We start from the raw sequence: 114217 nt of genomic DNA, 5'->3' as shown, positions 1-114217 counted from the left end.
TGACCTGCTGACGCACCCGCGTCAGCTCGGCGCCCAGCTTGACGAGCACCTGCGCGGCGACGCCCTCGCCCTCACGGATCAGGCCGAGCAGGATGTGCTCGGTGCCGATGTAGTTGTGGCCGAGCTGCAGCGCCTCGCGCAGCGACAGCTCCAGCACCTTCTTGGCGCGCGGCGTGAACGGGATATGGCCGGACGGCGCCTGCTGGCCCTGGCCGATGATCTCTTCGACCTGGCTGCGCACGCCCTCCAGCGAGATGCCCAGCGATTCCAGCGACTTGGCAGCTACGCCCTCGCCCTCATGAATGAGGCCAAGCAGGATGTGCTCGGTGCCGATGTAGTTGTGGTTGAGCATCCTGGCTTCTTCTTGAGCCAGGACGACGACCCGACGGGCCCGGTCGGTGAATCTCTCAAACATCGGTGGTTACCTGCTCTCCCTCGTAGCCGCAGCTCCTGCCGCGTCACTTCGCGTGTCGCGACGCTGTGCGCCTACCGTCCACTCTAATGGGCGGCGACCATGCGTGCCCTGCGGTATCCCCTAGCTCGCAAGGCCACTCAGCGCTGCGAAAAGGCCAACGCCCTGCGGCTATGAATCGTTTCCCGGATCAGCCCGACCGGGCTACGCCCAAAGCGAACAGAGAAACTGCGGGCAACCCTGAATTCTGTTGCCCGCCGGCTCAGGTGGCGGCGTGGAACGCGTCGATGATCTCCGCCGGGATACGGCCCCGGCTGGAGACATTGTGACCGTTGCGGCGCGCCCAATCCCGGATGGCGGCGCTCTGCTCACGATCGATGGACGCGCGACCCCGCCCCGTCGAGCCGGTGCTGGCGCGTCCGCGGCGGCGACCACCGACACGACGGCCGGCCTCGACCCATTTCTTCAAATCATTCCGAAGCTTGGTTGCGTTCTTGGTGGTGAGGTCGATCTCGTAGTTCACCCCGTCGAGAGCAAATTCGACCGTCTCATCCGCCGCACCTTCACCGTCGAAATCGTCGACGAGCGTGACAGTCACTTTCTTTGCCATCGGCCCACACTAACCCTTCTGCCTCGGAAAAATGCAGAATCGACTCTGCCATAACAATGCTGGCATAGGACTCGAATTCCTTCAACAAGTCTCAGGGTCAGCTCAGTTTTCAGTCGCCCTGACGGCGAACAATCGGGAACAAAACCGTGTCCCTAATCGTCAACCCCGTCAACGCCATCAGCAAGCGGTCGAGCCCCATTCCCGTTCCGGTCGTCGGCGGCATCGCATACTCCAATGCGATAAGGAAATCCTCATCAAGTCGCATTGCCTCGTCGTCACCGGCAGCGGCGGCACGCGCCTGTGCCTCGAAACGTTCGCGTTGAATGACCGGATCGATCAACTCCGAATATCCGGTGGCGAGCTCGAACTTCCGGACATACAGATCCCATTTTTCCGTAACGCCCGGAATAGAGCGGTGGGCGCGCGTGAGCGGCGTGGTCTCCACCGGGAAATCCCGTACGAAGGTCGGCGCCCAAAGGTGATCACCGACGGTGTGCTCCCACAGTTCCTCGATCAATTTCCCGTGGCCGTACCCCCGGTCCCGGGGAATCTCGGCGCCGAGCCGTTCGGCCACCTTCCACAGGTACTCGACGGAAGTCTCCGGAGTGATCTCCTCGCCCAGCGCTTCCGACAACGACGGATACATTTCGACGGTCGCCCATTCACCGTCGAGGTCGTAGGTGGAACCGTCCGGCAGTGGGACCATTCGAGTCCCAATGGCCTCGTCGGCAACCTCCTGAATAAGCTCACGCGTCACAATCGCGGAATCGTCATATGTGCCGTAGGCCTGATATGTCTCCAACATCGCAAATTCCGGTGAATGCGTGGAATCCGCGCCCTCGTTACGAAAGTTCCGATTAAGCTCAAAAACCTTCTCGAAGCCACCGACCAGGCAGCGCTTCAGGAACAACTCGGGCGCGATACGCAGGTACAGATCCGCATCGAGCGCGTTGGAGTGCGTGATGAATGGGCGCGCCGCGGCACCACCGGGCAGCGTCTGCAGCATCGGGGTCTCGACTTCGAGAAAACCGCGACGCTCCAATGCCGACCGCAATGCCCGCACCACGGCAATGCGCTGGCGGGCGACATTGCGGGCCTCGGGCCGCACGATCAGGTCGACGTACCGCTGCCGGACCCGGGTCTCTTCATTCAATTCCTTGTGCGCGACGGGAAGCGGTCGCAGGGCCTTCGAGACAATTTGCCAGTTCTGGGCAAGCACAGATAATTCACCGCGCCGGGAACTGATGACCTCGCCCTCGATGAACACGATGTCACCCAGGTCGACGTCCGACTTCCACGAATCGAGCGACTCCTGGCCCACCTTGTCCAGGCTCAGCATGGCCTGCAGTTGGGTGCCGTCGCCCTCCTGCAGCGTCGCGAAGCACAGCTTTCCCGAGTTCCGGGCGAACACGACGCGCCCCGCCACGCCGACGATGTCGCCGGTCGCGGTGTCCGCGGCGAGCTCCGGATACGCCGCCCGCAGCTCGGCCAGGGTGTGGGTGCGCGGCACCTCGACCGGATACGGGTCACGCCCCTCGGCCAGCAGCCGCTCACGCTTGGCCTGGCGGATGCGGAACTGCTCGGGAATGTCGGGGCTGTCGGCTTCGCTCACGAAATGCCAGCTTAAATGAAGCCCATGGCCACCAGTTTGGAGCAGTCCGCCGTAGACGCGCTGGACCACGAGCCGATCGACTGGAGATTCAAGGGTCTGCCGGCCTCGTGGTGGGGCCAGACCCCTGCTCAGGTGTGCCGCCGGCGCCCCAGTCTGTTCGACGACGGCGCGGTATCGCCGGTCGCCACGCTGCGTACCCAGCCGCTGGTGCACAACATGGTCACCATGGCGCGCTGGTGCCGCCGCCGGGGCGTAGAGCTCGCGCCGCACGGCAAGACCCACATGTCTCCGCAGCTCTTGGCCCGCCAGCTGGGCGCCGGGGCCGTCGCGGTCACGGCCGCCACCATCAGCCAGGTCCGGGTGTTCCGGGCCTTCGGCGTCCGGCGGATCATCCTGGCCAACGAACTGGTCGACGTCACCGGGCTGCGCTGGCTGGCCGCCGAACTGGACGCCAATCCCGACTTCGAGCTGACCTGCTGGGTGGACTCGGTGCGCGGAGTACAGCTCATGACGTCCGCACTGACCGGCAGGCGCCGCCAGGTCGACGTCTGCGTCGAGATCGGCGAGCCGGGCGGCCGCACCGGATGCCGCGGCGCCGAGACCGTCGACGCCGTGGCGCGCGCGGTGGTCGACTCGGACCGGCTGCGGCTGGTCGGCGTCGCCGGCTATGAGGCGGCGACCGGCCATGACGTCGGTGCTGCCGCGGTGGCTGCCGTCTCCCGGTACCTGCAGACGATGCGAGATGCCGCGATCCGGTTGCACCCGCTTTTCGAGACCGACGAGATCCTGGTGACGGCCGGCGGCAGCACATACTTCGACCTGGTCGCCGACGTCCTGACCGGCTGGCCGGCGGGCATGTCCGTGCGCACCGTCCTGCGCAGCGGCTGCTACCTGACGCACGACGACGGCCTGTACGCGCGGACCTCACCGCTGGGCCGGAGCGACGACGGCCACCTCGAACCCGCACTGAGCGTGTGGGCGCAGGTGCTCTCGCGGCCCGAGCCCGACCTCGCCATCGTGGGGATGGGCCGCCGGGACGTGTCGTTCGACCAGGACCTGCCCGTGCCGTACGGGCGGCCCGACAGCCGCGTCGAGAAACTCAACGACCAGCACGCCTATCTGCGGCTGGCACCGGGCGACCAGAGCGTCGAGGTCGGCGATTGGCTCGAGTTCGGCATCTCGCACCCATGCACCGTTTTCGACAAATGGCAGCTGATCCCGGTGCTCGACGCCGGCCACCGGGTGGTCGAGCTGGTGCGGACCTTCTTCTAGCCGCGGCGGGCGTTGCGCTGGTTGCGCTCGAAGACCAGCCGGAGGCCGTCGAGCGTGAGGTTCTTCTCGTAGTGCTGCACGGTGCGCAGATCCGGCAGCACCAGTTGCGCGGTGTGCCCGGTTGCCACGACGGTGACGTGATTTCCGTCGGAACCCCGCGCGTCCTCCAAGTCCTCGCGTACCCGGTTCACCAGACCGTCCACCAGGGCCGCAAAACCGAACACGGCACCGGCCTGCATGCACTCGACGGTGTTCTTGCCGATCACCGACCGCGGCCGGGTCAGCTCGACACGGCGCAGCGCCGCCGACCGGGCCGCCGCGGCGTCCGAGGACACCTGGACACCCGGCGCGATGGCACCGCCGAGGAACTCACCCTTGGCCGAGACGACGTCGACGCAGATCGACGACCCGAAGTCGACGACGATGGCCGCGGTGCCGTACTTGTGGTACGCCGCAAGGCAGTTGACGATCCGGTCGGCCCCGACCTCTTTCGGGTTGTCGACCAGCAGCGGGATGCCGGTGCGCACACCCGGCTCGATCAGCACATGCGGCACCTTCGGCCAGTACTGCTCCAGCATCACCCGGATTTCGTGCAGCACCGACGGCACCGTCGACAAACCCGTTGCGCCGAGCAGGTTTTCGGCGTCGTCACCGATCAGGCCGTCGATGGTCAGCGCGAGCTCGTCGGCCGTCACCTCCGACTCGGTACGAATCCGCCAGTTCTGCACCACTTTTGCGTGATCTCCAGAACCGGAGATCAACCCGACGATGGTGTGGGTGTTGCGGACATCGATTGCCAGCAGCACCGGCGTTACCGCGGTGACAGCAGGCCGTCGACGCCGTCCGGGACATGCGCGGCGTCGTGCGAGAAGTCGATCTGCCGGTTCTGCGCGTCGACGAAGATGACGTTCGGCTGGTACGTGCGGGCCTCGGCGTCGTCCATGGTGGCGTAGGCGATGAGGATCACCAGGTCACCGGGGTGGATGAGATGCGCTGCGGCACCGTTGATCCCGATGATGCCGGTACCGCGCTCGCCGGTGATGGCGTAGGTGACGAGCCGGTTGCCGTTGTCGATGTCGACGATGGTGACCTGCTCACCCTCGAGGATGTCGGCGGCATCCATCAGATCGGCGTCGATGGTCACCGAACCCACATAGTGCAGGTCCGCCTGCGTCACCGTGGCCCGGTGGATCTTGGACTTCAGCATGGTGCGAAACATCAATTCCTCCAAGGTAATTCGTGGTTGCCGCCGTCGGCTCCGTCATGGTCGATGGCGGACCCGACATTCGGGTGACCGTCGATCCCTGCGGATGCGCCGATGTCGATGGCGATGTTGTCCAACAATCTGGTCGTGCCGAGCCGGCCCACCACCAGCAGCCGGGCCGGGCCCGAAGCCGGTGCCGGACCCAACCAGGGGTCCCGGACTTCCAGATAGTCGACGTCGATGGCGGGGACCTCGTCGAGGACCGCCCGGGCCGCATCGAGTGCGGCGGCCGCGCCGTGCGACGCGGAGTACTTGCCGGCCAGCAGTGCCGCGGACAATGCCCCGGCCTGCTCGCGCTGTTCAGCATCGAGGTAGCGGTTGCGCGACGACATGGCCAGACCGTCGTTCTCGCGCACGATCGGCACCGCCTGGATGCGCACGTCGAGGTCGAGGTCTTCGACCATCTGGCGCACCAGAACCAGCTGCTGGTAATCCTTTTCGCCGAAGAACGCGCGATCGGGGCGCACGATGTTCAGCAGCTTGAGCACGACGGTCAGCATCCCGGCGAAGTGCGTCGGCCGGGACCCGCCCTCGAGTTCGGCGCCCAGCGGACCCGGCAGGACCGTGGTGCGCTGACCGTTGGGATACATGGCGGCGGCACTGGGCGCGAAGACGATGTCGACGTCCTCGCCGCGCAGCAGCTCGACGTCGGAATCCAGGGTGCGCGGGTAGGCGTCCAGGTCCTCCCCCGCGCCGAACTGCAAGGGATTGACGAAGATCGAGACCACGACGACGGCGCCGGGCACCTTCTTGGCGGAGCGCACCAGCTCCAGGTGCCCGTCGTGCAGCGCCCCCATGGTCGGCACGAGCATCACCCGGCGCCCGGTGGCGCGCAGCACCCGCGACACATCCGACACGTCGGTCGGATTGGTGTAGAGGTTCAGCTCGCCGGCGGTGAACTTCGGCGGCCTGCGATCGGTCACTGCGCTCTCCCTGAGTCGTTCAACACGGCGAAAACCTCGATGGGTGCGTGGGCACGTTGTGCGGTGCGCAGCGACATGGCCCGATATGCCTGCGCCACTTCGGGATTCAGTTCTTCCATCGCATTCAGGTGGGCCGCGACGGCAGCGCCGTCGCCGCGGGCCACCGGACCCGTCAGCGCGCTCTGCCCGCGCTGCAGCGCGTTCTCCAGGGAGGCCCGCGCCAGCGGCGCGAGGATGCGTTCGGCGATGCCGGCAGGGTCGCCCGTGACCAGTTCCTGGCCCAGCAGCTCCTGGCCGGCCAGCGCGCCGCGCAGGGCTTCGACGGCGTCGAGAACGACGGTGATGACGTGATTGCCGGCGTGCGCCAGGGCCGCGTGGTACAGCGTGCGGGCGTCTTCGCGAACCCGGAACGGTTCGCCGCCGATCTCGAGAACAAGGGACTGGGCGATGGCGTAGCCGATCTCGTCGGCCGCGGTGATACCGAAACAGGTCTCCGACAGCCGGGTGATGTCTTCGTCCGAGCCGGTGAACGTCATGGCCGGGTGGATGGCCAGCGGGATACAGCCCTGTTCCGTCAGCGGCGCCAGCACGGCGATGCCGTTGGCGCCCGAGGTATGCACGACGATGGTCCCGGGGCGGACCGATCCGGTGGCCGCCAGGCCCGCGACGACGGACGTCAGCTCCGCGTCCGGCACGGCCAGCAGCAGGAGTTCGGCCTTGGCGGCGACGTCGTGCGCGGGCAACACCTGGGTGTCGGGCAGCCGGCGCTCGGCACGGCCGCGCGACGCATGGGAGATCGCGCTACAGGCGACGACGACGTGGTCCGCACGCTCCAGCGCAACACCCAGCGCACTGCCGACCCGCCCTGCGGAAATGATTCCGACAGTGAGCCGGGCCGGACGCAGTCCGTCGAGCTGCTTCATTGCAGCGACCTCACATTTGGTGGTTTCTCAACGTTCCGGTCCTGCCTGCAGGTACCGGACGGTCACCGCAGAGCGTAGCTCAGTCCTCGCGGCGACGTCGACGGCCGCCGCCGCTGGTGTTGGCCTGCAGCCGCGCCAACAATTCTGCCGCGGGCTGCCCGCCAACGTGCTGACCTGCGGGTTCGTCTTCGGGTTCGGCTCGGCGCCGGCGACCGGATGTGACAGGGGTCTCTGTCGCGGGCGGCTCGGTGGCCGGTTCCGCGGGGGCCCCGTGACGACCCCGGCGCGGCGGTTCGGAAGCCGGCTCGGGAGCGGGCGGGACGACCGGCAGCGTCATCGTCGGTTCGGGGCCACGGTCCGGTTGGGGCGGCACGGGAGCCCAGTTGCTGCCCGGCTGCCCGGCCGGGATCCACTGGCCTTCGGCCGGCGTCGGCTGCCAGTCGGACGGTCCCGGCTGCGGCGGACGACGGTGCGCGCCGCCGAACGGCGGCTGCGGCGGCGGGGGTGGCGGCGGTGGTGCCCACGGGTCCGGCGGCACATGCGGCTCGGCCGCCACGTCGATGATGGGGCTCTCTTCGGTGTTCGGCTCCGACATCAGGTCCGGCCGGTCCTCGGTGTCGATCCGGCTGGCGACGACGCGGCCGACCGGCGCGGACTGCCCGCTGCGGTCGGTCTCGAGCGCCGGGCGGTGTGCCAGATCGGTGTCGAAGTAGAACTCGAGGTTGGCGCGCAGCGCGGCAAGCTCCGCACGCAGCGCCGCGACCTCGTCGGCCGACTGGGCGCGCAATTCGGAGGCCAGCTCGCGGCGCAGATGCGATTCCAGCGACAGCTCGTACTCGCGGCGCGCCGCGATCTCGCGGTCCAGCTGCAGGTCGTAGACGAGCTTGAGGTCCCGGGCCCGGGCCTGGTCCAGATCAGCCTGGCGCCGGTAGATGAACGAGGCGAACGCCGCCGCCACCGCGGCCCACAGGGCGATCACCACAGCGAGCTTCAGCAACTCGACCTGATCGGTGAACACCAGCGCGGAGCTGGCGATGATCGCGAGCACCAGCAACGCCGTCAGCAGCAACCAACCCGGCCTGCGGTTCGCACGCCTGCCGCGCGCAGCCCGGGTCGGATCGATCATGGGCTGACTGTACCGTTTTGCCTTCCCCTCGCAGGTCGACCGACACCCCGTCCGGGCGGATCGTTACCTATTCGGTTGCGCCGTCGGACTTCTCCGGCGGGTCCAGCGGCGCGCGGCAGCAATGCTGCAACCACAAACCTGCCACCACCAGGGTCAGCGCACTCACCGCCGCGACCGTCGCACCCGGGAAATCGGCCGCGGCCACCCGCAGCACGCCGCGCCGCGGGAGCACGTAACCGAGCACGCCGAGCCACCAGCCGAGGGCCACCGCCCCGACCCAGGCCGACGCCTTGGCCACCACGACCGACCGCGCGACCGTCAGCGGATGGATGCGGCCGGCCCCCACGCCGATGGCGCCGGCGGAGATCTTGGCCCGCAGGAAGAACGCCCAGCCGGCCTCCACGGCGGCAAAGACCAACAGCGACAAGCCCGTCCACACCGTGATCGGCGGGAACCAGCGGTACACCAGGATCACCAGCAGGTAGGCGACGACCGTGGCGAGCACCGTGCCGATCGCCACGTCCCGCTTCCGGGTGGGTCCCATCAGGGCACCAGCGCCAGGTCGGTACGGCGCACCCCGTCGCGTTCGCCGGCGTCCAGCGCGGCCAGCAGCTCGGCGACGGGGACGCCCCCGAGTGTCGCCGCCGGGTCGGCGGCCAGCCACGGCACCAGCACGAAGGCGCGGTGCTGCGCCAGCGGGTGCGGCAAGGTGAGGACCGGATCATCGGAGCGCACTTCGACGTCGCCGTCGTGGCAGCTGACGATGTCGACATCGAGAGTTCTTGGACCCCAACGCTGTTCGCGCACCCGCTCCGCCGCGTGCTCGAACTCGTGGGCCCGGCGCAGCCAGCTCGGGCCGTCGAGGCCGGGATCGTCGGCCAGCAGCACGGCATTCAGGAACGGACCCTGGTCGACCCCGCCCCAGGCGTCCGTCTCGTAGACCGGGGAGACAGCCCGGACCGCTCCACGCAACCCCGAGACCACCGACTGCAGGTGGGCGAGCCGGTCGCCCAGGTTGGAGCCGATGGACAGGACCACGCTAGCCACGGCCACCCCGTCTCGACCGCCGCGCCACGACGGCAACATCGTTGAACGTCAACGGGATCGGCGCGCTGGGCTTGTGCAGCACCACCTCGACGGCGTGGACGCGCTGGTCGGTCATCACCGAATCGGCGATCTCGGCCGACACCGTCTCGATCAGATTCCGCGGCGGCCCGGCGATGATGTCCGCGGCCTGCTGCGCCAGCGCGCCGTAGTCCAGGGTGTCCGACAACTCGTCGCTCATTGCGGCGGCAGCCAGGTCGATCCACACCGTGATGTCGACGACGAACTCCTGGCCGTCCTCGCGCTCGTGGTCGAAAACCCCGTGATTGCCACGAACAGTCAAGCCGCGCAACTCGATTCGATCAGCCATGCCAGCTACTCACCACTTTCACCGCATCCACCGAAGCCCGCACATCATGCACCCGCACTCCCCACGCGCCCTGCTGCGCCGCCAGCGCCGAGATCACCGCGGTGGCCGTCTCGCGGCCGTCGGGCTCGCGCGGCGTGCCGTCGGCGTCCGCCAGCAGGGTGCCGAGGAACCGCTTGCGCGACGCCCCCACCAGCACCGGGATGCCGGTGGCCACCAGTTCGGGCAATGCCCGCAGCAGGGCCCAATTGTGCTGCGCCGACTTGGCGAAACCCAGACCCGGATCGATGATCAGCTTGTCCGGCTCCACCCCGGCGGCGACCGCGTCGTCGACCGCGGCGAGTAGTTCTGCCCGCACATCGGCCACCACGTCGGAGTACTCCGGAATCCGGTGCGGCTGCTCGGCGTCGACCTCACGCCAGTGCATCAGCACCCACGGCACCCGGGCGCCCGCCAGCAGCGGGGCCATGTTCGGATCGGCCCGGCCACCCGACACGTCATTGACGATGTGCACGCCGCAGTCCAGGGCGGCCTCGGCCACGTCGGCGTGCATGGTATCGACGCTGACGGTGATGCCTTGTGCGACAAGCTCTCTGATCACCGGCAGGACGCGGCCGCGTTCAACGTCGGGATCCAGCCGGGCGGCGCCGGGCCGGGTGGATTCCCCGCCGACATCGATGATCTGCGCGCCCTGAGCTGCCAAAGCCAGACCATGCTCGATCGCGCGGTCGTGGTCGAGGAAGCGTCCGCCATCGGAGAACGAGTCGGCCGTGACGTTGACGACGCCCATGACCTGCGTAGGGAGTGTCACTTCCGCAGGATCAGATCCAGCGCCTCGGCTCGCGACGACGCGCAGGTCTTGAACTGGCCGCGCACCGCCGAGGTGGTGGTCACCGCGCCCGGCTTGCGCACCCCGCGCATCGCCATGCACAGGTGCTCGGCCTCCACCACCACGATGGCGCCCCGCGGGTTCAGCTTGCGCATCAGGGCGTCGGCGATCTGGCCCGTCAACCGCTCCTGCACCTGGGGCCGCTTGGCGTACAGGTCAACGAGGCGGGCGATCTTGGACAGCCCGGTGACCCGGCCGTCCTCACCGGGGATGTACCCGACATGCGCGACGCCGTGGAACGACACCAGGTGGTGCTCGCAGGTCGAGTACATCGGGATGTCCTTGACCAGCACCAGCTCGTCGTGGCCCTCGTCGAAGGTGGTGTCGAGTACCGCATCCGGGTCGGTGTACAGCCCGCCGAAGATCTCCTCGAAGGCGCGGGCAACGCGGCCGGGGGTGTCCCGCAACCCGTCGCGGTCCGGGTCCTCGCCCACCGCGAGCAGCAGCTCACGCACTGCGGCTTCGGCTCGATCGTGATCGAACTTCGGCGGGGTGAGCCTGGCCGAATGGATCTGCGACCGCGTCATCTATGCGCCTACTCGTCGTTGGGTTTGGCCGGCGGAGGTGCCGGCTGCTGCGGATACGGCTGGTAGCCCTGCGGCGGACCGGGCTGGCCCCAGCCCGGCTGCGGGTACCACTGGCCATGCTGGCCATGGCCATGGCCATGGCCATGCTGCGGCGGCCAGCCCGGGGCCTGCCAGCCCGCGGGTGCGCCGTAGTTCGGCTGGGTCTGGCCGTGCTGCGGCTGACCGTTGGGTGCGGCGTGTGCGCCGTTGGTGCCGTTCACTCCGGCCGCGGCCTGGCTCGCGGCGGCAATGGCCGCCTTGAACGCCGGCTCCTGGACCGGCGGCGGCCACGGCTCGCCGCGCTCGATGGCTAGCTCGCCCGGCGTCTTGATGGGCGGCTTCTCCGACGGAATCCGGCCACCGAAGTCGTCGAACATGGTCAGGCGGGGACGCTTCTCGACGTCGACCAGGATGCGCTCCAGGTCGGGGCGGTGCAGCGTCTCCTTCTCGAGCAGCTCGCCGGCCAGGGTGTCCAGCTGGTCGCGGTACTGGGTCAGCACGTCCCACGCCTCGGTGTGGGCGGCCTCGATGAGCTTGCGCACCTCGTCGTCGATGAGCTGCGCGACCTCATGGCTGTAGTCGGCCTGAGTGCCCATGGTGCGCCCCAGGAACGGATCACCGTGTTCGGTGCCGTACCGGACCGCACCCAGCCTGGCGCTCATGCCGAACTCGGTGACCATGGCACGGGCGATCTTGGTGGCGTTCTCGATGTCGGACACCGCGCCGGTGGTGGGCTCGCGGAAGATCAGCTCCTCGGCGGCGCGGCCGCCGATCGCCATGACCAGGCGCGCGATCAGCTCGGAACGGGTCTGCATGCCCTTGTCGTCCTCGGGGACGGCGACAGCGTGCCCACCGGTGCGGCCGCGGGCCAGGATCGTCACCTTGTACACGGGGTCCAGGTGCGGCATGGCCCAGCCGGCCAGCGTGTGCCCGGCCTCGTGGTACGCGGTGATCTTCTTTTCCAGCTCGCTGATGATGCGGCCCTTGCGGCGCGGACCACCGACGACGCGGTCGACGGCCTCTTCGAGCGCCGGTCCGGTGATCACCGTGGCGTTCTCGCGGGCGGTCAGCAGCGCGGCCTCGTTGATGACGTTGGCCAGGTCGGCGCCCGACATGCCGACGGTCCGCTTGGCCAGGCCGTCGAGGTCGGCGTCAGGCGCGATGGGCTTGCCGGCGGAGTGCACCCGCAGCACGGCCTTGCGGCCGGCCAGGTCGGGCGCCGACACCGGGATCTGCCGGTCGAAGCGGCCGGGACGCAGCAGCGCGGGGTCCAGGATGTCGGGCCGGTTGGTGGCGGCGATGAGGATGACGCCCTGGCGGTCGCCGAAGCCGTCCATCTCGACCAGCAGCTGGTTCAGCGTCTGCTCGCGTTCGTCGTGGCCGCCGCCCAGGCCGGCGCCACGCTGGCGGCCGACGGCGTCGATCTCGTCGACGAAGATGATGCACGGGCTGTTCTGCTTGGCCTGCTCGAACAGGTCGCGCACACGGGACGCACCGACACCGACGAACATCTCGACGAAGTCCGACCCGGAGATGGTGAAGAACGGCACCCCGGCCTCGCCGGCGACGGCGCGCGCCAGCAGCGTCTTACCGGTACCGGGCGGGCCGTAGAGCAGCACGCCCTTGGGGATCTTGGCGCCGAGGGCCTGGTAGCGGCTCGGGTTCTGCAGGAAGTCCTTGATCTCGTAGAGCTCTTCGACGGCCTCGTCGACACCGGCGACGTCGGCGAACGTCGTCTTCGGCATGTCCTTGCCGAGCATCTTGGCGCGCGACTTGCCGAAGCCGAAGCCCATCCGGCCGCCGCCCTGCATGCGGGAGAACATGAAGAACAGGCCGACGAGCAGCAACAGCGGCAGCAGGTAGATCAGCAGCGAGCTGAGGACGCTGCCCTGGTTGACGACGGTCTTGGTCTTGACGTTCTTGGCGTTGAGCGCGTCGAACAGCGGGACCGCATAACCCGTCGGGAACGACGTGATGATCTTGTTGCTGTTGTCGGTGTCCGGCGTGACGCTCTTCAGGTCCAGCCGGACCTGCTGTTCACGGTCGTCGATCTGGGCGCCGGTGACGTTCCCGGCGTTGATCTGGGCGACCGCCACAGACGTATCGACCTGGTGATAACCACGCGTGTCATCACTGAAATAGAAGAAAGACCAACCCAGCAGCAACACGACCGCGACGACGGTCAGGGTGCGGATGACGTTTTTTCGCTTCATCGACATATTTCGGCCGGCGATTACTCGTCGGCCAGGTCCTTCCGAGACACAGATGCGGGATAGTTCACAGGTTACCGCTATGCAAACGATCGGCAGTTCCCGGCAGCGGAACCTCTTCCCGGCCGGACCGCCGCTGTGCTTTGGTGAGACGGTGTTCACGTCCACCAAGCGGTCAGTCGAGACGGGCGGCGTGCAGTTGCAGGTCACCGAAGCCGGGGACCGCGGGGCTCCCGTCGTGGTGCTGGCACACGGCTTCCCCGAACTCGCGTATTCCTGGCGGCATCAGATTCCCGCCCTCGCCGCGGCCGGCTACCACGTATTGGCCCCCGACCAACGCGGCTACGGCGGCTCGTCGCGGCCGCCGGCCATCGCGGACTACGATATCGTCCATCTCACCGGCGACCTGGCCGGACTACTCGACGACGTCGGCGCCGAGCAGGCGGTGGTTGTCGGGCACGACTGGGGCTCGGTCGTGGCCACCGGCTTCCCGCTGTTCCATCCGGACCGGGTACGCGGCGTGGTCGCACTGAGTGTGCCGCCGATCCCGCGGCCGCCGGAGCCGCCGACCCAAATCTGGCGTCGGATCTTCGGCGACGAGTTCTGCTACCCGCTGCACTTCCAAGCCCCGGGAATTGCTGACGCCGAGTTCGGCCGCGACGTCCGCGAGTCGCTGCTGCGGACATTCGCGATGGAGGTCATCGCCGCACCTGTCGACGTCCTGGCGGGCCGACCACTGCCGCCGCTGCCGGACTGGCTCACCGAGGACGAATTCGAGCAATACGTTGCCGCGTTCACCGGGTCGGGATTCACCGGTCCACTCAACTGGTACCGCAACTTCGACCGGAACTGGGAGCTGACGGAACGCCCACCGGCGGCGTCGATCACCGTGCCGACCCTGTTCCTGGGCGGCGACGCCGATCCGCTGATGGCCTCGACACCGCGCGACCGCGTCCGCACGGTGGCCACGGGTGAGTATCGAGAAATCCTGTTCCCCGGCGCCGGTCACTGGCTGCAGCAAGAACGCCCCGGCGAGGTCAACGCGGTACTCCTCGAGTTCCTCGAGGGCCTGAAATGACGCCCCGCCCACTGGATTTCGGGGCTTTCCTCACACCGTTCCACCCGATCGGCCAATCTCCCACCACCGCACTGGAATACGACCTGGAACGCACCGTCAAGCTGGACCGGCTGGGCTACGACGAGGTCTGGTACGGCGAACACCATTCCGGCGGTTACGAATTGATCGCCTGCCCGGAGGTTTTCATCGCCACGGCGGCCGAGCGCACCAAGAACATCCGGTTCGGCACCGGCGTGGTGTCGCTGCCGTACCACCACCCACTGATGGTCGCCGACCGCTGGGTGCTGCTCGACCATCTGACCCGCGGCCGGGTGATGTTCGGGACCGGCCCGGGGGCCTTGCCGTCGGACGCCTACATGATGGGCATCGACCCGGTGGATCAGCGCCGCATGCAGCAGGAGTCCCTCGAGGCCATCCTGTCCCTGTTCCGCGCCGGCCCCGACGAACGGATAACCCGCGAGACCGACTGGTTCACCCTGCGCGACGCCGCCCTGCACATCCGGCCGTACACCTGGCCCTATCCCGAGATATCCACGGCGGCAATGGTTTCCCCCTCCGGGCCGCGCCTGGCCGGGCAGCTGGGCACGTCACTGCTGTCGCTGTCGATGTCCGTGCCCGGCGGCTACGCCGCCCTGGAGACGACCTGGGACCTGGTGTGCGACCAGGCCGCGAAAGCCGGCCGGCCCGAACCGGACCGGCGGAGCTGGCGGGTGCTGGGCGTCGTGCACCTGGCCGACACCCGGGAACAGGCGATCGAGGACTGCACCTACGGGCTGGAGGACTTCTCGAACTACTTCGGCGCGGCCGGCTTCGTCCCGCTGGGCAGCCGGACCGGACCGGCGCCGACATCCCGCCAGTTCGTCGAAGACTATGCGGCCAAAGGCAATTGCTGTATCGGCACATCCGCCGACTGCATCGGCTACATCCAGGACATGCTGGACCGTTCCGGCGGATTCGGCACGTTCCTGATGCTGGGCCACGACTGGGCGCCGCCCGCCGCCACCATGCACTCGTACGAGTTGTTCGCCCGCGAGGTGATCCCGCATTTCAAGGGTCAGCTCACCGCGCCGCACGCCTCGCACGAATGGGCAAAAGGCCTGCGCGACCAGCTGTTCGGCCGGGTCGGCGAGGCCGTCGGCAACGCGATCGCCGAGCACACCGAAGACACGTCGGTACGCTGAAAACCATGCCATTTGCGCCCCGACGTATTGCCGCCCTGACCCTTGCCGGACTAGCGATCGCCACCGCCGTCGGCGTCGCCGGCTGCGGTTCCGACGACACCAAGCCCGAGAGCCGACAGGTCACCGTCGTCGGCAACGGCAAGGTCCAGGGCACGCCGGACACCCTGAACGTCACCGCGTCCATCGAGGCGACCGCACCCGACGTCACTGCCGCCATGAACCAGACCAGCAGCCGTCAGCAAGCGGTGATCGATGCCCTGAGCGGGGCCGGCATCGACAAGAAGGACATCGCCACCAAGCAGGTCGAGCTGCAGCCCGACTACCGCGACGCCGTCATCACCGGGTACCGGGCCAGCAACACCATCGACATCAAGGTCCGCAAGCTCGACACCGCGTCGCAGGTGCTGGCGAAGATCGTCAACGCGGGTGGCAATTCCACGCGGATCAGCAACGTCGCCTACTCGATCGACGACGACTCCCAGCTGGTCAAGGACGCCCGCACGCACGCCTTCGACGACGCCAAGGACCGGGCCCAGCAGTACGCGCAGCTGTCGGGGTTGAGCCTGGGCAAGGTGGTCTCCATCTCCGAGGCCACCGGCGGCACCACGCCGACGCCCATGCCGGCCCCGCGGATGGCGATGGCCGAGGCCGTACCGCTGTCCCCCGGCCAGCAGACCGTCAGTTTCTCGGTGACGGTCATCTGGGAGCTGGGTTAACCCGCTGCCGAGATTTCGACCGGAATCCCGTTCAGCACCGCGGTGCCCGACAGCCGGTCCAGGTGGGTGCCGTCGTTGAGCTGGTTGACGTTGACGCCCGGGTGGCTGCTCGCGAGCTGCTGACCGGTGCCGCCGCGGTTGTGACCCCAACCGTGCGGCAGCGACACCACGCCGCGCCGCATCACGTCCGTCACCTCGATCGGGGCGAGCAGTTCACCGCCCGGGCCCTTGATGATCGCGACGTCGGTGAGACCCAGATCGGCGGCGTCGTCGGGGTGAATCTGCAACGTGCAGCGGTTGGAGCCACCCGACAGCGCGGGCAGGTTGTGCATCCAGCTGTTGTTGGAGCGCAGGTGGCGCCGGCCGATGAGCAGGAAGCCGCCGGCCGAGCGGCTCAGCGCCTCGCGTAGCCGCGCCACGTCGGTGACGATCGGTTCCGGCGCGAGTTCGATTCTGCCGCTGGGGGTTCGGAGCACCTCGGGGATTCGCGGCCGCATCGCGCCCAGATCGATGCCGTGCGGATTGGCCTTCAGCTTCTCGAGGGTGAGGCCGTCTGGCTTGGTACCGAACGCGTCACCGTAGGGCCCGAGCCGCAGCATCATGTCGAGCCGGCGCTCATAGCCGGGGCCCGCGGGCAGCATGCCGGTCAGTTCGTCGACATCGCGTCCGGCGACCGGCGAATCGGGGTCCTGAGTCTCCTTGGCCAGCGTCATCGCGATCACCTGCGCATCGACCAGGCCCGGATCACCCTGTGCCCCAACGCCATACAGAACCAGGGCGATGCGCGAGAGAATCTCGGCCTCGTCCGGCCGGTTGTCCAGCGGCAGCACCGGCGGCGAGTAGCGCGCGTTGTTGCGCACCGCGAGGTTGTTCAGCAGAACGTCGAAATGAGGACTCTGCGACGGCGGGGGCGGCGGCAGGATGACGTCGGCGTGCCGCGTGGTCTCGTTGAGGTACGGGTCGACCGACAGCATGAATTCGACACTGTCCAAGGCCTTGTCGAGCCGGTCGCCGTCCGGTGCGGACAGCACGGGATTCCCGGCGATCGTGATCATCGCCTTGATCCGACCGTCGCCCGCGGTGTCGATCTCCTCGGCGAGCGCGGCGGCCGGAAACTCGGACATCACCTCGGGGTAGCCGGACACCCGGCTGGCCCACCGGCCCGTCCGGAATCCGCGGCCGGGCTTGGGTGGCCGCGGTGCCGGGACCGCCGCGCCGAGCGGGAACATCACCCCGCCAGGTCGGTCCAGGTTGCCGGTGAGGACGTTGATCACGTCGACCAGCCAGCTGCCGATGGTGCCGAACTCGACGGTGGAGGTTCCGATCCGGCCGTACACGGCGGCGGTCGGCGCCGCCGCGAGTTCACGGGCCAGTTCACGGATCTCGTCGGCGCCGACCCCGCAGGCCTGTTCGACGGCTTCGGGCGCGAAGTCGGCGGCCAGCGAGCGGACCTGCTCGACGCCGACGACGTACTCGGCGATCGCACCGAGATCGACGAGACCTTCGTCGAACAGCACGTGCACGACGGCGAGCAGCAGTGCCGCGTCGGTCCCGGGGCGCGGCGCCAGGTGCCGGTCGGCGAGCTTGGCGGTCTGGGTGCGCGCCGGGTCGATCACGACGAGCTTGCCGCCGCGCTTCTTGAGCGCCCGCAGCTTCCCGGGGAAGTCGGCGGCCGTGGTCACGCTGCCGTTGGATACCAGCGGATTCGCGCCGATGATCACGAGATGGTCGGTGCGGTCGAGGTCGGGCACGGCGAACGCGCCCGGACTGCCGAACATCAGGCCCAGCGCAACGTGTTTGGGCATCTGGTCGAGCGTGCTGGCGCTGAACACCTGGCGGGTGCCCAGGGCCTTGACGATCAGCGGGGCATACAGTGCGCCCGCGATCGTGTGCGCGTTCGGATTGCCGAGGTACACCCCGACCGACGCCCCGCCGTGCGCCGCGATCACCGCACCGAGGCGTTCGGCGACGACGGCGTAGGCCTCGTCCCAGGTGGCCTCGGTCAGCACACCGTCCCGTCGGACCAGCGGGTGGGTCAGCCGGTCGGGATCGTTGTCGAGCTCAGCGAAGCTCGCGCCCTTGGGGCAGATGAAGCCGGCGCTGAAGACATCGTCGAGGTCACCGCGCGCGGCCGTGACACGGCCCGCATCGATGGTGAGGGTCAGCCCGCAGGTGGCTTCGCAGAAGGGGCAGATCCGGAGCGCGGTAGGCATGCCTGCGATTCTGCGCCGCTTCGCGCCCTTTGGTAAGTGCCGCTCGCGAAAGCTCCCGCTCAACCGGCGCGGCGAAGTTCGTACTCGCCGCCGAATTCGACCGACTCGATCCGATCCCCGCCGGCTCGTTTGGCTGTGTACATCAGCTGATCGGCAACGCGCAGCAGGTGCTCGGTGAACCATTCGGTATCGCCGGTCTGACCGGCGAGCAGTGCGGCCGAGGCGATACCGAAGCTCGCTGTCAGGCACCACCGGCTGTCGAGGAGTTGCTTGCGGATGTGTTCGGCGATGGTCGGCGCGATGCGGCTGTCACCGGCATAGGCGATGACGAATTCTTCCCCGCCGATGCGGGCGAACGTCGCGCTGCCGCGACAGGACCGCCGCAGAATGTCCCCGACCGCGATGAGTACCTCGTCGCCGACCGTGTGGCCGAAAGTGTCATTGATCGACTTGAAGCGGTCGAGATCGATCATCACGAAGGACAGGTCCGTGGTCTGCTCGGGTTTGATGCTGCCGACCAACTGTCGAACCGCCCGATCGAAGCCACGCCGGTTGAGCAGCGCAGTCAACGGGTCGAAGTCCGAATCATCGGCATCGCTGCTGAGCAGATACACCATGTACTGGAAGCACAACGGAATGAGCACGATCGCCACCAGATAGAACATGCAATCGCTCAGTGCCCGGATCAGACCGCCTTCCGCCGTCACCCGCGCGAAGTACACGGCCACGACCGCCACCCCGATCGCGATCGGCGCAGCGAGAAACCGGCGAGTGTGCACGCACGCGGCGTAGCTGTTGATGAACAAGAAGCCGACGATGCCGGCGCCGTCCACCGGGTGTTCCGGCCGGGACAGAAACAACAAGGCTCCGAGTACCGCCAACACGAGGACAAAGGCCTTCGACGCTCCGCACCCGGGCCACCGCACCGCCCACAAGATGCTGAAGCTCGTACAGCTGATCGCACTGCCGACTGCGACGACGACCCCGAGCGGCTCCATCCGGTGCGTTTCGCCGATGACCATCAGCGACTGCAGCAGCGCGCAAGCCAGCATCAGTGCTGCCGCGGAGTGGCGTGCCATCCGTTCCAGGCCGCGGGCTGCCAAGTAATTGCGCAGCCAGTCGTACCGGATCGACAGGTCCGACCATTCGCGGAGCCAGGCTCGGTACGTGGTCTGCTGCACACCTGGATGCTAGTGGAACAAGCACGCCCAGCAAAGGGTCAATATCGTGCATGCCAGGGCTTTCACAGGCGCTTTAATGCGCTGACGCACATAAAGCGTCAATTATGGCTAACTCAGCCGAGCTACGTTTCCGTGCTGTAAACCTTCGGATCGAGCGTGCCGATGTACGGCAGGTCGCGGTAGCGCTCGTCATAGTCCAGGCCGTACCCGACGACGAACTCGTCGGGGATGTCGAACCCGATGTGCGCGACCTCGATGTCGGCGCGCATGGCGTCCGGCTTGCGCAGCAGCGTGCACACGCGCAACGAACGCGGGCTGCGGGTGGCCAGGTTGCGCAGCAGCCACGACAGCGTCAGCCCGGAGTCGATGATGTCCTCGACGATCAGCACGTCGCGGCCGGTGATGTCGCGGTCGAGGTCCTTGAGGATGCGTACGACGCCCGACGACGAGGTCGACGACCCGTACGAGCTGACGGCCATGAACTCCAGCTGGGTCGGCAGCGGGATCGCGCGGGCCAGATCGGTGACGAACATGACCGCGCCCTTGAGCACCGTGATCAGGAGCAGGTCCTGGTGGCCGGAGTCGGCGCGGTAGTCCTCGGCGATGAGCGCGGCCATCTCGGCGATGCGCGCCTGAATCTGCTCCTGAGACAGGAGAACCGACTTGATGTCACCCGGATACAGATCCACGGCAACAGCGTGCCATGCCTCCTCGCCGAGTACCAAGACCGTCCCGCTCGGCGGTCGCTCACACGGGCCGGGAGGCGACTGTGAGCAGGCCGGCGCGGCGGGTGACGATCAACCGCTGGTACCGCAGCGGTGAGCTGACGGCGACGCCGCCCTGCCCGTGCCAGTCCGCCACGAGCGCGTCGACGGCGCGCAGCTGGACGTCGGTGAGCAGGCTCGCACCGACGCTCAGCAGCCAGCCTCGGATCACCCGGCGACGCAGCGCGGCGGGAAGGTCCTCGAGCCCGGCGACCGGGAGGCCGTTGTCGGTGCACAGAGCGGCGAGGTGCCCGGCCGCCAGGGCGTCGAGGGCGTCGTTGTCCTCCCGCAGTGCGGCGGCGGTACGGGCCAGGGCCGGCGCGACGCCGCCGGCCAGCACCTCTTCGAGCAGCGGCAGCACCTCGGTGCGCAGCCGGACCCGGGTGTAGCGCGGGTCGGTGTTGTGCGGGTCCTGCCACGGCGTCACCCCCAGCTCGGCGCAGGCGGCTTCGGTGTCGGCGCGCCGCACCGCCAGCAGGGGCCGCCCCCACGGCGGATCCCAAATCTGCATGCCGGCAAGGGATCTCGGGCCCGAGCCGCGTCCCAGCCCGAGCAGTACCGTCTCGGCCTGGTCGTCGAGAGTGTGCGCGAGCAGCACGGGAGCACCACCGCGGGCGGCGTCCAACGCGGCGTAGCGCGCAGTACGGGCCGCCGCCTCCGGTCCACCCTCGATGCCGACGTCGACGGAGATCACCTGTGCGTCAACGCAACCCAGCTGCCGGGCCTGTGCCGCCGCAGCGGCGGCCACGTCGGCCGATCCGGTTTGCAGACCGTGATCGACGATCAGCGCGGCGGTCGGTTTGAGCGCGGCGGCGACGGCGGTCAGTGCCAGCGAGTCCGCGCCACCGGAAAGCCCGACGCACCACCGGTCGGCCGGGTGCCGACGTGCGAAACCGGCCACGGCCGCGCGCAGCGGTGTCAGAGCACTCGATCGATCCATCGCCGCGGCTCGTCGATTTCGGTTGGCAGCGGCAGGGTTTCGGCGTCGGTCCAGATCGCGTTGAACCGCTTCATGCCGACGGTCGACACGACCTCGTCGACGAACTTCTTGCCGCGGGTGTACTGGGCGATCTTGGCGTCGACCCCGAGCAGGGCGCGGACGATCCGTTGCAGCGGAGACTGTTTGCGGTGCCGGCGCTCGTCGAACCGGCTACGGATGGTGGCCACCGACGGCACCACCGCCGGACCGACGGCGTCCATCACGTGGTCGGCGTGTCCTTCCAGCAGCGTCCCCAGCACCAGCAGCTGATCCAGCGCACGCTGCTGCTCGTCGGACTGCATGATGCGCATGATGCCCAGGATGCCTTGCGAATTCGCGTCGGCCTCGCCGTCACGCTGCGCCCGCACGTACTCGGCCAGCCGGCCGACGACGTCGCCGGCGTCGAGACCGGACTCGTCGGTCAGTACCGCCAGCGCCTGCGACATGTGCTCGGTGAGCCAGGGGTTGGCGCGGAACTGCACGCGGTGCGTCACTTCGTGCAGGCACACCCAGAGCCGGAAGTCGGCGGGGTCGACCTTCAATTGCCGTTCAGCGGCAAGCACATTCGGGGCGACCAGCAAGAGCTCCCCACCATTGGTAGCGAACGGGTCGTACTGCCCGAGGATGCCCGACGACACGAACGCCAGCACCGCGCCGGTCTGCGCGCCGGTGACGCGGCCGGCCAGCTTGGCGGCCAGGCCTGTGGGACTTGAGGTTTCGCCGCCCGTCATCACCCGCATGGATTCGGTGGCGGCGCGTACCCAGTCCTGCCGGTCGACGACGCGGGCTTCGGGCACCTCGGCGCCCTCGTTGAGCAGCGTCACCTCCCGCACCGGGAGCTCGGCCCGGCGCGCCGAATCGGCGAGCTGCTCGCGCACCTGGTTGCGGGTGTAGTCGGTGGTCGCCGGTTCCGGGCGGGTCAGCTTCGCCCCGACCGTGGCGGCGAAGCCCCAGTCGACGGCGCGGCCGACGGTCGGCTTCCGGCTCACGTGCCGCACCCGCAGGACCGGAACGCCGCGGCGAGGGCGTCCAGCGCGGTGCGTCCTTCCGGACCGGCGTTGTTGGAGATGAGCGCGAAGGTCAGGACCCGTCCGCTCTGGTCGGTGACGATGCCTGCCAGCGCGTTGGTGCCGGTCAGCGAGCCGGTCTTGGCGCGCAGGTATCCGGCCGACGAGGTGTCGGCGTAGCGGTTCCACAGCGTGCCGCTGCCGCCGGCGATCGGCAGGACATCGAGCAGCGGACGCAGGCGGAGCTCGCTGGTGCCCGCGGCGGCGTTGACCACGTCGTCCAGGACCGTCGCGGTGAGCCGGTCGTTGACCGACAGGCCGCTGGCGTCGAACAGCGTCGCACCCGAGGTCGTCAGGCCCGCCTTCGCCAGCTGTCCGAGGACGGCGCGGACGCCGCCGTCGAAACTCTGCGGCTGGTTCACCGCGGCGGCAACCTCACGGCCGATCGACTCGGCCATCACGTTGTCGGAGGCGCCCATCATCTCGCGCAGGCGCTCGATCAGCGGCGGGGATTGCACCGCGGCGACCTGCTGGCCACCGGCGGGGGTGGTGCGGATCGTCACGTTGGCGGGGTCGACGCGCAGCGCTGCCGCCAGGGCGCGGCCGGCATCGAGGGCCGGTGTCGTCGAGCGCTTGGACTCGACGGTGGTGGGCTGCACGCGCCCGGCGTCGATCATCACCGACTGGATCGGGGCCCAGTCGCCGCCTTCGATGTCGGCGACGTCCCAGCCCGGCGCCATCGTCGGGCCCGAATAGAGGCTGATGTCGACCTGGATGGCCCGGGGAGTGACGCCGGCCTTGCGGACCTGGTCGGCCAGGTCGGAAATCCGGGCCGCGTCGCCGTACCAGGTGTCGGTGCCCGGGGGCGCCGCCGACAGCGTCGGGTCGCCGCCGCCCTTGAGCACCACGACGCCCGGGGTGTCGCCGGACACGACCGTGGTGGTCAACCGGGCGTTGCGGTCGAGAGTCAGCAGGGCCGCGGCCGCCGTCAGCGTCTTGTTGGTGGACGCGGGCTGCAGCGGAACGTTCTCACCAAGCCCCCACAGCTGGGTGCCGGTGATCGCATCGGTGATCCGGCCCCCGAGCTGGCCGAGATTCGGGTTGGCGGCCAACGGCGCCAGCACCGCGGCGAGCTGCGCGGGCACCACTTGCGCCGCGGCGTCGGAGACCGGCTGCACCGCAGGTCGCGGCGAGACGAGCGCGGGTTGCGGCTTGACCGTCGCCCCGGCCGCCGGGACAGCGTCGTGCCGCGTCATCACCGCGGCGGCCGCCACCAGCGCGGCAACCAGCACGAGAACTGCCACACCGATCACCAAGTGGGTCGATCGGCGCCACCGGGTGGGCCGCATGTTGCTCCTGAACTCGTACGGGTCACTCAGCAGGGTATCGCTCGTCTAAGGTGTAGCCCGTTATCAGCACAGAGCTAAGGAGTCTCCCGGTGGAGCACGAAGTCGTCATCGAGATCCCCAAGGGTTCGCGGAACAAGTACGAAGTGGACCACGAGACCGGGCGGGTGAAGCTCGACCGCTACCTCTTCACTCCCATGGGTTACCCCACCGATTACGGGTTCTTCGAGAACACCCTCGGCGAGGACGGCGACCCGCTGGACGCGCTGGTGCTGCTGACCGAGTCGGTCTTCCCGGGCTGCATCGTCGACGCCCGCCCGGTCGCCATGTTCAAGATGACCGACGAGGCCGGCGGCGACGACAAGCTGCTGTGCGTGCCCGCCGGTGACCCGCGCTGGGAGCACATCCAGGACGTCGGCGACATCTCGGAGTTCGAGCTGGACGCCATCAAGCACTTCTTCGTGCACTACAAGGACCTGGAGCCGGGCAAGTTCGTCAAGGCCGCCGACTGGGTCGGCCGCAAAGAGGCCGAAGAAGAGCTGGCCCGCTCGATCGCCCGGTTCGAAGAGCAAGAGCACTAGTCTTCCGCTTCCGTCGATCCTGACCCGCCGTATCCTGGAGACCAGCGGCGGGTCAGGAATTCGGCGATGGAATCGTTCACAGCACCCGAGTACTGGTTCAGCCGGCTGGTGCTCGAGCGCGGCATCGCCGGCGTCTATCTGATCGCTTTCATCTGCGCCGCAAGGCAATTCCGCGCCCTGCTCGGCGCGCAGGGCATGTTGCCGATTCCGCGGTATCTGGCTGCGGTGTCGTTCTGGCAGGCGCCCAGCATCTTTCACTGGCATTACTCCGACAGGTTCTTCGCGGCCGTCGCGTGGTCGGGTGCCGCACTCAGTGCGGCTGTGGTCGCAGGCGCCGGCGATCGCGTGCCGCTGTGGGCGGCGATGCTCATGTGGCTGCTGCTGTGGGGGCTCTACCTCTCGATCGTCAATGTCGGGCAGCGCTGGTACGCCTTCGGCTGGGAATCACTGCTGCTGGAGGCCGGCTTTCTGGCGGTGTTCCTCGGCAACGACTCTGCCCCGCCGCCGGTGCTGGTGATCTGGCTGGCGCGGTGGCTGGTTTTCCGCACCGAGTTCGGTGCGGGGCTCATCAAGCTGCGTGGTGACCGGTGCTGGCGCGATCTGACCTGCCTCTACTACCACCACGAGACCCAGCCCATGCCGGGCCCGCTGAGCTGGTTCTTCCATCACCTGCCCAAGCCGTTCCACCGCGTCGAGGTCGCGGTCAACCACGTCACGCAACTCGTGGTTCCGTTCGGGTTGTTCGCGCCGCAGCCCGTCGCCACCGTCGCCGGCGTGATCGTGGTGATCACCCAGCTCTGGCTGGTGATCTCCGGCAACTATGCGTGGCTGAATTGGCTGACGATGGTGTTGGCGTTCAGTGCGATAGCCGGGCCGATACCCACCTCCACCGTGGCCGCACCGCCGACATGGTTCGTGGTGCTCGTCATCGGGTTCGGTGTCCTGGTCATGGTGCTGAGCTACTGGCCGGTGCGGAATCTGCTGTCGCCGCGCCAACGCATGAACGCATCATTCGACCCACTGCACCTCGTGAACACGTACGGCGCCTTCGGCTCGATCGGCCGCATCCGGCGGGAGGTGGTGATCGAAGGCACCACCGACGCTGACATCACGGACGAAACTGCCTGGCGCGAATACGAATTCAAGGGCAAGCCGGGGGCTGTCGGCCGGCTGCCGCGGCAATGGGCGCCCTACCATCTGCGTCTCGACTGGATGATGTGGTTCGCCGCGATCTCCCCGACCTACGGCCGTCAGTGGTTCGCCGGCCTGCTGGAGCGCTTGCTGCGCGGCGACCCGGCGACACTGAAATTGCTGCGGCACAACCCGTTCCCGAATTCGCCACCCCGTTTCGTCCGCGCGCAGGTGTTCCGCTACCGCTACTCCACTCCCCACGAGCTGTGGCACGACCGCGTGTGGTGGCACCGCACCCCCGAAGGTCAGTACTTCCCGCCGGTCACCTTGCCGGACTAGCGCGCCGCTTCGATCCGGCCGGCCAACATCGCCGTCCAGTCCGCGATGTACTCGTCATCGGGGGTGTCCGACTGCGGGGCGTGAAAGACGACGCGCGTCGCGTGCTTGCCCAGCAGCGCGTTGACCCCGACCACCGCAATCCGCCTGGCCTCGTTCCGATCGAGGCCGGGCGCGCAACCCTGAATCCAATCGGCCAGCTCGCTGTACAGGCCGTCGACCAGGGCGGCATAGGCCGCATTGACGCGGTCCGACTGATCGGCTGGTGTGCGGGCTGCCACCTGCAGGAACTGACTCTCCTGGTTCAGTACGCTCAGCACGTACCGGCCGAGCAGCGTGAGTTCTGTCCGCAGCTCTCCTTCACCGGCGAACAGCACGCTGATGTCGTGCATCGCGCGCCGCCGGTCCAGCTGCCTGTCGATCCCGGCCGCGAGCACGGCCTCTTTGGTCTTGAAGTGGTTGTAGAGGGCGCCGCAGCCCGGCACCAGGCCGGCGGCTTTCTCGATCTGAGTGATGCTGGTGGCTTTGTAACCCTGCTCGCTGAACAGCCGCATGGCCTCGGTGACCAGCCGTTCCTTGGTCGATGTCTGCACTCTTGACCGCCTATAAGAACTGTCATATGTTTCGTACTAGGTCACCATACAACGCTGGGAGGCGCAATGACCGGGAATGTGCCGCGCGGACGCATCCGCCGCACCATGCCGGTCGCCGGCTTCACCGCACGCGCTGCCGGCGGACGGATGGTCGCGGCGCTGCGGGAGAAGGCCGGCCAAACGGGAACGCTCGCGAAATTTCATGAACGCACCGCCGAGCAGTACGCCGAACTCCTCGGCCACTCCAAGGGCGTATTGATGAAAGCTGGTCAACTGGTGTCCATGGTCGACGCCAATGCCATTGGCGCCGGCGAACTCTCGCCCTACCAGCGGGCGCTGACCCGGCTCCAGGCCGACGCGCCGCCGATGGACTCGGCACTGGCCCGAGAGGTCGTCGAGGACGACCTGGGACGCCCGATCTCGGCCGTCTTCGCGTCGTTCTCCGACGAACCGATGGCGGCGGCGTCCATCGGACAGGTCCACCGGGCCGTCCTGCACGACGGCCGCGACGTCGCTGTGAAAATTCAGTATCCCGGTGTGGCACAAGCCATTCGCGATGATCTGTCGAACACCGAGTTGCTGGCGACAATGTTCCGGTTCGCGGCCGGGGCCGCCGGCGCACTCGGCGCGTCACTGCCCGACGTGGCGGCGATTTCCGCGGAGATTTCCGAACGCATCTCCGAGGAGGTCGACTACCGCCGCGAGGCCGCACACATCACCGCGTTCCATGAGCTGTACCGCGATCATCCGTTCATCCGGGTACCTGAGGTCGTTCGCGAGGCATCGGGTGACCGCGTCCTCACAATGACTTACCTGGACGGATTGGACTGGGCCGCAGCGCAAGACGTCGATCAGAATTTGAAGGACACCTGGAGCGAGGTGATCACCCGGTTCATCGCCGGAGCGTACCGGCACGGCAACCTGTTCCACGCCGACCCACACCCGGGCAACTACCGGTTCGGCCTCGACGGCACAGTCGGATTCGTCGACTTCGGCTGCGTGAAGGTACTCACCGAACGCCAACGCCGCCTGATCGTGCAAATGCTCCGCTCCGCGGTGGACGGACAGAAGGACCGTCTGCGAGCAGGCATGGTCGAAAGCGGTTTCTTCACAGCAGATTCCGTACTCACTGCCGATGACGCTCACCGCTGGTATCAGCAGATCATCTACGAGTTGCTCGCCCCGCAACCGGTGACCTACACCGAGGAGACCTCACGGCGAGCCATCGCGTCATTGCTCGATATCCGCGACGCCGACCACCTCATGCGCCACATCACGGTGCCCGCCGATTTCGTGTTCTTCTCCCGGCTGAACCTGTCGATGAACGCCATCTTCACCGCCTTGCACGCGACCTTCCACGCCCGTGCCGCGGTCGACGACATGGACGGCGTCGCGGAGCCGATCACCGAGTTGGGCCGCCGGCACGTGGCCTGGGTTCGCGGCCGCGGCTTACCTTTCGGAGTGGACGGCCGATCATGAGCACCGCTGACGTCACCGCGGCGCGGCTGCCCTGGGACGCCGCCGACCCGTACCCCTTCTACGAAGCCCGGCGGCTCGACGGAGATGTCGTGTGGGACAACGCCGCACAGGGCTGGCTGGTGCTGGGCTACGACGCGGCCCGGCAGGTGCTCGGCGGGTCCGGCTGGACCAGCGATCCGCTGGCCAACCCGGTGGCCCGCGCGTCGATGACCATGATGGCGCCGGACTTCGCCAAGGCGTCGCTGCTTTTCACCGACGGCGCCGACCACGACCGGCTGCGCGGTGCGGTCCGGGACGCGTTCACCCGCAGCACGATATCCGGGCTGACCGAAGGCGTGGAGACGATCGCCGCCGAGGTCATCGCGCAGGCACCCAGCGGTGAGACGTTCGATTTCATGTCGCGGATCGCGCTGCCGCTGCCGATCGCGGTGGTCGGCGAATGGCTCGATCTCGACCCGGCCCACGCGGAGTCGCTGCGCGAACTGTCGCCGTCGATCATCCGCATGCTGGGCACCCTTGCCGATCCCGTGGAGGTGGCCGAGGGGTTCGGCGCCGCCGCCGCGCTGATGGCGGACTTCCTGCCGCTCGCCGCCGATCGGCGGGCCCACCCCGGCGATGACCTGTTCAGCTTCATCGCCACCGATCCCGAGCTGTCCCTCGAAGACGTCGTGGTGACCGCCATCCTCATCGCGGTCGCCGGGCACGAGACCACCGCGAATCTCCTTGGCGCCGGCCTGATTCGACTGGTGAACGAACAGATCGACACCGTCGACGGCGCCGTCATCACCGAGCTGTTGCGGCTCGACGGGCCGGTGCAGTCGACGGTGCGCACCGCGACCGAGGATCACACGGTGGGCGGCGTCGACGTCGCCGCCGGCGACAGCGTCGTCGTCGTGGTGGCCGCCGCCAACCGCGACCCGGCGGTGTTCGACGAACCCGACCGCTTCCGGTTGGGCCGCGCCGGGCCCGCTCCCGTGGCCTTCGGATACGGCGCGCACTACTGCCTGGGATCGGCGCTGGCCCAGCTGGAGCTGACGGTCGCGTTGCGGGAAGTCCTTGCGCGCCAACCTGTTATCCGCGGCGCCGTCACCTGGCGCGACACACCCGCCATCCGGGGACCGCAGACGTTGCCGGTGGCGTTCCGCTGATGCGGGTGTTCGTCACCGGCGGGACAGGGGCCGTCGGCGTCCACACCGTGCCGGCTCTGGTCGCGGCGGGCCATGCCGTCACCGCATTGGCCCGCAGCGACGCGAAGGCCGCCTGGTTGCAGCGCCACGGCGCCGTGCCGGTCGCCGTCTCGCTGTTCGACCGTCGCGGGCTGGCCCACGCGTTCGCCGGCGATGACGCGGTGGTGAATCTTGCGTCAGCTCTGCCTTCAACAACGGCGTTCGTCCGCAAATCTGCGTGGGCGGAGTGTGAGAGGGTGCGCGTGGAGGGCTCGGCCGCCGTTGTCGACGCCGCCCGAGATGCCGGCGTCCGGCACCTGATTCAGGAATCCGTGGTGATGATCTACCGCGACGGCGGAACCGACTGGGTCGACGAGGACCAGCCTGTCGACCACTATCCGATCACCCGCGGCAACCACGCTGCCGAGGCCAGCGCGCTCCGGTTCCCCGGCGCTGCCACCATCCTGCGTTTCGGTGTGTTCTACGGCCCGCACGCGGCCCACAGCGAGCAGATCCTCGACATGGCCAGGTGGCACATCGGGTTTGTCCCGGGCCGCAGCGACACCTACCTGTCGTCGATCCACGTCGCGGATGCGGCGGACGCCGTCGTCGCGGCACTCACCGCTCCCGGCGGTACCTACAACGTCGTCGACGACGAGCCACTCACCAAGCGCGAATATGCCGAGGCCTGCGCTGCCGCCGTCGACCGCCGCCTCTGGATCAGCGGGCCGGGACGGTTGGGGCTACTACTCGGTGACCGGCTCACTTCTATGACCAGGTCACTTCGCGTGAGCAACAAGCGCTTTCGCGATGCGTCGGGTTGGCGTCCCCGCTACCGCAGCGCCGTCGAGGGTTACCGTGCGATGGCGCAACTACGCTGAAACACATTCCGACGGCGCGGATTCACACCATGGAGTGACACCACGGAAGTGGTAGCGGTGGGTGGCGACCCAGCGGTAGACCCATTCTTGGAGCGCGCCGATCCCCGGAATGCCGTAGACCCACAACGGCAACCGGGTCCCGAGTGCCGCGGACACCGCCGCGTTGGCCGCCTTGGCGCCACCCAACACTTCACCGGTGGCGTCCAGCCACCACACGGATTCCATCAAGTGCTCGGGTGCCACGCCGAGTCGTTCCGCGGTGCCGGGCTTCTGCAGCGGCTCGGTGCGGAGCCGGCCGGTTCGATTCATCCGCAGCAACTGATTGCGGGCGCGGGTACACATCCCGCACTTGCCGTCGAAGAACAGCACTCCGTCCATGACTTCATCATGCGCCGCCGAGTGCCGCCGCAAACCGTGAGTCGCCACACATCTGGGCTGGTCACGCATGACCCGAGGGCGCGATGCCTCGTCGATGATCGCGAGTCGGCATCGGCGGTCCGGTTGAGGCGTAGACCGCGCCGGTAGGTGTGATGAGTTCGGTGGTGCGCGGCGACCAGACCTCTGCGCCGTTCGAGTTCAACGAGCTGATCCCGCAGTGCCGCCTCCCCGGCGTCGGGAGCGATCTCCATCAAGAGGCCGAACATATGTTCGACAACACCGGACACATGTGATGCACGCCAGACCCCAGGTAAATGAATTTGCCCCGCTGTAACACGAGGAAATCTCCCTGTACCGTGCGGATTCGATGATGTCTGTGTGTTGATGCATCAGGGAATCGGTCTCGACGCGTTCAACGCCATGCCGAAGCAGCGGGCGGTGCACGCACTGTACGAATGCTGCTACAGCGTGCCGCTGGCCGGCAGCCTGGCCGACGGACGCGCCTACGACGACCACGACCACCTGTTCCGGCGCGCCGACGACCTGCTCTTCGCGCTGGCGGACTCCTCGGTGGACGCGATCCTGCAGGCCTATCCCCAGCTCGGACGCCGGCCCGGCAGCGCCCGCTCGCAGTTCGAGCAGTGCGCAGTGTGCGACCGCGACCCCGATCTCATGGCCACCCTGACCGCGCACGCCGCGACCTACCGGGACCACTTCGGCTTCGACTTCGTGATGTTCGTCGGCGCCATGAGCGCCAACGAGGTGCTGACCCACATGGCCGACCGCATGCACAACGACCACGAGACCGAGCGCAAGGTGGTCCGGAACGAGCTGGCCCGCATCAACCGGACCCGGCTGGAACGCATGCTCGGACCCGAAGGCGGCTACAACAACTGGTAACGAAGCCGCCACGGCGTGCCCGCCGCCAGGATCCGTTCGCCAAGCCTTAGTAGTTTGTACCCGTGCATCAGGAGATCCCCCCGCAGTACGTGCTTTCAGCGAAGGCACCGCAGGCCCGGACGCTCATCGACATCCTCTACGCGACGGCCGACCAATATCCCGATGCGCCCGCCATCGACGACGGCACCGTCCAGCTCACCTACGCCGAGCTGATCGCCGACGTCGAGGAAAGCGTGGCCTGGCTGGCCGCGCGCGGCATCGGCCGCGGTGACCGCATCGGCATCCGCATGCCGTCGGGCAGCTACGCGCTGTACGTGTCGATTCTGGCCACTCTCGCGACGGGCGCCGCATACGTCCCCGTCGACGCCGACGACCCCGAGGAGCGCGCGGCGCTGGTTTTCGGCGAGGCCGGCGTGGTCGGCATCATCACCGAGGCCGGCCTGGTCCGCGGTCCCGGCTCGACCCGGGGTTGGTTGGCCGGCCAACCGCTGACCCGCGATGACGCCTGGATCATCTTCACCTCCGGCTCCACCGGCACCCCGAAGGGCGTCGCGGTGACGCACCGCAACGCCGCCGCGTTCGTCGACGCCGAAGCCGAAATCTTCCTGAAGGACAACCCGTTGGGCCCGGGCGACCGGGTACTGGCCGGACTGTCCGTGGCCTTCGACGCGTCGTGCGAAGAGATGTGGCTGGCCTGGCGCCACGGTGCCTGCCTCGTCCCGGCCCCGCGCTCGCTGGTGCGCAGCGGCATGGACCTGGGCCCGTGGCTGGTCTCCCGCGACATCACCGTCGTCTCGACGGTCCCGACGCTGGCCTCGCTGTGGCCGGCCGAGGCCCTGGAGGCCGTGCGCCTGCTGATCTTCGGCGGCGAGGCCTGCCCGCCCGAGCTCGCCGAGCGGCTGGCCGTCGAGGGCCGCGAAGTATGGAACACCTACGGGCCCACCGAAGCCACGGTCGTCGCCTGCCTGGCGCCGCTCGGCGGCGGCCCGGTCAGCATCGGGCTGCCCCTGCCCGGCTGGGATCTTGCGGTCGTCGACAAGGACGGCCTGCAGGTCGGCTACGGCGACGTCGGCGAGCTGGTGATCGGCGGCGTCGGCCTGGCCCGCTACCTCGACCCCGAAAAGGACGCCGAGAAGTACGCACCGATGGAGACCCTCGGCTGGGGCCGCGCGTACCGCAGCGGCGACCTGGTCCGGCTCGAGGCGGACGGCCTCTACTTCCAGGGCCGCGCCGACGATCAGGTCAAGGTCGGCGGCCGGCGCATCGAACTCGGCGAGGTCGACGCCGCACTCGTCAACCTGCCCGGTGTCAGCGGCGGCGCCGCCGCGGTGCGCAAGACCGCCACCGGCACTCCCCTGCTGGTCGGCTACATCGCCAGCGCCGACCCCGAGTTCGACATCGCCACGGCGCGCAAGACATTGGCCGAGTCCCTGCCCGCCGCGCTGGTGCCACGCCTGGTACTGGTCGACGAATTGCCCACGCGCACATCAGGAAAGGTCGACCGCAACGCGCTGCCCTGGCCCGTCGACTCCGCAGGCGACGACAGCCCCGACCTGGACGGCACGATGGGCTGGCTCGCCGGTCTGTGGCGCGACGTGCTGGCCTCCCCGATCGACGGACCCGGCGCCGACTTCTTCGCCCTCGGCGGCGGGTCTTTGTCCGCCGCGCAACTCGTCTCACTGCTGCGCGAGAAGTACCCGCAGGTCACCGTCGCCGACCTCTACGACCACCCGCGCCTGGGTTCACTGGCCGGTTACCTCGACGAACTCGACCCGCCACCGCTGGTCGAAACCCGAAGCGTCACACCGGTTCCGCTGACGACGCAGCTGGTCCAGACCCTCGCCGCCATCCCGCTCGCGACGCTGGCCGGTATGCAGTGGGTCGTCTGGCTGGCACTGCTGAACAACGTCGCCGCCGCATGGCACCTGCTGCCCTGGGCCCACACCGTCAACTGGTGGACGATCCTGGTCGGGTTCCTGGTGTTCGTCACACCGATCGGCCGCATGGGCATCGCGGTGTTCGCCGCACGTGCCCTGCTGTCCGGTCTGGAACCGGGCACCTACAAACGCGGCGGCTCCGAACACCTGCGGGTCTGGCTCGCCGAACGGCTCGGCGAGGCAAGCGGCGCCGAAAACCAGGCCGGCGCACCGTGGTTGGTGTACTACGCCCGCGCGCTGGGCAACCGCGTCGGCGACGGCGTCGACCTGCACTCGGCACCGCCGGTCACCGGCATGCTCACGCTCGGCGACCGCTGCTCGGTCGAGCCGGAAGTCGACCTCACCGGGCACTGGATCGACGGCGACCTGTTCCACGTCGGACCCATCAACATCGGCAACGACGCCACCATCGGCGCCCGCACGACGCTGCTGCCGGGTGCGGTGGTCGGCAAGAACGCCGACGTCGCACCGGGTTCCGGTGTGATCGGCAAGGTCAAGGCGGGGCAGTACTGGAAGGGTTCGCCGGCGGTGAAGTCCGGCAAGGCCCACCACCCGTGGCCGAAAGAGCGACCGGGGCGGGCCCCGATCTGGGTGGGCATGTACGGGCTGACGTCGGTGCTGCTCGGCGGACTGCCGATCCTGGCCCTCGCCGCCGGACTCGCGGTGCTGATTCTGCCGGTGCGCCATACCCATTCGCTGCCGGAGGCAGTCCTGCCGGTCACGCTGTGGACGCCCGTCGCCGCGGTGGTCGCGATGGCGGTGTACGCCGCGCTGACGGTGATCGGCGTGCGCCTGCTGGCTCTCGGCCTGACCGAGGGCTACCACCCGGTGCGCAGCCGCGTGGGCTGGCAGCTGTGGGCCACCGAGCGCCTGATGGATGCCGCCCGCAACTACCTGTTCCCCATCTACGCCAGCCTGTTGACGCCGTGGTGGCTGCGCATCCTCGGCGCGAAAGTCGGTAAGGACACCGAGATTTCGACGGCCCTGCTGACACCGAAGTTCACCGAGGTGCTCGACGGCGCGTTCCTGGCCGACGACACCATGGTGGCGTCGTACGAACTCGGCGGCGGCTGGATCCACGTGGCCAAGGCGACCGTCGGACGGCGCGCGTTCCTGGGCAACTCCGGCATCACCCAGCCCGGCCGCCGCGTCCCCGACGACGGGCTGGTCGCGGTGCTGTCGGCGACCCCGCACAAGGCCAAGGCCGGTTCGTCGTGGCTGGGCAGTCCGCCGATCCGCTTGCGCCGCCAGCCAACCGAATCCGACGCGGTGCGCACCTTCCACCCGTCAGCGCGCCTGAAGGTGATGCGGTCCACGGTCGAGACCCTGCGGATCGTCCCGGTGATGGTGACGTTCGGCATCGGTGTGGCGGTCCTCGGCGTCCTACAGGCCCTGGCCGGCGAATTCGGTTGGCTGTGGGCGTCATTGGGCGCCGGCCTGGTTCTGCTGAACGCGGGCGCCATCGCCGGCGCCATCGCCGTGGTGGCGAAATGGTTGATGGTCGGGCGCATCCGGGCCGTCGAGCATCCGCTGTGGTCGCCGTTCGTGTGGCGCAACGAGGTGTCCGACACCTTCGTCGAGACCGTCGCCGGCCCGTGGTTCGCGCGCGCCGCCAGCGGGACCCCGGTGATGAACCTGTGGCTGCGGGCCCTCGGTGCCGCCATCGGCCGCGGCGTGTGGTGCGAAACCTATTGGCTGCCAGAGGCCGACCTGGTGACACTGGGCCGCGGCGCGACGGTGAACCGGGGCTGCGTGGTCCAGACCCACCTGTTCCACGACCGCATCATGCAGTTGGACACCGTGGTGCTGGAGGAGGGCGCGACGCTCGGCACGCACTGCGTCGCACTGCCTGCAGCCAGCATCGGTGCCGGCGCGACCGTCGGCCCGGCCTCCCTGGTGATGCGTGGCGACGCGGTGCCGGCCTCGACCCGCTGGCAGGGCAATCCGATCGCCCCGTGGGTCGGCAAGAAGCGCAAGTCCGGCAACCGACAGAAGGCGCAGGCCGCGTGACCCGGAGCAACAAGAAGGACCGCAAAAGTGTTGCGCCGGTGATCGATCCGTACCTACCGAACAACGGCAATTTCGGCTTCCGGGTGTCCCGCTACGAGCTGAGCCTCGAATACAAGGTGGAGAGCAACCGGCTGACGGGCATCGCCCACATCACCGCGGTCACTCTCGCGTCGCTGAACTGGTTCACCCTGGATCTGTCCGATGACCTGTCGGTGGCCAAGGTCGAGGTCAACGGCCGGCGCCCGGCCAAGTACCGCACCGTCAACGGCAAGCTGCACATCACGCTGGCCGACCAGCTGCCCGCCGGCGCCGCGCTCACCGTGACGGTGCGCTACGGCGGCAACCCACGCCCCATCAAATCCATGTGGGGCACGGTCGGTTTCGAAGAGCTGACGGAGGGGGCGCTGGTCGCCGGGCAGCCGAACGGTGCCGCGTCCTGGTTCCCCTGTGACGACCACCCGAGCAGCAAGGCGAGCTATCGCATCGCGATCAGCACCGACAGCCCGTATCGGGTCGTCGCCAACGGCGAGCTGGTGAGCCGCAAAACCCGTGCAGCGCAGACCATGTGGGTGTACGAGCTCGCCGAACCGACGTCCACCTACCTGATCACACTGCAGATCGGCCGCTACGAGTCGGTGCGCCTGACCAAGTCGCCGGTGCCGATGTCCGCCGCCCTGCCGCAGCGACTGATCCGAAACTTCGAATACGACTTCGGCCGGCAGCCCCAGATGATGCAGTTGTTCACCCGCCTGTTCGGACCGTACCCGCTGTCAAGCGGCTACACCGTCGTCGTCACTGACGACGAGCTGGAAATCCCGCTTGAGGCGCAAGGTATTTCGATCTTCGGCGCCAACCACTGCGACGGCCGCCGCAGCGCCGAGCGATTGATCGCACACGAGATGGCCCATCAGTGGTTCGGCAATTCGGTGACGGTGCGCCGCTGGCGCGACATCTGGCTCCATGAGGGATTTGCCTGTTACGCCGAGTGGCTGTGGGCCGAGGAGTCGGGCTGGCGCACCGCCGACCAGCTGGCCGCCCACAATCTCCAGAAACTCAAGGGCCTTCCGCAGAACCTGCTACTGGCCGATCCGGGACCCGAGGACATGTTCGACGACCGAGTCTACAAGCGCGGCGCACTGACCTTACATGCGCTGCGGCGCACGATCGGTGACACGAATTTCTTTGCCCTGTTGCGGGATTGGACCACCCGGTATCGGCACTCGACCGCGCTGACCGACGACTTCACCGGCCTGGCCGCGAACTACACCGACCACTCCCTGCGCGGACTGTGGAACGCGTGGCTCTACACGACGGAGCTACCGACACTGTGAAACCCAGCGGTGTGGCGCGGGTCGCGGTCGCGACAGTGCTCAGCGCGCTGTGCGGCTACGCGATCCTGTACCTCGCCGCACGCGACCTGGCGCCCGCCGGATTCTCGGTGTTCAGCGTCTTCTGGGGCGCGTTCGGGTTGTTCACCGGCGCGGCCAACGGGCTGCTGCAGGAGGCCACCCGCGAGGTCAGGGTCGCGCGCATCGCCGAGCCCCAGCCCGGACCGCACCTGCAGCCGCTGCGGGTCGCCGCGCTGGTGGCCGTCGCCGCGGGCCTGCTCATCGCCGGCACCGCCCCACTGTGGGCGGCACATGTATTCGTCGAATCCACCCCGCTGAGCGTGACGCTGCTGAGCGTCGGCCTCGCCGGCTTCTGCCTGCACGCCACCCTCCTCGGCGTGCTGGCCGGGGCCGACGGCTGGACCCAGTACGGCACGCTGATGGTGACCGATGCCGGTATCCGGGTCGCCGTCGCGGTCGCCGCGTTCGTCCTGGGCTGGGGACTGGACGGCTACCTGTGGGCCACGGTCGCCGGCTCGATGTCATGGCTGATCCTGCTGCTGGCCTCCCATGTGGCCCGGTCCGCGGCCGCCATCCACACGCCCGGCACCCCGCGGACGTTCCTGACGGGGTCGGCGCACTCGATCGCCGCCGCGGGCGCCAGCGCCGTTCTGGTGATGGGTTTCCCGGTGCTGCTGCAGGCCACGTCCCGGGACCTGGGCGCCACCGGCGGCGTCATCATCCTGGCCGTGACGCTGACCCGCGCGCCCCTGCTGGTTCCGCTGACCGCGATGCAGGGCAATCTGATCGCCCATTTCGTCGACAACCGCAGGCTGCGCGCCCTGCTCACGCCGACCCTGGTGCTCGCCGGCCTGGGCGCGCTGGCGGTGCTGGCGGCCGGGCTGGTCGGGCCGTGGCTGCTGCGCACGCTGTTCGGGCCCGAGTACGCCGCGAGTGGCGCGCTGCTGGCGTGGTTGACGGCAGGCGCGGTCGCCATCGCGTTCCTGACGCTGACCGGGGCCGCCACGGTCGCCGCCGCACTGCACCGGGCCTACGCGGTGGGCTGGGTGAGCGCCACGGTGGCCGCAGCCCTGTTGTTGTTGCTGCCGCTGGACCTGCAGACCCGCACCGTCGTCGCGCTGATGTGCGGGCCGCTCGTCGGAATCGTCGTCCACCTGGCCGCGCTGGGCGCGATCAAGCGCCGCTGAGCGTGTAGTTTCGGCTGCAACATGTCCCTTTATCGCGATGTCTGGATCGTCATCCCCGCGTACAACGAGGCGAGCGTCATTGCCGACGTCGTCGCCGACGTGCGCACCGTCTTCCCGAACGTCGTCTGCGTCGACGACGGCGGCCGGGACGACACCGGCGACCGCGCCTTTGCCGCCGGCGCCCACGTGGTGCGTCATCCGGTGAACCTCGGGCAGGGCGCGGCCATCCAGACCGGCGTCGAATACGCCCGATCCCGCCCCGGGGCACAGTTTTTCGCCACGTTCGACGCTGACGGTCAGCATCAGGTCAAGGACGTCGTGCAGATGCTCGACCGGCTGCAGACCGAGGACCTCGACATCGTGATCGGCACCCGGTTCGCCGACCGACCACCGGATCGCATGCCGATGCTCAAGCGACTACTGCTGCCGATCGTCGCCAAACTCAGCCGGTCCAGCCGCCAGCTGAGCCTGACCGACGCGCACAACGGGCTCCGGGTGTTCAACAAAACGGTCGCCGACGGCCTGAACCTGACCATGAACGGCATGAGCCACGCCAGCGAGTTCGTCGCCCTCATCGTGGAGAACAACTGGCGGATCGCCGAACAGCCGGTCCAGATCCTGTACACCGACTATTCGATGTCGAAGGGTCAGCCGCTGGTCAACGGCGTCAACATCGTCGTCGACGGGCTGCTGCGCGGGAGGTTGCGCCGATGATCTGGACCAAGGCGTTACTGATTGGGGCGGTGGTCCTGCTGCTGGCCTACCTCTTCTCGTCGCGGCGCAACGCGCAGTCGCGGGCCTGGGTCAAGGTCGGCTATGTGCTCTTCGTGCTCGGCGCCATCTACGCGATCCTGCGGCCCAACGACACCACTGTGGTGGCGCACTGGCTCGGCATCGGCCGCGGCGCCGACCTGCTGTTGTATGCGCTGGTCATCGCGTTCCTGTTCACGACGATCAGCGCGTACATGCGGTTCAAGGACCTGGAATTGCGGTACGCCCAACTGGCCCGTGCGGTGGCGCTCGAGGGCGCGCGGGTGCCGGAAGCCGACCCGCCCACCCGTCAGGTCTGAAGGTTTCCCAGCATCGCGGCCAGCAGCTGGATGCGGCCGTCCTCGAGTTCGGGCTGCGGCAGTACGGCGCGGATCAGCGCCGCGCCGTCGAAGGTGTTGACCATGACGGCGACGATCAGCATCAGCAGTTCCGGCGGTAACTGATCGGCGCCGGGCATCTCCTGCGCCGTCTCGTAGATGTTGCGGCCGTATTCGACGAGGGCGCCCTGCAGCGTCGTCCGCAGTTTCTCGTCGGTGCGTGCCGCCACCATCAACTCGTACATCACCGCGTTGGTGGCGTTGCCGCTGATATCGCGCAGCGCGATCAAGGCGCCTTCGAGAGCCGGCCGGTCGGAAGGGATTTCGGCGACCTGCTTGCTGAACTGCTCCAGCTGCCGGCGCATGACTTCCAGCGCCGTGGCCGCCATGAAATCGCCCATGGTGGCGAAATGTTTGAACAGCGCGCCGTCGGAGACCTCGGCCCGGCGCGCGATCACCGCCGCCGAGGCGCGGGCATAGCCGACCTCGACGATGGTCTCGATCGCGGCGTCGAGAAGCCGGGCCCGGGTCTCCTCCCGGCGCTGCTGTTGGGTTCTGGCCATGTCAGACCGCTTGCGCCACCGGCAGTTTCGCGCCGCGCGCCGGCAGGTAGTGGCCGGACTTCACGGTCTGGCCGTAACCCTCGACGAACTCGCCGTCGCGGAACACCACCTGGCCACCCACACCGGTCGCCACGACGGCGGCATCGCTGCGGTTGACCATACGGCTCAGACCGCCGTAGAACTCGACCGAATTCTCGTGGTACGCCTCGAGTTCGGCGTTCAGCCCGGCGGGGTCGATCACCACGAAGTCGGCGCGCTCACCCTGCCGCAGCGTGCCGGCCTCCAGGCCGAACCAGTCGGCGACCTCACCGGTGAGCCGGTGCACGGCGTGCTCGATGGTCATGAACGGGCGGCCGGCCTTGTCGGCGTCCTGCACGCGGCGCAGCATCCGCAACGCGTAGTTGTAGAACGCCATGTTCCGCAGGTGCGCACCGGCATCCGAGAAGCCCATGTGCACCGACGGCTCCGTCGCCAGCTTGTCGAGCTGCTTCGGGCGGTGATTGGCCACGATGGTGGTCCAGCGGGTGTTGCGCTCGCCGTGCTCGACCAGGACATCGAGGAAGGCGTCGAGCGGATGGATGCCGCGCTCGTCGGCGATCTGGCCAAAGCTCTTGCCGATCAACGACTTGTCCGGGCATTCGACGATGGTCGAGTCGTGGAAGTCGCGGTGCCACAGCGTCGGGCCCAGCACCTTCTTGTCGAACGACTTGCGGAACCGGCGCCGGTACTCCGGGTCGGCCATCAGCTTGTTGCGCTCCAGCTGGTCGCGCAGATGCAGCGCCGCGGTACCCGCGCCGAACTCCTCGAAAACCGGGAGATCGATTCCGTCCGAATACAATTCGAACGGCACCGGCAGGTGCTGGAAGCGGACCTTCGAGTTCAGGACCTTGTTGGCCAGGCGGGTCACCGGGCCCAGGAGGTACACGGCGCCGGGAGACGACTTGGCGTCGGCGGCCACCAGCAGGCTCATGCGCACGCCGGCACGACGGCCGAACCAGCCGCTGCTCTCGAGGAAGAAGTTCAGCGCCTCTTGCAGTTTCGCGACGTTGGGCGCGCTCTGCAGGATGCGGCCCCGCTTGCGCAGCACCTTGATCAGGCGGCGGCGCTCCCGCCAGGTGGCGAACGTCGACGGCAGGGCGCGGGAGCGGAAACGGTCACCGTCGAGCTTGTCGATCGCGGCGTCCATGCCGGACATGCCGAGCATGCCGGCGTCCAGGGCCGCCTCGAGCCGCGCCGCCATGGCCTCGAGTTCGGTGTTGGTCGGGGTGACGTTCGGGGTGGTCGCGCGGTCGAGGCCCAGCACCGAGGTCCGCAGATCGGAGTGGCCCAGCAGCGAGCTGACGTTGGGGCCGAGCGGCAGCGCTTCGAGCGCCTGCACGTATTCGGCGGGCCCGGACCACGACCGGTTCTGCTCGAGCGCGCCGACGACGAACTTGCGCGGCACCGCCTCGACGCGGCTGAACAGGTCGGCGGCGTCGTCGTTCTCGGCGTAGACCGTCGAGAGCGAGCACATGCCCAGCAGCACGGTCGTCACGCCGTGGCGGACGGACTCACGCAGGCCCGGATCGAGGAGCACCTCGGCGTCGTAGTGGGTGTGGACGTCGATGAAGCCCGGGGTCACCCACTTGCCCTTGGCGTCGATGACGTCGGGGCAGCCCGTCTCATCGAGCGGCTGTGCCGTCACGGTCGCGACGACGCCGTCGCGGATACCCAGGTTGCGCAGTTGCGGCGTGCGGCCGGTGCCGTCGAACCACAAGCCGCCAGAGACGATCACGTCGTAGGTCATGAAGCGACGCTAACCCAGAAAGTGAGTACTTACAATCTTTTTCTGCAAAGTCGCAGGTCAGGCGCGGAAGAAGTCCACCGTCCGAGCGACGCCCTCGGCCAGCGCCACCTTGGGGCTCCACCCCAGCACCTGCTGCGCACGGGTGGTGTCGAGCTGCGAACGCCGCAGGTCACCGAGGCGCGGCGGGTGGAACTCGGGGGCGTCCGGCACGCCGACAGCCGCGGCGATCGCGGTGTGCAGCTGCGCCACCGACGTCTCCACCCCGGTGCCGACGTTGAACCGCTGCCCGCCCCCGGCTTCGCCGCCGGCACGCACGAAGGCGTCGACGACGTCGTCGACGAAGACGTAGTCGCGGGTGTCGGTGCCGTCACCGAAAATCTTGGTGGGCCGGCCGGCCAGCAGCGCCTGGCTGAAGATCGCGACCACGCCGGCTTCACCGTGCGGGTCCTGGCGCGGGCCGTAGACGTTGGCCGGCGCGATGTGCGAGCAGTCCAGCCCATACAGGTTGCGGAACATGTTGAGGTACACCTCGCCGCACACCTTGCTGGCGGCGTACGGCGACGACGGGTCGACCGGCATGTCCTCGTTGGTCGGGTAGCCCGGCGGCACGCCGTAGATGGATCCGCCCGACGAGGTGTGCACGATCTTGCGAACGGCGTTGCTGCGGGCCGCCTCCGCCAGCCGCACCGTGCCGACGACGTTGACCCCGGCATCGAACGGCGCGTCGGTCACCGACCGCGCGACGGAGATCTGCGCGGCGAGGTGGAAGATCACCTCGGGCCGCTCTTCGGCCACGATGGCGTGCAGGTCGGCGTCGACGATGTCGGCTTTGACGAACTCGAATCGCTGGTTCTGCTCGGCTTGGGCGAGGTTGTCGACCTTGCCGCTGCTCAGGTCGTCGAGCCCGACGACGTCGTGTCCTTCGGACAGGAGCCGGTCGACGAGCGTCGACCCGATGAACCCGGCAGCACCAGTGACAAGTGTTCGCACGGCGCAACCATACCGATGGTCTCAGTCCTTCGCCCCGTACAGTCGACAAGAGTGAACTGGGTCGCCCGAACCACCGCTGCGCTGGTGGTGCTGCAGCTGATACTGCGGGCGGTTCTCGCATTCGGCGGCTACTTCTACTGGGACGACCTGATCCTGATCGGCCAGGCGGGCACCCACTCGCTGCTTTCGCCCGACTTCCTCTTCAACGATCACGACGGGCACGTCATGCCTGCCGGGTTCCTGCTGGCCGGGCTGCTGACGCGGCTGGCGCCCTTGACCTGGATCTGGCCGGCGCTGAGCCTGGTGCTGCTGCAACTGGTCGCGTCGGTGGCGCTGGTACGGGCCCTGCGGGTGATCCTCGGGTGGCGCCCGGTGCTGCTGGTGCCGCTGACGTTCGCACTGTTCACGCCCCTGGGCGTGCCGGCGTTCGCCTGGTGGTCGGCCGGGCTCAACGCGCTGCCCATGGCGGCGGCTATGGCCTGGGTCTGCGCCGACGCCATCCTGTTGGTCCGCACGGGGAACCCGCGGTATGTGTGGACCGGCTGCCTGGCCTACCTGGGCGGGCTGTTGTTCTTCGAGAAGTCCGCGGTGATCCCCTTCACCGCCTTCGCGGTGTGCTGGTTGCTGATGTACGTGACGGGCACCCGGGTCTCGGTGTGGCGCCGGGGCCTGCGGCTGTGGCTCGGTCTGCTGACCATCACGATCGGCTGGGTCGGGGTCTACCTGCTGGTGGTCAACCAGAAGCGCTGGACGCTGGACCTGGCGATGACGTGGGAGCTGCTGGCCCGGTCCGTCACCCACGGCCTGGTGCCGACGCTGGCGGGCGGCCCGTGGGACTGGCAGCGCTGGGCGCCCGCGTCGCCGTGGGCGACGCCGGGCTCGGTCGTCATGGTGCTGGGCTGGCTGGTGCTCGCCGCGGTGGTCGCGGTGTCGGTGCTGCGGAAGCGGCGGCTGGGCCCGGTCTGGCTGGCCGCCGTGGGGTACGTGGTGGCGTGTCAGGTGCCGATCTACCTCATGCGGTCGTCGAAGTTCACCGCCCTGGAGCTGGCGCAGACATTGCGCTACCTGTCCGATCTCGTCGTGGTGCTGGCACTGCTGGCGGCCGTCGCGTTCTGCGCACCCAACCGGACCAGCCGGTTCGACGACTCTGCGCGCCGGCGCGTCGTGGTGGCTTGCGTCGCAACACTATTCGTGGGCAGCAGCCTGTACTCATGGACGACGTTCCTGCCCAGCTGGCGCGACAACCCCACCCGCGCCTACCTGGTAAACGTCGAGGCATCGCTGGCAAACGCGCCCCGCGGCCTACCCCTGCTGGATCAGGAAGTCGATCCGCTGGTGCTGCAACGCGTGGCCTGGCCGCAGAACCTGGCGAGCCACATGTTCGCCCTGCTGCGCGACCGTCCTGAATTCGCTTCCAGCACAACGTCTTTGCAGATGCTCACGGCGACCGGCCAGCTGGTGCCGGCCAAGGTGACCTGGACCCGCACCATCGTGCCCGGCCCGGCGCCGAACTGCGGATACCTGGTACAGACCGACACACCGGTGACCATGCCGCTCGACGGCCCGCTCCTGCCCGCCGACTGGACCGCCGAGATCAACTACCTGGCCAACAGCGACGGGTCCCTGACGATGTCGCTGCCCGAGGGACGCGAAGCCCGCGTACCGGTGCACCCCGGACTGAACCGGGTATTCGTTCGGCTACCCGGCGCCGGGGCGACGATCCAGGTGAAAGCCAACACGTCGGCGCTGTCGGTGTGCATCGCCTCCGGGCCTGTGGGTTTCCTGGCGCCGCGCTAGGCGCCTGCCTGAAAAGCCTTCCAAAAAAAACTGTCCCCCGCAGGGACGGTGCGCACTCCTACCTGTGTCAGCAAGTCCGCCCGGGCCTGCGACCACCGGAAAAGGAGAACACCATGGACCGCACTGCGAACGGCAGGCGCATCGCACTGGCCGCCCTCGTCGGCACCGCCGCGCTGTACGTCGCCCCGCTGGCGCTGAGCACGCCGATGGCGGGCGCCGAGTCTTTCGCGTTCAACTGCGGAAAATCCGGTGGCACCTATGCCCAGGGCACCAGGTCGAACGGGTCGATCGTCGAAAGTTGCACGACCGTCGACAAGAAGGGCGTCAAAACACAGTGCTCCGAGGTGGACGGCAAATCGCAGGGCTGCATCACCGTGCCGCGGACGGTCGTGAAGGGCACCCACGCCCCGACCGGTGACCTCGCCCCCCGTTCAGCTCGATCGCGCCTGAGGAATCACGACCATGACCACCACCATCCGACCGGCCAAGTCCGCGGCATTCGCCGCCCTGCTGAGCGCTGCCGCGCTGTACACAGTGCCGGTGATCCTGACCGCCCCCAGTGCCCACGCCAGCGTCAGCAGCGACTGCATGGGTTCGAACCAGACCTACGAAAACCGCGCCGGCAACGGGCACCTGTACGAGGCCTGCACCACGACGGACAAGAACGGCGACAAGACGAAATGCTCGTACGTGGACGGAAAGGCTCAGGGCTGCATCGCTGTCCCGATGCGTAAGCCGAAGTTCAACGTGGACCCCAGCGTGATCGCGCCGGTTACCGTAACGCCGTCGGCGGATGTGGGCGGCCGGACGCCTGCCCCGCGTCGGTAGGCCGACGCGAAAGTTGTGGAGCCACCCAGGGGAATCGAACCCCTGACCTATTCATTACGAGTGAATTGCTCTACCGACTGAGCTAGGGTGGCGTGCCCCACCGAGGCGGGGCGGGACGAGTCTACGGGACGGACTCGCAGCCTCCAAAGTCAGTTCCGTTGTCCGGCGCGCAGGGCCTGACCCATGGTCGCCACCATGGCGTCGACCGCGAACTTCGGCTTGACGTTGGTGGCCAGCGCCTCGCGGCACGCCAGCACCGCCTCGATGCACCGCAGCAGCTGGTCGGCGGGCACGTGAGCGGCCATCGCGGCAGCCTTGTCACCCATGTCCGGGTGGTTGGCCGCAGCCACGCCCGTCGCCCCCGACGACACCAGCAGCGCATCGCGGAAATAGGTGGCCAGGTCGATCAGAGCCCGGTCGAGCGCGTCGCGCGATGCCCGGGTCTGCCGCGACTTCTGCCGCTTCTCCAGGTCCTTCAGTGCCCCCGCGGCGCCCCGCAGTGCCCCCGCGGCGCCTTTACCAGTGCCGCCGGCGCCCAACGCGGTCCTGAGCTCCTCGGTCTCGGCCTCGTTGCGCCCGGCCGTCAGGGCCACCGCCTCGGCTTCGGCCGAGGCGACGAGCTCCTCGACAGCCGCGTAGGCCCGCGCCGGCGTCGCCGCGTCCCGGGCGAGGCTCAGGGCCCGTTCCCGGCGGGTGCGGGCGTCCGGGTCGGTCGCCAACCGGCGAGCCCGGCCGACGTGTCCCCCACTGACCGACGCCGCCCAGCGCGCGTCGGCCTCGGACAGTCCGTCATTGTCCATGAGCACCTGCGCGATGGCGTCGACCCGCGGCGTCGTCAACGCCACGTGCCGGCACCGCGACCGCAGCGTCACCGCGATGTCCTCGGGGTCCACCGACGGCGCGCACAGCAGGAACACCGTCGACGGCGGCGGTTCCTCGACGACCTTCAGCAGCGCATTGGCGGCGCCCTCGGTGAGCCGGTCCGCATCTTCGACGACGACGATCTGCCAGCGCCCGGTCCCGGGCCGCCGCGACGCGGTCTGCACGATGGCGCGCATCTCGTCGACGCCGATGGACAGCCCCTCCGGAATCACCCGCCGCACGTCGGCGTGAGTGCCCGCCATGGTCGTCGTACACGCGCGGCAGGCCCCGCAGCCCGGACCGCCCTCCGCGGCCTCCGCAGTGCACTGCAGCGCCGCAGCAAAGCACACAGCGGCAATGGACCGGCCCGAACCGGGCGGCCCCGTGATCAACCACGCATGCGTCATGCTGCCGGTTGTGAGCCCGCTGTGAGCCGAATCACCCCGGGCCGCCCGCGCGGCGGCCACCAACTCGGCTTCCACGGCATCCTGGCCGACCAAACGCGAGAAAACTCCGCTCATCGCGCCCCACAGTAACCGTCGCGGGCGACACGAACCTGCGCGCAGCGGCAATATCCGTCGCCCAGGCCCGATACGGTTAGCGGGTGGCCACCGATGTAAAGCACATCGGGCGAATCAGGGGGTTCGTCCGATGGGTGGCGCGCACGCCGTGGCCGGTGTTCACACTGAGTCTGCTGCAGGCCGACATCATCGGCGCCCTGTTCGTTCTGGGCTTCCTGCGGTTCGGGCTGCCGGCCGAAGACCGCATCCAATTGCAGGACCTGCCGGCGGTGAACCTGGCGGTGTTCCTGACCGTCCTGTTCGTCGCGTTCGTCGTGGCGGCCTGGCTGAGTCTGCGGCTGCTGATTCCCGTGATCCGCTGGCAACGGCGGGACACCCTGCACGGCGACGCCGACCCCGCATTCACCGAGCTGGCCCGGACCCGGGCCCTCAAGATGCCGTACTACCGGACGCTGATCAGCGTCGGGAACTGGTTCCTCGGCTCGGTGGTCTTCATCATCGCCAGCTGGCCGGTGGCGAGCCGCTCGGCACCCTTCGTCGCCGTGGCCAGCGCGCTCGGCGCCACCGCCACCGCGATCATCGGCTACCTGCAGTCCGAGCGGGTGCTGCGGCCCGTCGCGGTCGCCGCGCTCCGCGACGGTGTGCCCGAGAACTTCCGGGCCCCCGGCGTCATCCAGCGCCAGGTGCTGACCTGGGTGCTGTCGACGGGCGTGCCGCTGCTGGCCATCATCGTCGCCCGGCTGGCCGGCCAGTACACGACCTTCATCGCCCAGAATGACCAGCTCAACACCCCCATCCTGCTGCTGGCGATCACCGCGCTGGCCGTCGGCCTGGCCGGCAACGTACTGGTCGCCATGTCCATCGCCGACCCGCTGCGCCAGCTCCGGTGGGCGCTGGGTGAGGTGCAGCGCGGTAACTACAACGCGCACATGCAGATCTACGACGCCAGCGAGCTGGGCCTGCTGCAGGCCGGGTTCAACGACATGGTGCGCGACCTGTCCGAGCGGCAACGCCTGCGCGACCTGTTCGGCCGCTACGTCGGCGAGGACGTCGCGCGCCGCGCCCTCGAGCGCGGCACCGAGCTGGGTGGCCAGGAGCGCGATGTCGCGGTGCTGTTCATCGACCTGATCGGATCGACGCAGCTGGCGTCGACGCGGCCCGCCGCCGAGGTCGTGTCGATCCTCAACGAGTTCTTCCGGATCATCGTCGACACCGTGAACCGGCACGGCGGCTTCGTCAACAAGTTCCAGGGTGACGCGGCGCTGGCGATCTTCGGCGCCCCCATCGAACACCCGGACGCCTCCGGTGCAGCGCTGGCCGCATCGCGCGAGTTGCACGACGAACTCGTGACAGTGCTGGGCACCACCGAGTTCGGCATCGGGGTGTCCGCGGGCCGGGCCATCGCCGGTCATATCGGCGCGCTTGCCCGCTTCGAATACACCGTGATCGGCGACCCCGTGAACGAGGCCGCCCGCCTGACCGAGCTCGCCAAGCTCGAAGAGGGCCATGTGCTGGCGTCCGCGATCGCGGTCAGCGGCGCGCTGGACGCCGAGGCGCTGTGCTGGGACGTCGGCGAGACCGTCGAGCTGCGCGGCCGGTCGGCGCCGACACAGCTGGCGCGGCCGCTCTCGCTGGCCTCACCACGGCCGGCTCCCGAGTCGGAAGCCGCCAGTTAGGCCTTCTTCGCAGCGGCCTTCTTCGCCGGCGCCTTCTTGGCAGCGGTCTTCCTGGCCGCCGTCTTCTTCGCGGCGGTCTTCTTGGCGGCCTTCTTCGCCGGGCCACGAGCACGCCTGTCGGACAACAACTCCGAGGCCCGCTCGTCGGTGATCGACATGACGTCGTCGCCCTTGCGCAGGCTGGCGTTGGTCTCACCGTCGGTGACGTACGGACCGAAGCGGCCGTCCTTGATCACCATCGGCTTGCCCGACACCGGGTCGGTGCCCAGCTCGCGCAGCGGCGGCGTGGCCGCCCCTTGACGCCCACGGCGTTTCGGCTCGGCGTAGATCTTCAGCGCCTCGTCGAGCGTGACGGTGAACATCTGCTCTTCGGTGGCCAGTGAGCGAGAGTCGCTGCCGCGCTTGAGGTATGGACCGTAACGGCCGTTCTGCGCGGTGATCTCTTCCTTGCTCTCCGGGTCGACACCGACGACGCGCGGCAACGACAGCAGCTTGAGTGCGTCGTCGAGAGTCACCGTCTCGAGATCCATTGAGCGCAGCAGAGATCCGGTCCGCGGCTTGGGGCCGACGGGCTTCTTGGTCTTCTTCGCGCCGGTGCCGGCGTCCGGCTCCTCCGGCGGAGCCGGCAGCACCTCGGTGACGTACGGGCCGTAGCGCCCGTCCTTGGCGACGATCTCGTGCCCGGTCTCCGGGTCGACACCCAGGACCCGGCCCTCTTGCGGTGTGGCGAAGAGCTTTTCGGCCAGTTCGAGGGTCAGCTCGTCGGGCGTCAGGTCGTCATTGAGGTTGGCGCGCTGCGGTTTCAGCTCGCCGGGATTCTCGTCATCGGCGATCATTCGCTCCAGATACGGCCCGTTGCGGCCGACGCGGACGTTGATGGCCCGCCCCTCGGCGTCGTCGAACAGCTTGATGGAGTTGACTTCTCGCGCGTCGATGCCTTCGAGATTGACGCCGACAAGTCTCTTCAGGCCACCCTCGCGGGCCACCGACCCCTCGACGCCGTGGTCGCCGCCGAAGTAGAAGTTGGTCAGCCAGTTGGTGCGCTGCTCGTTGCCGGCGGCGATCTCGTCGAGTTCGTCCTCCATGGCGGCGGTGAAGTCGTAGTCGACCAGGCGCCCGAAGTGCTGCTCGAGCAGCCCGACGACGGCGAACGCCACCCAGGCCGGCACCAGGGCACTGCCCTTCTTATAGATATAGCCGCGGTCCTGGATGGTCTTGATGATCGACGAGTACGTCGACGGGCGACCGATGCCAAGGTCTTCCAGCGCCTTGATCAGCGAGGCCTCGGTGTACCGGGCCGGCGGGTTGGTGGTGTGCCCGTCGGCGGTGAGCTCGGCGGCATCCACCCGCTGGCCCTGCGTCAGGTTCGGCAGCCGGCTCTCGGCGTCGTCGGCCTCGCCGCCGGCCTGCTCGTCGAGGCTCTCGACATAGGCCTTGAGGAAGCCGGCGAACGTGATGGTGCGACCGGAGGCGCTGAAGACGACCTGCTCACCCGTCCGCGCGGTGCCCGAGATCCGCAGCGAAAGCGTGGTGCCGCGCGCGTCGGCCATCTGGGACGCGACGGTGCGCTGCCAGATCAGCTCGTAGAGCCGGTACTCGTCGGTCTCGAGCTGGCCGTGCAGCTGGCCCGGGGTCTGGAAGACGTCTCCGGCGGGGCGGATGGCCTCGTGTGCCTCTTGGGCGTTCTTGACCTTGCGGGTGTACTGGCGCGGCGTCGGGTGGACGTATTCCGGGCCGTACAGCTGCCCGGCCTGGGTGCGCGCGGCGTTGATGGCCGACTCCGACAGCGTCGTCGAGTCGGTACGCATGTAGGTGATGTAGCCGTTCTCGTACAGCCGCTGCGCGATGCTCATGGTGCGCTCCGAGGAGAACCGCAGCTTACGGCCGGCCTCCTGCTGCAGCGTCGACGTCATGAACGGCGCGTACGGCTTGCGCGTGTACGGCTTCTGCTCCACCGAACTGACGGTCAGCGACTCGCCGCGCAGCCCGGCGGCCAGCGCGCCCGCGGCCGCCTCGTCGAGCACCAGCACTTCGTCGGGCTTCTTGACCGCACCGAGGGAGTCGAAATCGCGGCCCGAGGCCACGCGCCGGCCGTCGACGGTGTTGAGTTTGGCGGTGAACTTGGGCGGGGACGCATCGGCGTCGGAGACGCTGGCGTCCAGCTCCGCGGTGACGTCCCAGTAGCCGGCGCTGCGGAACGCCATGCGTTCGCGCTCGCGCTGCACGATGATCCGGGTCGCGACGGACTGCACGCGGCCCGCCGACAGCTTCGGGGCGACCTTCTTCCACAGCACGGGGCTGACCTCGTAGCCGTAGAGGCGGTCGAGGATACGACGCGTCTCCTGCGCGTCGACCAGGGCGATGTCCAGGTCACGCGGGTTCTCGGCGGCGGCCAGGATCGCGGGCTCGGTGATCTCGTGGAACACCATGCGCCGGACCGGCACCTTGGGCTTGAGCGTCTCGAGGAGGTGCCACGCGATGGCCTCACCCTCGCGGTCACCGTCCGTCGCGAGGTAGAGCTCGTCGACACCCTTGAGCAGGTCCTTGAGCTCGGTGACCGTGGCCTTCTTATCCGGGCTGACGATGTACAGCGGCTCGAAGTTGTCGTCGACGTTCACGCCGAGGCGCGCCCAGGCCTCACCTTTATATTTGGCCGGCACGTCCGCGGCGTTCCGCGGCAGGTCGCGAATGTGTCCGCGCGACGATTCGACGACATAGTTGGAGCCGAGGTAACCGGCAATCTTGCGCGCCTTGGTAGGCGACTCGACTATGACGAGTCGCCGGACCCGGCTGCCGCTACCGGCACCATCGAGGTCAGCCACCGTATCTATACGCTCCACTTCTTGGTCGGCACTAGGACACCGAATGAATGCCTAACGGTCATCCGGTTCCAAGGCAAGTCACAATTTGACACTCCGCGCGAGCCTACGCAAACCGGATGCGGCCAAAATATACGGGCTGCATCCCCTAAATCCGGGGCCATTGGAGAAACGCCTCCGTGAACCCGGGCGGCTCGCCCACGTTCTCTACCAGGCGCAACAGCCTCCGACGGCCGCTGATCCGCAGGGCCGGATGATGACCCCTGGTGCCGATCAAGGTTGGCGCGATCCCGACTCGCATAAGTGCCGACGCCAACGTCGAATGGGTATCCGGTGCGTGCGGATCCAAACCCAAAAGGTACCCATTCGGTTCCGCGACACCTGCGGCGAGCACCCAGGCGCGCAGCTCGCGGGGGCCCGGCAACCACCCGTCGGGCACGGTTTTGACCGCACCGCGGGTCCAGTCCCCGGCCATCCGGGCCAGCCTCGCGTCGGCCTCGGTGCGCACCAGCGGGGTCTTCTCGTCGGTGTGGGTGATCTCGGGCTTCAGTCCGGCCTCGGCGATCATCTCGGCCAGCGCCTCGGCCCGCCACAACGCGTCGACGACGACGGACAGGCGGACTTTTCGGCCGTCCGCGCCATCGCCGGCCCGGACGACCTGTCCCGGCGCGGCGAGCAACCCAGTCAGGTCGGCGACCGCAGGCGGCACCGACTCGGCCGAGAAGAAGGACAGCTGACTCACTCTGCCGACAGTAGGCCAGCCCAGACCAAAAGGCAGGGAGGCCGGGCGCGACTACCCGCTGATACGAAACGCCCCCACTTCGTCGCAGACGATGCGGGGGCGTTGTGTCAGTCTCTGAGCCTCAGATGGGGCGGACGTTGAGAGCCTGCGGGCCCTTGGCGCCCTGCTCGACCTCGAAGTCGACCTTCTGATTCTCTTCCAGGGTGCGGAACCCGTTGGACTGAATCTGCTTGTAGTGGACGAAGACGTCGCCTCCGCCACCTTCCTGCTCAATGAAGCCGTAACCCTTCTCCGGGTTGAACCACTTCACAGTCCCCTGTGGCATTTGTCCTTCATTTCCTTCTGTTACTGCGGGTGCGATCCACCGAGTCTTCCGGTGTACCGGGAACGCAGGCGACGTTCCCGGGTGTTGACACACGAACACAGAAGCTGCGACCAAGATCAGTCAACCATGTTCCACGCCGTCGCGACAGTCGCACAGCGATCTGTGGTTAACAATTCATCTTGTGACGCAGGGAGAGTCGAACTTCGGGCGCGAGCTGTTGTCGGCGGCGCTGGACGGCACCCCGGCCGACGAGCAGCCGCTGCGGCACGTCGCCGACCTGGCGCCGCGCCCGGCGCGCCGAATGCCCTGGCCCGCTTGGGTTGACGCCGACGTCGTGCGGGCCTTCACCGATCGTGGTGTGGCGCAGCCGTGGTCGCATCAGGTGTCCGCGGCCGAATTGGCGCACGCCGGACGGCATGTGGTGATCGCGACAGGCACCGCATCCGGTAAGTCCCTGGCCTACCAACTGCCGATCCTGCACGCGCTGCGAACCGACATACACGCCCGCGCCCTCTACCTGTCCCCCACCAAGGCGCTGGGCCACGACCAGCTGCGGGCCGCGCAGTCGCTGTGCGCCACGATCCCCGGCCTCACCAACACGACACCGTCCGCCTATGACGGCGACAGCTCTACCGAGGCAAGGCAATTCGCGCGGGAGCGGTCGCGGTGGATCTTCTCGAACCCTGACATGGTGCACCTTTCGCTGCTGCGCAGCCATTCCCGGTGGGCGGTGTTCCTGCGTCAGCTGAAGTTCGTGGTGATCGACGAATGTCACTATTACCGAGGCATTTTCGGCTCGAACGTGGCGATGGTGCTGCGCCGGCTGCTGCGCCTGTGCGACCGTTACGGGTCCTCACCCACAGTGGTGTTCGCCAGCGCGACCACGGCCGCCCCGGCGCAGACGGCATCCGAGCTGCTCGGCCACACCGTCACGGCCGTCACCGAGGACGGGTCGCCGCACGGCGGCCGCACGGTGGCGCTGTGGGAGCCCGCGCTGCTCACCGATCTCATCGGCGAGAACGGTGCCCCGGTCCGCCGCGCCGCGGGCACCGAGGCCTCCCGCGTGATGGCCGACCTGATCGCGGAAGGCGCCCGCACCCTGACCTTCGTCCGCTCGCGCATCGGTGCCGAGTTGACCGCGCTCGGCGCGCGGGCGCGGCTGGAGAACGTCGCACCCGAGTTGGCCCCGCTGGTGGCGTCGTACCGTGCCGGGTATCTCGCCGAGGACCGCCGGGCGCTGGAACATGCTCTGACAGAAGGCGAATTGCGCGGCCTGGCGACCACCAACGCCCTGGAACTGGGCGTCGACATCGCCGGGCTCGACGCGGTGGTGCTGGCCGGGTTCCCCGGCACGGTGGCCTCGTTCTGGCAGCAGGCCGGCCGGGCCGGACGGCGCGGTCAGAGCGCGTTGATCGTGCTGATCGCCCGGGACGACCCACTCGACACCTACCTGGTCCACCACCCCGCCGCGCTGCTCGACAAGCCCATCGAGCGGATCGTCATCGATCCCGGCAATCCCTACGTGCTGTCGCCGCAATTGTTGTGCGCGGCAACCGAACTCCCACTGACCCCGGCCGAGGTGCGGATGTGGGACGCCGAAGCGGTGGCCGAGTCCCTCGTCGACGACGGCCTGCTGCGCAAGCGTCCCGCCGGCTATTTCCCGGCGCCCGGCGTGGATCCGCATCCCGCCGTGGACATCCGGGGCTCCTCCGGCGGGCAGATCGCCATCCTGGAGTCCGGCACCGGCCGCATGCTGGGCAGTACCGGCGCCGGGCAGGCGCCGGCCTCGGTGCACCCGGGGGCGGTCCACCTGCACCAGGGCGAGACGTTCCTGGTGGACGCACTCGACTTCGAGGCCGGGGTCGCCTTCGTGCACGCCGAGAATCCCGGGTACACCACGTCGGCCCGCGAGGTCACGGACATCAGTGTGCGGGGTACCGGCGAGATCCACCGGTTCGGCTCCGTCGCGATGGGCCTCGTGCCGGTATCGGTGTCCAACACCGTGGTGGGTTTCCTGCGCCGGGCCATGGACGGCACCGTGCTCGACTTCGTCGACCTGGACATGCCGACCCGCACCCTGGACACCATGGCGGTCATGTGCACCATGACCCCGGAGATATTGCTGGACAAGGGAATTGACCAGCTGCGCGTACCCGGGTCACTGCACGCCGCCGAGCATGCCGCGATAGGTCTGCTGCCGCTGGTGGCCAGTTGCGACCGGGGCGACATCGGCGGGGTGTCCACCGCATCCGGCCCCGCTCCCGGCGATTTATCCGGTCTGCCAACGATTTTCGTGTATGACGGCTATCCGGGCGGTGCCGGTTTCGCCGACCGCGGGTTCCGGCAGCTGTCCACCTGGTGGTCCGCCACGGCCGCGGCGATCGAGGCATGTGAGTGCCGTCACGGTTGCCCCTCCTGTGTGCAATCGCCCAAGTGCGGCAACGCGAACGATCCTCTGGACAAAGCCGGTGCTGTCCAGGTACTTCGCCTGGTAGTCGACACTTTGGCGGCCCACGGGAAGTAGGCCCGCCGGCCGACACCGGGCAGAGCAAAGTGCGGCAAAACGGATAAACTTACGGCCATGACGGACGACTGGCTCCTCGTCGAGACCCTCGGCGCCGAACCTGCCGTCGTCGCATTGGGGCAGCAAACCCAGGACATGGTTCCCATCAGCACTTTCCTGCGGCGCAACGCGAGCCTGATGGCCATCCAGTCGGCCATCGGGGAAACCGTGCGCGCCGGCCTGCCGCTGACGAGCATCACACCCAAGAGCGACCGGGTGATCCGGACCGAAGTGGTACAGATGACCGACGGCCGCATCCATGGCGTCCACGTCTGGGTCGGCGCACCGGATGCCGATCCGCCCGACCGGATGATCCCGGGCCCGCTGAAGTGGGACCTGACGGGCGGCATCGCGACCGACACCATGGAGTCGCTGGCCAACAGCGGTCTCAACCCGGCAGCCGAGGCCACGCACGGCCGTGCGTTCGCCGACGACCTGCAGACCCGCAAGCTCAACCCGAACGAGGCGCGGGTCATCTCCGCGGTGCTCAAACCCGAACCCGGCCAAACCTTCACAAGCACTTGGGAAATGACCGATTTCCGGGGCCGGCCCATCAGCGTCGGGTTCGCCGCGCGGGTACTGAACGAGCCCGACGAGGACGACCGGGATCGGCTCATCTGCCGGGCCATGAACTGGCGCGGTGTCCGCGACAATCCGACGGCCACCCCGCTCGACCGCGCGCAGCAGATCGCGGGCGGCCCGGGGGTGCCCGGCGTGTACCGCGCCCTGGTGGACCTCAACACCTGGAAGTTGATCAAGTGGATCGACGGGCCCTGTCCGCTCTTCGACTGGAGCGCCGACGCGACGTCCGAAACGGTGGTGCACCCGAACGAGATCGCCGAGATGGCCGTCATGACGGTCGAATTCGGCAGCGGACCGACGTCGCGAGTGCTCCGGTTGCGCGCCAACGACGGCGGGTGGGTGCCGATTCACGTCACCGCACACCGGCTCCAGGTCGCCGACGACACCTTCGCCGGCCTGCTGTCGCTGCGGCTGCCGACCTACGGCGAGCTGGTGGCCGCCGGCGACCGGCTGAACGACGACCTGCCGGAATCCTGACGGCGAATCCTATTCGGCACCAGCCGGATTCGCTCCGTCGAACGGTAGCAGTCGCCGAGCTCCGGGCCCTTCGGCGGCGAGTGTGTCGCCGGGGTTGATGACCAGACAATGGTTCAGCGAGATGCACCCGCACCCGATGCACTGGTCCATCTCCGACTGAAGCCGCTCCAACTCGAGCTGCCGTTCGCGCAGTTGCGCCCGCCACCGCTTGTTGAGCCTGGTCCAGTCCCGCAGTGACGGCATCCGGTCGTCGGGCAGCGTCCGAAAGTGCTCGGCCACCTCGCTGAGCGGAATCCCGAGCCGCTTCGCCACCTGGATGACGGCGATGCGACGCTCCAGGTGACGCGGGTACAGCCGCGTCCCGCCCGACGTGCGCTCGGGGTGGATCAGCCCTTTTCGCTCATAGAAGTGCAATGCGGACGCGGAGACTCCCGTCCGCTTCACGATCTCCCCGATGGTCAGGAGGTCGGTCGGCCCCATGCGCTTGATCTCAACCATCGTTGAGATTCTACGGTAGCGACATGGCAAGGGACACAACGACCGATCGCCCCGGGTGGGGTGATCTGTTCTTCTGCGGCCTCCTCATCGTTGTCACCACCGTATTACCGTCAGCCTGGCCCGGCACGGGCCCGGCCGTGCGCGTCGCCCAGGTGCCAGCGACCGAATCGCACCGGCACCTCCACGTCGACCACCACATCCAGCCGCTCCACCGAGCAGTGCTCGACCCGGCTGTCCATGGCTTCGGCGATGGCGGCCGCCCGGCTACAGGATCGGCCGGGTCCGGCAGCCAATGCGCCCGCGGCGGCGAGTGCGGCCAAGTCGGCCGCTGACTGCGCCCGATGCCGACCGATCACCGCGGCGCCGACTGCGGCCACGCCGGTCAGGATCCCGATCAACACCACAATCAGCGCGACCGCGAACACCGTCGCCGAGCCCCGCTCGTCAGGCCCCAGGTTCGGGTGCCGCGACGGCCTCGGCCCCCACCGTGACGCCGGGCAGCAGCGGCGCCCGAACCCGGACCCGCGCGACGATCCGCCCGCCATCGCGCCGCACCTCGACCGAGGCTCCGTCGGGTCCGGTGCGATGGCGGGCCGTTTCGACGGCGGCACCGTCGTCGCCGCGGGCCGCGAGTCGCGCCGCTTCCCTGGCCGCGTCGATGCAGCGCACCTGCGCCGCGACCGCACCCAGCCCGCCGACACCGAGGACGGCGACGGCGACGAGCGCCGCGACGGCGAACGCCGCCTCGACCGTGACGCCGCCGCGGTCATCGGTTGGTGGTGAGAGCACGCGAGATGATGTTGGTCAGCGCACTGACGATCGAGTCCCCCGTGACCACCGTGTAGAGGATCGCGCCGAACGCCGCGGCGGCCACGGTGCCGATGGCGTACTCCACCGTCGACATTCCGCTCTCATCGGTGAGCAGCAAGGTCGCACGCGCCTCGAGCGCGCGAAAGCTGGTCATTTTCATGGTTTTCCTCCCCTTGTTGTGATCAGAACACCCCCGACCGGAACACGTCACCGGCGAGGCCGGCGACCACCGGCACGATGCCGAGACAGACGAAGGCCGGCAGATAGCAGAGCCCCAGCGGACCGGCGATCAGCACATTGGCCCGCTCGGCGGCCGCGTCCGCCGCGTCACCGGCGTCGGCCCGGGCCTGCTCTGCCAGTTCGGCGACGCCCCGGGCCAGCGCGGCGCCCGACGACGCCGACCGCCGCGCCAGCCGGAGCAGTGCGATCACGTGCGGATCGCTACCGCGACCCGGCTCTGCCCAGGCCGTCGCCGGGCCCGCACCCAGAGCCAGGAGTTCGGCCGCGCGACGCAGCACGCCTGCCAGACCGGCCGGTGCCGACGGCACCGCCGCCCCCGCGGCCGCACCGGTCGCCATGCCCGCCGAGAGGCAGGCGGCCAGCACGTCCAGGCTCGACGGCACCGCCAGCGGGTCGTCCGGGTGCGCGGCCGGCGCGGAGCGGTCCGGCAGACGGGGCCGGATTCGGTGCGTCGCCGCGCCGGGGATCAGCAGGACCGCCACCGCGAGCAGGAGAATCGGCACCGCGCTCATCGTTGTGCCCGCGCGATGATGCGGTCCGACCACAGCAGGCCGAGGCAACACAGCACCACGCCGACCGCCAGTACCGCCGCGCCCTCACCCAGCAGGAAGCGCACGGGATGCGCACCGATCAACTGGCCCAGGACAATTCCGAGCGCGGGCAGCCCCGACAGCACCGCTGCCGTCGTTCGGGCGCCGGCCATGCCCGCCCTGATCCGCGATGAAAAGCGTTCGCGCGCGACGACATCACGCTCGGCAGCGCGCATCAGCGGGGCTATCGCCAGACCGTGGTCGAGCGCCAGTTGCCAGTACACGGCGAGGCGCTGCCAGTGGGCGGGCAGCGCCGACGATCCCGCGACGGCGCGTAGGCCGGCCGAGACATCGGCACCCAGGCGGGCCCGCGCCGCGACCTCCCCCAACGCCGCAGCGACCGGCCCGTCGACTTCCTGGGCCGCGGCATCGAAAGCCGCCACCGGATGCGCCCCGGCCCGCAGTTCCCCGACCAGGATGCCCAGCGCGCCCTGCAAGGTCTGCGCTTCACGGGCGCGCTGTGCCGCTTGCCGTGAGCGCCGCCACCGAAGCCCGGCAGTGCCGACCACCGCCGAGCCGGCCAGCAGCACCGGCATCGGCAGCACGACGAGCGCTGCCACAGCGGCCGCTGCCGCTGCCGGCCAGAGCAGCCGCGGCCGGAATCCCACCGGCCGTTTTCGATGCACGAGGCGCCCGGCGCCACCCGCCGGGGGCGCGACCAGCACGGCCAGTGCCAGCAGCAGCGCGGAACTCACGACCGGCCCCGCGCAGCCAGCAGCTCGCGCAGCGCGGGCATGCCCGCACCGGCTCCCCGGCCGACGTGCCACGCGGTCACGACCGTCACGGTCCCGTCCGGGGCGCGGCGCAGCACCGCGATCTCGCTCAGGTGCCGACGCCCGTCGCGGGCCCGCGCGGTGTGCAGCACCACCTGGCACGCGGCCGCCAGTTGCGAATGCAGCGCCGCCCGGTCCAGCCCGCCGACCGCCGCCAACGCCTCCATGCGGGCCGGCACCTCGGCGGGGCTGTTCGCGTGCACCGTCCCGGCCCCGCCCTCGTGGCCCGTGTTGAGCGCGGCGAGCAGGTCCACGACTTCCGCACCGCGGACCTCACCGACCACGATGCGGTCCGGGCGCATCCGCAGTGCCTGTCGCACCAGGTCACGCACCGTCACCTCGCCGACGCCCTCGACGTTGGCGCCGCGCGCAACCAGCCGGACCAGGTGCGGATGGTGCGGAGCCAGCTCGGCGGCGTCCTCGACGCAGACGATCCGCTCGGCGGGGTCGACCGCCCCGAGGAGCGCGGACAGCATGGTGGTCTTGCCGGCGCCGGTGCCGCCGGAGACCAGGAACGCCAGCCGCGCGGCGACGATGTCGGCGATGAGCGCCGCGGCGGGTGGCGCGATGGCCCCGGATCCGACGAGGCCGGCCAGGTCCTGCGTCGCCGGACGCAGGACCCGCAGCGAGAGGCAGGTGCCGGCAGCCGCGATCGGGGGCAGCACGGCATGCAACCGCACGGTCAAGCCACCACCGATGCCAGCGAGGTGGCCGTCGACCCAGGGTTGCGAATCGTCGAGCCGGCGTCCGGCCGCCAGCGCGAGCCGTTGTGCCAGGCGCTGCACGGCGTTCTCGTCCGGGAACCGGATCGTGCTGCGGCGCAGCCCGTTTCCGTCGTCGACCCATACCTCGTCGGGCGCGCTGACCAGCACGTCGGTGGTACCGGGCGCCCGCAGCAGCGGTTCCAGAATTCCGGCACCGGTCAGTTCGGTCTGCAGCAGCCGCATGCCGGCCAGCACGTCGCTGTCGGCGAGGACCCCGCCCGACTCGGCGCGGATGGCCGCCGCCACCGCGTTCGGATGCAGGGCACCGTTGGTCTGCGCAGCCAGTCGCTCCCGGACACGGTCTACCAATGACGATGTCATGCGCGGTCCGCCTCCGGCTTCTCGCTGGGCGTCACGCCGCCTCCCCCGGCTGCTGGCGTAGCACCGCGAGTACGCGGCGGGCGGCCACGGCCAGCGGTGACCGGTTGCGCAGGCTCCCGCCGAGGCCGCCCCGCTCGAGCGCACCGTCGAGGTTGCTCTCGGCCCGCATGGCCGCCAGCAGCGGCAGCCCGAGGATCGTCGCCATCTCGGCCGCACGGAGCCCACCGGGTGCGGGACCCCTGACCACCAGGCCGACGTTCGGGTTGACCGCCGTCACCCAGTCGGCCACGACCCGGGTCGCCGCACAGGCCCGCACCTCGGCCGGCGCCACCACGACCACCAGATCGGCCGCGGCCAGGACGGTCTCCGCCGCAGCCGACGTCTGCCGCGGCACGTCACAGATGACGGTCACGCCGGCGCGGCTCCCGGCGTCGATGACCGCGGCGAGCGCCGTCGGCGTCAGCTCGGCGCCGGTGCGTCCGGTCGACAGCACCGCCATGCCGCGCCGGCGCGGCAGCGCATCGCGCAGGGCCGGATAGCTGAGCCGTCCCCCGGCTGCCGCCAGGTCCGGCCAGCGCAGGCCGGCATCGCACTCCGCACCGAGGGCGAGATCGATGCCGCCGCTCCAGGAGTCGACATCGACGAGCAGGCACTCGCGGTCCGGTTCACCCGCGGCCTGTGCCAACGCGATCGCGAACACCGACGCGCCGCCGCCGCCACGTCCGCCGATCACCGCGACCACGGCGCCGCGGCGGCCTTCGGATTCACCGGCGGCGGCATCGGACAGGACGGCGACCAGCCCCGACTCCTGGCCGGGCAGCGTGATGACCTCCTGCGCGCCGATCACCATCGCGGCCTCGAACTCGCGGGTGCCCGGCGCATCGGTGGCGATCAACAGGACGGCGGACCGTCGCGGCATCCCGAGCTCGCGACAGCGCCGCGCAGCCGCGACGTCGAGCAGCACCGCCGCGGCACCGAGCCACACCTTCCGGCCCGATGGCTCTGCGGCGTACACCACCCTGATGCCCGCCGCCGCGGCGACGCGCTCGATCTCGTCGCGCAGTCCGGCGTCGTCGATCAACGCCAGGGCCCCGTTCGTCGTCATGGGATCCACCGTGAGGCGCGGCAGGCCGCGCCGCCAGAGCCCGCACCCAGAATGTGGATGAATCGCAAACTGTGGACAACTTTATTGACGGCCTGGTGAGAATGTCGTTCCGCAACTTTTCGCGGGCTGCGCGTGACAGTCGACCGAGCGGGACCGTCACAGCTCTGCCGCACAAGGAGACGAGGAATCCGGCGCCGGCGAAAACCGCGCCGAAGAAGCCATGCCTCGAGGAATTTGACCGACCCCGAAAAAGGGACGACCCCCGCCAGGGGGGGAGGAGGCGGAGGTCGTCGTGGATCAGCCCCGGGGGGTCGGGCTGATGCACACCCGGCGCTGGCCGGGTAATGCCCACTATACACACGTCAACAGGGCTGTGCGCAACTGTTGATTGTCTGTGAAAGGGGCGTGTCAGCACGTCAATCGCCACGACGGCCGCCCCACCGGCGACCGACACGGCCACACCGCCACCCACCCGGCACCGGCGTTCCGGAGCATATGCTGGGAGCCGTGACCGCATCCGATCCGGCCGCCCAGGCCGCGGCCGCGCCGCGTCAGGAGGCCGAGTCGAGCGCTCCGGTGCGCACCGCAGCCTTCTTCGATCTCGATAAAACGGTGATCGCCAAGTCCAGCACCCTCGCTTTTAGCAAACCTTTTTTCAACCAGGGGCTGCTGAACCGGCAAGCTGTCCTCAAGTCCACGTACGCACAGTTTCTGTTCCTGATGTCCGGCGCCGATCACGATCAGATGGACCGCATGCGGTCGTATCTGACCAACATGTGCACCGGCTGGGACGTCGAACAGGTCAAGTCGATCGTCGCCGAGACGCTCCATGACATCGTCGACCCACTGGTCTTCGCCGAGGCCGCCAACCTGATCGCCGACCACAAGCTGTGCGGCCGCGACGTCGTCGTGGTCTCGGCGTCCGGCGAGGAGATCGTGGCGCCCATCGCCCGCGAACTCGGCGCCAACCATTCGATGGCCACGCGCATGGTCGTCGCGGATGGCAAGTACACCGGCGACGTCGATTTCTACTGCTTCGCCGAAGGCAAGGTCCAGGCGATCGAGGAGCTCGCGGCCCGCGAGGGCTACGTGCTCGAGCACTGCTACGCCTACTCGGACTCCATCACCGATCTGCCGATGCTCGAGGCCGTCGGCCACCCCGCGGTGGTCAACCCGGATCGCGCCCTGCGCAAGGAGGCCGTCGCCCGCGGTTGGCCGGTACTGACCTTCACCCGCCCGGTCTCACTGCGGGACCGGCTGCCGGCGCCGTCGGGCGCCGCGGTGGCCACCACCCTGGCCGTCGGAGCCAGCGCCCTCGCGGCGGGCGCCGTGACGTACTCGCTGCTGCGTCGGCTGAGCTTCTGAAAAGCTACCGACGAGTTGCTGAGGCCACCTCAGTAACAATCACAAATCGCCGGTGATTGACCCTTGATGTGACTGCGGTCACGTAGTACAAAGGAAGCACGGAAGCCCCCGAGGCCAAGACCGAACCGGAAGAGAAGGTTCGACCTCCCGAAGAGGGCATCCCAGCACGGAATACCGGCACCCACGCGGAGCACATACCGCGACAATGGTAAAAGCGTTGTGGGCCTGCGTAGTTGCGAAGAGCGAACGACTAAGAGGACCCCTTGGGTGGGGTTGTAGTCGCAGCGCATCGCAGGGACGCCGAGGCCACCCACACAACCCGAAAAGCACGCTTGGTAACCGGGGTTCCGTGCTAGCGGGCGGCGAGCCGAGTCAGATGCACTCTGACGACGGAGCGCCGCCCGCTTTTATGTGTTCACGTTTGCTGGCGACGGTTCTGGACGGACCGCTACTTGGCGGACGCCTGCGCAATCGACAGCGCCTCACGCGCCCCCGAATGCAGCGCACGGCTGCTGCAGATCAACCACGCCGTCAGCCCGTCGGCGGTGCCCGACGCGAAGCCCCGTGCCGCGGCACGGTATTCGCCGACCTGACGCATCCAGTACATCTCGGGAACGCCGAGACCGTGCGGATCGAGTCCACTGGACATGGTGATCAGCCGGGACACCGCACGCGCCACCACACCGTCAGCCACCCCGAATGGAGCCAGGCTCAGGAGTTCGCCATGAGCGACGGCCGCGAGCACCGTCGCCGGCACTCGGCTCCCACCGCCCACGATCTCGCCGAGCAGCTCCAGCCGCCGGCCCACGTCTGGGTCATCGGTGCGGGGCCGGCCGAGCTGGTCCGGGTCCGCCAGATCCGCGGCCGCCAGCGCGTGCAGCCGGGCGATCGCCTGCAGCGGCGCCCGCTGCCAGACGCCGACGAGCGCTGTCGCGCCACCTTCGAGAGCCTCGGCCACCCGCAGCGCGCCGGCCAGCACCGCGTCGGCACGCTCACCTTTGGCCGGCGCCTCGCCGTCTTTACTGAAACTCAGGGATCCGCCGTCGAGCACCGATGACGCGCGGGCGGCCCGCATCGAAGCCTCGGCCGCGGTGGCCGGCCAGCCACGCAGGTTCACCTTGTGCCGATGGGCCCTTCCGAGCGCTTCGCGCGCCTCGTCTCCGGCCTCGGCCACGCCGGGCAGTTCGGCCAAGGGAGCCAGCGGGTCAGGTGCAGCCACGTCCGCACAATGTAGTGCCACCGGGTGGCCACCTCCAACGTCACGGTGGCGGGCCACCACCAACGTCATTGCAACGTGCCAGTGACTACGCTCACAGCCATGACACAAGACACCGCTGTGCCACAGGCTTACCCGCCGCCTGCCGAGTTCGCCGCGCAGGCCAATGCCACCGCCGCGCTGTATCAAGAGGCCGACGCCGACCGCCTGGATTTCTGGCGCCGCCAGGGCGAGCGGTTGTCCTGGACGACCCCGTTCACCGAGGTCCTGGACTGGTCAAATGCCCCGTTCGCCACGTGGTTCGGCGACGGCAAGCTCAACGTCGCCTACAACTGCGTCGACCGCCACGTCGAGGCCGGAAACGGCGACCGTGTCGCGATCCACTGGGAAGGCGAGCCGGTAGGGGATGCCCGCGACATCACCTACGCCCAGCTCAAAGACGAGGTCTGCAGGGCCGCCAACGCCCTGACCGCCCTGGGCCTGGTCGCGGGCGACCGGGTGGCGATCTACATGCCGATGGTCCCCGAAGCCATCGTGGCGATGCTGGCCTGCGCGCGCCTGGGGGTCATGCACTCGGTGGTGTTCGCCGGCTTCTCCGCGACCGCGCTGGCCGCGCGCGTCGAGGACGCCCAGGCCAAGCTGGTCATCACCACCGACGGGCAGTACCGCCGCGGCCAAGCCGCCTCACTCAAAACGGCGGTTGATGAGGCCGTCGCAGGCCAGCCGAGCGTCGAGCACGTCCTGGTGGTCAAGCGCACCGGCATCGACGTGGACTGGACCGAGGGTCGCGACGTGTGGTGGCACGAGACCGTCGAGACCGCCTCGCCCGACCACACTCCTGTGGCGTTCGACGCCGAGCAGCCACTGTTCTTGCTGTACACCTCCGGCACCACCGGCAAGCCCAAGGGCATCGTGCACACTTCCGGCGGCTACCTGACCCAGGCGTCCTACAGCCACTACAACGTTTTCGACATCAAAACCGACACCGATGTGTACTGGTGCACCGCTGATATCGGCTGGGTCACCGGACACACCTACATCGTCTACGGGCCGCTGTCGAACGGTGTCACGCAGGTGGTCTACGAAGGCACCCCGACCTCGCCGAATGAGCACCGGCACTTCGACATCATCGAAAAGTACGGCGTCACCATCTATTACACGGCCCCGACGCTGATCCGTACCTTCATGAAACTGGGCCACCAGATCCCCGCCGCGCATGACCTGTCGAGCCTGCGAGTGCTGGGCAGCGTGGGTGAGCCCATCAACCCCGAAGCCTGGCGCTGGTACCGCGAACACATCGGCGCCGGCATCACCCCGATCGTGGACACCTGGTGGCAGACCGAGACCGGCGCCATCATGATCTCGCCGTTGCCCGGCGTCACCGCGGCCAAGCCCGGCTCGGCCATGACCCCGCTGCCCGGCATCAGCGCCAAGATCGTCGACGACGACGGCAACGACCTGGTGCCCGGCGCCGACGAAGACGAACACGTCACCGGCTACCTGGTGCTGGACAAGCCGTGGCCGTCGATGCTGCGCGGCATCTGGGGCGACGACGAACGGTTCAAGGACACCTACTGGTCCCGGTTCGCCGAGCAGGGCTGGTACTTCGCCGGTGACGGCGCCCGCTACGACGCCGACGGCAACATCTGGGTCCTGGGCCGCATCGACGACGTCATGAACATCTCCGGGCACCGCATCTCCACCGCCGAGGTCGAATCCGCCCTCGTCGGGCACTCCGGGGTGGCCGAAGCCGCCGTGGTCGGGGCCACCGACGCCACCACCGGGCAGGCCATCTGCGCGTTCGTCATCCTCAAGGCCTCCGCGCACGGCGGCTCAGAGAACATCGTCGAAGAACTGCGCGCCCAGGTCGCCACGGAAATCTCCCCTATCGCCAAACCTCGGGAAATCCACATCGTGCCCGAACTACCCAAAACCCGCAGCGGCAAGATCATGCGCCGCCTGCTGCGCGACGTCGCCGAAGGCCGCGACCTCGGCGACACGTCCACCCTCGTCGACCCCAGCGTCTTCGAAGCCATCCGCGCCAGCAAGTAGGCGCAATACGCGAAAGGCCCCCAACGACATGTCGGGGGCCTTTTCGTATGTGGTCAGGCGGTCGGCACGTAACCCGCGCCGGGCCGGCTCTTGGCATCGAGATCGGCGATCACCGCGTTGATCGACACCGTCACGGCCGGGGTGTGCAGCGGCACGTACTTGACGACGCAGGTCGGCAGGTCGTCGCTGAACGCGCCGTGAATCATGCCGACGAGCTTGTTGTTGACGGTGACGGGCGCACCTGAGTCACCCGGCTGGCCACACACCTGGTCCACGATCGTGCCCGGGTCCTGGCCGGGGCCCCAGGTGACACCGCAGGTGTAGCCGGTGGTGCGGCCCAGCTTGCACGCCACCTGACCGAACGCCGGGTCCGGACCGATGCCGTCGATCTGGAAGCCGTTGACGTTAGCCAGGGGCTGCACCTTGGCCGGGTCGAACTCGATGACGGCGTAGTCCAGGGGCTGGCTGCCGGCCACCATGACGCCCAGCGGGCCGCGGTTCTCGGCGCCCTCGGCCGACACTTCGTGGCCGGGCCCGCCGCAGTGCGCCGAGGTGAAGCCGACCAGCTTGCCGCGGTTGTCGTGCCCGATCGTCGTCAGGGTGCAGAAGGTGTCACCGTCGACGACGATGCCCGAACCGCCGCCCAGTGGCACCGGTGCGTCGGCGTGGGCCGGTATCCCGACCGATGTGCCGAGCAGAGCAATGGCGATCCCAGAGATCGCAGCAATCACGGGTGCCGAACGCATCGGGGCAGTGTATCGCTGGGCCGGATCGTTAAGCGGCGCCCCACGTGGCAACATATGCCAGGACTACACCGACGCCGGGAGGACGTGTTCGTGAGCAATGGCGACCGCAAGAATGGCCCCGTTCCAGCCACGGTGACCTCGATCCCGCTGGTGGATCCGCATGCGCCCAAGGCTGATCCGTCGATCGGCGACCTGGTCAAGGAAGCCACCGCGCAGATGTCGACGCTGGTGCGTGCCGAGGTCGAGCTGGCCCGCGCCGAGATCACCGCCGACGTGAAGAAGGGCCTGACCGGCAGCGTCCTGTTCATCGCCGCCCTCGTCGTGCTCTTCTACTCGACGTTCTTTTTCTTCTTCTTCCTCGGCTCGCTGCTGGAACTGTGGCTGCCGAGCTGGGCGTCGTACCTCATCGTGTTCGCGCTGATGGTGCTGACGACCGGTGCCCTCGCCTTCCTGGGCTTCCTCAAGGTCCGCAAGATCCGCGGCCCGCGGGACACCATCGCCACGGTCAAGGAGGCCAAGGTGGCGCTGACGCCGGGCGGTGACAGGTCATCGGGCCAAGCCTCCATTCGCACGGCTTCTAGCGACACCTCAGGCTGGTAGTGCCGCCACCTGATCCGTCGGTCGTCCGGATCGACGGTCCGTGGCGACACCTCCAGGTGCACGCGAACGGCATCCGCTTCCACGTGGTGGAGGCCGAGGGCTCGGAGCCTGCCGACCGCAACGCGGACGGCTCCTCCAACGCCGAGCGTCCCCTGGTGATCCTGCTGCACGGCTTTGCCTCGTTCTGGTACTCGTGGCGGCATCAGCTGCGCGACCTGCGCGGCGCGCGCGTGGTCGCGGTCGACCTGCGCGGCTATGGCGGCAGCGACAAACCACCGACCGGCTACGACGGCTGGACGCTGGCCGGGGACACCGCCGGCCTGGTGCGCGCGCTGGGACATCACTCGGCGGTACTGGTGGGACACGCCGACGGCGGCCTGGTCTGCTGGGCGACGGCGATGCTGCATCCGCGGGCGGTCCGGGGTATCGCGCTGGTCAGTTCACCGCATCCCGTGGCGCTGCGATCTTCGACGCTGACCGACAAGGGCCAGCGCGCGGCCCTGCTGCCGGCGATGCTGCGCAACCAGGTGCCGTGGTGGCCCGAGCATGTCCTGACCCGCCGCAGTGGCGCTGCCGTCGAGCAGCTGGTCCGCAGCCGCGCGGGCGCCGCCTGGCCGGCGTCGGAGGATTTCGCGCGGACCGTCGCGCATCTGCGCACCGCGATCCAGATCCCGTCGGCCGCGCACTCGGCGCTGGAGTACCAGCGGTGGGCGGCGCGCAGTCAGGTTCGCGGCGAAGGCCGGCGCTTCATGCGCGCGATGAAACAGCGCACCGCGGTGCCGGTCCTGCATCTGCACGGCACCGCCGATCCGTACGTGCTCGACGACCCGGTCCGCCGGACCCAGCGTTACGCCCCGCAGACCCGCTTCGTATCCGTCCCCGGCGCAGGCCACTACGCGCACGAGGAGCAGCCGTCGACCGTCACCTCGGAGCTGTCGACGTTCCTGCACCAGCTACCCGGCTGAGATGCACTTTCCGGTCGGCACCGCGTCCTGGTTGTCGACCTTGGCCATCTGCTTTGCCACCTCGTCGGCGGTGAGGACGAAGCCCGTGTCGGCGTCGTCGACCGCGGCGCCGAACACGACACCGAGTACCTTGCCGCTGCCGTCGATCAGCGGCCCGCCCGAATTACCTTGGCGGACATTGCCTCTGATGGTGTAGACCTCACGCGTGACGGTCGTGGAGTGGTAGATGTCCGGACCGTTGAGCTTGATGACCTCGCGGATGCGCGCCGGGGTCGCGGCGAACTCACCGCCACCGGGGTAGCCCATCACCACCGCGCCGGTCCCGGTCGCAGCCTCCTGCATGTCGAACTTCAGCGGCGCCGCGGGCAGGTCGGGCGCGTCGAGAATCGAGATGTCGGCCTCGGGGTCGTACGACACGACCTTGGCGTCGTAGCTCTTGTCGTCGACCTGGACGGTGACGCTGTTGGACCCGGCCACCACGTGGGCGTTGGACATCACCCGGCCCGGGGCCACCACGAAGCCGGTGCCCTCGAGTACCTTCTGGCAGCTCTGCGCGACGCCGCGGATCTTCACGACGCTGCCCTTGGCCGCGGCGACCGCCGGGTCGCCGACGAGCGCGGGATCGGGCGCCGAGACGCTGACGATCGGGGTGCGGCCGAACGGCTGCAGCACCGACGGCAGGCCCGACGTGTTCAGCAGCGCCGACAGCCGCGTGGGCACGCGCTTGAGCCAGGCCGGCGCGAGATCGTTGACCTCGGACAACACCCGGGAGCCGTTCACCGCGGCAGCGAGGTTCGGCTGGTCGGACGACGTCAGTGGGGTGGCCAGCAGCCAGGCCGCGACCAGGACCGCGACCAGTTGCAGGGCCATGCCGACGACCGAGTCGAAACCGCGCACCACTTCATTGCGCATGGCGCCACGGACGGCGCGGCCGAGCACGACACCGGCGATCTCGCCGACCACGACCAGGCCGAGGATCAGGAACAGGGCGATGAAGAGCTTGCTGCGGGCGCCGTCGACGTGCGCCACCACGTGCGGCGCCAGCAGCACACCGGCCACCGCGCCGAGCACCACACCGAGAAAAGACAGCAGGGAGCCCAGCGCCCCCGACCGCCAGCCCGAGACGGCGGCGACGAAGGCGACGGACAGAACGGCCAGATCCAGCCATTGTGAAGGTGTCATGGTTGATCCACACGGTAGCCGCTGGACTCGCCCAGCAGCGCCATTGCCGCGTCCAGTTCCTCGACGACGTCGGTGTTCCACGGCTCGGCCCAGCCTGCGACGTCGAGCATCGCGGAGATCACCTGAGCGGTGAAGCCCCACACCAACATCTGGTTGAGCAGAAATGCCGGGCCGGCGAACCGGCTGGTGTTCTCCTTGCGGTACACCATCAACCGGTTCTCGGGATTGACGAAGGCGCGCACCGGAACCCGGGCGACGATCGCCGTCTCCCCCGGGTCCACGGCGAGCACGGGGCCCGGGTCAGGCGAGTACGCGAGCACCGGAACCACGTGAAAACCCGAGGGCGGGATGAACATTCGGTCCAGCGTGGTCAGCACGTGCAGCCGCGAGGCGTCGAGACCCGTCTCCTCGGTCGCCTCGCGCAGCGCGGTGCCGATGGGACCGTCGTCCCCGGGATCGGATGCGCCGCCGGGGAACGCCGCCTGCCCGGCGTGGTGCCGCAGCGTCGACGCGCGCACGGTGACCAGCAGGTCGGCGTCGGGGGGCAGAGCGCCGGCCGGGGCGTCGGGCGCACCCGAGAACAGCACCAGGACGGCGGCGTCGCGTTTGGTACCGGTCAATGTCGCGGTGGCGCCGGCCGCGGTGATGGCCGCCAGCACGCTCTTCGGCACCCGGCGCCGGTAGGCCTGGGGCAGGTCTGCCGCGTTGTCGACGAGGGGCCGCAGCCAGGCCGGGGCGGCCTGCGGGTCCAGCACATTCACCCCGACACTCCTAACTGTGGGTTCACTGCACTGGCGATCTCATCGGCACTGGTGAACGGCCGGGGCAGGACCTGCGCAACGCTACCGTCCGGGCGCAGCAGCACCGTCGCAGGCATGACGTTGGGCACGCGCAGCGCGGCCGCAACCAGCCGCCGGCCGTCCTGCAGCATGGGCAGCTTGACGCCCAGGTCGGCCAGCCGCAACAGCCCGGCGGTCTCGTTCTCGTCCTGGTGCACCGTCAGCACGGTCACCCGGGCGCCCATGCGGCGCTGGTACTCGGCCAGCGCGGGCAGCTCGTCGGCACACGGACCACACCAGTAGGCCCACAGGTTCAGCACCACGGCCCGGCCGGCGACGGCCTTGGCGACGTCGACGAGGGTGCCGTCGGCGGCGCAGTCGACCGTGATGCCCTGCAGGGCACCCGGTCCGGGCCCGCCCTGGGGCGCCGGACAGGGCGGCAGGGCCGCCTTGGCACGGGGTCCGGCCAGCGCCGCCGGGGTGTCGGCGTCTCGATGCGCCCGGGCCCCGTTCAGCTGGCCGGACTGCTGGCTCGACGGCCCCGACGGCTGCTCACCGAGTTGCCGCCACAGCGCCACGCCGAGAACGACGAACACGGCCAGCACCACCACGGTCCAGCGGGCAGACCGACTCACTCGGTGATCCCGGCCAGGGCCAGCAGGTGTTCGGTTTCGGGTCCCTTGACCAGCGCCGCGGCAGTCGCCAGATCCGTCGGCCCGAGGCCGTAGGACGGGCAGTCTTTCGCGAGTACACAGACGCCGCACGCCGGCGTCCGGGAGTGGCAGACCCGGCGGCCGTGGAAGATCACGCGGTGCGAAAGGAGGGTCCACTCCTTGCGCGGGATCAGTTCCCCGACGGCATGTTCCACCTTGACCGGGTCCTCTTCGGCGGTCCAGCGCCAGCGCCGCACCAGCCGGCCGAAGTGGGTGTCCACGGTGATGCCCGGGATGTCGAAGGCGTTGCCGAGGATGACGTTGGCGGTCTTGCGTCCGACACCGGGCAGCGTGACGAGCTCATCCAGGGTGTCCGGCACCTCGCCGTCGAACCGGGTGACCAGTTCCTGGCCCAGCCCGATGATCGACGTGGCCTTGTTGCGGTAGAAGCCGGTGGGCCTGATGAGCTCCTCGAGTTCGGTCCGGTTGGCCTGCGCATAGTCCAGCGCCGTCGGGTATTTGGCGAACAGTGCCGGTGTCGTGAGGTTGACCCTCTTATCCGTGCACTGCGCCGACAGGATGGTGGCCACCGCGAGTTCCAGCGGATTGGTGAAATCCAGCTCGCAATAGACGTGCGGGAATGCTTGCGCCAGTTCACGATTCATTCTCCGAGCGCGACGCACCAGACCCAGGTGGGTTTCGCGGTCGTATTTTGCGGTGGATCGTCGCGCAGGCACGCCGGTAAGCGTACTGAGAGAAGTCGGTAAGGATACTTTGACCGGCGTCGTTTCGTGATCACCCTGAGACATTCGGCGTGTTTACTTCTGCGTGTGTCGTGGTTGCTCGTAGTGTGCATTCCCGGGTTGCTGATGCTCGCAACCTTCGGGTTGAGCCGCCTCGAAGCCATGCTCGATACGTCCAAGGAGACATACACCGCGGCCGACGTCAAAGCGTTCGTCGACAAGGTCAAAAACGCCTGGTCGGAGCAGTCCGCAGCCGCCGGCACCCTGCCGCACCGATCGGCGCCCCGATTCGAGGAACCCCGCGCGCTGGCGGCCCCGTCGCCGACACGCGACAACCCGCTCGGAGCCTTCGGTGAACCCGAATTACCCAGCCGTCCGTATGCCCACTATGCGAGCAATCCGCAATTTCGCGAGACTCGCCAGGCGAATCGTGTGTAGCGTGGCTGGTTGCGAAACGGCTTACCACTAGACTGACTTTGTTAACCAGTTCACTGGCTAGCTTGCGCGCGTTTTTTATCACTCACCAGCCTTAGGGAGCAACGTGGACGAGATCCTGGCGAGGGCCGGAATCTTCCAGGGTGTCGAGCCCACCGCGGTATCCGCACTGACCAAACAGCTGCAACCTGTCGACTTCCCCCGCGGACACACCGTGTTCGCCGAGGGTGAGCCCGGCGACCGCCTCTACATCATCATTTCCGGCAAGGTGAAGATCGGCCGCCGGTCACCGGACGGCCGCGAGAACCTGCTGACGATCATGGGTCCGTCGGACATGTTCGGCGAGCTGTCGATCTTCGACCCGGGCCCCCGGACGTCGAGCGCCATCACCATCACCGAGGTGCGCGCGGTCTCGATGGACCGTGAAGCACTGCGGGCGTGGATCGCGGACCGCCCGGAGATCGCCGAGCAGCTGCTGCGCGTGCTCGCCCGCCGGTTGCGCCGCACCAACAACAACCTGGCCGACCTCATCTTCACCGACGTCCCCGGTCGCGTGGCCAAGCAGCTGCTGCAGCTGGCGCAGCGCTTCGGCACGCAGGAAGGCGGCGCCCTGCGCGTCACCCACGACCTGACGCAGGAAGAGATTGCCCAGCTGGTCGGCGCCTCCCGCGAAACCGTGAACAAGGCGCTCGCCGACTTCGCGCACCGCGGCTGGATCCGCCTGGAAGGCAAGAGCGTGCTGATCTCCGACTCGGAGCGGCTGGCCCGCCGAGCGAGGTAGTTCTGCCGCAGATGCCCCCGCACGCAGCGCGTGTCGGGGGCATCTGTATTCGGGCGGACTACGCAGTCCGCAGGTAATCCAACTGGGCCTGCACCGATTTCTCGGCGGCGTCCCACAGCTTCTGGTCGACGTCGGTATAGACGTGCTCGACCACCTGCCGCGCCGACGCCTCCTCGCCGAGCACCTGCAACGCGCCGCGCACCTGGTCCAGCCGTTCCTCGCGGTGCGCGAGGTACATGGCCGTCACCGCAGACAGGTCGGCCAGATCGGGGCCATGGCCGGGCAGGACCGTCCGCTGCCCGAGGCCCTGCAGCCGCCGCAGTGATTCCAGGTAGTCACGCAGGCTGCCGTCCTCGGTGTCGATGACGGTGGTGCCGCGGCCCAGGACCGTGTCGGCGGTCAGCACGGCATCGTCGACGACGAACGACAACGAATCCGCGGTGTGCCCCGGCGTCGCCATGACCGTGATCCGCAGGCCCGCGGCGTCGATAACCTCGCCGTCGGTGAGCGGCCCGCCGAGACCCCGCAGGAATCCGCTGCCGACCGAACGCACCACCGCACCCGTCATGCCGACCAGCTTGTCGATGCCGCCGGTGTGGTCGTCGTGCTTGTGACTGATCAGTACCAGCGGGATCCTGCCCAGCGCCGCGATGCGCTCGAGGTGCGCATCGTCGTCGGGTCCCGGGTCGACGACGACCATCTCGTCACTACCGCGCCCGCGCAGCACCCACGTGTTGGTGCCGTCGAGCGTCATGATCCCCGGGTTGTCGCACAGCAGGACCGAGGCCGATGGGGTCACCGGCCGCAGCACGCCATACGCCGGATGGGTCATGCGACTTCGACTATCAGCTCCACCTCGACCGGCGCGTTCAGCGGCAACTCCGAGACGCCGACCGCCGAGCGGGCGTGCGCGCCGGCCGGGCCGAACACCTCGCCGAACAGTTCGGACGCGCCGTTGATCACCGCGGGCTGACCGTTGAAGCCCGGCGCCGAGGCGACGAAACCGACGACCTTGACGACCCGCACCACCGCGTCGATGCCGACCAGCGCGTGCACGGCAGCCAGCGCGTTGAGGCCGCAGATCCGGGCCAGCGCCTTGCCGTCCTCGACACTGACCTCGCCGCCGACCTTGCCCTCGGCCGGCAACTGGCCGCCCTGCATGGGCAGCTGGCCCGAGGTGTAGACGAGGTTCCCGGTCCGGACCGCGGGGACGTAAGCGGCAAGGGGCGCAACGACTTCCGGCAGCTCGATGCCCAGCTCGGCCAGCCGGTCGGAGACGCTCACTTCGGCCGCTTCAGGTACGCGACGTGCTGCTCACCGCTCGGGTTGGCCAATACCGACACCAGCTCCCACCCGTCCTGGCCCCACTGGTCCAGGATCTGCTTGGTGGCGTGGATCAGCAACGGGACGGTGGCGTACTCCCACCGGGTCGGTTCGCTCATGCCGCCGAGCTTATCGGCCGAGGGGTACCGCATGGTTAACATGCTGGGGTGACCTCCGCATCGACGGGCCAAACCCACATCGGTTGGCCCGCGCGCCTGGACCAGGCGCGCCTCCATTTCGTCACCGGCAAGGGCGGTACCGGCAAAACCACCGTCGCTGCCGCGCTGGCGCTGGCGCTGGCCGCCGGCGGCCGCAGCGTCCTGCTGGTCGAGGTCGAGGGGCGTCAGGGCATCGCCCAGCTTTTCGACGTGCCACCACTGCCGTACGGGGAGCAGAAGATCGCCACCGCCGAGGGCGGCGGGCAGGTCAACGCGCTGGCCATCGACACCGAGGCCGCGTTCCTGGAGTACCTGGACATGTTCTACAACCTCGGCATCGCCGGCCGCGCCATGAAGCGCATCGGCGCGGTCGAGTTCGCCACCACGATCGCCCCCGGCCTGCGTGACGTCCTGCTCACCGGCAAGATCAAAGAGGTCGTGGTCCGCAACGGCAAGACCGCCAAGGAGCTCAAGGGGCAGCGTCCCTACGACGCCGTCGTGGTCGACGCCCCGCCGACGGGCCGCATCTCCCGCTTCCTCGACGTCACCAAGGCCGTCTCGGACCTCGCCAAGGGCGGGCCGGTGCACTCCCAGGCCGACGGCGTCGTGAAGCTGCTGCACTCCGAGCTCACCGCCATCCACCTGGTCACCCTGCTGGAGGCGCTGCCCGTGCAGGAGACCCTGGAGGCCATCGAGGAACTGCGGGAACTGGACCTGCCGATCGGCAGTGTCATCGTCAACCGCAACATCCCGGCGTACCTGTCGCAGGACGATCTGGCGAAGGCCGCCGAGGGCGTCGTCGACGCCGACGCGGTGCGTGCCGGGCTGGCCGACGCCGGAATCACGTTGTCCGACACCGACTTCGCCGGACTGCTCACCGAGACCATCCAGCACGCGACGCGCATGATGGCGCGCGCCGAGAGCGCCGAGGCGCTCGACGCCCTCGAAGTGCCCCGCCTCGAACTGCCCGCGCTCCCCGACGGGGTCGACCTGGGCAGCCTGTACGAACTCGCCGAAGCACTCGAACTGCAAGGGGTTGGCACCAAATGAGCGGCAAGCCGGGCCATCAACCCTTGAAGCTGGACATGCACGCCATCCTGTCGGACAAGGCGAACCGCGTCGTGGTGTGCTGCGGCGCCGGCGGCGTCGGCAAGACCACCACCGCCGCCGCGATGGCGCTGCGGGCCGCCGAGTACGGCCGCACCGTCGTCGTGCTGACCATCGACCCGGCCAAGCGGCTGGCGCAGGCCCTCGGCATCAAGGATCTGGGCAACACCCCGCAGCGGGTGCCGCTGGCGCCCGAGGTGCCCGGCCAGCTGTTCGCGATGATGCTCGACATGCGCCGCACCTTCGACGAGATGGTGCTGCAGTACTCCGGCGAAGACCGCGCCGACGCGATTTTGGAGAACCAGTTCTACCAAACCGTCGCGACGTCGCTCTCGGGCACGCAGGAGTACATGGCGATGGAGAAGCTCGGCCAGCTGCTGGCCGAGGACAAATGGGATCTGGTCGTCGTCGACACCCCGCCGTCGCGCAACGCGCTGGACTTCCTGGACGCGCCGAAGCGGCTGGGCAACTTCATGGACAGCCGCCTGTGGCGGCTGCTGCTCGGACCGGGCCGCGGCATCGGCCGCCTCGTCACCGGGGCCATGGGCCTGGCGATGAAGGCGCTGTCCACCGTGCTGGGTTCGCAGATGCTCTCCGACGCGGCCGGCTTCGTGCAGTCCCTGGACGCGACGTTCGGCGGGTTCCGGGAGAAGGCCGACCGCACCTACGAACTGCTCAAGCGCCCCGGCACGCGGTTCGTGGTGGTCTCGGCCGCCGAGCCCGACGCGCTGCGCGAGGCGTCGTTCTTCGTCGACCGGTTGTCGCAGGAGCAGATGCCGCTGGCCGGCCTGATCCTCAACCGCACCCACCCGATGCTGTGCGACCTGACCGCCGATGCGGCCGACGAGGCCGCGGGCAAGCTGGAGCAGTCCGGTCAGGACACCGATGCGCTGGCCGCGGCGACGCTGCGGATCCACGCGAACCGCACCGTCATCGCCAAGCGTGAGGTGCGGCTGCTGTCGCGGTTCACCGGGGCCAACCCGCACGTGGCGCTGGTGGGTGTGCCGTCACTGCCGTTCGAGGTGTCCGACCTCGAGGCACTGCGGGCCATCGCCGATCAGATCACGGGTGACGTCGTCAAGGCGTGAGCCCGGCGTCATTCGCTGCAACGGCAGTCCGCAGAAAACCGCGGACTGCGTTGCGCGAGAAGGAATTCAGACCGCGTTGCGGTGCTTGCGCTGGGTCGCGAAGAACTCGGCCCAGGACACCACCTCGGGGTGCTGCTTGAGGAGGGCGCGGCGCTGACGCTCGGTCATGCCGCCCCACACGCCGAACTCGACGCGGTTGTCGAGGGCGTCGGCACCGCACTCGACGATCACCGGGCAATGTCGGCAGATGACCGCGGCCTTGCGTTGCGCGGCGCCGCGGACGAACAGCTCATCGGGGTCAGCCTGCCGGCATCGGGCCTGGGAGACCCAGGCGATTCTGGCTTCGGCTTCAGGTTGGACCACACCCTGCATCGCGCCGTTTCCGGCCTGGGGAGCGATTGTCGCGCGAACTACTGGCTGTGTACCGGCCACCAGCGATCCCTTCGTCACACCGTCTCCCGACGGCCGAGTCCTCCCGAGTAAATCGCTGATGCGATCTACGCCACATTGCGGCTAGTAGTGTTACCTAGATCGCATTGTGTGTTCAAGTTAGGTGGTCAGGGGCCTATTGCGCAATGGGTCCGGGGCCGCTTTTTTGGGACGTGTGTCCAAACGTTAATTTTTGCCCGTGTCGCAGCCCCCTAGATGCCCTAAGGACGTGGTAATCGACCAGCACTCAGCTGCCGGCCACCACGGTCGCTAGGCTGTACCCCATGTCCGAGCGACCGCAGAATCGTCCGCCGACCGCGGTCACCGTCATCAAGTTGACGTGGTGCGTTCTGCTCGCCAGCGTGATCCTCGCCGCGATGATGTTCCCGCTCATCGGGGGTGTCGGCCTGATGTCGAACCGGGCATCCGACGTCGTGGCCAACGGTTCGGCCCAGCTGGTCGAAGGTGACGCACCCGCCGTATCGACCATGGTGGACGCCAAGGGCAACCCCATCGCGTGGCTGTATTCGCAGCGCCGTTTCGAGGTCCCGAGCGATCAGATCGCCAACACCATGAAGCTGGCCATCGTCTCGATCGAGGACAAACGGTTTGCCGAGCACAACGGGGTTGACTGGAAGGGCACCCTGACGGGCCTGTCCGGCTACATGTCGGGATCGGCGGATACGCGCGGTGGATCGACCCTCGAGCAGCAGTACGTCAAGAACTACCAACTGCTCGTCGTCGCGCAGAGCGATGCCGAACGGCGGGCCGCCATCGAGACCACCCCGGCGCGCAAGCTGCGCGAAATCCGCATGGCGCTGACCCTGGACAAGACGTTCACCAAGTCGGAGATCCTGACGCGCTATCTGAACCTGGTGTCTTTCGGTAACGGCGCGTTCGGCATCCAGGACGCCGCCCAGACGTACTTCGGCGTCAACGCCAACCAGCTGAACTGGCAACAGGCCGCGCTGCTCGCCGGCATGGTGCAGTCGACCAGCGGGCTGGACCCCTACGTCAACCCCGACGGCGCCCTGGCACGCCGAAACCTGGTGCTGGACACCATGATCCAGAACGTCCCCCAGGAAGCCGAGGCGCTGCGGGCCGCCAAGGCCGAGCCGCTCGGCATCCTGCCGCAGCCCAACCAGTTGCCCCGCGGCTGCATCGCCGCGGGTGACCGCGCCTTCTTCTGCGACTACGTACTCGACTATCTGTCGAAGGCCGGCATCAGCAAGGACCAGGTGGCCAAGGGTGGCTATCTGATCCGCACCACGATCGACCCGGACATCCAGAACGCGGTCAAGTCGTCGATCGACGGCATCGCCTCCCCCTCCATCGACGGCATCGCCAGTGTCATGAGCGTCATCCGTCCCGGCAAGGACAACCACCAGGTGGTGGCGATGGCCAGCAACCGGACGTACGGCCTGAACACCGCGGCCGGGGAAACCATGCAGCCGCAGCCCTTTTCGTTGGTCGGTGACGGCGCGGGCTCCATCTTCAAGCTCTTCACCACAGCCGCTGCTCTCGACATGGGCATGGGCATCAACGCGCAGCTGGACGTGCCCGGACGGTTCGAGGCCAAGGGCCTCGGCAGCGGTGGCGCCAAGGGCTGCCCGAAGGACAAGTGGTGCGTCGAGAACGACGGCCGCTACAAGGGCAGCATGAACGTCACCGAAGCGCTGGCGTCGTCGCCGAACACCGGCTTCGCCAAGCTCATCTCGCAGATCGGTGTCCCGCGCACCGTCGACATGGCGGTCAAGCTGGGGTTGCGGTCCTACGCCGCGCCGGGCACCGCCCGCCCGTACGACCCGAACAGCAACGAGAGCCTGGCCGACTTCATCAAGCGGCAGAACATCGGCTCGTTCACCCTCGGACCGTTCGAGGTCAACGCCCTCGAACTGTCGAACGTCGCGGCCACGCTGGCGTCGGGCGGCACGTGGTGCCCGCCCAACCCGGTCGACAAGGTGTTCGACCGGCACGGCAATGAGGTCTCGGTGACCACTCAGACCTGCGAGCAGGCGGTCCCCGAGGGTCTGGCGAACACTCTCGCCAACGCGATGAACAAGGACGCCATCAGTGGCACCGGTGCCGCGGCCGCACAGTCGGTGGGCTGGAACCTCCCGGTATCGGGCAAGACCGGCACCACCGAGGCCCACCGGTCGTCGGCGTTCTTGGGCTTCACCAGCGCCTACGCCGCCGCCAACTACATCTACGACGACTCGCCCACACCGTCGGACCTGTGTTCGTTCCCGCTGCGGCAGTGCGGCCGCGGTGATCTCTACGGCGGCCACGAACCGGCCCGAACCTGGTTCACGGCGATGAAGCAGTACACCCCGCCCAATGTGGTGATGCCGCCGACCGACCCGCGCTACGTCGACGGCGGGCCGGGCTCGAAGGTGCCGAGTGTCGCGGGCATGGACCTCGACCTGGCACAGAACCGCATCAAGGAGGCCGGCTTCCAGCTGTCCGCGCAGCCGTCGTGGGTCAACAGCACCGCGCCGTCGGGCCAGGTGGTCGGAACGTCGCCGTCGGGCCAGACCATCCCCGGATCGATCATCACGATCCAGGTCAGCAATGGCATCGCGCCGCCGCCTCCGCCGCCACCGCCGGTGGGCATTCCGGGCATCGACGGCCTGCCGCCGGTGCAGATCGGGTCGACGGTCGTCGAGATTCCTGGCCTGCCGCCCATCACCGTGCCGGTTCTCGGTCCCCCGCCACCATAGGCCCGGCCGAAACCTCAGAACGACCTAAGTCAACCCTGTGGGCTTTCTAACGATGACCAGCGACAACGGGCCAATTGCTGCGCTGAGCAAGTAGGCTGCCTGCATGTCTGCCATCGTCCGCAACGCTGCCGTCACCGTCGCCGGAACACTGGCTGCGGGCCTCGCCTACGCGTCGCTCATCGAGCGCAACGCGTTCGTGGTCCGCGAGGTCACCATGCCGGTGCTGACGCCCGGATCGTCGCCGCTGCGGGTGCTGCATCTGAGCGATCTGCACATGATGCCGGCGCAGCGTCGCAAGCAGGCGTGGCTGCGCGAGCTGGCCCGCTGGGAGCCGGATCTGGTGGTCAACACCGGCGACAACCTCTCGCACCCGAAGTCGGTGCCGGCCGTGGTGCAGGCGATGGGCGACCTGCTCGCGGTCCCCGGTGTGTTCGTGTTCGGCAGCAACGACTACTTCGCGCCGAAGCCCAAGAACCCCGCCAACTATCTGTTCAGCAAGCACAAGCGGATCACCGGACGGCCGCTGCCGTGGCAGGACCTGCGCGCGGCGTTCACCGAGCGCGGCTGGCTGGACATGACCCACACCCGGCGCGAGATCGAGATCAACGGGCAGCTCGTCGCCGTGGCCGGGGTCGACGATCCGCACCTGGCCCGCGACCGCTACGACACCGTCGCCGGGCGGCCCAACCCGGCGGCCAACCTGTCGCTGGGCATCACCCATGCGCCGTACACCCGCGTGCTGGACCGGTTCGCCGACGACGGTTACCAGCTGGTGCTGGCCGGCCACACGCACGGCGGGCAGCTGTGCGTGCCGTTCTACGGCGCGCTGGTGACCAACTGCGACATCGACACCTCCCGGGTGAAGGGGCCGTCCCGCTGGGGCGCACACACGCAGCTGCACGTGTCCGCCGGTCTGGGTACCTCGCCGTACACGCCGGTGCGTTTCTGCTGCCGGCCCGAGGTGACGCTGCTGACGCTGGTGGCCGCTCCGACCGGCGGCGGGCACGCCGGTATCAGCGCCGACATGACGCAGCCGGCCGTTTCGGCACGGTGACCCCGCCGGTGGCGGCGCGCGGCGTCGACCGCGGCTGGGTGGCGGGCGCGGTCCGGTTGATCGAGGCCGACGCCCGGCGCAGCGCCGACACCCACCTCCTGCGCTATCCGTTGCCTGCCGCGTGGGGTGCGAGCGTCGACGTCCAGCTGTATCTCAAGGACGAGAGCACGCACATCACCGGCAGCCTCAAGCACCGGCTCGCTCGGTCGCTGTTCCTGTACGGGTTGTGCAACGGCTGGATCGGACCGCAGACGACGGTCATCGAGGCGTCGTCCGGGTCGACCGCGGTGTCCGAAGCGTATTTCGCGGCGCTGCTGGGGCTCGAGTTCATCGCGGTGATGACGGCGTCGACGAGCCCGTCGAAGATCGCGCTGATCGAATCACAAGGCGGCCGTTGCCATTTCGTGGAGCAGTCGTCAGAGGTGTACGACGAGGCGGAACGCCTGGCGCGCGAGACTGGCGGCCACTACCTGGATCAGTTCACCAATGCCGAACGGGCCACCGACTGGCGCGGCAACAACAACATCGCCGAGTCGATCTTCTCGCAGCTGCGCGACGAGGCCCATCCGATTCCCGAGTGGATCGTGGTCGGCGCGGGCACCGGCGGCACCAGCGCCACGATCGGACGGTTTCTGCGCTACCGGCGCCACGCCACGCGGCTCTGTGTCGTGGACCCGGAGAACTCGGCGTTCTATCCGTCGTGGGCCACGGGCGACCGCGACGTGTTCACCGGGGCGTCGTCGCGCATCGAGGGCATCGGCCGCCCGCGGGTGGAGCCGTCGTTTCTGCCCGGTGTGGTCGACGCCATGGTCTGCGTCCCGGACGCGGCCTCGGTGGCCGCCGCTCGGCACGTGAGCAAGGTGCTGGGCCGACGCGTGGGCCCGTCCACGGGCACGAATATCTGGGGTGCGTTCGGGCTCCTGGCCGAGATGGTGGCGCAGGGCCGCAGTGGGTCGGTGGTGACGCTTCTGGCCGACAGCGGTGACCGCTATGCCGATACCTACTTCGACGAAGCGTGGGTCAGCAGCCGCGGGCTGGAGTCCGCCGACGCCGTGGCGGCACTGGCGGAGTTCGAGCGTTCCGGGCGCTGGGGCTGACCCTGGCGGCCCAGCCAGGCCGCCCGGTAGTCAGAGGTCGCGAACAGCCATAGCGCAGCCAGCCCGAAGAATCCGCAGTAGAGCAGAGCTCCCAATCCGGTCATGTTCGGTCCTCGCTTTCTCGCTGTCGAGCTGTCGTTGATTACAGTTACCCGCTTCAACGCACGATGAGCAAAAATCCATCCCGTCAGCGGACGTGATCTTCGCCGCCAAACCCGTCTACCTGCGGCTACCTCACCTCGCGAGGGCCGTTTGGCTTCTGAGGGCCCCGGTGCGATACGCTGTCGTGGCTTCACGCGGGGTGTGGCGCAGCTTGGTAGCGCGCTTCGTTCGGGACGAAGAGGTCGTGGGTTCGAATCCCGCCACCCCGACAAGTGAGCAAGGCCCTGACCAGGGAAATCTGGTCGGGGCCTTCTTGTTTCAGACACCGCGGCAGATCGCGCGCACGACCCGCGTCGCCGATCCGGCCCGGGATACTCGCGCGCAGATGTCTTATGCGCAGATGCTGACGAACGGCACGGTCACACATGGCGGCGGCCACCCGGGGCCCCAGCCACGGTCCTCGCCCCAACCACGATGGCCCCAGCCCCAGCCGTGGTGGTCGTCCCAGTCGCCGCCGCCCCAACCGTGGTCCATCGGGATCATGCCCGGATCGTGCGCCGGCGCGGCGCTCGCACTTCCCGAACCGATACCCAGAACCGCGGCCACAAGGCCTGCCGCGAGTGCTGTTGTCGATGCAATCTTCCTGTACGTGGCCATGGCCCGCCTCCGGAAACAACCCAACAAAATCAGTAATAGATACCGTCAAGTGTAGTTTTCTGACGCTGCAGATGACATCGGCCGAGTACCCCGGGACAACCGGGTTGAACCCAATTTCGCAGGCCCATCACCACGCGAAAAGCTTGTTCGACCTGCATCATCCGGTGTTTTGAGACACATCTGTCCCATTTTAGGTCGCGGTACGCTATCTTTGATGCATGGCTGAGTTGAAATCGTTCGACACCGGTGTGCGTTCGCGCACCCGTAAGGCGATTCTCGATGCCGCCACCGCCGCCCTGGCGACCAATCCCGCGGCGTCGTTGAGCGACATCGCCACTGCCGCGGGCGTTGGCCGCAGCACCCTGCACCGGTATTTCTCCGAGCGTTCCGAGCTGATCCGTGCCGTCGCCCTGTACGTGCATGAGATGTGCAACGCCGCCATCGACAAAGCCGAGCCCGCGTGCGGGCCCCCACTCGCTGCGCTGCGCCGGGTGGTCGAATCCCAGCTGGACCTCGGACCCATCGTGCCCTTCGTCTACAACGAGCCGACCATCGTGGCCGATCCGGAGTTGTCCGCGATCCTCGATACCGGCGACGAGGCGATAGCCGAAGTGCTGGCGCGGGTTTCGGCACGACCGCAGACCAGCCCACCGGAGTGGCCGCGCCTGGTTTTCTGGGCCCTGCTCGACGCCGGGTACGAGGCACTGCGCCGGAACATCGCGCCGCGGGTCGAGATCGTCGACGCCATCATGGCCAGCCTGACGGCCGGCACCATCACGCCGGATCAATCCTGATCCCCACGAATTTGCTTTCATCTCAACAAGTTAGGTAATTCCCATGTCCACCAGTCTCGTCACCAACGAGGTGACGAACCGGACCCCGCAACGCCATTGGTGGGCGCTGGCAGTGCTGATGCTGCCCGTGCTGCTCGTCTCCATCGACAACACCGTGCTGGCCTTCGCGCTGCCCCGCATCGCCGAGGACTTCCGCCCGTCAGCCGCCACCCAGTTGTGGCTCGTCGACATCTATTCGCTGGTGCTGGCAACGCTTTTGGTGACGATGGGCAGCCTCGGCGACCGGTTCGGCCGGCGCCGGCTGTTGCTCATCGGCGCCGTCGGATTCGCCGCCATCTCGGCCGCGGCGGCGTTCGCGCCGAGCGCCGGGTACCTGGTTGCCGCACGTGCCGCGCTCGCCGTGTTCGGCGCCATGCTGATGCCGTCGACGTTGTCGCTGATCCGGAACATCTTCACCGAGGCCACGGCACGCCGGCTGGCCATCGCCATCTGGGCCTCGTGCTTCGCGGCCGGTTCGGCGCTGGGGCCGATCGTCGGTGGTCTCTTGCTGCAGCACTTCCACTGGGGCGCGGTCTTCATGATCGCGGTGCCGATCCTGCTGCCGCTGCTGGTACTGGCGCCCAAACTCGTGCCGGAATCGCGGGACCCGAACCCGGGCCCAATCGACGCGCTGAGCGTGCTCCTGTCGCTGGTGGCCATGCTGCCGGTGGTGTGGGCCATCAAGACCGCCGCGCATGACGGCATCTCGACGCTGACGCTGGCGGCCGTCGCCTTGGGTGTCGGCGCGGGAGTCTGGTTTGTGCGTCGGCAGAACCGCAGTGCCACACCGATTCTCGATATGCGGCTGTTCGGTCACGGACCCTTCACGGCGTCGATCCTGGCCAACTTCCTGTCGATGGTGGGCCTCATCGGGTTCCTGTTCTTCGTCTCGCAGCACCTGCAACTGGTGCTCGGACTGGACCCGCTGACCGCCGCGCTGGTCATGCTGCCGGGCGCGGCGGCATCGATGATCGCGGGCATCGCCGTGGTACGGCTGACCAAGCGGTTCGCGCCGCAGACGCTGATCGTCACCGGGCTGCTCCTGGTGGCCGCAGGCTTCGTACTGATCCTGCTGTTCCGTCATGACCTGACCATGGTCGGCGTCATCGCGTCGTTCACCGTGCTCGAGCTGGGTGTCGGTGTGTCGCAGACGATCTCGAACGACACCATCGTGGCGTCGGTACCGCCGGAGAAGGCCGGCGCGGCGTCCGCGGTGTCGGAGACCGCCTACGAGCTGGGCGCGGTGATCGGCACCGCCGGATTGGGCACGATGTTCACCGCGTTCTACCGCGCGAATGTCGAACTGCCGGGCGCTCTTTCACCCGCACAGTCGGCTGACGCCGGCGAGAGCATCGGCGGCGCCATCTCGGTGGCCCGAACCCTGCCGACCGAGCTCGGCAATCATTTGATGAAGTCGGCACGCGTCGCCTTCGATTCGGGGATCGGCGCCACTGCGGCGACCGCCGCGGCGCTGGTTCTGATCGCCGCGGCGATCGTGGCCGCCGCCTTCCGCCGCCGGCAATAGTCCCTGAATGCACTGTGGCCCCATCGCCTTTCGGCGGTGGGGCCACAGGTCGCCGAGCGACTACTTGCTGCCGGTCTTGCCCTTGCCACCCTTCGTGGCGTTCTTGATGGCACCAGAGATGGCCTTTGCCACCTTGGCACCGGGGTTCTGCGCCTTCTTGGTCTTGGGCGCGGTGTCCTTGGGCGTCGTCGCCGTGTCAGTGCCCTTGGTGTCAGTACCCTTGGTATCGGCGTCCTTGGTCGTGTCCTTGGTGTCGGTCGCCTTGGTGTCGGCGTCCTTGGTGGCACCCTTGGTGTCGGCGTCCTTGGTGTCAGCAGCCTTGGTGTCAGTGGCAGCCTTCGTATCCGAAGCCTTGGTGTCGGCGGCCTTGGCGTCGGCGGCCTTGGCGTCGGCATCCTTGGCGGACGTGTCCTTCGCCGCATCGGTCGACGTCGCCGCGGTGGCGGTCGCCGTCTTCTTCGTCGTCGTCGCGGTGTCGGTCGATCCCGCGGCAGACGAGTCCGTGGCCGTCTTCTCGGCCGCCGGCGCCAGCGCGGCAACCGTCGTCGCAGCGGCGGGAACGGTGACGCCGCCCGGTGCATTCGGGTTCACATTCAGCGCGGTGATGATCCGATTGACGATGTACGGAACGGTGCCGGTTTCAAAATCCGTGACATTCTTCTGAATGTTCTGCACGAGGCTCACCACGTTGTTGAGCACACCGTTGTAAATGGTGCCGGGATTGAGGGTGAGCACCGACTGCAGAATTCCCGTCACGCTCTTGACCACCTGCTGAACGACGGGCGTGGTGCCGAGGCACGAGCCGCAGCCGATTCCGACGGTCGAGATCGCCAGGCCGGCGACCAGAGCGGTCACCGAATCCAGCACTGCGGGCACCATCGCCTCCGCCACTGCCAACGGTTGCTGCAGGATGTTCTGCACCGGTCCGTTGATGCCGGTGATCAGCTGCAGACCGCCCGGGAGCAGACCGCCAACCAGCGAGTCGATGGCGCCGTTGACATTGAGCGTGCCGAGGTTCCCCAGCACGTTTGCGAGAGTGCCCGGCAGCGCACCACCGAGGGTGAACGTCGCGCCGGTGATGTTGCCGATCAACTGCATGCCCTGCTGCACGCCGTAGTTCGCATCGAGCACCACCTGGCGCACCAGCGGATTGACGCTGGTCTCCACCATGTAGCTGGTTTGCCCGACCGTCTCTGCCAGGGCGTTGTAGATGTTGCCCAGTGCCACGATCGGGTTGACCAGTGCCGTCAGATGCACATCGGAGACCTGCACGTGCGAAACCGCAGGCAAGTGGGGTTGCGTCTGCGGCACCACCGGCGCCACAGCAATCACACTCGCTCCCGCGAGGGCAACGCCCGCAGTGATATACGGCTTCATTGTGAGCTGCATTTGAGTCCTCCCAGTTATCGCGACACTCGTGTGGTCGAGAAATTTACCCCTTGTAAATAGGCATTTTTTACCAACCCACACATTTCCCAGCTAACCAAAATCGGACTGTCAGTAAATTGTCAATCGCGTTAGATTGCTGCCCTGACGGGCAAGTTAGTTGCGCTACCGAATCAGCAAATTTGGCTAGAAGGACCGCCCAAATCAGCATCATTTGTCTCACAGGTAGTTCACAGCGTGACGAGACGCACGTCACACCTCGGATTGGCCCGATTAGCCGGCACGCCCCAAAGACGATGTCGCGGAAATTTGCAGTTTCAGCAAATTACGCTACGCATAACTTGCGCGCGCGTCAGTCGTAGCCGCGGAATGCTTGGCGGGAGTGCGTCTTACCACTGGAGTGTCCACATGGTGAGACAGTGGGTCGAGCGGGACCGGGCGGCGGAACTCAGGCCGTCGCAGTTTGCCGGCGCTGGGCGATCCCGCCGGCCGAAGACGTCGCCACGACGGTCAGCAGCGCACCGAGAATCAGTGCCGACGGCTCGCCCGGACTCAGCAGATGCTGCTGGGTCCCCAATGTGGCAGCGGCCACCGGAACGCCCAATTGCGCTGCCGCCAGCACCCCCAGCGCCAGCGGTTGCCCGAACAACCTGCCAGTGAGATGTGCGAGCACCGCTCCCACGCCCAGGGCCACACCCAGCCCGATCAGACCCGGATGCTCGCCGAGCTCCCGCACCTGTAATGACGCGCCGAGCCAGACGAAGAACAACGGCGCGAAGAATCCCTCGGTGATGCCGAACAGCTGGCGCGCCAGCCGACGCGGTTCACCAATCGCGGACAGGCACAGACCCAGCGCAAAACCCGCCAGCATGATCGACACGTGCGTCGACTTCGCCAACGCCGCCAGGCCGAACAGCACGATCAGGCTGATCCTCAGTTCGAGCGCCAGATGCCGGCGGTGCGAATACCTGTGCATCCGCTTGAGCCACCCGCGCTTGGCTTCATATCGCAGAAAGAAGTACAGGAGGACGGCACAGGCGGCGATCGCCAGCACCCCCACCACGGCGCGTGGGGCACCCGCTGGATTGATGACCAACGGCAACAGCACGATCGACGCCGCGTCGGCTATCGCGATCTGGGCGGTGACCGACAGCACCGGCGGCCCCGTCAATCCAAGCGACTGGATGACGGGCAGCGCCAGCGCCGCCGAGGACGAAGCCATGAGGACGGCGTACAACGGGGCGTGACCCGTGCCGAACAGATGCGCGATGACCACACCGAACACCGCGGCGAACGCGCCCACCACAACCGCTCGCAACAGCGATCTGGGCAGCTCACCCCGCAATGACTTGTCGCGCACCGGAACATGGGTCCCGACGATGAACATCACGAGTGCAAAGCCGATGTCCGCCAGGAGCACGAACGTCGGGTTGTCCGCGTCGACGATGCCGAACCCGGTGCGCCCCACAACGATTCCGGCAGCGAGTTCGCCGACGATCAAGGGCACCCGCAGCTTGGGCACTGCCGCCAGCAGCGGCCCGACCAGGCCGATGACGGCCACCAGCGCCAGGGCATGAAATCCGAAGTCGCCCATCGGTCAGCCGGACACCACCTGGGCCGGATCACCCAGCCACGTCACCATCATCGCCACACCCTAGACGCGGACGTTCAGATGCGGGCCGCACCGCAGCCAACTCTCAGCGGACTGTTGCATCCCGATAGTTTCCGATATATCGTTAATGCATCGGAGGCGCACCAGGCGCCTCCCGCCGAAAGAGAGCACACATCTATGGAAACCCCATTCACCCCACCCGGCCGCCCGTTCGACGGCGGCCCCTTCGATCGCCCCTCCCACGGAGGTGGCTTCGGTTTCGCACCTGGCGACCGTTCACCGTTCGTCGGCCCTGCCGACCGCCGCGCTCGACATGACGAACGCCGGGCGGCCCGGAGGGACATGCGCGAACAGTTCCGCGACCACGTGCGGGACCACCGCGGCGAGGGCGGCTTTGGATTCGGACCGGGATTCGGTTTCGGTCCCGGCTTCGGCCAGGGCTTCGGACCTGGCTTCGGCGCCGGCCCGTTCGGACCCGGCGGTCCCCGCGGACGGCGTCACGGTGGCCGCGGACGCGCCAGTGGCCGCAGCCGGCGCGGCGATGTCCGCGCCGCCATCCTCAAGCTGCTCACCGAGCGGCCGATGCACGGCTACGAGATGACGCAGGAGATCGCCGCGCGTAGCGACGGCCTGTGGAAGCCCAGCCCAGGCTCGATCTACCCCACCCTGCAGCTGCTGGAGGACGAAGGTCTGATCACCCCCGCCGAAAGCCAAGGCAGCAAAAAGACTTTCGAGCTGACCGAGGACGGCCGCACCGCCGCCGACGCGATCGAGACCGCCCCCTGGGAAGAGATCACCGAAGGCGCTGACCCAGCCGCCCTGAATCTGCGCAACGCGCTCGGCCAAATGTTCGGCGCCGTCGCACAGTCGGTGCACTCCGCGAATGCCGAACAGCAGCAACGCATCCTGGACATCGTGAACAACGCCCGCCGCGAGATCTACCAGATTCTCGGCGAGTCCGACTAGCGTTAGCCTGGCTACATGACGACGTACGCGCTCGGTCAGTACCAGGTCCACCGGGTCGGATTCGGGGCCATGCAGATCCCCGGCCCGGGCGTTTTCGGCCCACCGCGGGACCACGACCAGGCGCTCGCCGTGTTGCGACGCGCGGTGGAACTCGGCGTCAACCACATCGACACCGCGCAGTTCTATGGCCCTGACGTGGCCAACCAGCTGATCCGCGAGGCCCTGCACCCTTATCCGCAGGGCCTCGCGCTGGTCAGCAAGGTCGGTGCGCGCCGGGACCAGACCGGCGGCTGGCTGCCCGCGCAGCAGCCCGACGAGCTGCGGGCCGCCATCGAGCAGAACCTCGAAACCCTCGGCACCGACCGGCTCGCAGCGGTGAACCTGCGCATCATGGGTCCCGACGGTGATCCCAGTGCGCCGGGCAAGGTCGACCGGGAACTGTTCGACCGCCAGCTCAGCGCCATGATTGCCGCGCGCGACGAGGGGCTGATCGACGGCATCGGGCTGAGCAGCATCTCCCTCGAGCATCTCGCGATCGCGCTGCAGCGCACCGACATCGTGTGTGTCCAGAACGCGTACAACCTCCTCGACCGGTCCTCGCAGCCGGTGCTGGACACATGCGCCGCACGCGGCATCGCGTTCGTCCCATTCTTCCCGCTGGGCTCGGCGTTCGTACCGGACAACCCGGTGCTCGGCCACCCCGAAATCCGAAAGGCGGCAAGCGAACTCGGCCGCACGCCCGCGCAGGTCGCGTTGGCCTGGACCCTGGCCGCGGCACCCAACATGCTGCTGATCCCCGGCACGTCGTCCGTCGAGCATCTCGAGGAGAACCTCGCGGTTGCCGACATCGAGGTACCCGCCACCCTGACCGCGGCGCTCGGATGAGCACCGACATCGATCGCATGCCGCGCGGCGGTCCACGGGCGTCATGCCTCGATCGCGCGCTGCAGACCGACCAGCCCGAATACCTCGACCGCGACGACGTCGACCCCGCCGTCAAGCGCAGCGTCGTGCGCGCGCTGGAACTCACCGGCAACTGGTTCGGCCTCCACGAGCGCTTCGCTTCCATCGTCATGGACGAAGTCGCCGACGTTCCCGATCCACGCATCCTCGAGCTCGGGGCCGGCCACGGGGGCCTGTCGAAAAAGGTGCTGGAGATGCACCCCACCGCGACACTCACCGTCACCGATCTGGAGCCCGACTCGGTCGCGGCCATCACGGCCGGCGATCTGGGTTCCGATCCGCGCGTGACGGTGCGCCACATGGACGCGACGGCCATCGATGCGGCCGATAGCGCTTATGCCCTGGCCGTTTTCGCGTTGTCGTTCCACCATCTGCCCCCGTCCGCCGCAGTCCGGGTGCTCGTCGAGGGCACCCGGGTGGCGGACAAGTTGCTCATCATCGACCTGCCTCGGCCACCGTCACCGCTACACCTGATGCGGCTGGCCACGATGCTGCCGCTGGCCCCGTTCGTGCCGTTCGTGCATGACGGCGTCATCAGCTCACTGCGGGCCTACAGTCCGTCCGCGCTGCGGGCATTGGCCGACGCCGCCGGCGTCGACATCGAGTTGCGCAGCGGCCTGTACTCGCCGCAGATCGCCATCGCCACCCGGCGACCGCCCGCGTAGGTTGGACGCATGACCGACTCGTCGAATGAAGTGATGGATTGGGACAGCGTCTACCGGCAGGAGGGCGGGTTCGACGGTCCGCCGCCGTGGAACATCGGTGAGCCGCAGCCCGAACTGGCTGCACTGATCGACGCCGGTCAGGTCACCGGCGAGGTGCTCGACGCGGGCTGCGGCCACGCGGAACTGGCCCTCGCGCTGGCCGCGGCGGGCCACAACGTGGTGGGCATCGAACTCTCCCCCACCGCGGTGGCTGCCGCGAAACAGGCTGCCACCGAACGGAATCTGACCAACGCGACATTTGTCGAAGACGACATCACCTCGTTCACCGGATTCGACGGACGGTTCGACACCATCATGGATTCGACGCTGTTCCACTCGATTCCGGTCGAGGCACGCGACGCCTACCAGCAGGCCGTGTTCCGCGCGGCCGCGCCGGGCGCCAAGTACTTCATCCTGGTGTTCGCCAAGGGCGCGTTCCCTGCCGAGGCCGAGATGAAGCCGAACGAGGTCACCGAGGACGAGCTGCGCGAGGCCGTCGGCAAGTACTGGGCCATCGACGAGGTCCGGCCGGCGTTCATCCACGCCGGCATGGTCGCGCCACCTTCGATGCCAGGACAGCCCCCGCTCGAGATGCCGCCGCACGCCCTCGACGAGAAGGGCCGGCTGAAGATGCCGGCCTTCCTGCTCACGGCACACAAGGCCTGACGGTCAGGTCGACGCGGCAGTCAGCGCACCGGCGAAGGACTCCAGTTCTTCGTCGGTGACGTCGACGTGCGGTGACACCCGCAGCACCGGAACCTTCATCTCGAACGGGGCCCGCTCGATGCCGGCCACGGTCGTGACGACGTGGTGTTCGGTAATCAGCTTGGTGCGCACGGAGTTCGGGTCGTCGCCGCGCGTCGGCTCCAGCGTGGTGATGGCCGTCGGTTCATCGACGTCCTCGACCACTCGCCATCCGGGCAGCCCGGCCAGCGCGGTGCGCGTCAGGCGCCCCACCTCGGCCAGCCGCGCCCGCACCAGTTCCGGACCGGCCGCCAGGTGCTCCTCTAGGGCCTTCGAAAAGGCCACGCGGGCAGCCACATTGGCCTCTCCGAGGTCAAGCCGTTTCAGCACCGGCAACGGCGTCCCCCAATCCGGCAGCGGGATGCGCGGCCGAAGCCGATGCGACACAGACGAACTGATCGCCAGCACGCCGACCCCGCGCGGCCCCGCCAGCCACTTACGCGACGACGCATAGATCACGTCGGGAGCCACCGCGCAGTCCAGATGGCCCAGCGCCTGTGCGGCGTCCACCGCCACCGGCACCCCGATCGCGTGGCAGGCCGCAACGAACTCCGACAACGGCTGGGCCACCCCGCGGTGACTGCCGAGCGCCGTCAAATGAGCCAGCGCCGGCGGGTCGCCCTGCATCAGCGCGACCGCCACTTCGACATCGAGCCGCCCCTGACCGTCGACGGGCAGCTCGCGGACCGTGAATCCGTTGGCCGCCATCACCACCAGATTGGGTCCGTACTCGCCTGGCAGGCAGGCAATGGTCTTCTCGCCGTCCCAACTGCTGAGCAGTAGGTTGAGCGCGTTGTTGGAGCCCGTGGTGAACACCACGTCGCCGGCGGCCATCCCCGTCAGCTCGGCCACCGCCGCCCGGCCGCCCTCCAACACGGGTTCCGCGGATTCGGCGGCGACATAGCCGCCGACCTGAGCTTCCTGCCGGGCGTGCTGAGCGGCGGCGTCGATGACCGCGAAGCTCTGCCGCGAGCAGGCGGCGTTGTCGAAATGCAGGCCCAGCGGTTTGGGCCGGGCAGCGCGCCAAAGGTGCGCGACGGCGGAATCGGCTCCGGTCACGTCCGCAGGTCCGGCTTGACCGCCAGTGAAAGCCCGAAGTCCCCCGCGGGGTCGGTCCACCAGTCGGTCTGCCGCAGTCCGGCGGCCGCCAATTCAGCCGAGACGCCCTCGGGGCGGAACTTGCACGACACCTCGGTCAACATCTCCTCACCCGCCTCGAACTCCACCGACAGTTCCAACTCGCGTATCTGAATCCGTTGCGCGGCAACAGACCTCAGCCACATCTCGATACGTTCGTGTTCGGGGTTCCATCGTGCCACATGTTCGAAGCGGTCGAGATCGAAATCGGCATCCAGCTCCCGGTTCACCACCGCCAGGACATTGCGGTTGAACTGCGCGGTGACCCCGGCGCTGTCGTCGTAGGCGGCCACCAACCGGGTGGTGTCCTTCACCAGGTCGGTGCCCAGCAGCAGTGTGTCGCCCGGCCGCATCGCCGCGGCCAGGCTCGCGAGGAACTCCGCCCGCGGGCCGGCCGTCAGGTTGCCGATCGTCGATCCGAGGAACACGATCAGCCGACGGCCCACGACGGGCAGCTCGCCCAGGTGCTGCTCGAAATCACCTCGCACCCCGCTGATCTCGACGCCGTCGTACTCGTCGGACAACTGGGTGAGCGCGGCGCTGAGCACGTTCTCGTCGACGTCGAACGCCACGAACCGGCGCAGGGCCGCGGCGTCCCGGAACGCGTCGAGCAGGATGCGCGTCTTCTCCGAGGTGCCACTGCCGAGCTCGACGAGCGTGTCCGCGCCGGAAGCCGCCACGATCGCGCCGGCGGCTTCCTGCAGGATGTGCGCCTCGGTGCGCGTCGGGTAATACTCGGGCAGGCGGGTGATCTGATCGAACAGGTCACTGCCGACGGCATCGTAGAACCACTTGGGCGGCAACGATTTCGGCGACTGCGACAAGCCGTCCCGGACGTCGCGCCGCAGCGCACGGGGCGCCCAGTCGGCGGCGAGATGGTTGGTCAGCAGCGGTGCCGTCTTGCTCGGTGTCATCGTGGTCCCTTCGTCAAGTCAGTGGCGTCAGTGCGACGCCGGTGGCCGTCACCTCGACGAGGTGACGGTCCGGGATGTCCTGCCAGTCCGGGTGATCGTCGTAGGGCTCGCTGGCCAGCACCACGCCGTCGGGCCGGCGCAGTATCGACAAGGTGTCGCCCCACACGGTGGCCAGCATCCGGGAACCGTTGGCAGCCAGGATATTCAGCCGTGCCGACGGGTCGGACTCCCCGACCCTGCACACGGTGTCCCCCAGGTTGTCCAGGCCCTCGGCGAAGATGTGGGCGGCCAGGACCGCACTGTCGACCGTCGATTCCGCGGCCCGGGACACCGGCAGCACCGCCCGGTCGACGACGCCGTTGTGCGACAACAGCCACTCACCGTCGGTGAACGGCGCCGACGCCGACGGCTCGATCGGCATCCCGACGGTCGCGGACCGGACGGCGGCCACCACGCACCCGCTGCGCAACGCCGGCGCCACCGACGCCAGCGACGCGTCACCCCACAGGGGTGCGGCGCTGCGCCAGCGGCGCGGTGTCGCGCCGTCGAAGAAGCCGACACCCCAGCCGTCGGCGTTGAGCAGACCGTGCTTCTGCCGTCGGGGTGAATACGACTGCACCAGAAGCCCGTTCGCGGGTTCCAGGATCAGCGACGACACCGAGACCGGATCGCCGAGCCAGCCCAGGTGGCGACACATCAGCCGCGCTCCTCGGCACAGGACCAGGCCAGCCGCACCCCGGAGAAGATCTGGCGGCGGATGGGGTGGTCCCAATTGCGGAAGCTGGGCCGCAGGATGTCACCTGCCACCGCCCAGGAACCACCGCGCAGCACCCGGTAGTCGCCGCTACCGCTGCCCTCGAAGAACGGCTGCGAATAGCGGTCGTAGATCATCGGTGTGAATCCCGGCCACGGCCGCAGCGGGGAGGTGGTCCACTCCCACACATCGCCGAGAAGCTGCTCGACGCCGTAGGCCGACGCGCTCCCCGGGTATGCCCCCACCGGCGCCGGCCGCAGCGCGCCCCCATCGAGGTTGGCCCGACGCGCATCGGGTTCGGCTGCGCCCCAAGGGAATCGGCGCCGTGCTCCGACCGCGGGATCCCAGACGCAAGCCTTCTCCCACTCGACTTCAGTGGGCAACCGCGCACCGGCCCAGGCGGCGTACGCCTCGGCTTCGTAGAAGCTGACATGTTGCACCGGTTCATCGGGCGGCAGTTCCTCGACATGCCCGAACCGGACCCGAGTGGTGCCGTCGGCACTCCAGAACTGCGGCGCCACCAGGCCCGCCTGCAGCCGATGCTCCCAGCCCGCGGCAGACCACCACCGGGGCTCCCGATAGCCACCGTCGGCAATGAACTCCCGCCATTCGGCATTGGTGACGGGCACCCGGCCGATCCGGAACGACGGCACGTCGACGACATGTGCCGGACCCTCATTGTCGAGCGCGAAAGGCTCGTCGGCCGCGTCGACGCCGAGCACGAATGGACCGCCGGGCACCAGCACCGAGGTACCGGCGACCCCGTCACGCCCGCGCGGCAACGCGGCGCCCGGTCCCAGCAGCGGCGGGCCGCTGCGCAGATTCAGGGCCTGCAGCATGGTCTCGTCGTGCTGGTTCTCGTGGCTGATCACCAAGGCGAACGGGAACTGGGCATCAGGCTCGTCGGGCGCCCGATCAAGGGCGTCAAGAGCTTTGGACCGGATGGTGCGGCAGAAGGCGCGCGCATCGGTCGGCGGCAACAGCGGCAGGGACACCCTGCTGGCGCGCGAATGCACGAACGCGTCGTACAGGCCGTCGACGTCGGGCGGCAGCAGACCGGGGCGGTTGAGATCGCCGCCGCGCAGCAGCCACAGCTCTTCCTGCTGGCCGATGTGCGCGAGGTCCCACACCAGCGGGCTCATCAGCGGGTCGTACTGGCGCAGCAGTTCGGCATCGTCGAACTCGACAAGGGCCAGGGTCCGGTCCCGGGCCCTGGTCAGCCCCCGGGCCAACAACTCACGCGTACTCACACCCCACCTTTCAGCCGGTCATCAAGTGCCAACCCGGTGATGGCCGAATCGATTCCGTGCGCGACCACCCGGTCCGCGAAATCGTCGGCCGCACTGCGCCCCTGCGTCACCTGCCGCAGCAACCGGTCCATCGAGTCCGCCACATCGTCCGGCGCGACCTCGGCGGCCGCTTGCACACACTGCACCGCGGACGCCCGCAGCCGCGGATCGGCCAACCCGACCCGCGCCGCCTGATCCCAGGCGGTGGCGACCAATTCCGTTGCCTCCCAGGCGATCTGCGCAAGACGCGCGTCGTCCAGCAGCGTCACCAGCGTGAACACCACAGCCGGCCACAGATCGTCGGGCACGGCGTCGAGGTAGCGGATCTCCAGCCACCGCCGCGGCCGGACCGGCGGGAACAGCGTCGTCAGGTGGTAGTCCAGGTCGGCCTCGGTGGGCCGGCGGCCGCCGAGCAGCGTCCGCCCGTCCGCCCAGTCGGCGAACGGCACCCACTCGGTGACCGGCTCCGCCTCCGGCGTGTGCACCAGCATCACCGGCGCCTTGAGGGCATAGCGCGCCCAGTCGCTGGCCGGGTCGTCACCGCTGGCACCGAGAACGGGCCCGCAGCGGGCGGTGTCCAGCTGACCCCAGATGCGCTGGCGCGTGCTCTGCCATCCGGTGAATTCGCCGCCCAGCATCGGCGAGCTCGCCGACACCGCGATCATGGTGGGGCCGAGCGCGTGGGCCAGCCGGACGCGGTCGGCCCAGCCGTCACGCGGGCCGGCATCGACGTTGATCTGCAGCGAGGCGGTCGACGTCATCATCGCGGCCCCGGCGGCTCCGGTTCCGCCTGCCGTGAAGAACGCCTCCATGGCCCGATACCGACCGCCGGGGTTCACCCGGGCCTGGGGCCGGAGCGGATCCGCGCCGACCTGCAGCAGGCCCAGTCCGCGGCGCCGCAACGCTTCCCGCAGGACGGCTTGATCGGCCTGCATCGCGACGATGGCGGCCCCGGCACCATCCAGCGGCGGGCCCGACAGTTCGATGGCGCCACCGGGTTCGATCGTGATCGCGCTGCCACCGGGCAGCTGCGGAACGGACTCGACGGCTTCGGTCAGTTCATCCCAGCCGGGGCGCCGCGTCAGGTCGGACAGGTCGAAACAGTGCGCCTCGAGTTCGAGGCCGACGCGGCCCACCGGCCCGTCCCGCAGACACCCGCCGCCGGCCAGCAGCGCGGCGCCGTACGCACTCGACAACTCAGGGTATTCGGCGTGCGGCCGACGCACGGCGGTAGCGGTGCCCATCTGAACATCCCCTTCCGAGACTCGGGGCCGATGCCCGCATCCGTTGGTTGGTGTTCCCGGACCAGGCCTAGTTGAGACTCGTCCCGAGCGATACCTGTTCGTCCGACGATGCCATGAGGCACCGACAAAAATCTGCGCAATATATGTGCGATACCTGACTCAATTCGGGCATCGTCATTGCCCCAAGGCGTTCTGCATGGCTCCGGCCAGCACGTTGACCGCGAGACCGGCGTTGCCGGACTGGCAGACTTTCGCCTGCAGCAGAACGTTCTCCCGCAGCCTGGTCTGTACGAAACAGCGGCGATCGGTACCCGCTTCCTGTTTGACCCACGCCTCGTCCGTCGGGCCGGCCTGCGCGCCCGCGAAGCTCCAGACCTCGGTCCGGCCGTCCTCGAGGTGCAGCGCGGTGGTCTGCCCCGAGCATCCGGTGGTGCGGTCGACGACGCGGTGGAACGCACGCGACGCGGCTTCGGCGGTGGCGAAGACGCCCACGACCTGCTTGGCGGCGTGGCTGTCGTCCGTGGCCGTCGTCTGCGCCACGGCGCCGTTGAACGACGCGAGGTCGGGGTCGCCGTACACCTCGGGCAGACCGATGTCACCCCAGTTGTTGCACGCCGGGAGGTCGACGAAGAAGCCCTGGAACGGCGCGGTGAAGGTCGACTCCCAGCCCATCGGTGCGCCGACCACATTGCCCACCGAGCCCTTGCCGAGGACCGCGTACGACACCACACCCGGGTCCGACGGCTTGGCGACCGCGGCCGGCGCCAGGGCGAGGGCAGCGGTGACGCAGGCTGTGGACCAGATCAGGCGCGCAGTCATGGCTTCGATGATGCCAGCTGCGGCCCTGTTGTCAGCCGGTGAAGCGGGCGGTGGCCCCCGCATCGACCGGCAGGACCGTCCCGGTGATGTGGGTGCTGTCCGGGTGCGCCAAAAACATGACCGCGCGCGTGATTTCAGCGGGCTTCAGGAAGGGCACCGGCTGCAGGTGCAGCGACGCGAACACCGATTCCACGTCGGCGAGCGTGGGCTGCTCCAGGTCGGGTCGCATAGCGCCGAACAGCGCACCGTTGACGGTCATCGGGGTCTCGACGTTGCCGGGCGCCACGGCATTGACGGTGATGCCGTGGCCGGTCAGGTCGTGCGCGGCGACCTTGGTCAGTCCGATGACGCCGAACTGCTCCAGCGCGCCGCGGTCGGCCGTCGACAGTTTTGCTGTGAGACAACGCCTTCCGGTTGCCTCGGCCAGAGCCACCGCGTGCGATCGGCCCATACCCCGTGCCCCGCCGGCGATCAGCGCAACGAGGCCAGCAAAGTCGCCCATAGATGTCTCTATCTCAGTTCGGTTTGCCGGTGACCACGCAGTGGGTTCGGCTGTAGATGGTGGGCATGCACAGATTGCAGTGTGTACAGCCCGATTTGGTGGTGCTGTCCGCCTGGATGCGGCTCAGGAGGTCGGGTTCGGCCAGCAGGGCCCGGCCCATCGCCACGAACTCGAACCCTTCGGCCATGGCCAGATCGATGGTCTCGCGGTTGGTGATGCCACCCAACAGGATCAGCGGCATGTCGAGTTCGGCGCGGAATTGGCGGGCGGCCTTGAGCAGATAGGCCTCCTCGTAGGGGTATTCACGGAAGAACTTGTGCCCACTCATCCGGATACCCCAGCTCAACGGCGGTTTGAAGTTCGCGGCGAATTCTTTGACCGGAGCGCCGCCGCGGAACAGGTACATCGGATTGACCAACGAGCTACCCGCCGTCAGCTCCAACGCGTCCAGGGCGCCGTCCTCTTCGAGCCACTGGGCGGTCTGCAGCGACTCCTCCATCGGGATGCCGCCGCGGACCCCGTCGCTCATGTTGAGTTTGGCGATGACGGCGATCTGATCCCCGACGGCCTCTCGTACCGCCTGCACCGTGCCGCGCGCCACCTTCGCCCGATTGGCCAGGGAGCCACCGAATTCGTCGCGGCGCTTGTTGATCAACGGCGACAGGAACGACGACGCGAAGTAGTTGTGCCCCAAATGGACCTCGACGGCATCGAACCCGGCCTCGATCGCCAACCTCGCGGCGTTCGCGTGGGCGGCCATCACCGCGTCGATGTCGGCGCGGGTGGCTTTCTTGGCGAACCGCATCGACAGCGGGTTGAAGAACCGCACCGGCGCCAGCGCTGGGGCCTTGTTGGTGCGCGGATTGGCGACCGGGCCGGCGTGCCCGATCTGGGCGCTGATCGCAGCGCCTTCACCGTGGATGGTGTCGGTGAGCTTGCGCAGCCCGGGGATTGCTTCCGGGCGCATCCACAACTGCCACCCGTCAGTGCGCCCACCCGGAGACACTGCGCAGTACGCGACCGTGGTCATGCCGACCCCGCCCGCGGCGGGCAGCTGGTGGTAGCGGATCAGGTCGTCGGTGACCAGCGCATCGGGGGTCGCCGCCTCGAATGTCGCCGCCTTGATGACGCGGTTGCGCAACGTGATCGGACCGAGCTTGGCCGGCTGGAAGGGATCGGGCATAGCGGCGGTGATCCTCTCGGTAAATCTCGATGCGACAGCATCTTTCGGCTCCCGCGGCACGGCACAGCCGTCAGCGGCAGCAGCGATAATTACGGTTCCAGTGGTACACTAATTCTCGCATGAGGTCAATCACACCGCCGCCGCTCGCGTGCTGTGATGATGGACCCGTGAGCAGTCAGTCAGGCCCCGGCCGGCCCCGGGACGCGAGTATCGACGACCGCGTACTCACCGCGACCCGAGAGCTTCTGTCGGAGGTCGGATTTCAGCAACTGAGCATGCGACTGGTCGCGCAACGCTCCGGAGTCACCCGCGCCAGCCTGGCCCGGCGCTGGTCGTCGAAGGCCGCGTTGGTCATCGACGCGGTAATGGGCGTGACGCCCGACCTGACGCCGTTTGATGGCACCGACGTCTACGGCTGGATCGATTTCGTCGTCCGGGGCAGCCGCGCACTGTTCAATCGCCCGGACATGAAAGCGGTCGCGCCCGACCTGACCCAGGCACTCCTCGAAGACATAAATCTGGGGCGATCGCTGTGGAATCGCTTCACGGGGCCGGCGGTGGCACTGTTCGCCGACGACGTCGAAGCACAGACCGCCGAGGAGCGGCGCAGTGCGGAACTGGACGCGCGCGCCGTGCTGATCATGGCCGCGGGTGCCGCCATGTACGTGAGCACCATCGCGTCCGACGACGACTCTGCCGAACTTGAAGAGCGGATCGTCGAACTTCTCACCACCGGGTACCGGGCCGCGTCCGCGAACCGCCTGGCGGCCGACGGGCAGGCCTAGAGCAGACGACAGGCCGCACCCTGGTCGGGCACGGCCTGTCGCTTGATGCGGGACTGGATGGGTCAGCGGCCGGGCTGAGCCGGGCCGGGCTGACCAGGTGCTTGCGGCCCGGGGCCACCCGGCCCCTGTCCACCCGGGCCCTGTCCGCCGGGGCCCTGCCAACCGGGGCCCTGCCAACCGGGGCCGTTGGGGCCCTGCCAGCCCGGACCGCCGGGGAACATCGGGTGCCACATACCGCCACCGCCGCCACCACGCTGGCCGTGGTGACCCTCGCGGTATTCAGAGGCGTCCTGGCCGTGGTGGTGCTTGTGCCAGCCGTGATGGCCGCCGCCGGAATGCGCGCCGAGGATGAAGCCGGAGAAGAAGATGGTCGCGACGATGAACACGATGCCCGCGACGATGCCGACCCAGGCCAGCACCTTGTTCAGCTTGCTGGGCTTGTGCTCGGCGGGCGGCGCGGCCACCGCGGTGGCCGTTGCTACGGGCGGGAACGAGTCCGTCGGGGTGTCCGGCGTCTCTGGTGTTTGGTTAGGGGTTTCCTCACTCATGTCATCGATGATCCGTCCGTCAACCACTGCTGTGGCTAGGTTGCGCGTAAGAATCAGCTATGAGGCGCGCAGCGCGGTAGCGTGGCCTGTGTAGCGGAGCTTCGGCCGGGCTTTGGGGGCCGGCCGACGCTCCGATATCAGAACGCGGCAGAAAAGGTGCGATGTCCAGAACCACCCGGCGCGCCGCGGCCCTCGCCTGCGGCACCGCGTTGTTGCTGACCCTCGTCCCGGCGTGTGCGAAGAATTCCGTCACGCTCACCGGGCCGCCTCCGACAGCCGCCTCCCACGTACCGTCGCCAGGACCGTCACCGACCCAGAGCAAGTCCGGGTTGCCCGTCTGCCAGTTGTCGTCGCTGCCGGCCGAGACGGCCACCACCGTCAACCTCATCCACCACGGCGGGCCGTTCCCCTCTTCGCGGGACGGCATCGTGTTCGGGAACTTCGAGCGCCGGCTGCCGAACCAGCAGCGCGGCTACTACCACGAGTACACGGTGCCCACTCCCGGCGCGAAGACCCGCGGCACGCGACGGGTCATCACCGGCGGCGAGCCACCGACCAACCCGCCCGAGTTCTACTACACCGGCGACCACTACGAGACGTTCTGCCAGATCGGAGGAGCGTGAAGACGTTCACCGTGCGGGGTGCGCGCATCCATTCCCGCGCAGACCTTTTCACCGAGATCGGCCACGCCGTCAACGGTTCCGGCGGCTACTTCGGCAGCAATCTCGACGCGCTCGCCGACTGCCTCGGCGGCGGCTTCGGCACGCCCGAAGACGAGCCGTTCCGCTTTGTGCTGACCGACAGCGCAAAAGCCGAGAAAGCCTTGGACTCCCGCACGTGGACCGGGCTGCTCGACGTTTTCGACAGCGCCGGAGTGGATTTGGTGCTGCGCTGACAGCGCCTACGGCTTCACCGGATTCACCGCGAACTGGATGACGCGGTACGGCGCGGTGTCGCGTGGCGTGGTGTTCCACTGGCTGACGAGGATGCGCAGTTCGTCGAGCGTCGAGCCCGGCGAGATGTAGCCGCCGTACGGCTGCGCCAGCTGATTGTCTTGCGGCTCAGGCAGTTCGTCTGCCTGCTCCGGCCAGCCGCCGGCCACGACGACGGTCGTCACCGGCGCGGTGCCGAGTTCCGTCGGCGTATTCGCGACGCGGACCTCCATGTTGCCGGTGCTGCTGTTGAAGTAGGACAGCACCGTCTTGCCGTCGACCTGCTTCATGCTCATCTCGCCGATCAGGTCGCCCCACAGCGGAATCGGCGGTTTACCCCAGCCCGCAGTGGCAGACCAGCCCTGCCAGCCGGCCCGGTCGGTGAACGACTGCGGCGTGGCCCGGTAGAGGTAGGCCGGGCTGCTGCGGTCAAAGTTGTTGGCGACCAGGTAAACCCAGCCGCGTGGCGAATCCGCGGTGGGCACCGGGTCGTAGTAGCCCGTGATCTGACTCTGCGCTCCCCTGGCATAGCCGGCCGGCCGCACAGACCCCGGCACGGTGGGCCACGCCGCGCGCGCCGGGTCGGCCCTGACCAGTCGCGAGCTCGCCGGCTTCAGGTCGCGCGTGGTGGTGATCAGCAGGTAGTTCTCCCGGTTGATGCTCACCACGCCGGCCGGAAGCTGGGACGTGCCAGGCACTTTGGCATCAGCCAGCAACGGCTTGTCGACACCCATGACGCCGCGGTACCGCAGGCCGTCCGGCGAGTTGATGGAGTCGGTCTCGACGTGCAGCGCGACGGGCGCATACCAGCCACCGAAACCGACACCCTGCCCCGCGAAGCTGTCGCCGCAGATCTGCAGGATGCCGCTCGGGAATTCCATGAACTCGCAGAGGTCGGTCGCACCGATGCCGTAATCGGCTGTCGGCGTACCGGTTCCGGCCACTGGACCGATGCGTGTCACCTGGCCGGCAACCAGCGGTTTGAGCACCGGAGTCGGCACCGGCGCAGGCGGATCTGCCTGCGCCGTCGGCAGTTCCAGGCCGAGCGCGAGCATCAGCGCCGACACCGACGCGATGGCGGCCCGCAAGATCAGCGCGTGGCGAGCAGTTCGGCGATCTGAACAGTGTTGAGCGCCGCGCCCTTTCGCAGGTTGTCACCCGAGACGAACAACGCGAGGCCACGGCCGTCGGGAACCCCCTGGTCCTGGCGGATGCGGCCCACCAGCGAGTCGTCGGCACCGGCGGCAGCCAGCGGCGTCGGCACGTCGACCAGCGACACCCCGGCCGCGTCGGCCAGCAGTTCGCGGGCTCGCTCGACCGAAAGCGGCCGTGCGAATTCGGCATTGATCGACAGCGAGTGGCCGGTGAAGACCGGCACGCGCACGCAGGTGCCGCTCACGGCGAGCTCCGGGATGCCGAGGATCTTGCGGCTCTCGTTGCGCAGCTTCTGGTCTTCGTCGGTCTCGCCCGAGCCGTCGTCGACAAGCGAACCGGCCAGCGGGATGACGTTGAAGGCAATGGGCGCAACGTATTTCACAGGCGCCGGGAACTCGAGTGCCGATCCGTCGTGCACCAGTTGCTCGGCGCCACCGATGACGGCGCGGGCCTGCGAGGCCAGTTCGTCGACGCCGGCGAGTCCGGAACCGGATACGGCCTGGTAGCTCGACACGATGAGCCGGATCAGCCCGGCCTCGTCGTGCAGCGGCTTGAGCACCGGCATGGCGGCCATGGTGGTGCAGTTCGGGTTGGCGATGATGCCCTTGGCAAGCTGCTTGCCGCGGACGTCGCGGTCGAAGTTGACCTCCGAAACCACCAGCGGCACATCGGGATCCTTGCGCCACGCCGACGAGTTGTCGATCACCGTGACGCCGGCGGCGGCAAAGCGCGGGGCCTGTACGCGCGACATGGTCGCACCGGCGGAGAACAGGGCGATGTCCAGACCCGACGGGTCGGCGGTCTCGCTGTTCTCGACCTCGATCTCCTGGCCGCGGAACGTCAGCTTCTTGCCCTCGGACCGCGCCGAGGCGAAGAACCGCACCGACGTCGCCGGGAAGTCGCGCTCCTCGAGGAGCTTGCGCATGACCTGACCGACCTGACCGGTCGCACCCACCACACCGATGTTCACCATGCTATTTATCCCGTCGCTTCGCTCGCCCCATGACTAGCGCCCCGTCCCGCCGTATACGACCGCGGCCTCTTCGCTGGCGAAACCGAAGGCCTCGTGCAGCGCGGCGACAGCCTTGTCCAGCTCGGTGTCCTTGACCAGCACCGAGATTCGGATCTCGGAGGTCGAGATCAGATCGATGTTGACGCCGACCTCGGCCAGCGTCTCGCAGAACTTGGCGGTGACGCCCGGGTGGCTGCGCATACCGGCGCCGACCAGCGACACCTTGCCGATGTGATCGTCGTACAGCACCTGAGAGAAACCGATCTCGTCCTTGAGGGACGTCAGCTTCTCGACGGCGCCCGGGCCGTTCTCGCGCGAACAGGTGAAGGTGATGTCGGTCTTGCCGTCCTCCACCTTCGAGATGTTCTGCAGCACCATGTCGATGTTCACGTCGGCATCGGCGACCGCGCGGAACACCTTGGCGGCGTAGCCCGGGACGTCGGGCACGCCGACGACGGTGACCTTCGCCTCGCTGCGGTCGTGGGCAACTCCGGTGAGAATGGCGTCTTCCATGGGGATGTCCTCGATCGATCCTTTGACGATGGTGCCGGCCTTGTTGGAATACGAGGACCGAACATGAATCGGAACGTTGTAGCGGCGCGCGTATTCCACGCAGCGCAGCATCAACACTTTGGCTCCGCAGGCCGCCATCTCCAGCATCTCCTCGAAAGAGACGGTGTCCAGGTGGCGGGCGTTGGGCACGATGCGCGGATCGGCGGTGAAGATGCCGTCCACGTCGGTGTAAATCTCGCAGACGTCGGCCTCCAGCGCGGCGGCGAGCGCCACGGCGGTGGTGTCCGAGCCGCCGCGGCCCAGCGTGGTGACGTCCTTGCTGTCCTGGCTGACGCCCTGGAAGCCGGCGACCAGCACGATCAGGCCCTCGTCGAGGGCGTCACGCAGGCGGCCCGGGGTGACGTCGATGATCTTGGCGTTGCCGTGCGTCCCCGTGGTGATCACGCCGGCCTGCGAGCCGGTGAACGACCGGGCCTGCGCGCCGAGGGACTCGATGGCCATGGCGACCAGCGCGTTCGAGATGCGCTCACCTGCGGTGAGCAGCATGTCCATCTCCCGGGCCGGTGGTGCCGGGGAGACCTGACGGGCCAGATCCAGCAGATCATCTGTGGTGTCGCCCATGGCCGAGACCACGACGACGACGTCATTGCCGGCCTTCTTGGTTTCGACGATTCGCTCGGCGACTCGACGGATTCGCTCGGCGTCAGACACCGAGGATCCGCCGTACTTCTGGACGACGAGCGCCACTGTTCGCGTTCCTTCTCTGAATTGGCAGCAAGCATTCGCATCAATGCTGCCCACAAGGATAAGGGAGGGACGAAGCCGTTTTTGTTGCCCGGTCACCTGCCGACCTGCAACGCGCGAGACGTTCGTCACTCTCGCCCGGGTCAGAAGATGTCGGTGAGCTTCCGCTGTGCCGGGCAGGCGTCGGTCAGCGCCTTCATCTGTTCGGTGATCTGCGCGTTGATCGCCGACAGCTGGTAGGCCTCGGTCGGTGCGGGGGCGCCGGGCGCGCGGCCCTGGGCGGCGATCCGGTAGGCGTCCAGCGCCGAGGTGAACTGCGAGGCCAGGGCCGCCAGCTGCACGGCGTTGGCGGCGACCTTGTCACCGGTCACCTTCTGCGCCCGGTCGGCCATGCCGTCGGCCCACGCCCGGTAGGCCGTCTCCTCGGCGATGGTCGGGACGCCACCGGAGTTCTTGTCGATCTTCGACTCGATCTGCACGGCCTGCGCCTTGTTGTAGTCGAGCATGTCGCGCACCGGTTTGCACTCCGGCGTCGGCCCGCGGAACTCGGTCTGCCAAACCACCAGGCCGATGACGACGGCGAGCGCGACCGCGATGCCGATCTTCCAGCTGCGGTCCAGGCTCAACAACCATCTCGTCAACACGGTCGAACTGTATCGGCACAGTGAGTGCGCCGCCCATTGCCCCTGGCCAGGAGCTTGGCTCGGGACAACATGACCGGGTTTTGGGGAACTACTGGACCGGAGTAAACTGGCCGGTGATGTATAGCGCGCGGGTGCTCCTCCTCGGACGCCGCGACGGGGTCTGATCCGACCGGCCTCCCGTCGCGGGTGTTTGAGATGTGCCGGTCCTGACCTTCTAGGTCCCATCCAGACAGACCGGAGCAAAAAACCGTGACCACATACTCTCCCGATTCTTCTGCCGACTCCTTCTCGTCGGTACGCGCCATCACCACCCCGTCCGGCCCGCGCCGCGAGGGCCAGCCGTCCTGGAACACCCAGCGCAACTCGTCGATGCCGGTCAGCCGCTACCGCAGCTTCGCCGACGAGGTCGAGCAGATCTCACTGCCCGACCGCACCTGGCCCGACAAGGTCGCCACCGTCGCCCCGGGTTGGTGCGCCGTCGACCTGCGTGACGGCAACCAGGCCCTGATCGACCCGATGAGCCCCGAGCGCAAGCGCCGGATGTTCGACCTGCTGGTCCGCATGGGCTACAAGGAGATCGAGGTCGGCTTCCCATCGGCCAGCCAGACCGACTTCGACTTCGTCCGCGAGATCATCGAGCAGGGCGCGATCCCCGAGGACGTCACCATCCAGGTGCTGACGCAGTGCCGGCCCGAGCTGATCGAGCGCACCTTCGAGGCCTGCAACGGCGCCCCCCGCGTCATCGTGCACTTCTACAACTCGACGTCGATCCTGCAGCGCCGCGTGGTGTTCCGCGCCGACCGTGACGCCGTCAAGAAGATCGCCACCGACGGCGCGAAGCTGTGCGTCGCGGAGGCCAAGAAGTACCCGGGCACGCTGTGGCGGTTCGAGTACTCGCCGGAGTCCTACACCGGCACCGAGCTGGAGTACGCCGTCGAGGTGTGCAACGCGGTCGCCGAGATCGTGCAGCCCACCCCGGACTGGCCGCTGATCGTCAACCTGCCGGCGACCGTCGAGATGGCCACGCCGAACATCTACGCCGACTCGATCGAGTGGATGAACCGGCACCTGGCGCCGCGCGACTCGATCATCCTGAGCCTGCACCCGCACAACGACCGCGGCGAGGGCGTCGCGGCCGCCGAGCTGGGCTACCTGGCCGGCGCCGACCGCATCGAGGGTTGCCTGTTCGGCAACGGTGAGCGCACCGGCAACGTCTGCCTGGTGACGCTGGGCCTGAACCTGTTCAGCCGCGGTGTCGATCCGCAGATCGACTTCTCGAACATCGACGAGATCCGTCGCACCGTCGAGTACTGCAACCAGCTGCCCGTCGCCGAGCGCCACCCCTACGGCGGCGACCTGGTCTACACGGCGTTCTCCGGCAGCCACCAGGACGCCATCAACAAGGGCCTGGACCAGATGAAGGCAGATGCAGATGCCGCCGACGCCGATGTCGACGACATCCTGTGGCAGGTGCCCTACCTGCCCATCGATCCGAAGGACGTCGGCCGCACGTACGAGGCCGTCATCCGCGTCAACTCGCAGTCCGGCAAGGGCGGCGTCGCCTACATCATGAAGGCCGACCACGGGCTGGTGCTGCCGCGCCGGCTGCAGATGGAGTTCAGCCAGGCCATCCAGAAGATCACCGACGGCGAAGGCGGCGAGGTCTCCCCGAAGGAGATGTGGGACGTCTTCAACGAGGAGTACCTGGCGCCCATCACCCCGCTGGAGCGCATGCGGCAGCGGGTGGACGCGTCCGAAGAAGACGGTGGCACCGACACCATCACCGCCATCGTCAAGATCGATGGCGAGGAGCGCGAGATCGTCGGCGCCGGTAACGGCCCGCTGGCGGCCTTCACCGACGCACTGGGCGCCGTCGGCTTCCACGTCAACGTGCTGGACTACTCGGAGCACGCCATGTCGGCCGGCGAGGAAGCACAGGCCGCGGCCTATGTCGAGGCGTCGATCGGCGGCAAGACGGTGTGGGGCGTCGGCATCGCGCCGTCGATCACCACGGCGTCGCTGCGGGCCGTCGTCTCGGCGGTGAACCGCGCCGCGCGCGGCTAGCCGAAGACCGTCAGCTCGGTGCGCGCGGGTCCTCCGGTACCCGGAGGACCCGCGCGCACCAGCCGACCACCTGTTCCGCAAAGTCTTGCGCCGTAACCGTTTTCGTGTCGTCAAGAAGCCGTTCGTTGATCAGGGTGGCCACACCGCCGACACAGAACAGTGCCGCGTCGAAGCTCTCCTGATCGGCGTCGCGGTCGGGCTGCAGCAACGCCAGGATCGCGGCAGCCACCCGATGTTGCGCGATCCGGATGTGCTCGGAGACCGAGTCGATGTGCCGGGCGTCGGTCAGGAAGATCCGAACGGCCAGTGGGTCGCTCTCGGCATGCTCGATGAACCCGGCCAGCCCCAGCGTCAGCCGGGTCTGGACCGTCGCCGACTCGGGCGCACTCCCTCCGGCCAGCATCGCGGCGAAGGGCCCCTCCAACACATCGTCGATCACGGCGCCGATCAGCGCACCGAGGCCGGCAAACTGCTCATAGAAGTAGCGATCGGTGAGTTTGGCACGGGCCGAAACCGCGCGCACGCTCAGCGCCGACAGCCCGCCTTCGCGCCACAACGCCTCGGCCGCGTCCAGCAGCAGCCGTCGCCGATCGGCCCGTCGCTCCTCCGCCGACCTGCCGGAATACCTGCGCTGCGGTGCGGTGCCCGAACCCGTGCCCGATCCGTCATCAGCCATCTGGCGCAACCCCTCCCTCCGACTGCCACATGATGTCAAAATCCGGAGAAGGAAGACGGACTCCCGTTTGAAACGCGGTCTTCTGGCAATATTACCGACGAGTAAGGTTCAGGGTTCATCTACACAGTGGGGTGGAACATGGCAGCACAGCTCGCCGAGCAGGTCACCGTGGTGGCCGCGGCCGGAACCGAAGGCGGAGGCGCTGCCCTCGATCAGGTCATCGGGATGTCGGTGGCAACGGGCATCATCACCGCAGGCCTGTTGTGGATCGGCTACCTGCACCGGCAACGCCGCATCACCTGGCTGAAGGACCTGGCAGACAAGGCCGGCCGCAAGATGAACCGGCCCAGCTGGGTTGCGCTGCCCTCGCTGCTGTTCATCTCGACCATCATCTGCGCGATGTTCGGCTTCATCTGGGACGTCAGCCTGCACATCGGCAAGGGCCGCGACGCCGGCCCGCTCGCAAACCCCGCGCACTACTTCATCCTGGTCGGCCTGTTCCTGCTGTTCATCGCCGGATCGCTGTCGATCATCCTGCCGTACGACAAGCCGGGCCCGGCAGCCATCAAGATCACCAAAACCTGGTACGCGCCCGTCGGCGGCGTGCTGATGGCCGGTTGCGGCCTGTACGCGCTGATCGGTTTCCCGCTCGACGACATCTGGCACCGCATCTTCGGCCAGGATGTGACGCTCTGGGGCCCAACACATTTGATGCTCATCGGCGGCGCCGGGCTCTCCCTGGTCGCCACGCTGCTCCTGGAGCGCGAGGGTGACATCGCGATGGGCGCCGACGCCCCGGCCGCTCGCAACAAGGTGCTGCCCTACCTGGCCTTCGGCGGTCTGGTGATCGGCCTGTCGGTGTTCCCGGTCGAATACGACTTCGGCGTCGAACAGTTCCGGCTGGTGCTGCACCCCATGCTGATCGCCGCCGCAGCGGCCATGTCGCTGGTGGCCACGCGACTCACGCTGGGCCGCTACTCCACGTTCGGCGCGATCGCGTTCGCGTTGTTCATCCGCGGTCTGGTCGCTCTGATGGTCGGGCCCATCCTCGGCTCTCCCTACAGTTGGTGTGCGCTCTATCTGGGCTCGGCGATCGTGGTGGAACTGGTCGGGCTGACGCCGCTTGCCAAGCGGCCCATCCTCTTCGGCGCCGTGGCCGGCCTGGGCGTCGGCACCATCGGCATGTGGCTGGAATCGTTCTGGGTCGACGCCATGTTCCGCACGCCGTGGCCCAGCAGCATGTGGGGTGAGGCGCTGACGATGTCGACGCCCGTCGCGATCGTCATGGGCATGTGTGGTGCGTTGCTGGCCCTCGTGCTCACCGGTCAGCGCCTGCCCGCCCGCCCGGTCGGTATCGGCATCGTGGTTGCCACGGTCCTGGTGATTGCCGGCGGGGTCGCCAACGGCCTGCACATCACAGTGCCCGAGCATGCGCGCGCACAGATCACCCTCACTGACGCGCCGAGCCCGCAGGGGCAGCGGCTTGTGAACGCAGACATCCAGATCACGCCGGCCAACCTCATCAGCGATGACCCGGAATGGGTGACGCTGATGGCGTGGCAGGGCAAGCTCGAGCACGAGCGCGGTCTGGTGGTCGACCACCTGAAGCAGGTCGGCCCGGGCCACTACCGGTCCACCCGGCCGATCCCGGTCTGGGGTACGTGGAAGACGGTGCTGCGCGTGCAGGACGGCCGCACCATGGCGGCGGTGCCGGTGTACCTGCCGGCCGACCCCGGTATCGGTGCCGAAGAGACGCCGGCGATCTCGACGACCCGTGACTTCACCGAAGAGATCAAGGTCCTGCAGCGCGAACGCAATCTCGATGTGCCCACGTGGCTGTATCCCGCGGCGTCCCTGATCGTGCTGGTGTGCTCGCTGATCCTGATCGCACTGCTCAGTTGGGGTGCGGGACGGATCAATTCGCGTGAGCAGTTCAGCGCCACCGAGGCCAGGGAACCCGTCGGACAGCCGTGACCTATCTGGCCGATCACTCGCTATTGTTGGCACTGCCCGCGTTCGCCCCTGCGTTCGTCGTGGCCGGGGTCGTGGCCTGGGTGGCCATGAAAGACCGGCGGGCACACGACAGTTCCAGCTCCGATGGTGTCGAAACCGAGTCGGAGACAACAGGTTCGACCGAAGAGGATGGTTCCGCGTGACCTTTGTGAAGACTTTCGCCGTGGCCGGCGCTGTCGCACTGGCGCTCGTCGGCTGCAGCAAGAACGAGTCGGCGCCCAGCAGTTCGTCGAGCGCCTCCGCAACGGGCACAACGCAACTGAGCAACCCGCAGGCGCCGCCGGCGCGCGTCTACATCGACGTGACCATCGCGGGCGGCACCGCGACGCCGCTCGACCAGCAGGTGCAGGCCAAGCTCGGCCAGCCGATCATCGTGCGCGTCACCAGTGACGCCGCCGACCAACTGCACGTGCACTCGAACCCCGAGCACACCTTCAACGTCAAACCGGAGAAGGGTCAGGAGTTCCAGTTCACCGTCGACGTGCCGGGCAAGGTCGACGTCGAATTGCATCACCTGGACAAGACGGTCGCCACCATCACGGTGCAGTAGCCATTGTGCGTCCCGACGCAGTGACCTCCACAGTCCTGGCCCACGGGCTGGGCGGGTCAACCGATCTGCCCATCCCCGTGACCTACGCCCTGATCGGCGCGGCGTGGGCGTTGACCTTCACCTTCGCAGTGGTGGCGCTGGCTTGGCGCAAGCCGCGGTTCGACCCGGAGGCACCGGGACGGGCATTGCCGCGCTGGGTGACGACGGCCGTCGACGCGCCGGCCACCCGGTGGACGGTCGGGCTGCTGGCCCTGGCGTTCGCCGCATGGGCTGTCGTGGCGTCCGTCGTCGGACCACCCGGGTCCGGCAACCCGCTGCCAGGCGTGTTCTACGTGCTGCTGTGGGTCGGAATCGTCGCGCTGTCAGTGCTTTTCGGCCCGGTGTGGCGGGTACTGTCGCCGGTACGGACCATTGCCCGGCTACTCCGACTGAGCCGGAACGCATATCCCGCGCGGCTCGGATACTGGCCCGCGGCGGCCGGCTTGTTCGCGTTCGTCTGGCTCGAGCTGGCCAGCCCCGACCCGGGTTCGGTTGGCGCCGTGCGCATCTGGCTGATGATCTATCTGGCGGTGACACTGACCGGAGCGGCGGTGTGCGGCACCCGCTGGTGCTCGCACGCCGACCCGTTCGAGGTGTACAGCGTGGTGGCCTCACGGTGCGCCCCGTTGCGGCGCAACGCCGATGGACAGATCGCCGTCGGGAATCCGTTCAACCACCTACCCACGTTGCCGATCCGGCCCGCCACTGTGACGGTGCTCGCGGTGCTGCTGGGCTCGACGGCCTTCGACAGTTTCTCGGCGACGCCGGCGTGGCGCGGGTTCGTCCAAGCGCATACCGACGGCACCTGGCAGGCCACGGGGCTGAAAACCCTTGGGCTGGCGGTATTTGTCACGACCGTCGCCGTGTCGTTCAGCCTCGCCGCCCGCGCCACCGGCGGGGTGGACCGCGCGCGGCGCCGGCAGCTGCCCGGATTGATGGCGCATTCCCTCATCCCGATCGTCATCGGCTACGTGTTCGCGCATTACCTGACCTACCTCGTCGAGAAGGGCCAGCAGACCGTCTACCAGCTGGTGGGCCTGCACGACGCGCACGTGTACTACGTACTGTCGATGCACCCTTCGGTGCTGGCCACGACCAAGGTGCTGTTCGTGGTGGCCGGGCACATCGCCGGCGTCGTCGCAGCACACGACTGCGCGCTGCGCATCCTGCCCAAGCGACATCAACTCACCGGTCAGCTGGCGATGATGCTGGTGATGGTCGGCTACACCTTCACGGGGCTGTACCTGCTCTTCGGCGGATAGCCCGTGAAGTCTTGACAGCACGCCACCTCCAGGCCAAAACTGAGGACACACGTCCTCAGATGGAGATTGCATGACAGCCACAGTGCCCGCGGAACCGACGCTCAAGCAGCTGCACGGCCGCGCCTTCGCGTCCCTGTACGACGAGATGGACTACCAGGTCACCCACATCGACGGTGCCCTGCCGCCCGAGCTGACCGGCACGTTGTTCCGTATCGGCCCCGGCAAGTTCGAGGTCGGCGACACCGTACTCAAGACCATGTTCGACGCCGACGGCATGGTGTCGCGCTTCGTCCTCGACGGCCGGGGCGTCCGCTTCACCAACCGCTATGTCCGCACCAGGCAATACCTTGGCGGCGACGTGATGAGCCAGCGCGGCATCACCACCAATGCCCCCACCCTGCGCGGCAATCTGCACCCACCGGCCAATACCGGCAACACCAACATGGCGACCATCTGTGGCGACCTCCTGGCCATGTGGGAGGGCGGGCCGCCGTACAAGATCGATCCGGACTCGCTGGATACTTTGGGCTACAAGCGCTTTGACGGCGACCGGCTCGGCTATCTCGGGTCTTTCTCCGCCCATCCCAAGTGGGATCCGCACACCGGCGACGTCTACAACTTCGGCCTCGACCTGCTGCCCACGCCGCGGCTGCGGTGCTTCAAGGTGGACCGCGCCGGCCGCAGCCACCAGATCAGCTCGCTCAAGTTGTGGGACATGGTGTGGAATCACGACTTCGCGCTCACCGAGAACCACATGGTTTTCGTCCTGGATCCGTTGCGCCCCAACATCCCGACGCTGTTGCGCACCCGGTCGCTGGCGAAAGCCCTGGAGCACCAGACCCGCAACGGTTCAACCCGGTTCGCCCTGGTGCCGCGCGACGGGTCCAAGCCCCGCATCATCGAGCACGAGGCGCTGACGCACATCCACGTCACCAACGCGTTCGAAGACGGCTCCGACACCGTGGTGGAGTTCTTCCGGTTCGAGGACTCGGATGTCTTCGGCAAGCTCGGCAAGGCCTGGCAGGATCCGTCGGACCCGGCCGATCCCCGCGCGCACCTGACCATCGACGAGTGGCCCCGCGGGCACCTGTCGCGGTTCCGGATCAGCAAGTCCGGGCGGATCACCGAGACCGTTTTATCAGCAACGGCCCCAATGGAATTCCCGCAGTACGACTGGCGTCGCTCGACGCTGGAGCACAACGTCACCTACGCCTGCAAGGCCACCGAGGACGTGGGCCACTACAACGCGGTGACGCGCATCGACCACCGCACGGGCGTCCAGACCACGTTCGATTTCGGCCTGGCACAGACAGGCGAGCCGTTGTTCGTGCCGCGCTCCCGCACCGCCGCCGAGGACGACGGCTGGCTGCTGGTGCTCAATCACGATCTGCGAAGCCATCGTTCGCAACTGGTGATCTTCGATGCCCGCACCATCGAAGACGGCCCATTGGCCACCGCGCATCTGGAACACCATCTGCCGATCGGGTTCCACGGCACGTTCACCCGGCGTATCGCCGGCTGACGCCCACTCCGGGCGCTCGGCGGCCCGCGCCGCGCAACGTATGCGGTACCGCCGCCGCAGCTGGTCGGCGTGGCCTTCCAGCGTCGCTGGCGCCGGATCAGCTTGCGGGACTGTCTGTTTCACCGTCATCGCCTCCGCTCTCGGGTGGGTAGAGCGTCGGGTGGTGGTACCGATTGGTCCTGGGTTGGCCGACGTCCAGGAGCGGTGGTGGGGTCCAGTGGGCGCGGCCGTTTTTCATGGTGGTGCTCCAGCCGCCGTTGTAGGCCAGAACGTTGTCGCAGTCACACGCCAGGGCGAGGTTGCCGATGTTGGTCAGGCCGCCGTCGCACCAGTCGGTGTCGACATGGTGGGCTTGCGAGCGCGACGCCGGGGCTGTGCAGTTGGGTTTGGTGCAGCCGTGGTCGCGGGCGAACAGCGCGAAGCGTTGGGCGACGGTGGCGGTGCGCCGCGCTCGGCCCATATACAGCAGCTGTTCACTGTGCCGGTCGAACACCGCGAGGTAGTGGTCGGCACCGTTGGTGGCCGCCATCTGCAGCAGATCCTTGATGGGCAGCTTGCTGCCGGTGTGGGTGAGCGCGACCCCGGTGCGCTGCTCCAGATCGGTCACGGTACAGGTGGCCACGACACCGATCGGCACGCCCTTGTGCTCCCCCAGCGTCCCGGAGGCCAGCAGCATCCGCAGCAGCGCCGTGCACGCGTCATGACGACGCTGGGCCGCGGTGCGGGTATCCCCGGCGATCTGCTCAGCTGACGGGGTGCCAGAGAAGCAGGGCGGCCGATCAGCGGGATTGCACATGCCAGGGGCGGCGTATTTGTCCAACAGGGCATCGAGGTAGGCCCGCGCTTCCGGGGTCAAGGTGCCCTGCAGATCCGACATCCCGTCGGGTCGTTGTTTGGACACGGTGAGGCCGCGCTTGCGGGCACGGTCGGCATCATCGGGCAGCGGCCCGTCCTGATCGAGCAGGTAGAGCAGCGCCTCGGCCGCCGCCCGCAGTTCTTCCGGGGTCTGGTGCCGCGCCCCGGAAACCAGGGACCGTTCGAACTGCCCGCAGGTGGTGGGGTCAACCCACCCGGGGAGTTTGTTGATGAACTGGCCGATCACTTTCACGTGCTCGGTGTTGATCACGCCCTCGGCCTGGGCCGCGGCGGCGAACTCCCACAGCGGCGGCAACGGCTCCCCGGTCAACCCGGCGCGGGGCGCCAAATTCAGGGCATCGCGGACCCGACGATTGGCTTCAGTGGTATCCACGCGTAACCGGATACGCAGCACCTCGGCCCAGTTCTTCGCCCCCAGCTCCCGGGCCGTGACCTGAGACTGCGCGGCGGAAAGAATCCGGTGATCGACCACTTCGGCGGCGCACTTCAGGGTTTCGCGGCGCGACTGCAACGCCAACAATGTCGGCACGTCCAGACCGCTGTAATCCAGGGAGGCGAGCCGAGCCTGCGCAGCCTCGCAGGCGGCGTAGGCCTCCTCGACAGCGGCCGGATCGGCGAATCCCATAATCGAACACTAGTTCGATTCACCGACAAGTGCCCGTGACGAATGTGTGATGTATCAGGACTTCGGTGACAGTTCTGCATCAGGACATCGGTGACAGTTG

112 protein-coding genes and 2 tRNA genes (1 of these 114 cut by a window edge) are annotated in these 114217 nt (G+C 68.4%); 48 read left to right on the top strand and 66 right to left on the bottom strand.

What is annotated here, in order from left to right; translation table 11 throughout:
- The 3 genes from clpC1 to lysS form a co-directional block, all read right to left on the bottom strand.
- Window positions 1-415, bottom strand: partial view of an ATP-dependent protease ATP-binding subunit ClpC gene (clpC1, locus tag QRN63_RS00570; protein ID WP_267320292.1) — the start only. It extends 2108 nt beyond the left edge of the window; only the first 415 of its 2523 coding nucleotides appear in the window; the start codon lies at window positions 413-415; its stop codon lies off the left edge, out of view.
- A 259-nt stretch (window positions 416-674) separates the two neighbouring features.
- Entirely contained in the window at window positions 675-1022 is a 348-nt protein-coding gene (gene lsr2, locus QRN63_RS00565; protein WP_267320293.1) for a histone-like nucleoid-structuring protein Lsr2, read from the bottom strand.
- A gap of 109 nt (window positions 1023-1131) precedes the next feature.
- Window positions 1132-2634, bottom strand: a complete 1503-nt coding sequence (gene lysS, locus QRN63_RS00560; RefSeq protein WP_285029657.1) for a lysine--tRNA ligase — start codon at window positions 2632-2634, stop codon at window positions 1132-1134.
- Between the two features lie 24 nt (window positions 2635-2658).
- On the opposite strand from lysS, the gene QRN63_RS00555 reads away from it, so the two are divergent.
- Window positions 2659-3906 carry an alanine racemase gene (locus QRN63_RS00555; RefSeq protein ID WP_285028819.1) on the top strand — a complete coding sequence of 416 codons (1248 nt, stop codon included), beginning with the start codon at window positions 2659-2661 and terminating at the stop codon, window positions 3904-3906.
- Here the strand turns inward: QRN63_RS00555 and QRN63_RS00550 are convergent.
- From QRN63_RS00550 to ftsH, 11 genes are all read right to left on the bottom strand, one after another.
- Window positions 3903-4712, bottom strand: a complete 810-nt coding sequence (locus tag QRN63_RS00550) for a type III pantothenate kinase (protein WP_267320295.1) — start codon at window positions 4710-4712, stop codon at window positions 3903-3905. The two genes, QRN63_RS00555 and QRN63_RS00550, sit on opposite strands and share 4 nt — an antisense overlap.
- A gap of 5 nt (window positions 4713-4717) precedes the next feature.
- Window positions 4718-5125, bottom strand: coding sequence for an aspartate 1-decarboxylase (gene panD, locus QRN63_RS00545; protein WP_020100918.1), 408 nt, complete (start codon window positions 5123-5125; stop codon window positions 4718-4720).
- Window positions 5125-6093, bottom strand: coding sequence for a pantoate--beta-alanine ligase (gene panC, locus QRN63_RS00540; protein WP_267320296.1), 969 nt, complete (start codon window positions 6091-6093; stop codon window positions 5125-5127). Before panC ends, panD begins: the two co-directional genes overlap by 1 nt.
- A complete protein-coding gene (locus QRN63_RS00535) occupies window positions 6090-7016 on the bottom strand; it encodes a Rossmann-like and DUF2520 domain-containing protein (RefSeq protein ID WP_285028818.1) in 927 nt (308 codons plus the stop codon). Before QRN63_RS00535 ends, panC begins: the two co-directional genes overlap by 4 nt.
- Before the next feature lie 79 nt (window positions 7017-7095).
- Complete coding sequence (locus QRN63_RS00530) at window positions 7096-8142, bottom strand: DUF6779 domain-containing protein (RefSeq protein ID WP_285028817.1); 1047 nt, start codon at window positions 8140-8142, stop codon at window positions 7096-7098.
- A gap of 67 nt (window positions 8143-8209) precedes the next feature.
- The gene (locus QRN63_RS00525) at window positions 8210-8686 is read right to left on the bottom strand and encodes a DUF3180 domain-containing protein (protein WP_285028816.1); all 477 of its coding nucleotides are present in this window, start codon (window positions 8684-8686) and stop codon (window positions 8210-8212) included.
- Window positions 8686-9189, bottom strand: a complete 504-nt coding sequence (gene folK / locus QRN63_RS00520; protein ID WP_285028815.1) for a 2-amino-4-hydroxy-6-hydroxymethyldihydropteridine diphosphokinase — start codon at window positions 9187-9189, stop codon at window positions 8686-8688. Before folK ends, QRN63_RS00525 begins: the two co-directional genes overlap by 1 nt.
- Window positions 9182-9556: a dihydroneopterin aldolase gene (gene folB / locus QRN63_RS00515; RefSeq protein WP_267320301.1), complete on the bottom strand. Its 375-nt coding sequence runs from the start codon at window positions 9554-9556 to the stop codon at window positions 9182-9184. The genes folK and folB overlap by 8 nt, the downstream gene beginning before the upstream one ends.
- A complete protein-coding gene (folP, locus tag QRN63_RS00510; protein ID WP_267320350.1) occupies window positions 9549-10343 on the bottom strand; it encodes a dihydropteroate synthase in 795 nt (264 codons plus the stop codon). Before folP ends, folB begins: the two co-directional genes overlap by 8 nt.
- Window positions 10344-10360: 17 nt before the next feature.
- Entirely contained in the window at window positions 10361-10969 is a 609-nt protein-coding gene (gene folE / locus QRN63_RS00505; RefSeq protein ID WP_267320302.1) for a GTP cyclohydrolase I FolE, read from the bottom strand.
- Between the two features lie 8 nt (window positions 10970-10977).
- Entirely contained in the window at window positions 10978-13221 is a 2244-nt protein-coding gene (ftsH, locus tag QRN63_RS00500) for an ATP-dependent zinc metalloprotease FtsH (RefSeq protein WP_267320303.1), read from the bottom strand.
- Window positions 13222-13372: 151 nt separating this feature from the next.
- Here ftsH and QRN63_RS00495 point away from each other — a divergent pair, with 151 nt between their 5' ends.
- From QRN63_RS00495 to QRN63_RS00485, 3 genes are read left to right on the top strand one after another with little or no spacing between them, the layout of a single operon-like run.
- Window positions 13373-14296, top strand: coding sequence for an alpha/beta fold hydrolase (locus QRN63_RS00495; RefSeq protein ID WP_285029656.1), 924 nt, complete (start codon window positions 13373-13375; stop codon window positions 14294-14296).
- A complete protein-coding gene (locus tag QRN63_RS00490; protein WP_285028814.1) occupies window positions 14293-15477 on the top strand; it encodes an LLM class flavin-dependent oxidoreductase in 1185 nt (394 codons plus the stop codon). Before QRN63_RS00495 ends, QRN63_RS00490 begins: the two co-directional genes overlap by 4 nt.
- A gap of 5 nt (window positions 15478-15482) precedes the next feature.
- Window positions 15483-16193 (top strand): SIMPL domain-containing protein, encoded by a 711-nt coding sequence (locus tag QRN63_RS00485; RefSeq protein ID WP_267320305.1) that lies wholly within the window; start codon window positions 15483-15485, stop codon window positions 16191-16193.
- Here QRN63_RS00485 and QRN63_RS00480 read toward each other — a convergent pair.
- From QRN63_RS00480 to dacB, 6 genes are all read right to left on the bottom strand, one after another.
- Window positions 16190-18406 (bottom strand): molybdopterin-dependent oxidoreductase, encoded by a 2217-nt coding sequence (locus QRN63_RS00480; protein ID WP_285028813.1) that lies wholly within the window; start codon window positions 18404-18406, stop codon window positions 16190-16192. The genes QRN63_RS00485 and QRN63_RS00480 overlap by 4 nt on opposite strands.
- Before the next feature lie 59 nt (window positions 18407-18465).
- Window positions 18466-19587 (bottom strand): GGDEF domain-containing protein, encoded by a 1122-nt coding sequence (locus QRN63_RS00475; protein ID WP_285028812.1) that lies wholly within the window; start codon window positions 19585-19587, stop codon window positions 18466-18468.
- A gap of 122 nt (window positions 19588-19709) precedes the next feature.
- Entirely contained in the window at window positions 19710-20276 is a 567-nt protein-coding gene (gene hpt / locus QRN63_RS00470; RefSeq protein WP_267320308.1) for a hypoxanthine phosphoribosyltransferase, read from the bottom strand.
- A 58-nt stretch (window positions 20277-20334) separates the two neighbouring features.
- Window positions 20335-21291, bottom strand: coding sequence for a tRNA lysidine(34) synthetase TilS (gene tilS, locus QRN63_RS00465; protein WP_285028811.1), 957 nt, complete (start codon window positions 21289-21291; stop codon window positions 20335-20337).
- Window positions 21270-22319, bottom strand: coding sequence for an Rv3626c family coenzyme F420 biosynthesis-associated protein (locus tag QRN63_RS00460; RefSeq protein WP_285028810.1), 1050 nt, complete (start codon window positions 22317-22319; stop codon window positions 21270-21272). Before QRN63_RS00460 ends, tilS begins: the two co-directional genes overlap by 22 nt.
- Window positions 22316-23686, bottom strand: coding sequence for a D-alanyl-D-alanine carboxypeptidase/D-alanyl-D-alanine endopeptidase (gene dacB, locus QRN63_RS00455; RefSeq protein ID WP_285028808.1), 1371 nt, complete (start codon window positions 23684-23686; stop codon window positions 22316-22318). The genes QRN63_RS00460 and dacB overlap by 4 nt, the downstream gene beginning before the upstream one ends.
- An 89-nt stretch (window positions 23687-23775) precedes the next feature.
- Here dacB and QRN63_RS00450 point away from each other — a divergent pair, with 89 nt between their 5' ends.
- Together QRN63_RS00450 and QRN63_RS00445 are read left to right on the top strand one after the other, a co-directional pair.
- On the top strand, window positions 23776-24264 hold the full coding sequence (locus QRN63_RS00450; RefSeq protein WP_060999633.1) for an inorganic diphosphatase: 489 nt from the start codon (window positions 23776-23778) through the stop codon (window positions 24262-24264).
- 66 nt (window positions 24265-24330) lie between these two features.
- The gene (locus tag QRN63_RS00445; protein WP_285028802.1) at window positions 24331-25734 is read left to right on the top strand and encodes a lipase maturation factor family protein; all 1404 of its coding nucleotides are present in this window, start codon (window positions 24331-24333) and stop codon (window positions 25732-25734) included.
- Here the strand turns inward: QRN63_RS00445 and QRN63_RS00440 are convergent.
- Window positions 25731-26285: a TetR/AcrR family transcriptional regulator gene (locus QRN63_RS00440; protein WP_285029655.1), complete on the bottom strand. Its 555-nt coding sequence runs from the start codon at window positions 26283-26285 to the stop codon at window positions 25731-25733. The genes QRN63_RS00445 and QRN63_RS00440 overlap by 4 nt on opposite strands.
- Before the next feature lie 105 nt (window positions 26286-26390).
- Between QRN63_RS00440 and QRN63_RS00435 the strand changes: the two genes are divergently transcribed.
- From QRN63_RS00435 to QRN63_RS00425, 3 genes are read left to right on the top strand one after another with little or no spacing between them, the layout of a single operon-like run.
- Window positions 26391-27803, top strand: coding sequence for an ABC1 kinase family protein (locus QRN63_RS00435; RefSeq protein ID WP_267320313.1), 1413 nt, complete (start codon window positions 26391-26393; stop codon window positions 27801-27803).
- On the top strand, window positions 27800-28951 hold the full coding sequence (locus tag QRN63_RS00430) for a cytochrome P450 (RefSeq protein ID WP_285028799.1): 1152 nt from the start codon (window positions 27800-27802) through the stop codon (window positions 28949-28951). Before QRN63_RS00435 ends, QRN63_RS00430 begins: the two co-directional genes overlap by 4 nt.
- Window positions 28951-29850, top strand: a complete 900-nt coding sequence (locus QRN63_RS00425; RefSeq protein WP_285028798.1) for an NAD-dependent epimerase/dehydratase family protein — start codon at window positions 28951-28953, stop codon at window positions 29848-29850. Before QRN63_RS00430 ends, QRN63_RS00425 begins: the two co-directional genes overlap by 1 nt.
- On the opposite strand, the gene QRN63_RS00420 is transcribed toward QRN63_RS00425, so the two are convergent.
- Complete coding sequence (locus tag QRN63_RS00420; RefSeq protein ID WP_285028797.1) at window positions 29842-30228, bottom strand: thiol-disulfide oxidoreductase DCC family protein; 387 nt, start codon at window positions 30226-30228, stop codon at window positions 29842-29844. The two genes, QRN63_RS00425 and QRN63_RS00420, sit on opposite strands and share 9 nt — an antisense overlap.
- Window positions 30229-30380: 152 nt before the next feature.
- On the opposite strand from QRN63_RS00420, the gene QRN63_RS00415 reads away from it, so the two are divergent.
- From QRN63_RS00415 to QRN63_RS00385, 7 genes are all read left to right on the top strand, one after another.
- Window positions 30381-30521 carry a hypothetical protein gene (locus QRN63_RS00415; RefSeq protein WP_285028796.1) on the top strand — a complete coding sequence of 47 codons (141 nt, stop codon included), beginning with the start codon at window positions 30381-30383 and terminating at the stop codon, window positions 30519-30521.
- Window positions 30522-30606: 85 nt separating this feature from the next.
- Complete coding sequence (locus QRN63_RS00410; RefSeq protein ID WP_267320317.1) at window positions 30607-31128, top strand: 2-oxo-4-hydroxy-4-carboxy-5-ureidoimidazoline decarboxylase; 522 nt, start codon at window positions 30607-30609, stop codon at window positions 31126-31128.
- Between the two features lie 62 nt (window positions 31129-31190).
- A complete protein-coding gene (locus QRN63_RS00405) occupies window positions 31191-35075 on the top strand; it encodes a Pls/PosA family non-ribosomal peptide synthetase (RefSeq protein WP_285028794.1) in 3885 nt (1294 codons plus the stop codon).
- Complete coding sequence (locus tag QRN63_RS00400; RefSeq protein WP_267320319.1) at window positions 35072-36406, top strand: M1 family metallopeptidase; 1335 nt, start codon at window positions 35072-35074, stop codon at window positions 36404-36406. Before QRN63_RS00405 ends, QRN63_RS00400 begins: the two co-directional genes overlap by 4 nt.
- Window positions 36373-37611, top strand: coding sequence for a polysaccharide biosynthesis protein (locus QRN63_RS00395; protein ID WP_502888057.1), 1239 nt, complete (start codon window positions 36373-36375; stop codon window positions 37609-37611). The genes QRN63_RS00400 and QRN63_RS00395 overlap by 34 nt, the downstream gene beginning before the upstream one ends.
- A gap of 21 nt (window positions 37612-37632) precedes the next feature.
- Window positions 37633-38325 (top strand): polyprenyl-phospho-N-acetylgalactosaminyl synthase PpgS, encoded by a 693-nt coding sequence (gene ppgS, locus QRN63_RS00390; RefSeq protein ID WP_285028792.1) that lies wholly within the window; start codon window positions 37633-37635, stop codon window positions 38323-38325.
- Window positions 38322-38681, top strand: a complete 360-nt coding sequence (locus QRN63_RS00385) for a DUF2304 domain-containing protein (protein ID WP_267320322.1) — start codon at window positions 38322-38324, stop codon at window positions 38679-38681. Before ppgS ends, QRN63_RS00385 begins: the two co-directional genes overlap by 4 nt.
- Here QRN63_RS00385 and QRN63_RS00380 read toward each other — a convergent pair.
- The 3 genes from QRN63_RS00380 to QRN63_RS00370 are packed head-to-tail and all read right to left on the bottom strand — an operon-like array spanning window position 38672 to window position 42038.
- Window positions 38672-39262, bottom strand: coding sequence for a TetR/AcrR family transcriptional regulator (locus tag QRN63_RS00380; RefSeq protein ID WP_267320323.1), 591 nt, complete (start codon window positions 39260-39262; stop codon window positions 38672-38674). The genes QRN63_RS00385 and QRN63_RS00380 overlap by 10 nt on opposite strands.
- 1 nt (window position 39263) lies before the next feature.
- The gene (locus QRN63_RS00375) at window positions 39264-41048 is read right to left on the bottom strand and encodes an N-acyl-D-amino-acid deacylase family protein (protein WP_285028791.1); all 1785 of its coding nucleotides are present in this window, start codon (window positions 41046-41048) and stop codon (window positions 39264-39266) included.
- A 57-nt stretch (window positions 41049-41105) separates the two neighbouring features.
- Window positions 41106-42038, bottom strand: coding sequence for an NAD-dependent epimerase/dehydratase family protein (locus tag QRN63_RS00370; RefSeq protein WP_285028790.1), 933 nt, complete (start codon window positions 42036-42038; stop codon window positions 41106-41108).
- Between the two features lie 51 nt (window positions 42039-42089).
- On the opposite strand from QRN63_RS00370, the gene QRN63_RS00365 reads away from it, so the two are divergent.
- Together QRN63_RS00365 and QRN63_RS00360 are read left to right on the top strand one after the other, a co-directional pair.
- Entirely contained in the window at window positions 42090-43835 is a 1746-nt protein-coding gene (locus QRN63_RS00365; RefSeq protein WP_285028789.1) for a hypothetical protein, read from the top strand.
- A gap of 462 nt (window positions 43836-44297) precedes the next feature.
- Window positions 44298-44663 carry a hypothetical protein gene (locus tag QRN63_RS00360; RefSeq protein WP_285028787.1) on the top strand — a complete coding sequence of 122 codons (366 nt, stop codon included), beginning with the start codon at window positions 44298-44300 and terminating at the stop codon, window positions 44661-44663.
- Window positions 44664-44679: 16 nt separating this feature from the next.
- Here the strand turns inward: QRN63_RS00360 and QRN63_RS00355 are convergent.
- Together QRN63_RS00355 and QRN63_RS00350 are read right to left on the bottom strand one after the other, a co-directional pair.
- Window positions 44680-44755, bottom strand: a tRNA-Thr gene (locus QRN63_RS00355).
- A gap of 57 nt (window positions 44756-44812) precedes the next feature.
- A complete protein-coding gene (locus QRN63_RS00350; RefSeq protein ID WP_285028786.1) occupies window positions 44813-46045 on the bottom strand; it encodes a DNA polymerase III subunit delta' in 1233 nt (410 codons plus the stop codon).
- Between the two features lie 83 nt (window positions 46046-46128).
- Between QRN63_RS00350 and QRN63_RS00345 the strand changes: the two genes are divergently transcribed.
- Window positions 46129-47721, top strand: a complete 1593-nt coding sequence (locus QRN63_RS00345) for an adenylate/guanylate cyclase domain-containing protein (RefSeq protein WP_267320330.1) — start codon at window positions 46129-46131, stop codon at window positions 47719-47721.
- Here the strand turns inward: QRN63_RS00345 and topA are convergent.
- From topA to QRN63_RS00330, 3 genes are all read right to left on the bottom strand, one after another.
- Window positions 47718-50543, bottom strand: coding sequence for a type I DNA topoisomerase (gene topA / locus QRN63_RS00340; RefSeq protein ID WP_285028784.1), 2826 nt, complete (start codon window positions 50541-50543; stop codon window positions 47718-47720). The genes QRN63_RS00345 and topA overlap by 4 nt on opposite strands.
- A gap of 145 nt (window positions 50544-50688) precedes the next feature.
- A complete protein-coding gene (locus QRN63_RS00335) occupies window positions 50689-51282 on the bottom strand; it encodes a hypothetical protein (RefSeq protein ID WP_267320332.1) in 594 nt (197 codons plus the stop codon).
- Between the two features lie 121 nt (window positions 51283-51403).
- Window positions 51404-51607: a cold-shock protein gene (locus QRN63_RS00330; RefSeq protein ID WP_043397302.1), complete on the bottom strand. Its 204-nt coding sequence runs from the start codon at window positions 51605-51607 to the stop codon at window positions 51404-51406.
- Between the two features lie 181 nt (window positions 51608-51788).
- On the opposite strand from QRN63_RS00330, the gene QRN63_RS00325 reads away from it, so the two are divergent.
- Both QRN63_RS00325 and QRN63_RS00320 read left to right on the top strand, forming a co-directional pair.
- A complete protein-coding gene (locus QRN63_RS00325; protein ID WP_285028781.1) occupies window positions 51789-54131 on the top strand; it encodes a DNA 3'-5' helicase SftH in 2343 nt (780 codons plus the stop codon).
- Between the two features lie 57 nt (window positions 54132-54188).
- Window positions 54189-55229, top strand: a complete 1041-nt coding sequence (locus QRN63_RS00320; protein WP_285028780.1) for a PAS domain-containing protein — start codon at window positions 54189-54191, stop codon at window positions 55227-55229.
- A gap of 9 nt (window positions 55230-55238) precedes the next feature.
- Here the strand turns inward: QRN63_RS00320 and soxR are convergent, their stop codons facing one another.
- The 8 genes from soxR to ssd form a co-directional block, all read right to left on the bottom strand.
- Window positions 55239-55727, bottom strand: coding sequence for a redox-sensitive transcriptional activator SoxR (gene soxR, locus QRN63_RS00315; RefSeq protein WP_285028779.1), 489 nt, complete (start codon window positions 55725-55727; stop codon window positions 55239-55241).
- 110 nt (window positions 55728-55837) lie between these two features.
- Window positions 55838-56182: an Rv3654c family TadE-like protein gene (locus QRN63_RS00310; RefSeq protein ID WP_502888076.1), complete on the bottom strand. Its 345-nt coding sequence runs from the start codon at window positions 56180-56182 to the stop codon at window positions 55838-55840.
- Complete coding sequence (locus tag QRN63_RS00305; protein ID WP_285028777.1) at window positions 56172-56516, bottom strand: TadE family type IV pilus minor pilin; 345 nt, start codon at window positions 56514-56516, stop codon at window positions 56172-56174. The genes QRN63_RS00310 and QRN63_RS00305 overlap by 11 nt, the downstream gene beginning before the upstream one ends.
- Window positions 56494-56697, bottom strand: a complete 204-nt coding sequence (locus QRN63_RS00300; RefSeq protein ID WP_267320338.1) for a DUF4244 domain-containing protein — start codon at window positions 56695-56697, stop codon at window positions 56494-56496. Before QRN63_RS00300 ends, QRN63_RS00305 begins: the two co-directional genes overlap by 23 nt.
- A gap of 22 nt (window positions 56698-56719) precedes the next feature.
- Entirely contained in the window at window positions 56720-57289 is a 570-nt protein-coding gene (locus QRN63_RS00295) for a type II secretion system F family protein (RefSeq protein WP_285028776.1), read from the bottom strand.
- Window positions 57286-58062: a type II secretion system F family protein gene (locus QRN63_RS00290; RefSeq protein WP_285028774.1), complete on the bottom strand. Its 777-nt coding sequence runs from the start codon at window positions 58060-58062 to the stop codon at window positions 57286-57288. Before QRN63_RS00290 ends, QRN63_RS00295 begins: the two co-directional genes overlap by 4 nt.
- Window positions 58059-59225 carry a TadA family conjugal transfer-associated ATPase gene (locus tag QRN63_RS00285; RefSeq protein ID WP_285028773.1) on the bottom strand — a complete coding sequence of 389 codons (1167 nt, stop codon included), beginning with the start codon at window positions 59223-59225 and terminating at the stop codon, window positions 58059-58061. The genes QRN63_RS00290 and QRN63_RS00285 overlap by 4 nt, the downstream gene beginning before the upstream one ends.
- A 31-nt stretch (window positions 59226-59256) precedes the next feature.
- Window positions 59257-60330 carry a septum site-determining protein Ssd gene (ssd, locus tag QRN63_RS00280; RefSeq protein WP_285028771.1) on the bottom strand — a complete coding sequence of 358 codons (1074 nt, stop codon included), beginning with the start codon at window positions 60328-60330 and terminating at the stop codon, window positions 59257-59259.
- A 507-nt stretch (window positions 60331-60837) separates the two neighbouring features.
- On the opposite strand from ssd, the gene QRN63_RS00275 reads away from it, so the two are divergent.
- Window positions 60838-61695, top strand: a complete 858-nt coding sequence (locus QRN63_RS00275; RefSeq protein WP_285028770.1) for an HAD-IB family hydrolase — start codon at window positions 60838-60840, stop codon at window positions 61693-61695.
- A 448-nt stretch (window positions 61696-62143) separates the two neighbouring features.
- Here QRN63_RS00275 and QRN63_RS00270 read toward each other — a convergent pair whose 3' ends face one another.
- A complete protein-coding gene (locus QRN63_RS00270; protein WP_285028769.1) occupies window positions 62144-62914 on the bottom strand; it encodes a Fic family protein in 771 nt (256 codons plus the stop codon).
- Between the two features lie 99 nt (window positions 62915-63013).
- Here QRN63_RS00270 and acs point away from each other — a divergent pair, with 99 nt between their 5' ends.
- Window positions 63014-64963, top strand: coding sequence for an acetate--CoA ligase (gene acs / locus QRN63_RS00265; protein ID WP_285028768.1), 1950 nt, complete (start codon window positions 63014-63016; stop codon window positions 64961-64963).
- 53 nt (window positions 64964-65016) lie between these two features.
- On the opposite strand, the gene QRN63_RS00260 is transcribed toward acs, so the two are convergent.
- Complete coding sequence (locus tag QRN63_RS00260) at window positions 65017-65709, bottom strand: S1 family peptidase (RefSeq protein ID WP_285028767.1); 693 nt, start codon at window positions 65707-65709, stop codon at window positions 65017-65019.
- 90 nt (window positions 65710-65799) lie between these two features.
- On the opposite strand from QRN63_RS00260, the gene QRN63_RS00255 reads away from it, so the two are divergent.
- Entirely contained in the window at window positions 65800-66309 is a 510-nt protein-coding gene (locus QRN63_RS00255; RefSeq protein WP_285028766.1) for a phage holin family protein, read from the top strand.
- The gene (locus QRN63_RS00250) at window positions 66309-67274 is read left to right on the top strand and encodes an alpha/beta fold hydrolase (RefSeq protein WP_285028765.1); all 966 of its coding nucleotides are present in this window, start codon (window positions 66309-66311) and stop codon (window positions 67272-67274) included. Before QRN63_RS00255 ends, QRN63_RS00250 begins: the two co-directional genes overlap by 1 nt.
- Here the strand turns inward: QRN63_RS00250 and marP are convergent.
- Genes marP through nth form a run of 4 tightly spaced genes read right to left on the bottom strand, consistent with a single transcriptional unit; the run spans window position 67263 to window position 70697 of the window.
- Window positions 67263-68456 (bottom strand): acid resistance serine protease MarP, encoded by a 1194-nt coding sequence (marP, locus tag QRN63_RS00245; protein ID WP_061007135.1) that lies wholly within the window; start codon window positions 68454-68456, stop codon window positions 67263-67265. The two genes, QRN63_RS00250 and marP, sit on opposite strands and share 12 nt — an antisense overlap.
- Window positions 68453-69217: an NUDIX hydrolase gene (locus QRN63_RS00240; protein ID WP_285028763.1), complete on the bottom strand. Its 765-nt coding sequence runs from the start codon at window positions 69215-69217 to the stop codon at window positions 68453-68455. The genes marP and QRN63_RS00240 overlap by 4 nt, the downstream gene beginning before the upstream one ends.
- Complete coding sequence (locus QRN63_RS00235) at window positions 69214-69870, bottom strand: TlpA family protein disulfide reductase (RefSeq protein ID WP_285028762.1); 657 nt, start codon at window positions 69868-69870, stop codon at window positions 69214-69216. Before QRN63_RS00235 ends, QRN63_RS00240 begins: the two co-directional genes overlap by 4 nt.
- Window positions 69867-70697, bottom strand: a complete 831-nt coding sequence (gene nth / locus QRN63_RS00230) for an endonuclease III (RefSeq protein WP_502888056.1) — start codon at window positions 70695-70697, stop codon at window positions 69867-69869. Before nth ends, QRN63_RS00235 begins: the two co-directional genes overlap by 4 nt.
- A gap of 60 nt (window positions 70698-70757) precedes the next feature.
- Here nth and QRN63_RS00225 point away from each other — a divergent pair, with 60 nt between their 5' ends.
- Both QRN63_RS00225 and crp read left to right on the top strand, forming a co-directional pair.
- Window positions 70758-71069, top strand: a complete 312-nt coding sequence (locus QRN63_RS00225; protein WP_285028760.1) for a hypothetical protein — start codon at window positions 70758-70760, stop codon at window positions 71067-71069.
- Window positions 71070-71172: 103 nt separating this feature from the next.
- Window positions 71173-71847, top strand: a complete 675-nt coding sequence (crp, locus tag QRN63_RS00220) for a cAMP-activated global transcriptional regulator CRP (RefSeq protein WP_020100982.1) — start codon at window positions 71173-71175, stop codon at window positions 71845-71847.
- 58 nt (window positions 71848-71905) lie between these two features.
- Here the strand turns inward: crp and QRN63_RS00215 are convergent, their stop codons facing one another.
- Genes QRN63_RS00215 through sp36 form a run of 3 tightly spaced genes read right to left on the bottom strand, consistent with a single transcriptional unit; the run spans window position 71906 to window position 73289 of the window.
- Window positions 71906-72679 (bottom strand): MBL fold metallo-hydrolase, encoded by a 774-nt coding sequence (locus QRN63_RS00215; protein ID WP_285028755.1) that lies wholly within the window; start codon window positions 72677-72679, stop codon window positions 71906-71908.
- Window positions 72676-73131: a RidA family protein gene (locus QRN63_RS00210; RefSeq protein WP_285028754.1), complete on the bottom strand. Its 456-nt coding sequence runs from the start codon at window positions 73129-73131 to the stop codon at window positions 72676-72678. Before QRN63_RS00210 ends, QRN63_RS00215 begins: the two co-directional genes overlap by 4 nt.
- Window positions 73128-73289, bottom strand: coding sequence for a Sp36 family protein (gene sp36 / locus QRN63_RS00205; RefSeq protein WP_090562576.1), 162 nt, complete (start codon window positions 73287-73289; stop codon window positions 73128-73130). The genes QRN63_RS00210 and sp36 overlap by 4 nt, the downstream gene beginning before the upstream one ends.
- Window positions 73290-73337: 48 nt before the next feature.
- Between sp36 and bagA the strand changes: the two genes are divergently transcribed.
- Window positions 73338-74378 carry an ATPase BagA gene (gene bagA, locus QRN63_RS00200; protein WP_285028751.1) on the top strand — a complete coding sequence of 347 codons (1041 nt, stop codon included), beginning with the start codon at window positions 73338-73340 and terminating at the stop codon, window positions 74376-74378.
- Window positions 74375-75523, top strand: coding sequence for an ATPase BagB (bagB, locus tag QRN63_RS00195; protein ID WP_285028750.1), 1149 nt, complete (start codon window positions 74375-74377; stop codon window positions 75521-75523). The genes bagA and bagB overlap by 4 nt, the downstream gene beginning before the upstream one ends.
- A 66-nt stretch (window positions 75524-75589) precedes the next feature.
- Here bagB and QRN63_RS00190 read toward each other — a convergent pair whose 3' ends face one another.
- Window positions 75590-75895 carry a WhiB family transcriptional regulator gene (locus QRN63_RS00190; RefSeq protein WP_020100988.1) on the bottom strand — a complete coding sequence of 102 codons (306 nt, stop codon included), beginning with the start codon at window positions 75893-75895 and terminating at the stop codon, window positions 75590-75592.
- 341 nt (window positions 75896-76236) lie between these two features.
- Here QRN63_RS00190 and ponA2 point away from each other — a divergent pair, with 341 nt between their 5' ends.
- From ponA2 to QRN63_RS00170, 4 genes are all read left to right on the top strand, one after another.
- The gene (ponA2, locus tag QRN63_RS00185) at window positions 76237-78672 is read left to right on the top strand and encodes a transglycosylase/D,D-transpeptidase PonA2 (RefSeq protein ID WP_285028749.1); all 2436 of its coding nucleotides are present in this window, start codon (window positions 76237-76239) and stop codon (window positions 78670-78672) included.
- Window positions 78673-78775: 103 nt separating this feature from the next.
- Window positions 78776-79726, top strand: coding sequence for a metallophosphoesterase (locus tag QRN63_RS00180; RefSeq protein ID WP_285028748.1), 951 nt, complete (start codon window positions 78776-78778; stop codon window positions 79724-79726).
- A complete protein-coding gene (gene cds1 / locus QRN63_RS00175; RefSeq protein WP_285028747.1) occupies window positions 79723-80823 on the top strand; it encodes an L-cysteine desulfhydrase Cds1 in 1101 nt (366 codons plus the stop codon). Before QRN63_RS00180 ends, cds1 begins: the two co-directional genes overlap by 4 nt.
- Before the next feature lie 297 nt (window positions 80824-81120).
- A tRNA-Pro gene (locus tag QRN63_RS00170) sits at window positions 81121-81194 on the top strand.
- Window positions 81195-81315: 121 nt separating this feature from the next.
- Here the strand turns inward: QRN63_RS00170 and QRN63_RS00165 are convergent.
- Entirely contained in the window at window positions 81316-81582 is a 267-nt protein-coding gene (locus tag QRN63_RS00165; RefSeq protein WP_285028746.1) for a hypothetical protein, read from the bottom strand.
- A gap of 218 nt (window positions 81583-81800) precedes the next feature.
- On the opposite strand from QRN63_RS00165, the gene QRN63_RS00160 reads away from it, so the two are divergent.
- Together QRN63_RS00160 and lfrA are read left to right on the top strand one after the other, a co-directional pair.
- Window positions 81801-82376 carry a TetR/AcrR family transcriptional regulator gene (locus QRN63_RS00160; protein ID WP_285028745.1) on the top strand — a complete coding sequence of 192 codons (576 nt, stop codon included), beginning with the start codon at window positions 81801-81803 and terminating at the stop codon, window positions 82374-82376.
- 43 nt (window positions 82377-82419) lie between these two features.
- Complete coding sequence (lfrA, locus tag QRN63_RS00155; RefSeq protein ID WP_285028744.1) at window positions 82420-83940, top strand: efflux MFS transporter LfrA; 1521 nt, start codon at window positions 82420-82422, stop codon at window positions 83938-83940.
- 60 nt (window positions 83941-84000) lie between these two features.
- On the opposite strand, the gene QRN63_RS00150 is transcribed toward lfrA, so the two are convergent.
- Window positions 84001-85329, bottom strand: coding sequence for a hypothetical protein (locus tag QRN63_RS00150; RefSeq protein WP_285028743.1), 1329 nt, complete (start codon window positions 85327-85329; stop codon window positions 84001-84003).
- Between the two features lie 445 nt (window positions 85330-85774).
- Window positions 85775-86920 carry a cation:proton antiporter gene (locus tag QRN63_RS00145; protein ID WP_285028742.1) on the bottom strand — a complete coding sequence of 382 codons (1146 nt, stop codon included), beginning with the start codon at window positions 86918-86920 and terminating at the stop codon, window positions 85775-85777.
- A gap of 195 nt (window positions 86921-87115) precedes the next feature.
- On the opposite strand from QRN63_RS00145, the gene QRN63_RS00140 reads away from it, so the two are divergent.
- The 4 genes from QRN63_RS00140 to QRN63_RS00125 are packed head-to-tail and all read left to right on the top strand — an operon-like array spanning window position 87116 to window position 90237.
- The gene (locus QRN63_RS00140; protein ID WP_285028741.1) at window positions 87116-87904 is read left to right on the top strand and encodes a PadR family transcriptional regulator; all 789 of its coding nucleotides are present in this window, start codon (window positions 87116-87118) and stop codon (window positions 87902-87904) included.
- Between the two features lie 15 nt (window positions 87905-87919).
- Window positions 87920-88789, top strand: a complete 870-nt coding sequence (locus QRN63_RS00135; protein WP_285028739.1) for an oxidoreductase — start codon at window positions 87920-87922, stop codon at window positions 88787-88789.
- Window positions 88786-89532, top strand: coding sequence for a methyltransferase domain-containing protein (locus QRN63_RS00130; protein ID WP_285028738.1), 747 nt, complete (start codon window positions 88786-88788; stop codon window positions 89530-89532). Before QRN63_RS00135 ends, QRN63_RS00130 begins: the two co-directional genes overlap by 4 nt.
- A 9-nt stretch (window positions 89533-89541) precedes the next feature.
- On the top strand, window positions 89542-90237 hold the full coding sequence (locus QRN63_RS00125; RefSeq protein ID WP_285028737.1) for a class I SAM-dependent methyltransferase: 696 nt from the start codon (window positions 89542-89544) through the stop codon (window positions 90235-90237).
- Between the two features lie 3 nt (window positions 90238-90240).
- Here the strand turns inward: QRN63_RS00125 and egtE are convergent, their stop codons facing one another.
- From egtE to QRN63_RS00085, 8 genes are all read right to left on the bottom strand, one after another.
- Window positions 90241-91374: an ergothioneine biosynthesis PLP-dependent enzyme EgtE gene (egtE, locus tag QRN63_RS00120; RefSeq protein WP_285028735.1), complete on the bottom strand. Its 1134-nt coding sequence runs from the start codon at window positions 91372-91374 to the stop codon at window positions 90241-90243.
- Window positions 91371-92366, bottom strand: coding sequence for an L-histidine N(alpha)-methyltransferase (gene egtD / locus QRN63_RS00115; RefSeq protein WP_285028734.1), 996 nt, complete (start codon window positions 92364-92366; stop codon window positions 91371-91373). The genes egtE and egtD overlap by 4 nt, the downstream gene beginning before the upstream one ends.
- A gap of 13 nt (window positions 92367-92379) precedes the next feature.
- The gene (egtC, locus tag QRN63_RS00110; protein ID WP_285028732.1) at window positions 92380-93063 is read right to left on the bottom strand and encodes an ergothioneine biosynthesis protein EgtC; all 684 of its coding nucleotides are present in this window, start codon (window positions 93061-93063) and stop codon (window positions 92380-92382) included.
- Entirely contained in the window at window positions 93063-94370 is a 1308-nt protein-coding gene (gene egtB, locus QRN63_RS00105; RefSeq protein ID WP_285028731.1) for an ergothioneine biosynthesis protein EgtB, read from the bottom strand. The genes egtC and egtB overlap by 1 nt, the downstream gene beginning before the upstream one ends.
- Window positions 94367-95653, bottom strand: coding sequence for an ergothioneine biosynthesis glutamate--cysteine ligase EgtA (gene egtA / locus QRN63_RS00100; protein WP_285028729.1), 1287 nt, complete (start codon window positions 95651-95653; stop codon window positions 94367-94369). Before egtA ends, egtB begins: the two co-directional genes overlap by 4 nt.
- A gap of 174 nt (window positions 95654-95827) precedes the next feature.
- Window positions 95828-96472, bottom strand: a complete 645-nt coding sequence (locus QRN63_RS00095; protein ID WP_285028727.1) for a sensor domain-containing protein — start codon at window positions 96470-96472, stop codon at window positions 95828-95830.
- Between the two features lie 31 nt (window positions 96473-96503).
- Entirely contained in the window at window positions 96504-96974 is a 471-nt protein-coding gene (locus QRN63_RS00090) for an SDR family oxidoreductase (RefSeq protein ID WP_285028726.1), read from the bottom strand.
- 13 nt (window positions 96975-96987) lie between these two features.
- On the bottom strand, window positions 96988-98157 hold the full coding sequence (locus QRN63_RS00085) for an NADH:flavin oxidoreductase (protein ID WP_285028725.1): 1170 nt from the start codon (window positions 98155-98157) through the stop codon (window positions 96988-96990).
- Window positions 98158-98324: 167 nt separating this feature from the next.
- On the opposite strand from QRN63_RS00085, the gene QRN63_RS00080 reads away from it, so the two are divergent.
- The gene (locus QRN63_RS00080; protein ID WP_502888055.1) at window positions 98325-98942 is read left to right on the top strand and encodes a TetR/AcrR family transcriptional regulator; all 618 of its coding nucleotides are present in this window, start codon (window positions 98325-98327) and stop codon (window positions 98940-98942) included.
- 62 nt (window positions 98943-99004) lie between these two features.
- On the opposite strand, the gene QRN63_RS00075 is transcribed toward QRN63_RS00080, so the two are convergent.
- Window positions 99005-99490 (bottom strand): hypothetical protein, encoded by a 486-nt coding sequence (locus QRN63_RS00075; RefSeq protein WP_285028723.1) that lies wholly within the window; start codon window positions 99488-99490, stop codon window positions 99005-99007.
- Window positions 99491-99651: 161 nt separating this feature from the next.
- On the opposite strand from QRN63_RS00075, the gene QRN63_RS00070 reads away from it, so the two are divergent.
- Window positions 99652-100113 (top strand): guanyl-specific ribonuclease, encoded by a 462-nt coding sequence (locus QRN63_RS00070; RefSeq protein WP_285028722.1) that lies wholly within the window; start codon window positions 99652-99654, stop codon window positions 100111-100113.
- A complete protein-coding gene (locus QRN63_RS00065; RefSeq protein WP_285028721.1) occupies window positions 100110-100385 on the top strand; it encodes a barstar family protein in 276 nt (91 codons plus the stop codon). The genes QRN63_RS00070 and QRN63_RS00065 overlap by 4 nt, the downstream gene beginning before the upstream one ends.
- A gap of 6 nt (window positions 100386-100391) precedes the next feature.
- Here QRN63_RS00065 and QRN63_RS00060 read toward each other — a convergent pair whose 3' ends face one another.
- The 4 genes from QRN63_RS00060 to QRN63_RS00045 all read right to left on the bottom strand — a co-directional run bounded on the left by QRN63_RS00060 (window position 100392) and on the right by QRN63_RS00045 (window position 104490).
- Window positions 100392-101477: a DUF4185 domain-containing protein gene (locus QRN63_RS00060; RefSeq protein ID WP_285029653.1), complete on the bottom strand. Its 1086-nt coding sequence runs from the start codon at window positions 101475-101477 to the stop codon at window positions 100392-100394.
- 35 nt (window positions 101478-101512) lie between these two features.
- Window positions 101513-102550 carry an aspartate-semialdehyde dehydrogenase gene (locus QRN63_RS00055; protein WP_285028720.1) on the bottom strand — a complete coding sequence of 346 codons (1038 nt, stop codon included), beginning with the start codon at window positions 102548-102550 and terminating at the stop codon, window positions 101513-101515.
- Between the two features lie 33 nt (window positions 102551-102583).
- On the bottom strand, window positions 102584-103849 hold the full coding sequence (locus QRN63_RS00050) for an aspartate kinase (protein WP_285028719.1): 1266 nt from the start codon (window positions 103847-103849) through the stop codon (window positions 102584-102586).
- 140 nt (window positions 103850-103989) lie between these two features.
- A complete protein-coding gene (locus QRN63_RS00045) occupies window positions 103990-104490 on the bottom strand; it encodes a hypothetical protein (protein WP_285028718.1) in 501 nt (166 codons plus the stop codon).
- A 249-nt stretch (window positions 104491-104739) separates the two neighbouring features.
- Between QRN63_RS00045 and leuA the strand changes: the two genes are divergently transcribed.
- Window positions 104740-106554 carry a 2-isopropylmalate synthase gene (leuA, locus tag QRN63_RS00040; protein WP_285028716.1) on the top strand — a complete coding sequence of 605 codons (1815 nt, stop codon included), beginning with the start codon at window positions 104740-104742 and terminating at the stop codon, window positions 106552-106554.
- A 10-nt stretch (window positions 106555-106564) separates the two neighbouring features.
- On the opposite strand, the gene QRN63_RS00035 is transcribed toward leuA, so the two are convergent.
- Window positions 106565-107230 (bottom strand): TetR/AcrR family transcriptional regulator, encoded by a 666-nt coding sequence (locus QRN63_RS00035; protein WP_285028715.1) that lies wholly within the window; start codon window positions 107228-107230, stop codon window positions 106565-106567.
- 138 nt (window positions 107231-107368) lie between these two features.
- Here QRN63_RS00035 and QRN63_RS00030 point away from each other — a divergent pair, with 138 nt between their 5' ends.
- From QRN63_RS00030 to QRN63_RS00010, 5 genes are all read left to right on the top strand, one after another.
- The gene (locus QRN63_RS00030; RefSeq protein ID WP_285028714.1) at window positions 107369-109204 is read left to right on the top strand and encodes a hypothetical protein; all 1836 of its coding nucleotides are present in this window, start codon (window positions 107369-107371) and stop codon (window positions 109202-109204) included.
- The gene (locus QRN63_RS00025) at window positions 109201-109386 is read left to right on the top strand and encodes a hypothetical protein (protein ID WP_285028713.1); all 186 of its coding nucleotides are present in this window, start codon (window positions 109201-109203) and stop codon (window positions 109384-109386) included. Before QRN63_RS00030 ends, QRN63_RS00025 begins: the two co-directional genes overlap by 4 nt.
- Window positions 109383-109793 (top strand): hypothetical protein, encoded by a 411-nt coding sequence (locus QRN63_RS00020; RefSeq protein ID WP_285028712.1) that lies wholly within the window; start codon window positions 109383-109385, stop codon window positions 109791-109793. Before QRN63_RS00025 ends, QRN63_RS00020 begins: the two co-directional genes overlap by 4 nt.
- Before the next feature lie 20 nt (window positions 109794-109813).
- Window positions 109814-111094 carry a hypothetical protein gene (locus QRN63_RS00015; RefSeq protein WP_285028711.1) on the top strand — a complete coding sequence of 427 codons (1281 nt, stop codon included), beginning with the start codon at window positions 109814-109816 and terminating at the stop codon, window positions 111092-111094.
- A 70-nt stretch (window positions 111095-111164) separates the two neighbouring features.
- The gene (locus QRN63_RS00010) at window positions 111165-112616 is read left to right on the top strand and encodes a carotenoid oxygenase family protein (RefSeq protein ID WP_285028710.1); all 1452 of its coding nucleotides are present in this window, start codon (window positions 111165-111167) and stop codon (window positions 112614-112616) included.
- Window positions 112617-112713: 97 nt separating this feature from the next.
- Here the strand turns inward: QRN63_RS00010 and QRN63_RS00005 are convergent, their stop codons facing one another.
- A complete protein-coding gene (locus tag QRN63_RS00005) occupies window positions 112714-114117 on the bottom strand; it encodes an HNH endonuclease signature motif containing protein (RefSeq protein WP_285028709.1) in 1404 nt (467 codons plus the stop codon).
- Window positions 114118-114217: the final 100 nt, after the last annotated feature.

The organism is Mycolicibacterium sp. lyk4-40-TYG-92 (genome assembly GCF_030209435.1).
In the GTDB taxonomy this organism is placed as follows: domain Bacteria; phylum Actinomycetota; class Actinomycetes; order Mycobacteriales; family Mycobacteriaceae; genus Mycobacterium.
Note: the sequence above shows the minus strand (reverse complement) of the source record. Positions and strands in the feature narration are given on the sequence as shown.

Bases quoted from the DNA above. Each gene is read 5' to 3' on its own strand.
- ssd (WP_285028771.1), bottom strand. From the start codon at position 60,330: ATGACGACGAACGGGGCCCTGGCGTTGATCGACGACGCCGGACTGCGC.
- QRN63_RS00285 (WP_285028773.1), bottom strand. From the start codon at position 59,225: ATGACATCGTCATTGGTAGACCGTGTCCGGGAGCGACTGGCTGCGCAG.
- QRN63_RS00430 (WP_285028799.1), top strand. From the start codon at position 27,800: ATGAGCACCGCTGACGTCACCGCGGCGCGGCTGCCCTGGGACGCCGCC.
- QRN63_RS00055 (WP_285028720.1), bottom strand. From the start codon at position 102,550: ATGGTGAACATCGGTGTGGTGGGTGCGACCGGTCAGGTCGGTCAGGTC.
- tilS (WP_285028811.1), bottom strand. From the start codon at position 21,291: ATGGATCGATCGAGTGCTCTGACACCGCTGCGCGCGGCCGTGGCCGGT.
- QRN63_RS00380 (WP_267320323.1), bottom strand. From the start codon at position 39,262: ATGGCCAGAACCCAACAGCAGCGCCGGGAGGAGACCCGGGCCCGGCTT.
- egtD (WP_285028734.1), bottom strand. From the start codon at position 92,366: ATGACACCGAGCAAGACGGCACCGCTGCTGACCAACCATCTCGCCGCC.
- bagB (WP_285028750.1), top strand. From the start codon at position 74,375: ATGAGCGGCAAGCCGGGCCATCAACCCTTGAAGCTGGACATGCACGCC.
- QRN63_RS00140 (WP_285028741.1), top strand. From the start codon at position 87,116: ATGGAAACCCCATTCACCCCACCCGGCCGCCCGTTCGACGGCGGCCCC.
- QRN63_RS00005 (WP_285028709.1), bottom strand. From the start codon at position 114,117: ATGGGATTCGCCGATCCGGCCGCTGTCGAGGAGGCCTACGCCGCCTGC.
- ftsH (WP_267320303.1), bottom strand. From the start codon at position 13,221: ATGAAGCGAAAAAACGTCATCCGCACCCTGACCGTCGTCGCGGTCGTG.
- QRN63_RS00260 (WP_285028767.1), bottom strand. From the start codon at position 65,709: ATGCGTTCGGCACCCGTGATTGCTGCGATCTCTGGGATCGCCATTGCT.
- QRN63_RS00060 (WP_285029653.1), bottom strand. From the start codon at position 101,477: ATGCTCGCGCTCGGCCTGGAACTGCCGACGGCGCAGGCAGATCCGCCT.
- folP (WP_267320350.1), bottom strand. From the start codon at position 10,343: ATGGGCGTCGTCAACGTCACGGCCGACTCGTTCTCCGATGGCGGACGC.
- QRN63_RS00035 (WP_285028715.1), bottom strand. From the start codon at position 107,230: ATGGCTGATGACGGATCGGGCACGGGTTCGGGCACCGCACCGCAGCGC.
- QRN63_RS00530 (WP_285028817.1), bottom strand. From the start codon at position 8,142: ATGATCGATCCGACCCGGGCTGCGCGCGGCAGGCGTGCGAACCGCAGG.
- egtA (WP_285028729.1), bottom strand. From the start codon at position 95,653: ATGGGCACCGCTACCGCCGTGCGTCGGCCGCACGCCGAATACCCTGAG.
- QRN63_RS00145 (WP_285028742.1), bottom strand. From the start codon at position 86,920: ATGGGCGACTTCGGATTTCATGCCCTGGCGCTGGTGGCCGTCATCGGC.
- lsr2 (WP_267320293.1), bottom strand. From the start codon at position 1,022: ATGGCAAAGAAAGTGACTGTCACGCTCGTCGACGATTTCGACGGTGAA.
- QRN63_RS00150 (WP_285028743.1), bottom strand. From the start codon at position 85,329: ATGCAGCTCACAATGAAGCCGTATATCACTGCGGGCGTTGCCCTCGCG.
- QRN63_RS00125 (WP_285028737.1), top strand. From the start codon at position 89,542: ATGACCGACTCGTCGAATGAAGTGATGGATTGGGACAGCGTCTACCGG.
- QRN63_RS00190 (WP_020100988.1), bottom strand. From the start codon at position 75,895: ATGCAGGGTGTGGTCCAACCTGAAGCCGAAGCCAGAATCGCCTGGGTC.
- QRN63_RS00415 (WP_285028796.1), top strand. From the start codon at position 30,381: ATGAGTTCGGTGGTGCGCGGCGACCAGACCTCTGCGCCGTTCGAGTTC.
- QRN63_RS00350 (WP_285028786.1), bottom strand. From the start codon at position 46,045: ATGAGCGGAGTTTTCTCGCGTTTGGTCGGCCAGGATGCCGTGGAAGCC.
- QRN63_RS00420 (WP_285028797.1), bottom strand. From the start codon at position 30,228: ATGGACGGAGTGCTGTTCTTCGACGGCAAGTGCGGGATGTGTACCCGC.
- ponA2 (WP_285028749.1), top strand. From the start codon at position 76,237: ATGTCCGAGCGACCGCAGAATCGTCCGCCGACCGCGGTCACCGTCATC.
- QRN63_RS00330 (WP_043397302.1), bottom strand. From the start codon at position 51,607: ATGCCACAGGGGACTGTGAAGTGGTTCAACCCGGAGAAGGGTTACGGC.
- dacB (WP_285028808.1), bottom strand. From the start codon at position 23,686: ATGCGGCCCACCCGGTGGCGCCGATCGACCCACTTGGTGATCGGTGTG.
- folB (WP_267320301.1), bottom strand. From the start codon at position 9,556: ATGGCTGATCGAATCGAGTTGCGCGGCTTGACTGTTCGTGGCAATCAC.
- QRN63_RS00535 (WP_285028818.1), bottom strand. From the start codon at position 7,016: ATGAAGCAGCTCGACGGACTGCGTCCGGCCCGGCTCACTGTCGGAATC.
- QRN63_RS00030 (WP_285028714.1), top strand. From the start codon at position 107,369: ATGGCAGCACAGCTCGCCGAGCAGGTCACCGTGGTGGCCGCGGCCGGA.
- QRN63_RS00215 (WP_285028755.1), bottom strand. From the start codon at position 72,679: ATGACCCATCCGGCGTATGGCGTGCTGCGGCCGGTGACCCCATCGGCC.
- QRN63_RS00360 (WP_285028787.1), top strand. From the start codon at position 44,298: ATGACCACCACCATCCGACCGGCCAAGTCCGCGGCATTCGCCGCCCTG.
- QRN63_RS00070 (WP_285028722.1), top strand. From the start codon at position 99,652: ATGTCCAGAACCACCCGGCGCGCCGCGGCCCTCGCCTGCGGCACCGCG.
- QRN63_RS00180 (WP_285028748.1), top strand. From the start codon at position 78,776: ATGTCTGCCATCGTCCGCAACGCTGCCGTCACCGTCGCCGGAACACTG.
- ppgS (WP_285028792.1), top strand. From the start codon at position 37,633: ATGTCCCTTTATCGCGATGTCTGGATCGTCATCCCCGCGTACAACGAG.
- QRN63_RS00385 (WP_267320322.1), top strand. From the start codon at position 38,322: ATGATCTGGACCAAGGCGTTACTGATTGGGGCGGTGGTCCTGCTGCTG.
- QRN63_RS00085 (WP_285028725.1), bottom strand. From the start codon at position 98,157: ATGCCCGATCCCTTCCAGCCGGCCAAGCTCGGTCCGATCACGTTGCGC.
- QRN63_RS00165 (WP_285028746.1), bottom strand. From the start codon at position 81,582: ATGGCCACGTACAGGAAGATTGCATCGACAACAGCACTCGCGGCAGGC.
- QRN63_RS00130 (WP_285028738.1), top strand. From the start codon at position 88,786: ATGAGCACCGACATCGATCGCATGCCGCGCGGCGGTCCACGGGCGTCA.
- sp36 (WP_090562576.1), bottom strand. From the start codon at position 73,289: ATGAGCGAACCGACCCGGTGGGAGTACGCCACCGTCCCGTTGCTGATC.
- QRN63_RS00300 (WP_267320338.1), bottom strand. From the start codon at position 56,697: ATGAAAATGACCAGCTTTCGCGCGCTCGAGGCGCGTGCGACCTTGCTG.
- acs (WP_285028768.1), top strand. From the start codon at position 63,014: ATGACACAAGACACCGCTGTGCCACAGGCTTACCCGCCGCCTGCCGAG.
- nth (WP_502888056.1), bottom strand. From the start codon at position 70,697: ATGTCTCAGGGTGATCACGAAACGACGCCGGTCAAAGTATCCTTACCG.
- QRN63_RS00375 (WP_285028791.1), bottom strand. From the start codon at position 41,048: ATGACCTACGACGTGATCGTCTCTGGCGGCTTGTGGTTCGACGGCACC.
- QRN63_RS00435 (WP_267320313.1), top strand. From the start codon at position 26,391: ATGACCGGGAATGTGCCGCGCGGACGCATCCGCCGCACCATGCCGGTC.
- QRN63_RS00095 (WP_285028727.1), bottom strand. From the start codon at position 96,472: ATGACTGCGCGCCTGATCTGGTCCACAGCCTGCGTCACCGCTGCCCTC.
- QRN63_RS00425 (WP_285028798.1), top strand. From the start codon at position 28,951: ATGCGGGTGTTCGTCACCGGCGGGACAGGGGCCGTCGGCGTCCACACC.
- QRN63_RS00160 (WP_285028745.1), top strand. From the start codon at position 81,801: ATGGCTGAGTTGAAATCGTTCGACACCGGTGTGCGTTCGCGCACCCGT.
- marP (WP_061007135.1), bottom strand. From the start codon at position 68,456: ATGACACCTTCACAATGGCTGGATCTGGCCGTTCTGTCCGTCGCCTTC.
- QRN63_RS00010 (WP_285028710.1), top strand. From the start codon at position 111,165: ATGACAGCCACAGTGCCCGCGGAACCGACGCTCAAGCAGCTGCACGGC.
- egtC (WP_285028732.1), bottom strand. From the start codon at position 93,063: ATGTGTCGCCACCTGGGCTGGCTCGGCGATCCGGTCTCGGTGTCGTCG.
- QRN63_RS00440 (WP_285029655.1), bottom strand. From the start codon at position 26,285: ATGCGGCTGTTCAGCGAGCAGGGTTACAAAGCCACCAGCATCACTCAG.
- QRN63_RS00485 (WP_267320305.1), top strand. From the start codon at position 15,483: ATGCCATTTGCGCCCCGACGTATTGCCGCCCTGACCCTTGCCGGACTA.
- panD (WP_020100918.1), bottom strand. From the start codon at position 5,125: ATGTTTCGCACCATGCTGAAGTCCAAGATCCACCGGGCCACGGTGACG.
- QRN63_RS00525 (WP_285028816.1), bottom strand. From the start codon at position 8,686: ATGGGACCCACCCGGAAGCGGGACGTGGCGATCGGCACGGTGCTCGCC.
- QRN63_RS00090 (WP_285028726.1), bottom strand. From the start codon at position 96,974: ATGGGCGACTTTGCTGGCCTCGTTGCGCTGATCGCCGGCGGGGCACGG.
- QRN63_RS00075 (WP_285028723.1), bottom strand. From the start codon at position 99,490: ATGAGTGAGGAAACCCCTAACCAAACACCAGAGACGCCGGACACCCCG.
- QRN63_RS00480 (WP_285028813.1), bottom strand. From the start codon at position 18,406: ATGCCTACCGCGCTCCGGATCTGCCCCTTCTGCGAAGCCACCTGCGGG.
- soxR (WP_285028779.1), bottom strand. From the start codon at position 55,727: ATGGTTGAGATCAAGCGCATGGGGCCGACCGACCTCCTGACCATCGGG.
- QRN63_RS00555 (WP_285028819.1), top strand. From the start codon at position 2,659: ATGGCCACCAGTTTGGAGCAGTCCGCCGTAGACGCGCTGGACCACGAG.
- QRN63_RS00295 (WP_285028776.1), bottom strand. From the start codon at position 57,289: ATGAGCGCGGTGCCGATTCTCCTGCTCGCGGTGGCGGTCCTGCTGATC.
- QRN63_RS00225 (WP_285028760.1), top strand. From the start codon at position 70,758: ATGCTCGCAACCTTCGGGTTGAGCCGCCTCGAAGCCATGCTCGATACG.
- QRN63_RS00135 (WP_285028739.1), top strand. From the start codon at position 87,920: ATGACGACGTACGCGCTCGGTCAGTACCAGGTCCACCGGGTCGGATTC.
- QRN63_RS00320 (WP_285028780.1), top strand. From the start codon at position 54,189: ATGACGGACGACTGGCTCCTCGTCGAGACCCTCGGCGCCGAACCTGCC.
- folE (WP_267320302.1), bottom strand. From the start codon at position 10,969: ATGACGCGGTCGCAGATCCATTCGGCCAGGCTCACCCCGCCGAAGTTC.
- lfrA (WP_285028744.1), top strand. From the start codon at position 82,420: ATGTCCACCAGTCTCGTCACCAACGAGGTGACGAACCGGACCCCGCAA.
- QRN63_RS00490 (WP_285028814.1), top strand. From the start codon at position 14,293: ATGACGCCCCGCCCACTGGATTTCGGGGCTTTCCTCACACCGTTCCAC.
- QRN63_RS00445 (WP_285028802.1), top strand. From the start codon at position 24,331: ATGGAATCGTTCACAGCACCCGAGTACTGGTTCAGCCGGCTGGTGCTC.